Origin of the sequence: Brevibacillus sp. SIMBA_040 (assembly GCF_046535075.1) — a bacterium.
Lineage (GTDB): Bacteria > Bacillota > Bacilli > Brevibacillales > Brevibacillaceae > Brevibacillus.
In genome coordinates this window covers 1-115,343 of sequence record NZ_JAWRXI010000006.1, presented here as the reverse complement: position 1 = coordinate 115,343, position 115,343 = coordinate 1, and the positions used below count along the sequence as shown (strand labels likewise).

General features: G+C 48.2%; 97 protein-coding genes, 3 pseudogenes and 1 riboswitch (1 of these 101 running past the window's edge). Of the genes and pseudogenes, 34 read left to right on the top strand and 66 right to left on the bottom strand.

Going from position 1 to position 115,343, the window contains the following annotated elements:
* Positions 1 to 257, bottom strand: the 5' portion of a protein-coding gene (locus SB752_RS12050) for a LysR family transcriptional regulator (protein WP_410715885.1). Its footprint begins 640 nt before the window's first position; only the first 257 of its 897 coding nucleotides appear in the window; it begins with the start codon at positions 255 to 257; its stop codon lies off the left edge, out of view.
* A 128-nt stretch (positions 258 to 385) separates the two neighbouring features.
* Between SB752_RS12050 and SB752_RS12045 the strand changes: the two genes are divergently transcribed.
* Positions 386 to 1,453, top strand: a complete 1,068-nt coding sequence (locus SB752_RS12045) for a YeiH family protein (RefSeq protein ID WP_410715884.1) — start codon at positions 386 to 388, stop codon at positions 1,451 to 1,453.
* A gap of 197 nt (positions 1,454 to 1,650) precedes the next feature.
* On the top strand, positions 1,651 to 3,327 hold the full coding sequence (locus SB752_RS12040; protein ID WP_410715883.1) for a sulfatase family protein: 1,677 nt from the start codon (positions 1,651 to 1,653) through the stop codon (positions 3,325 to 3,327).
* Between the two features lie 119 nt (positions 3,328 to 3,446).
* On the opposite strand, the gene SB752_RS12035 is transcribed toward SB752_RS12040, so the two are convergent.
* The 9 genes from SB752_RS12035 to SB752_RS11995 all read right to left on the bottom strand — a co-directional run bounded on the left by SB752_RS12035 (position 3,447) and on the right by SB752_RS11995 (position 14,880).
* A complete protein-coding gene (locus tag SB752_RS12035) occupies positions 3,447 to 3,704 on the bottom strand; it encodes an HPr family phosphocarrier protein (RefSeq protein WP_410715882.1) in 258 nt (85 codons plus the stop codon).
* 14 nt (positions 3,705 to 3,718) lie between these two features.
* Positions 3,719 to 5,446 carry a phosphoenolpyruvate--protein phosphotransferase gene (ptsP, locus tag SB752_RS12030; protein ID WP_410716058.1) on the bottom strand — a complete coding sequence of 576 codons (1,728 nt, stop codon included), beginning with the start codon at positions 5,444 to 5,446 and terminating at the stop codon, positions 3,719 to 3,721.
* Between the two features lie 18 nt (positions 5,447 to 5,464).
* Positions 5,465 to 6,625 carry a mannitol-1-phosphate 5-dehydrogenase gene (locus tag SB752_RS12025; RefSeq protein WP_410715881.1) on the bottom strand — a complete coding sequence of 387 codons (1,161 nt, stop codon included), beginning with the start codon at positions 6,623 to 6,625 and terminating at the stop codon, positions 5,465 to 5,467.
* Between the two features lie 6 nt (positions 6,626 to 6,631).
* A complete protein-coding gene (locus SB752_RS12020; RefSeq protein WP_410715880.1) occupies positions 6,632 to 7,066 on the bottom strand; it encodes a PTS mannitol transporter subunit IIA in 435 nt (144 codons plus the stop codon).
* Positions 7,066 to 9,168, bottom strand: coding sequence for a BglG family transcription antiterminator (locus SB752_RS12015; protein ID WP_410715879.1), 2,103 nt, complete (start codon positions 9,166 to 9,168; stop codon positions 7,066 to 7,068). Before SB752_RS12015 ends, SB752_RS12020 begins: the two co-directional genes overlap by 1 nt.
* A 62-nt stretch (positions 9,169 to 9,230) precedes the next feature.
* On the bottom strand, positions 9,231 to 10,673 hold the full coding sequence (locus SB752_RS12010) for a PTS mannitol transporter subunit IIBC (protein WP_410715878.1): 1,443 nt from the start codon (positions 10,671 to 10,673) through the stop codon (positions 9,231 to 9,233).
* 279 nt (positions 10,674 to 10,952) lie between these two features.
* A complete protein-coding gene (gene cshA / locus SB752_RS12005) occupies positions 10,953 to 12,458 on the bottom strand; it encodes a degradosome RNA helicase CshA (RefSeq protein WP_410715877.1) in 1,506 nt (501 codons plus the stop codon).
* A 253-nt stretch (positions 12,459 to 12,711) separates the two neighbouring features.
* Positions 12,712 to 13,089, bottom strand: coding sequence for a PH domain-containing protein (locus SB752_RS12000; protein WP_410715876.1), 378 nt, complete (start codon positions 13,087 to 13,089; stop codon positions 12,712 to 12,714).
* A gap of 141 nt (positions 13,090 to 13,230) precedes the next feature.
* Positions 13,231 to 14,880 carry a formate--tetrahydrofolate ligase gene (locus tag SB752_RS11995; RefSeq protein ID WP_410715875.1) on the bottom strand — a complete coding sequence of 550 codons (1,650 nt, stop codon included), beginning with the start codon at positions 14,878 to 14,880 and terminating at the stop codon, positions 13,231 to 13,233.
* A 262-nt stretch (positions 14,881 to 15,142) separates the two neighbouring features.
* Here SB752_RS11995 and SB752_RS11990 point away from each other — a divergent pair, with 262 nt between their 5' ends.
* Positions 15,143 to 15,577: a hypothetical protein gene (locus SB752_RS11990; RefSeq protein ID WP_410715874.1), complete on the top strand. Its 435-nt coding sequence runs from the start codon at positions 15,143 to 15,145 to the stop codon at positions 15,575 to 15,577.
* A gap of 99 nt (positions 15,578 to 15,676) precedes the next feature.
* Here the strand turns inward: SB752_RS11990 and SB752_RS11985 are convergent, their stop codons facing one another.
* The 9 genes from SB752_RS11985 to SB752_RS11945 form a co-directional block, all read right to left on the bottom strand.
* Positions 15,677 to 17,041 (bottom strand): FAD-binding oxidoreductase, encoded by a 1,365-nt coding sequence (locus SB752_RS11985; protein ID WP_410715873.1) that lies wholly within the window; start codon positions 17,039 to 17,041, stop codon positions 15,677 to 15,679.
* 15 nt (positions 17,042 to 17,056) lie between these two features.
* Positions 17,057 to 18,331, bottom strand: coding sequence for a TRAP transporter large permease (locus SB752_RS11980; RefSeq protein ID WP_410715872.1), 1,275 nt, complete (start codon positions 18,329 to 18,331; stop codon positions 17,057 to 17,059).
* Positions 18,332 to 18,338: 7 nt separating this feature from the next.
* Positions 18,339 to 18,806 (bottom strand): TRAP transporter small permease, encoded by a 468-nt coding sequence (locus SB752_RS11975; RefSeq protein WP_410715871.1) that lies wholly within the window; start codon positions 18,804 to 18,806, stop codon positions 18,339 to 18,341.
* 63 nt (positions 18,807 to 18,869) lie between these two features.
* On the bottom strand, positions 18,870 to 19,937 hold the full coding sequence (locus SB752_RS11970) for a TRAP transporter substrate-binding protein (protein ID WP_410715870.1): 1,068 nt from the start codon (positions 19,935 to 19,937) through the stop codon (positions 18,870 to 18,872).
* An 82-nt stretch (positions 19,938 to 20,019) separates the two neighbouring features.
* Positions 20,020 to 20,790, bottom strand: a complete 771-nt coding sequence (locus SB752_RS11965; protein ID WP_410715869.1) for an SDR family oxidoreductase — start codon at positions 20,788 to 20,790, stop codon at positions 20,020 to 20,022.
* The gene (locus tag SB752_RS11960) at positions 20,787 to 22,211 is read right to left on the bottom strand and encodes an aldehyde dehydrogenase family protein (protein ID WP_410715868.1); all 1,425 of its coding nucleotides are present in this window, start codon (positions 22,209 to 22,211) and stop codon (positions 20,787 to 20,789) included. Before SB752_RS11960 ends, SB752_RS11965 begins: the two co-directional genes overlap by 4 nt.
* A gap of 20 nt (positions 22,212 to 22,231) precedes the next feature.
* On the bottom strand, positions 22,232 to 23,308 hold the full coding sequence (locus tag SB752_RS11955; protein ID WP_410715867.1) for a tartrate dehydrogenase: 1,077 nt from the start codon (positions 23,306 to 23,308) through the stop codon (positions 22,232 to 22,234).
* A gap of 189 nt (positions 23,309 to 23,497) precedes the next feature.
* Positions 23,498 to 25,357: a sigma-54 interaction domain-containing protein gene (locus tag SB752_RS11950; protein WP_410715866.1), complete on the bottom strand. Its 1,860-nt coding sequence runs from the start codon at positions 25,355 to 25,357 to the stop codon at positions 23,498 to 23,500.
* On the bottom strand, positions 25,354 to 27,087 hold the full coding sequence (locus tag SB752_RS11945; RefSeq protein WP_410715865.1) for a sigma-54-dependent Fis family transcriptional regulator: 1,734 nt from the start codon (positions 27,085 to 27,087) through the stop codon (positions 25,354 to 25,356). Before SB752_RS11945 ends, SB752_RS11950 begins: the two co-directional genes overlap by 4 nt.
* A gap of 243 nt (positions 27,088 to 27,330) precedes the next feature.
* On the opposite strand from SB752_RS11945, the gene adh reads away from it, so the two are divergent.
* Complete coding sequence (adh, locus tag SB752_RS11940) at positions 27,331 to 28,851, top strand: aldehyde dehydrogenase (protein ID WP_410715864.1); 1,521 nt, start codon at positions 27,331 to 27,333, stop codon at positions 28,849 to 28,851.
* 4 nt (positions 28,852 to 28,855) lie between these two features.
* Positions 28,856 to 29,197 (top strand): DUF779 domain-containing protein, encoded by a 342-nt coding sequence (locus tag SB752_RS11935; protein ID WP_410715863.1) that lies wholly within the window; start codon positions 28,856 to 28,858, stop codon positions 29,195 to 29,197.
* Positions 29,198 to 29,397: 200 nt separating this feature from the next.
* On the opposite strand, the gene SB752_RS11930 is transcribed toward SB752_RS11935, so the two are convergent.
* Complete coding sequence (locus tag SB752_RS11930) at positions 29,398 to 31,005, bottom strand: DEAD/DEAH box helicase (RefSeq protein ID WP_410715862.1); 1,608 nt, start codon at positions 31,003 to 31,005, stop codon at positions 29,398 to 29,400.
* A gap of 29 nt (positions 31,006 to 31,034) precedes the next feature.
* Positions 31,035 to 31,658: a class I SAM-dependent methyltransferase gene (locus SB752_RS11925; RefSeq protein ID WP_410716057.1), complete on the bottom strand. Its 624-nt coding sequence runs from the start codon at positions 31,656 to 31,658 to the stop codon at positions 31,035 to 31,037.
* A 177-nt stretch (positions 31,659 to 31,835) separates the two neighbouring features.
* Here SB752_RS11925 and SB752_RS11920 point away from each other — a divergent pair, with 177 nt between their 5' ends.
* Positions 31,836 to 32,528, top strand: a complete 693-nt coding sequence (locus SB752_RS11920) for a response regulator transcription factor (protein WP_410715861.1) — start codon at positions 31,836 to 31,838, stop codon at positions 32,526 to 32,528.
* On the top strand, positions 32,506 to 34,698 hold the full coding sequence (locus SB752_RS11915; RefSeq protein ID WP_410715860.1) for a sensor histidine kinase: 2,193 nt from the start codon (positions 32,506 to 32,508) through the stop codon (positions 34,696 to 34,698). The genes SB752_RS11920 and SB752_RS11915 overlap by 23 nt, the downstream gene beginning before the upstream one ends.
* A gap of 367 nt (positions 34,699 to 35,065) precedes the next feature.
* Here the strand turns inward: SB752_RS11915 and SB752_RS11910 are convergent, their stop codons facing one another.
* The 9 genes from SB752_RS11910 to SB752_RS11870 form a co-directional block, all read right to left on the bottom strand.
* Positions 35,066 to 35,329: an HPr family phosphocarrier protein gene (locus SB752_RS11910; RefSeq protein ID WP_410715859.1), complete on the bottom strand. Its 264-nt coding sequence runs from the start codon at positions 35,327 to 35,329 to the stop codon at positions 35,066 to 35,068.
* A 21-nt stretch (positions 35,330 to 35,350) separates the two neighbouring features.
* Positions 35,351 to 36,196, bottom strand: a complete 846-nt coding sequence (locus SB752_RS11905) for a Cof-type HAD-IIB family hydrolase (RefSeq protein ID WP_410715858.1) — start codon at positions 36,194 to 36,196, stop codon at positions 35,351 to 35,353.
* Positions 36,193 to 37,515: a 6-phospho-beta-glucosidase gene (locus SB752_RS11900; RefSeq protein WP_410715857.1), complete on the bottom strand. Its 1,323-nt coding sequence runs from the start codon at positions 37,513 to 37,515 to the stop codon at positions 36,193 to 36,195. The genes SB752_RS11905 and SB752_RS11900 overlap by 4 nt, the downstream gene beginning before the upstream one ends.
* Positions 37,512 to 37,838, bottom strand: a complete 327-nt coding sequence (locus SB752_RS11895) for a PTS sugar transporter subunit IIA (RefSeq protein ID WP_410715856.1) — start codon at positions 37,836 to 37,838, stop codon at positions 37,512 to 37,514. Before SB752_RS11895 ends, SB752_RS11900 begins: the two co-directional genes overlap by 4 nt.
* Before the next feature lie 12 nt (positions 37,839 to 37,850).
* The gene (chbG, locus tag SB752_RS11890; RefSeq protein ID WP_410716056.1) at positions 37,851 to 38,603 is read right to left on the bottom strand and encodes a chitin disaccharide deacetylase; all 753 of its coding nucleotides are present in this window, start codon (positions 38,601 to 38,603) and stop codon (positions 37,851 to 37,853) included.
* Between the two features lie 25 nt (positions 38,604 to 38,628).
* Positions 38,629 to 39,981 (bottom strand): PTS cellobiose transporter subunit IIC, encoded by a 1,353-nt coding sequence (celB, locus tag SB752_RS11885; protein ID WP_410715855.1) that lies wholly within the window; start codon positions 39,979 to 39,981, stop codon positions 38,629 to 38,631.
* Between the two features lie 12 nt (positions 39,982 to 39,993).
* Positions 39,994 to 40,296, bottom strand: coding sequence for a PTS sugar transporter subunit IIB (locus tag SB752_RS11880; protein ID WP_213023640.1), 303 nt, complete (start codon positions 40,294 to 40,296; stop codon positions 39,994 to 39,996).
* A gap of 205 nt (positions 40,297 to 40,501) precedes the next feature.
* Complete coding sequence (locus SB752_RS11875; RefSeq protein WP_410715854.1) at positions 40,502 to 43,186, bottom strand: sigma-54-dependent transcriptional regulator; 2,685 nt, start codon at positions 43,184 to 43,186, stop codon at positions 40,502 to 40,504.
* A gap of 168 nt (positions 43,187 to 43,354) precedes the next feature.
* Positions 43,355 to 45,112 (bottom strand): methyl-accepting chemotaxis protein, encoded by a 1,758-nt coding sequence (locus SB752_RS11870; protein WP_410715853.1) that lies wholly within the window; start codon positions 45,110 to 45,112, stop codon positions 43,355 to 43,357.
* A gap of 276 nt (positions 45,113 to 45,388) precedes the next feature.
* On the opposite strand from SB752_RS11870, the gene SB752_RS11865 reads away from it, so the two are divergent.
* The 4 genes from SB752_RS11865 (at position 45,389) to lplT (ending at position 50,838) form a co-directional block, all read left to right on the top strand.
* Complete coding sequence (locus tag SB752_RS11865) at positions 45,389 to 46,759, top strand: sensor histidine kinase (protein WP_410715852.1); 1,371 nt, start codon at positions 45,389 to 45,391, stop codon at positions 46,757 to 46,759.
* 28 nt (positions 46,760 to 46,787) lie between these two features.
* Positions 46,788 to 47,426: a response regulator gene (locus tag SB752_RS11860; protein WP_410715851.1), complete on the top strand. Its 639-nt coding sequence runs from the start codon at positions 46,788 to 46,790 to the stop codon at positions 47,424 to 47,426.
* A gap of 108 nt (positions 47,427 to 47,534) precedes the next feature.
* Positions 47,535 to 49,646: an AMP-binding protein gene (locus SB752_RS11855; protein ID WP_410715850.1), complete on the top strand. Its 2,112-nt coding sequence runs from the start codon at positions 47,535 to 47,537 to the stop codon at positions 49,644 to 49,646.
* Between the two features lies 1 nt (position 49,647).
* Positions 49,648 to 50,838, top strand: coding sequence for a lysophospholipid transporter LplT (gene lplT, locus SB752_RS11850; protein ID WP_410715849.1), 1,191 nt, complete (start codon positions 49,648 to 49,650; stop codon positions 50,836 to 50,838).
* Between the two features lie 67 nt (positions 50,839 to 50,905).
* Here the strand turns inward: lplT and SB752_RS11845 are convergent, their stop codons facing one another.
* From SB752_RS11845 to SB752_RS11795, 11 genes and pseudogenes are all read right to left on the bottom strand, one after another.
* Positions 50,906 to 52,864: a bifunctional metallophosphatase/5'-nucleotidase gene (locus SB752_RS11845; RefSeq protein ID WP_486304116.1), complete on the bottom strand. Its 1,959-nt coding sequence runs from the start codon at positions 52,862 to 52,864 to the stop codon at positions 50,906 to 50,908.
* A 209-nt stretch (positions 52,865 to 53,073) separates the two neighbouring features.
* The gene (locus SB752_RS11840; RefSeq protein WP_410716055.1) at positions 53,074 to 53,331 is read right to left on the bottom strand and encodes an HRDC domain-containing protein; all 258 of its coding nucleotides are present in this window, start codon (positions 53,329 to 53,331) and stop codon (positions 53,074 to 53,076) included.
* Positions 53,332 to 53,391: 60 nt separating this feature from the next.
* Positions 53,392 to 54,402, bottom strand: a pseudogene (locus SB752_RS11835) (RecQ family ATP-dependent DNA helicase); the annotation flags it as partial.
* A 12-nt stretch (positions 54,403 to 54,414) separates the two neighbouring features.
* On the bottom strand, positions 54,415 to 54,849 hold the full coding sequence (locus SB752_RS11830) for a DEAD/DEAH box helicase (protein ID WP_410715847.1): 435 nt from the start codon (positions 54,847 to 54,849) through the stop codon (positions 54,415 to 54,417).
* A 168-nt stretch (positions 54,850 to 55,017) separates the two neighbouring features.
* A complete protein-coding gene (locus tag SB752_RS11825; protein WP_410715846.1) occupies positions 55,018 to 55,578 on the bottom strand; it encodes a VanZ family protein in 561 nt (186 codons plus the stop codon).
* On the bottom strand, positions 55,571 to 56,464 hold the full coding sequence (locus tag SB752_RS11820) for a D-alanyl-D-alanine carboxypeptidase family protein (RefSeq protein ID WP_410715845.1): 894 nt from the start codon (positions 56,462 to 56,464) through the stop codon (positions 55,571 to 55,573). The genes SB752_RS11825 and SB752_RS11820 overlap by 8 nt, the downstream gene beginning before the upstream one ends.
* 108 nt (positions 56,465 to 56,572) lie before the next feature.
* On the bottom strand, positions 56,573 to 57,685 hold the full coding sequence (locus tag SB752_RS11815) for a sensor histidine kinase (RefSeq protein ID WP_410715844.1): 1,113 nt from the start codon (positions 57,683 to 57,685) through the stop codon (positions 56,573 to 56,575).
* On the bottom strand, positions 57,675 to 58,367 hold the full coding sequence (locus SB752_RS11810; protein WP_410715843.1) for a response regulator transcription factor: 693 nt from the start codon (positions 58,365 to 58,367) through the stop codon (positions 57,675 to 57,677). The genes SB752_RS11815 and SB752_RS11810 overlap by 11 nt, the downstream gene beginning before the upstream one ends.
* 524 nt (positions 58,368 to 58,891) lie before the next feature.
* The gene (gene fumC, locus SB752_RS11805) at positions 58,892 to 60,280 is read right to left on the bottom strand and encodes a class II fumarate hydratase (protein WP_410715842.1); all 1,389 of its coding nucleotides are present in this window, start codon (positions 60,278 to 60,280) and stop codon (positions 58,892 to 58,894) included.
* 308 nt (positions 60,281 to 60,588) lie between these two features.
* Complete coding sequence (locus SB752_RS11800; RefSeq protein WP_410715841.1) at positions 60,589 to 61,266, bottom strand: MgtC/SapB family protein; 678 nt, start codon at positions 61,264 to 61,266, stop codon at positions 60,589 to 60,591.
* 236 nt (positions 61,267 to 61,502) lie between these two features.
* Positions 61,503 to 62,864, bottom strand: a complete 1,362-nt coding sequence (locus SB752_RS11795; protein WP_410715840.1) for an MATE family efflux transporter — start codon at positions 62,862 to 62,864, stop codon at positions 61,503 to 61,505.
* A gap of 301 nt (positions 62,865 to 63,165) precedes the next feature.
* On the opposite strand from SB752_RS11795, the gene SB752_RS11790 reads away from it, so the two are divergent.
* The 6 genes from SB752_RS11790 to SB752_RS11765 all read left to right on the top strand — a co-directional run bounded on the left by SB752_RS11790 (position 63,166) and on the right by SB752_RS11765 (position 68,804).
* Positions 63,166 to 64,518 carry an LLM class flavin-dependent oxidoreductase gene (locus tag SB752_RS11790; protein ID WP_410715839.1) on the top strand — a complete coding sequence of 451 codons (1,353 nt, stop codon included), beginning with the start codon at positions 63,166 to 63,168 and terminating at the stop codon, positions 64,516 to 64,518.
* Between the two features lie 70 nt (positions 64,519 to 64,588).
* The gene (locus SB752_RS11785; protein WP_410716054.1) at positions 64,589 to 65,074 is read left to right on the top strand and encodes a GNAT family N-acetyltransferase; all 486 of its coding nucleotides are present in this window, start codon (positions 64,589 to 64,591) and stop codon (positions 65,072 to 65,074) included.
* A 66-nt stretch (positions 65,075 to 65,140) separates the two neighbouring features.
* A complete protein-coding gene (locus SB752_RS11780; RefSeq protein ID WP_410715838.1) occupies positions 65,141 to 65,944 on the top strand; it encodes an amino acid ABC transporter substrate-binding protein in 804 nt (267 codons plus the stop codon).
* A 14-nt stretch (positions 65,945 to 65,958) separates the two neighbouring features.
* Positions 65,959 to 66,630: an amino acid ABC transporter permease gene (locus SB752_RS11775; protein WP_410715837.1), complete on the top strand. Its 672-nt coding sequence runs from the start codon at positions 65,959 to 65,961 to the stop codon at positions 66,628 to 66,630.
* A 12-nt stretch (positions 66,631 to 66,642) separates the two neighbouring features.
* On the top strand, positions 66,643 to 67,395 hold the full coding sequence (locus SB752_RS11770; protein ID WP_410715836.1) for an amino acid ABC transporter ATP-binding protein: 753 nt from the start codon (positions 66,643 to 66,645) through the stop codon (positions 67,393 to 67,395).
* A 23-nt stretch (positions 67,396 to 67,418) separates the two neighbouring features.
* Positions 67,419 to 68,804, top strand: a complete 1,386-nt coding sequence (locus SB752_RS11765; RefSeq protein ID WP_410715835.1) for an MmgE/PrpD family protein — start codon at positions 67,419 to 67,421, stop codon at positions 68,802 to 68,804.
* An 80-nt stretch (positions 68,805 to 68,884) separates the two neighbouring features.
* On the opposite strand, the gene SB752_RS11760 is transcribed toward SB752_RS11765, so the two are convergent.
* From SB752_RS11760 to SB752_RS11725, 8 genes are all read right to left on the bottom strand, one after another.
* Positions 68,885 to 70,594, bottom strand: coding sequence for an adenine deaminase C-terminal domain-containing protein (locus tag SB752_RS11760; RefSeq protein ID WP_410715834.1), 1,710 nt, complete (start codon positions 70,592 to 70,594; stop codon positions 68,885 to 68,887).
* 17 nt (positions 70,595 to 70,611) lie between these two features.
* A complete protein-coding gene (locus SB752_RS11755; protein ID WP_410715833.1) occupies positions 70,612 to 71,673 on the bottom strand; it encodes an ABC transporter ATP-binding protein in 1,062 nt (353 codons plus the stop codon).
* 15 nt (positions 71,674 to 71,688) lie between these two features.
* On the bottom strand, positions 71,689 to 72,477 hold the full coding sequence (locus SB752_RS11750; RefSeq protein WP_289138005.1) for an ABC transporter permease: 789 nt from the start codon (positions 72,475 to 72,477) through the stop codon (positions 71,689 to 71,691).
* A 5-nt stretch (positions 72,478 to 72,482) separates the two neighbouring features.
* Positions 72,483 to 73,304: an ABC transporter permease gene (locus SB752_RS11745; protein ID WP_049740667.1), complete on the bottom strand. Its 822-nt coding sequence runs from the start codon at positions 73,302 to 73,304 to the stop codon at positions 72,483 to 72,485.
* Positions 73,305 to 73,330: 26 nt separating this feature from the next.
* Positions 73,331 to 74,263, bottom strand: coding sequence for a nucleoside hydrolase (locus SB752_RS11740; protein ID WP_410715832.1), 933 nt, complete (start codon positions 74,261 to 74,263; stop codon positions 73,331 to 73,333).
* A 79-nt stretch (positions 74,264 to 74,342) separates the two neighbouring features.
* Positions 74,343 to 75,416, bottom strand: a complete 1,074-nt coding sequence (locus SB752_RS11735; RefSeq protein WP_410715831.1) for an ABC transporter substrate-binding protein — start codon at positions 75,414 to 75,416, stop codon at positions 74,343 to 74,345.
* Between the two features lie 319 nt (positions 75,417 to 75,735).
* Positions 75,736 to 76,092, bottom strand: a complete 357-nt coding sequence (locus SB752_RS11730; protein WP_410715830.1) for a DUF2294 domain-containing protein — start codon at positions 76,090 to 76,092, stop codon at positions 75,736 to 75,738.
* Positions 76,093 to 76,235: 143 nt separating this feature from the next.
* Positions 76,236 to 76,637: a hypothetical protein gene (locus SB752_RS11725; RefSeq protein ID WP_410715829.1), complete on the bottom strand. Its 402-nt coding sequence runs from the start codon at positions 76,635 to 76,637 to the stop codon at positions 76,236 to 76,238.
* Positions 76,638 to 76,942: 305 nt separating this feature from the next.
* Positions 76,943 to 77,045, top strand: a riboswitch (SAM riboswitch).
* Between the two features lie 154 nt (positions 77,046 to 77,199).
* Between SB752_RS11725 and SB752_RS11720 the strand changes: the two genes are divergently transcribed.
* From SB752_RS11720 to SB752_RS11695, 6 genes and pseudogenes are all read left to right on the top strand, one after another.
* Complete coding sequence (locus SB752_RS11720; protein WP_410715828.1) at positions 77,200 to 78,024, top strand: MetQ/NlpA family ABC transporter substrate-binding protein; 825 nt, start codon at positions 77,200 to 77,202, stop codon at positions 78,022 to 78,024.
* A gap of 32 nt (positions 78,025 to 78,056) precedes the next feature.
* A complete protein-coding gene (locus tag SB752_RS11715; protein WP_410715827.1) occupies positions 78,057 to 79,094 on the top strand; it encodes a methionine ABC transporter ATP-binding protein in 1,038 nt (345 codons plus the stop codon).
* A complete protein-coding gene (locus SB752_RS11710) occupies positions 79,094 to 79,756 on the top strand; it encodes a methionine ABC transporter permease (protein ID WP_410715826.1) in 663 nt (220 codons plus the stop codon). Before SB752_RS11715 ends, SB752_RS11710 begins: the two co-directional genes overlap by 1 nt.
* 86 nt (positions 79,757 to 79,842) lie before the next feature.
* Positions 79,843 to 81,113: pseudogene (locus SB752_RS11705) on the top strand (FAD-binding oxidoreductase).
* Positions 81,114 to 81,230: 117 nt separating this feature from the next.
* Positions 81,231 to 81,680 (top strand): hypothetical protein, encoded by a 450-nt coding sequence (locus SB752_RS11700; RefSeq protein WP_410715825.1) that lies wholly within the window; start codon positions 81,231 to 81,233, stop codon positions 81,678 to 81,680.
* Positions 81,668 to 81,967, top strand: a complete 300-nt coding sequence (locus SB752_RS11695) for a YxcD family protein (RefSeq protein WP_410715824.1) — start codon at positions 81,668 to 81,670, stop codon at positions 81,965 to 81,967. The genes SB752_RS11700 and SB752_RS11695 overlap by 13 nt, the downstream gene beginning before the upstream one ends.
* Positions 81,968 to 82,059: 92 nt before the next feature.
* Here SB752_RS11695 and SB752_RS11690 read toward each other — a convergent pair whose 3' ends face one another.
* The gene (locus tag SB752_RS11690) at positions 82,060 to 82,425 is read right to left on the bottom strand and encodes a glyoxalase superfamily protein (RefSeq protein WP_410715823.1); all 366 of its coding nucleotides are present in this window, start codon (positions 82,423 to 82,425) and stop codon (positions 82,060 to 82,062) included.
* A gap of 412 nt (positions 82,426 to 82,837) precedes the next feature.
* On the opposite strand from SB752_RS11690, the gene SB752_RS11685 reads away from it, so the two are divergent.
* Complete coding sequence (locus SB752_RS11685) at positions 82,838 to 83,710, top strand: ABC transporter ATP-binding protein (RefSeq protein ID WP_410715822.1); 873 nt, start codon at positions 82,838 to 82,840, stop codon at positions 83,708 to 83,710.
* 177 nt (positions 83,711 to 83,887) lie between these two features.
* On the opposite strand, the gene SB752_RS11680 is transcribed toward SB752_RS11685, so the two are convergent.
* The 4 genes from SB752_RS11680 to SB752_RS11665 all read right to left on the bottom strand — a co-directional run bounded on the left by SB752_RS11680 (position 83,888) and on the right by SB752_RS11665 (position 87,653).
* On the bottom strand, positions 83,888 to 84,895 hold the full coding sequence (locus SB752_RS11680; RefSeq protein ID WP_410715821.1) for a siderophore ABC transporter substrate-binding protein: 1,008 nt from the start codon (positions 84,893 to 84,895) through the stop codon (positions 83,888 to 83,890).
* 111 nt (positions 84,896 to 85,006) lie between these two features.
* Positions 85,007 to 85,765 carry an iron ABC transporter ATP-binding protein gene (locus SB752_RS11675; protein ID WP_410715820.1) on the bottom strand — a complete coding sequence of 253 codons (759 nt, stop codon included), beginning with the start codon at positions 85,763 to 85,765 and terminating at the stop codon, positions 85,007 to 85,009.
* Positions 85,759 to 86,703, bottom strand: a complete 945-nt coding sequence (locus SB752_RS11670) for an iron chelate uptake ABC transporter family permease subunit (protein ID WP_410715819.1) — start codon at positions 86,701 to 86,703, stop codon at positions 85,759 to 85,761. Before SB752_RS11670 ends, SB752_RS11675 begins: the two co-directional genes overlap by 7 nt.
* On the bottom strand, positions 86,700 to 87,653 hold the full coding sequence (locus SB752_RS11665; protein ID WP_103104845.1) for an ABC transporter permease: 954 nt from the start codon (positions 87,651 to 87,653) through the stop codon (positions 86,700 to 86,702). Before SB752_RS11665 ends, SB752_RS11670 begins: the two co-directional genes overlap by 4 nt.
* Before the next feature lie 267 nt (positions 87,654 to 87,920).
* Between SB752_RS11665 and SB752_RS11660 the strand changes: the two genes are divergently transcribed.
* Both SB752_RS11660 and SB752_RS11655 read left to right on the top strand, forming a co-directional pair.
* Positions 87,921 to 88,517: a PadR family transcriptional regulator gene (locus SB752_RS11660; RefSeq protein ID WP_410715818.1), complete on the top strand. Its 597-nt coding sequence runs from the start codon at positions 87,921 to 87,923 to the stop codon at positions 88,515 to 88,517.
* Positions 88,514 to 90,328, top strand: coding sequence for an ABC transporter ATP-binding protein (locus SB752_RS11655; RefSeq protein WP_410715817.1), 1,815 nt, complete (start codon positions 88,514 to 88,516; stop codon positions 90,326 to 90,328). Before SB752_RS11660 ends, SB752_RS11655 begins: the two co-directional genes overlap by 4 nt.
* A gap of 40 nt (positions 90,329 to 90,368) precedes the next feature.
* Here SB752_RS11655 and SB752_RS11650 read toward each other — a convergent pair whose 3' ends face one another.
* Both SB752_RS11650 and SB752_RS11645 read right to left on the bottom strand, forming a co-directional pair.
* Positions 90,369 to 91,115 carry a DUF4097 family beta strand repeat-containing protein gene (locus tag SB752_RS11650; RefSeq protein ID WP_410715816.1) on the bottom strand — a complete coding sequence of 249 codons (747 nt, stop codon included), beginning with the start codon at positions 91,113 to 91,115 and terminating at the stop codon, positions 90,369 to 90,371.
* Positions 91,116 to 91,223: 108 nt separating this feature from the next.
* The gene (locus tag SB752_RS11645) at positions 91,224 to 92,594 is read right to left on the bottom strand and encodes an MATE family efflux transporter (protein WP_410716053.1); all 1,371 of its coding nucleotides are present in this window, start codon (positions 92,592 to 92,594) and stop codon (positions 91,224 to 91,226) included.
* 152 nt (positions 92,595 to 92,746) lie between these two features.
* Here SB752_RS11645 and SB752_RS11640 point away from each other — a divergent pair, with 152 nt between their 5' ends.
* On the top strand, positions 92,747 to 93,412 hold the full coding sequence (locus SB752_RS11640; RefSeq protein ID WP_410715815.1) for a Crp/Fnr family transcriptional regulator: 666 nt from the start codon (positions 92,747 to 92,749) through the stop codon (positions 93,410 to 93,412).
* 87 nt (positions 93,413 to 93,499) lie between these two features.
* Positions 93,500 to 93,862: a carboxymuconolactone decarboxylase family protein gene (locus SB752_RS11635; RefSeq protein ID WP_410715814.1), complete on the top strand. Its 363-nt coding sequence runs from the start codon at positions 93,500 to 93,502 to the stop codon at positions 93,860 to 93,862.
* A 53-nt stretch (positions 93,863 to 93,915) separates the two neighbouring features.
* Here the strand turns inward: SB752_RS11635 and SB752_RS11630 are convergent, their stop codons facing one another.
* From SB752_RS11630 to SB752_RS11585, 10 genes are all read right to left on the bottom strand, one after another.
* Entirely contained in the window at positions 93,916 to 94,899 is a 984-nt protein-coding gene (locus SB752_RS11630) for a hypothetical protein (protein WP_410715813.1), read from the bottom strand.
* Positions 94,889 to 95,467 (bottom strand): sigma-70 family RNA polymerase sigma factor, encoded by a 579-nt coding sequence (locus SB752_RS11625; RefSeq protein ID WP_410715812.1) that lies wholly within the window; start codon positions 95,465 to 95,467, stop codon positions 94,889 to 94,891. Before SB752_RS11625 ends, SB752_RS11630 begins: the two co-directional genes overlap by 11 nt.
* Before the next feature lie 137 nt (positions 95,468 to 95,604).
* Positions 95,605 to 96,342 (bottom strand): MBL fold metallo-hydrolase, encoded by a 738-nt coding sequence (locus SB752_RS11620; RefSeq protein WP_410715811.1) that lies wholly within the window; start codon positions 96,340 to 96,342, stop codon positions 95,605 to 95,607.
* Between the two features lie 204 nt (positions 96,343 to 96,546).
* Positions 96,547 to 99,048: a GAP1-N2 domain-containing protein gene (locus SB752_RS11615; protein ID WP_410715810.1), complete on the bottom strand. Its 2,502-nt coding sequence runs from the start codon at positions 99,046 to 99,048 to the stop codon at positions 96,547 to 96,549.
* Positions 99,048 to 100,313 carry a TRAFAC clade GTPase domain-containing protein gene (locus SB752_RS11610; RefSeq protein ID WP_410715809.1) on the bottom strand — a complete coding sequence of 422 codons (1,266 nt, stop codon included), beginning with the start codon at positions 100,311 to 100,313 and terminating at the stop codon, positions 99,048 to 99,050. Before SB752_RS11610 ends, SB752_RS11615 begins: the two co-directional genes overlap by 1 nt.
* Positions 100,314 to 100,325: 12 nt before the next feature.
* Entirely contained in the window at positions 100,326 to 100,961 is a 636-nt protein-coding gene (locus tag SB752_RS11605; RefSeq protein ID WP_410715808.1) for a beta-mannanase, read from the bottom strand.
* Positions 100,962 to 101,134: 173 nt separating this feature from the next.
* Positions 101,135 to 102,418 (bottom strand): vWA domain-containing protein, encoded by a 1,284-nt coding sequence (locus tag SB752_RS11600; RefSeq protein ID WP_410715807.1) that lies wholly within the window; start codon positions 102,416 to 102,418, stop codon positions 101,135 to 101,137.
* Complete coding sequence (locus SB752_RS11595) at positions 102,415 to 104,763, bottom strand: synaptonemal complex protein 1 (RefSeq protein ID WP_410715806.1); 2,349 nt, start codon at positions 104,761 to 104,763, stop codon at positions 102,415 to 102,417. Before SB752_RS11595 ends, SB752_RS11600 begins: the two co-directional genes overlap by 4 nt.
* A 13-nt stretch (positions 104,764 to 104,776) precedes the next feature.
* Positions 104,777 to 108,166 (bottom strand): tubulin-like doman-containing protein, encoded by a 3,390-nt coding sequence (locus SB752_RS11590; RefSeq protein ID WP_410715805.1) that lies wholly within the window; start codon positions 108,164 to 108,166, stop codon positions 104,777 to 104,779.
* Between the two features lie 13 nt (positions 108,167 to 108,179).
* Positions 108,180 to 109,973: a vWA domain-containing protein gene (locus tag SB752_RS11585; protein ID WP_410715804.1), complete on the bottom strand. Its 1,794-nt coding sequence runs from the start codon at positions 109,971 to 109,973 to the stop codon at positions 108,180 to 108,182.
* A 184-nt stretch (positions 109,974 to 110,157) separates the two neighbouring features.
* Between SB752_RS11585 and SB752_RS11580 the strand changes: the two genes are divergently transcribed.
* The 6 genes and pseudogenes from SB752_RS11580 to SB752_RS11555 all read left to right on the top strand — a co-directional run.
* Positions 110,158 to 110,307 (top strand): hypothetical protein, encoded by a 150-nt coding sequence (locus SB752_RS11580; RefSeq protein WP_162839546.1) that lies wholly within the window; start codon positions 110,158 to 110,160, stop codon positions 110,305 to 110,307.
* Complete coding sequence (locus tag SB752_RS11575; RefSeq protein WP_410715803.1) at positions 110,304 to 111,239, top strand: hypothetical protein; 936 nt, start codon at positions 110,304 to 110,306, stop codon at positions 111,237 to 111,239. Before SB752_RS11580 ends, SB752_RS11575 begins: the two co-directional genes overlap by 4 nt.
* Before the next feature lie 174 nt (positions 111,240 to 111,413).
* On the top strand, positions 111,414 to 113,165 hold the full coding sequence (locus SB752_RS11570; RefSeq protein ID WP_410715802.1) for an SH3 domain-containing protein: 1,752 nt from the start codon (positions 111,414 to 111,416) through the stop codon (positions 113,163 to 113,165).
* Between the two features lie 140 nt (positions 113,166 to 113,305).
* A complete protein-coding gene (locus tag SB752_RS11565; RefSeq protein ID WP_410715801.1) occupies positions 113,306 to 113,947 on the top strand; it encodes a YHYH domain-containing protein in 642 nt (213 codons plus the stop codon).
* A 356-nt stretch (positions 113,948 to 114,303) separates the two neighbouring features.
* A complete protein-coding gene (locus SB752_RS11560) occupies positions 114,304 to 114,912 on the top strand; it encodes a class D sortase (RefSeq protein ID WP_410715800.1) in 609 nt (202 codons plus the stop codon).
* Positions 114,913 to 114,972: 60 nt separating this feature from the next.
* Positions 114,973 to 115,343, top strand: a pseudogene (locus SB752_RS11555) (hypothetical protein); the annotation flags it as partial.

Here is a 115,343-nt window from a genome sequence, read left to right as displayed (position 1 = left end):
TTCATCAAATCGTCCACCAGACTCTGCATACGTGTGTACAACCCGAGAATCTCCCGTGCGTGATGGTAAACGATTTCTCCTGCCTTATTCAAGCGAACATATTTGTTGCTGCGCTCCAAAAGCTTCGTTCCCACTGCTCGCTCCAAGGATAGAATGTACTGGCTAACGGCAGGCTGGGTCATGTGCAGTTCTTCGGCTGCTCGCGAAAAGTTTTGCCTGTCTGCCACTGTCACAAAAACGAGTAGCTGCTGATCCATGCTGCATCACCTCGTCCTTTTCATCAATAATAAGTTAATGCTTATCGTGACTATCGCAATGATTTATTTTTCTTATTATAGCAATTGTTTTATTCTGAGGTTGTAAATCTTTTCGAGGAGTGATTGCAATGGCCACTCAGCTGAAAGACAGCGTGCCATTGAACAACAGCAGTGCAGCTGCACAGTCCGGAAAACCCCAAGGAAGCAAAGTGTCTTCCCTCTCGTTATGGATCGGTGGCGTCGCCTTTACTTTTGTAGTCGCCCTGCTCGGGTATGGACTATCTCGTGTTCCTGGCTTTGATCGAGTCGGTCCTTTGGCTTGTGCGATCCTGATTGCGGTCGCCTATCGCCAATTTTGGGGATATCCCGAGGCTCTGCGATCAGGCATTCAGTTCTCTGCCAAACGTTTATTGCGTCTTGCCATCATTTTGTACGGTCTCAAGCTAAATATTGACGTCGTGCTTCACCAAGGTCTCGGTCTACTCGTCTATGACGTAGGTGTAATTATTTTCGCTATCGCCCTCACCATGCTGCTTGCAAAATGGATGAAGGCAGAGCCATCCCTCTCCCTCATGCTCGGAGTAGGTACTGGAGTGTGCGGGGCCGCTGCCATCGCCGCCGTTTCTCCTATTATCCAGGCAAAAGATGAGGATACCGCTATCGGCGTAGGCATTATTGCTTTGGTCGGAACGGTGTTTGCCGTCGGCTATACCGTGCTGCGCCCGTTTTTGCCCATGTCAGCGGTAGATTACGGCATGTGGTCGGGAATTAGTCTGCATGAAATTGCCCATGTAGCGCTGGCTGCTGCACCTGCTGGACAGGATGGTCTGGCAATCGGTCTTTTGGCAAAATTGGGCCGCGTGCTACTGCTTGTCCCGCTCTGTTTTATCTTGATGTTCTGGATGAAACGAACCGGTAAAATTCAAAGCGGCACCAAAATCGAGTTTCCCTGGTTCTTGATCGGCTTTCTGGCCATGAGTCTTTTCGGCAGCTACGTACTCGGCAAACAGATTCCTGTTTCTGAAGCGTTCAATACGGGTGTAGCCAATGTAACGACATTTGTTCTGACGATGGCGATGGTGGGTCTTGGGCTAAACGTGAATTTGCGTGCGCTGCGCACAAAAGCGGCACGTCCACTGATTGCCATGTCGATCACTTCAATTCTGCTCTCTGTCCTATCGTATGTATTGATTTAAGAAATGCTGTGACACGTATAAAATGGTCTGCTTATCTTCGCCCGGAATCTGCTTGTGGCGAAGATTTTTTTGTGCAGGAAAGATGTAGACTTTCGCTATTGGACTTGGGGATAACCCGAGATTTTCTAATGGATAAGGACAAAGGTTATCCCCATATGTTGATAACGGTGTGATTATCTTTTCTTGGGGGCATCCACATGTTGAGAAAACCGTTTTACAGGCGACCAAATATCCTGTTTATTATGGTGGATGAAGAACGTTATCCACCTGTGTATGAGGAACCTGCTATTACGGCATGGAGACAGGAAGTTCTCCACGCCCATTCGTTTTTGCGCAGGCACGGACTTGAATTCACACGTCACTACGTCGGAGCTACTGCCTGTTCACCAAGCAGAGCGACATTATTTACGGGGCAGTACCCTTCTTTGCACGGCGTTTCCCAAACCACGGGCGGAGCCAAACGGTCGGCAGACAGCGATATGTTTTGGCTGGACAGAAATACGGTTCCAACCATGGGTAATTATTTCCGGGCAGCTGGTTATCGTACGTTTTACAAAGGCAAATGGCATTTTACTGACCCTGATATCTGGATACCCGGAACCCATATTCCCGTTCGCAGCTACACGCCCGGAACCGGAGTACCCGACCCGGAAAAAGAGCGCTTGTATTTGCTTGCTGATCGCTTGGACGGGTACGGCTTTTCAGGCTGGATCGGTCCAGAGCCGCACGGGAGGGCTCCTCATAATTCCGGGTCATCTGCTGCGATCGGGGTGAACGGCCGGGATGTGATCTACCGTACCGAGGTCGTTGAATTAATCCAACAGCTAGAAGAGGAAAAAGACGAGCTGGATCACCCCGACTCGTACCAGCCCTGGCTGATTGTCGCATCTTTTGTCAATCCACATGACATCGTCCTCTATGGTGATGTAACTGCTCGTCTACCTTTTTTTCGCTTTCATGTTGATCATTCTGTTCCTGACGTCCTTCCGCCTCCTACCCAAGATGAATCACTCGCCACGAAGCCTCGCTGCCAAGCAAGCTATCGCGATGTTTTCCCGCAAGCTTTTCAGCCGATCAGCAACCTCGAGTTTTATCGCCGCCTGTACTTTCAGCTTCAGCAAAACGCTGATCAAGAAGTGATGCATGTACTGGAGGCGATTTCCCAAACCTCCTTTTACAACGAAACCATCATCATTTTTACGTCTGATCACGGGGAACTACTCGGCGCACATGGGAATCTCCATCAAAAATTTTATTGTGCTTATGAGGAAAGCATTCACGTTCCCTTTATTATCCACAATCCGCTTCTTTTTCCACAGCCATTTTATACAGATCAGCTGACAAGCCATGTAGACATACTCCCCACCCTGCTCAGCCTGATTGGAGCAGATACTCCCGCTATCACCAAGCTACTCAAGCAAACCCATAGTGAGGCACGGCATCTCGTTGGGCGGGATCTTACCCCCCTCATCCTCGGGGAAGATGCTACATGTCCTACATATCCAGAGTGTCTCTATTTTATGACCGAGGACGATGTGACCAAGGGACAGCATCAGGTCAGCGTATTTCTTCAGCCCTACCACGCTGTTATTCCTCCCAATCGCATAGAAACGGTCATCGCTCGCCTCTATCACGACGAAAAAGAAAGCCTGTGGAAATATTCCCGGTACTCCGCCTCTGACAATAACAATTTATCCACAAATAACATGGCAATACCCGATGAATATGAATTATACAATCTGACATCTGACCCTTTGGAAGCGTACAATCTGGCCTCTCCAGCGTACGCAACTCCCCACTCAGAACGCATTCGACTGCAGATGGAGGCGCTGCTTCAGGAGCAACGAGAACAAAAGCGGCTCACTCCCGGCTAACGGTTCTCCCAAAGTGAAGTGTGGATAACTGAAAAAGGCGGCCACCTCCTGAACGGAAGATAGCTGCCTTTTTAATTATAACCGGAATTGTCCACAGCGAAGTGGAGAAAACTCCTTGATTATTCTTGCTCCAAGAGCACCTTTTCCAATGCGCTGATGGCTTCCTGCTCGTCTGCTCCATCTGCCATCAATGTAATTTCATCGCCTTTTGCAATTGCGGAGGACATGATGCCCATAATGCTTTTTCCATTGACGGTCTTTTCTTTTTTCACGATTTTGATTTCACTCGCAAACGTCGTAGCCACTTTTACAAAAGTAGCCGCAGGTCGTGCATGCAGACCATGCGCTAGCTGAACGACAATTTTCTTCTCCACCATCGTGCTGTACCTCCTCAGATGTCATTTTGATTAAGCACTTTCTTCACGAATGCTTCTACCTGCTCAGACGTGCTCATGGATAAGATGGCTTCCGTATGCTGTGATGCTTCCTCCAGACTGAGTCGACTGATCTGCTGGCGCGCTGGCAAAATACTGCCGGCACTCATACTGAACTCATCGAGACCAAAGCCAAGCAGGATCGGTATCGCTATCGAATCGCCTGCCATTTCGCCACACATCCCCACCCATTTGCTATTAGCATGGGCTGCCTTGATGACATTGTAGATCAAGCGCAGAACAGCAGGATGGTACGGCTGATAGAGATAGGCGACGCGCTCATTCATTCGGTCCGCAGCCATTGTATATTGAATCAGGTCATTGGTGCCGATGCTAAAAAAGTCTACCTCTCGTGCCAGCTGATCTGCCATCATCGCTGCAGCAGGGATCTCAATCATGATACCCGCTTCGTAGCGATCAGATACAGCTATACCTTTTTCTAGCAAGCCTTTTTTCTCTTCCTCCAAGATCTGCTTCGCCTGTCGGAATTCCTCCAAAGTAGCAATCATGGGGAACATGATTTTCAGGTTGCCATAGACACTGGCACGCAGAAGAGCACGCAGTTGGGTACGGAATAGCTCCTGGTTGTCCAGACACAAGCGAATCGCCCGGAAACCGAGAAACGGATTCAGTTCCTCTGGCATAGGCAAATAGGAAAGCTGCTTGTCACCGCCGATGTCCAACGTACGAATAACGACAGGCTTTCCTCCCATCTGCTCAAGCACTTGTTTATAGGCGAGAAACTGTTCTTCTTCCGTCGGGAAATCATCGCGTCCCATATAAAGAAATTCGGTACGAAAAAGCCCTACTCCTTCTGCGCCATTTGCCAGTACTCCTGCCAAATCGTCAGGACTGCCGATATTGGCGGCCAGCTCCACATAATGCTGGTCTGTTGTCAACGTCTTCTCATGCACCAGCTTTGTCAGCTCTGCTCTTCGTCCGGCATATTCAGCCTGCTTGCGTTCATAGTCGGCCACTTCTTCTGGACTCGGATCAATAATGACGATTCCTTCATGCCCGTCCAAAATAATCGTTGTACCAGGCTCAACCACGCCTGTGATGACACGCGTCCCTACTACTGCTGGAATCTCAAGCGATCGTGCCATGATAGCGGAATGGGAGGTCCGTCCACCGATATCTGTTACGAAGCCTTTGACAAACTGGCGATCCAGCTGGGCTGTATCTGATGGGGTCAGGTCCTCCGCTACCACGATGACTTCTTCCGTCAGTTCGCCTGGACCCGCGAATGATATACCGAGCAAATGTGACACGATACGCTTCGTCACATCGCGGATATCCGCTGCTCGCTCACGCATGTATTCATCATCCATCTGTTCGAACAGGCCGATAAAGACTTGGGCAACGTCGCTTACGGCACTCTCGGCGTTGACCTTTTCCTGCTCGATCTTCTCTTTTACTGTATCGACCAGCTCAGGGTCTTCGAGAACGAGGAGATGAGCCTTGAAAATATCCGCATGATCATCGCCCATTTCTTGTTCCACACGAGTAACAATGCCTTGCAAATCAAGCTTGGCACTCTCCAATGCCGCTTTAAAACGCTTGATCTCACTCGCTGTGTCTTCTATGGCAACCATTTTGATCTGAAAATCAGGAGCCGCCAGCAAAAATGCCTTGCCGATTGCGATTCCAGTAGAAGCCTTTACCCCAATGATTTTTTGCGACATTTCCACACTCACCTCTCCTCAATGTGTACTAGTCCATTCCTGTAACAAACGAGCCTGCCTGCGTACCACTTCTTCTAACGAATGACCCGTCGGAATACCTGTACAATTGTGTAATGTATATTCCCAGCCGAACTCGTTTTTGTCTGCTTGTATACGCACCGCTTCTGCATCTTCTTGATAGTCGAACTGAAGTGCGGCTGCAATAGCCAAGCCTAAATAATCGGGAGTAATCCCATGCTCGATACATTGCAGTGCTGGACCGACCAAACGATCTTGCGCAGAAAGCTTGCGAATCGGTGAGCGTCCCACGCGAGTAACCTCGTCGGACAGCATTGGATTCGTAAACCGCTCCAGTATTTTTTCTACGTAGCGCTGATGCTCTTGCTCGTCAAAGCCGTGCTTGATCGCTAGCAAGGCACTCGTCTCGCTCAATGCTCCTCGTGTAGCTTTACCAATCTCAGTATTTTGGATCGCTGCGTCGATCGTTGCATATCCCATTTGATAGCCCAAATAGGCAATGACAGCATGCCCGGTATTTACCGTGAACAGCTTTCGTTCAATATATGGCGCCAGGTCATCGACATATGTGAGTCCTGCTACTTGCGGCTTTTCCCCAATAACCTGGGATTGATCCACCGCCCATTCAAAAAACGGTTCCACCATAACCAACAGTTTGTCATCGTGCTGCTGCAAAGGGACAATCCTGTCTACAGCGGCATTGGGAAAACCGATTTTCTCTGCGGCTAACACCCGATCGGCCTCTGGTAAAAAGCCGTATACATGCTCCTTCAGTGCTGCACTGCCCCCGATCATGTTCTCGCAGGCAATGACATTCAATGGTCGCTTTGAGGTGGCGAGCCTTTTCGAAATACCTGCTGCGATCCCACTCGCGATATGAGGGAGAATATGCGGACCTACTGCAGTCGTAACGAGATCCGCGTTAGCGATTGCCTGGGCAACAGCTTCCACATCAGCACCATGGAGTGCACTGACGTTTTCTACTACTGACTCAGGTTTTCCTGCTGTAGCCAGCTGCACGCGATACGCTTTTCGCTCGTTCAACTCATCGACCAAAGCCGTATTGACGTCGACAAACACTACCTCGTACCCCGCTTGATGCAGCAATTGACCGATAAATCCTCGGCCTATATTTCCGGCTCCAAAATGGACTGCTAGCATGAGTGATTACACCTCCTCAGAGAACAGGGCGATAATCTCATCAGCCGACGTCGCTTGCACTACCCGCTTGACGTTTTCCTCCTCGGAGCAAATGATCGCGATATTGGAGAGCACCTCCAAATGCTCATCTCCAACGGCCGCAATTCCCACGAGCAAGTAAGCGGTATTTCCATCTCCGAAATCGACCCCTTCAGGAACCTGGACAATCGAAATCCCTGTAGATTGGATCTCCTGCTTCGATTCGTTCGTGCCGTGCGGAATCGCAACCCCACTGCCGATATACGTTGTAGCAAGCTGCTCTCGCTCTTGCATTTTCTCCACATATGCCGCCGTCACATGACCAGCCTGCACAAGCAGATTACCAGCCAGTCGGATTGCCTCTTCTTTGCTTGCTACCTTTGCATTCAACATGATTTTCTCAGCTGTCAGTATGTTTTTCATTATGTTCTCTCCCATCCTATCTTTTTCTGGCAAAACGCATACAATTTATCTGCTATATAATCAGCAATTTGCTGTGTTTCTCCTGTCTCCAAAACACTCTGCATCTCTTCTTCAATGAGGAGTGAGCTGATCTCACTTAACACTTCCAGACCCTCTTGCGGTACGTCCCTCGGGCCTATCATCACTAGTAACAAATGAATGGACATGTGTTCTTCATCCATAGACCGGAGCAAAAGCGGTTCCTGCAGCCTGTGAATGGTAAAGGACACTTTTATTACGTTGTCATTTCTCCCGTGAAATAATGCCATCGATGTACCTGGAATACCCAATCCGCCAAGCTTTTCCCGATCCAGCAGCTGCTGCATGACGGGAGCTGCTTCTTTGATCGTTTGGCTCTCTTTTAATTCCTGACTCATTTCTTGCAAAAGGCTACGTAAATCGAGCCCGTGGTTATCCCATACCCGCACCCGCAGGCCCTCTACGATCTCACTCGCGTATCGTGAGTAGTTTTGCATCGCCCTGAGCTGCTCGATCGACTTTTTCCCGCTAGGAGCCACACTCATTACTCTGGGTGCAGTCGACTTCTCCCCTGTGCTGTGGAGATGAAATTTGATTTTCTGGATATCTTCCTGCGGCAAGAGTGGGCTGACCACTACATAATCCAGAGGCGAAAGCGGCAATGGAATGGTCGAGATGATCAGATCGTACTCCCTTTCCGGGATGTCCCCCAAATCGAACATGGACAAATTTTGGAGGCTGACAATCTCGGGAATTTCCTTTTTGATACGCGTAGCTAATATCTTGGACGAGCCGATTCCACTCGAGCAGACTACGAGGGCCCTGTAACGCTGCTTCTCCTGACGCGTTCGCTCAAGCGCCGCTCCGAGATGCATGACGAGATAACCAACCTCCTCGTCAGGAACCTCGAATTGCGGGAATAATGCCGCCACTGCGTCTTTTACTACCAAAAACAGCTCTTGATAGTTGGTTTTGATCTGGTCCAGGATCGGATTGCGAATCTCCATCTTGCGCTTCAATCTGTACAGGGCTGGCTCCAGATGAGTAAGCAGTCCATGAAACAAGGACGAATCCTCTTTCAGTGGTACCCCCAGGCTCTCTTCACATACTTGGATTAGACGGTAGGTAGTCGCCATCAACTCTGTATTTTCCGGCCAAAAGGAGTCATCCTGGGAATGACGCAGCTTGGCTCCACGCAAATGCATCGTAATATAGCCGACTTCAGCAGCGGGAATCTCCATGTGAAAGATCAGCTGGAGCCGCTCCATGATACGCTGCGCAGCCTGGTACTCGGACGTGTTGATTAACTCACTCAACGTTTTTTCGTCAAAATGGATATTCTCTCCCTTTTCCACCCGCTCGACAGCCAGTGCCAAGTGGGTAACCAGACCGATATAGGCACTGTCAGCCAAATGGTAGGGAAGATCTTCCTCCAGGTTGTTTAACGCATTTTCTACTTTGATCAGCTTTTCCCGGTCAATCAGACCAAGCAGGCGCTCCGAGATCGAGTCAATATTTCGCAGTGCTTTGTTCTGTATGTTTTCTTTGATAACCCCGATCATTTCATGGTCGTCCAAATGCTCAGAGATCAATCGGCTGATCACCCTTCGCTTGGAAGATTCCGTACCGAGCAGCTCCACGCCGTAGCCTCTTTTGCGCAAAAGCGATAGCTCATACCGGGCAAGCATGACCTCCAAATCATCCAGGTCATGACTGATGGTAGCTGTCGTCACTTTTAAATCAATGGCTAGAGAGATGAGCTTGACTGGCTCCGATGCTTCTAGTAACGAGCATAATATGATGACCTTTCGCTCCTGAGCGATGAACTCGGTCGTCGACTGATGTAACACAGAGGTTTGCAAGCTCTGCTTCTGCTCCTCTGTACCCACGATTTCTACGCCAGCTCCTGCTTTTCGCACCAGCTTCATTCCATATTCCGCAAGCAACTCATCTACTGCCTCGAGTTCCCTGTGTATGGTTCGCGGACTCACTCCGATATGCTCGGCAATGAAGCCAATCGTTACCCCTTTTTGTTCCTGCATCAAAATTTCAATAATCGATCGTTGTCGCGAGGATATCTGCATGCTCTGCTCCCCTCCTTAACACAAAGAGGGAAAACGCTAGCTCACACTAGCGTTGATTCCCTTTAACCGAGGCGTTTGACCAGCTTGTCATACTCCGGACTATTCAAGAAGTTATCAATTGAAATATGCTCAGCTTCAGGCGCTTTGACTTGCGCTCGATCGGTTAACGATTTGTGCGTGATGACAATGTCTGCGTCATCTGGAATGTCGTTAATGGCCGTATTAATGACCGTGATATGCTCCAAGCCCGCTGTTTTAAATTTCTTCCGCAAGGACGCAGCTCCCATCGCACTTGATCCCATCCCAGCATCGCAAGAAAATACAACCTTTTTCACGTCAGTGGCGATCACAGCTTCAGTAGCTGCAGCTACTGCAATTTCTTCCTCTTCTACCTTTTCCTGCTTTTTACCTTTTAGCTCCTGCATTTTTTCTGTAGCTTTCTCGATATCATCTTCCTCAGTCTTGCCGCCCATTTTCAGGAATGCAGAGGCAATGATAAACGAAACCACAGTCGCTGCAACAACGCCAGCAAGTACGGGTAGCAATCCCCCGCGTGGAGCCATCGCGCTCAAGGAAAAAATACTGCCTGGGGAAGGTGGCGCTACGAGGCCCGCGCCCAGTAAAGAGAAGGTGAATACACCGGCCATTCCGCCGCCGATTACCGCCAAAATCAGGCGTGGATTCATCAGGATGTACGGGAAATAAATTTCATGGATTCCGCCAAAGAAGTGGATAATTACAGCGCCTGGAGCAGATTGCTTCGCATTGCCCTTGCCTGCCAGCCAGTATGCCAATAGGATTCCCAATCCAGGCCCAGGATTTGTCTCAAGCAAAAAGAAAATGGATTGACCAACTTTAGAAGCTTCATCAAGACCAATCGGGCTTAAAATCCCATGATTGATCGCGTTATTTAAAAACAAAATCTTGGCCGGCTCAACAAGTATGCTCGCGAGTGGCAAGAGTCCTGCATTGACAATCACCTGTACTCCAGCCGCAAGCGCTTTACTTAACCCAACTACTACCGGACCAATCGCACCGAATGCAAGCATCGCGAGCAAAGCTCCGAAAATTCCTGCTGAAAAGTTGTTTATCAGCATCTCAAAACCAGAAGGTATTTTCCCTTCCAACATCTGGTCCACTTTTTTGATGACCCATCCGCCAAGTGGTCCCATGATCATTGCGCCCAAAAACATCGGAATATCGGCGCCAACGACTACTCCCATCGTGGCAACGGCACCAACGACACCGCCTCGCACATCATGAACCATTTTCCCGCCGGTATAGCCAATCAGGAGCGGCAATAGATACGTAATCATCGGCCCAACCAGCTTAGCCAGATCCTCGTTTGGCAGCCAGCCTGTCGGAATGAACAGTGCAGTAATCAATCCCCACGCGATGAATGCCCCAATATTCGGCATGACCATCGCACTTAAGAAACGACCAAACTTTTGTACCGCGACCCGGAGTCCTCCCGAGGCCTGGTCCTTTGTAGCCACGCTCTCCATACGTTGACCCTCCTTTTACAAAATGATCATATGTTGACATGATTCAATAGAAGTAGTTCATGCCTCAAATATAAAGCGTTTACATACTTGTCACAACAAAATCAAAAGGCGTTTTTGTCGGTTTCACTGTTGCCAAAACTTAATAACACGCAAGAATATGCTGCTCCCCCTTGTCATATGTAGGTTGCCCAAGCACCACCACAGTCACGATGGCATTATGCCAGTCTGCACAAAAAAAGACCGATGCGCTTGTAATCGCATCGGTCTGTTCTTTTCCTATTAGCGTTGTTTGTTATATGGTCTGCTGCCAGTTTCCGAGCTACGAGGGCGAGAGTCACCGCTACGTGGACGAGAGTCGCCACTACGCGGACGAGAATCGCCACTGCGTGGGCGCGAAGGACGTTTGCCTCCAAAACCGGAACCAAATCCGCTTCTGCCTTTTGGTGGCATCTTTTTCTTGCCAACACGAACAGGTGCTTCTTCCGTCAGACGAACTGGAGTCATATCTGGCTCTTTGGTTAACAGCTTTAGTGCTGCAGATACGAGCGTAACGGAATCCACATCTTCAAGCAATTGCTCTGCAAGCGTTTTGTAGGCGGACAGATTGTCTCGTCCGGAAGCCTCCAAAATTTTCTCCAGAGCCATGCGCTGTTGTCCTTCCAATGCTTCCGCCATCGATGGCACAGTGCGGCGCTCCATGCGGCGATTGGTAGCACGCTCGATCAGACGCAGATGGTCAATTTCACGGGAAGTAACAAACGTGATCGCCAAACCGGTTTTACCCGCACGTCCTGTACGTCCGATACGGTGTACGTAGCTTTCGGAGTCTTGCGGGATATCAAAGTTAAATACATGCGTAACCCCACTGATATCCAGTCCGCGAGCAGCTACATCTGTTGCCACGAGCACTTCAATCGTACCTTCTTTAAACTTGCGCAGAACGCTGTCGCGTTTTGCCTGGTTCAAGTCGCCATGAATACCTTCGGCGCCATAGCCGCGCTTGGTCAGCGCTTCAGACAACTCATCTACACGGCGCTTGGTTCTACCGAAGATGATCGCCAGCTCAGGCGAATGAATGTCCAGCAAACGGCAAAGAACATCAAACTTCTGCTTTTCAGCGACTTCCATATATTGCTGCTCGATGTTTGGAACGGTTACTTCTTTTGCCTTCACAGAAATCAGCGTCGGTTCAGTCATAAATTGCTGAGCGATTTCCTGAATAGCTCTAGGCATTGTGGCAGAGAACAGCAAGGTCTGACGGTTATCTGGCACTTCCTGCAGAATTTCTTTAATGTCGTCAATAAAGCCCATGTTCAGCATTTCATCAGCTTCGTCCAATACCACAATCTCAATGGAATCGAGTCGAATGGTTTTTCTTCTCATATGATCCATGAAGCGACCCGGTGTCGCTACGATGATTTGAGGACGTTTTTTCAAAGCCTTGATTTGCCGAGTAATGTCTTGACCACCGTAAATAGGCAGAGCAGAGATGTTTTTAAACTGGGCAATCTTATTGATCTCTTCTGCTACCTGAACTGCCAGCTCGCGGGTTGGGGTCAAAACAACACCTTGGATATTTCCGCTTTTCTCATCCAGTCTTTCGATGAGAGGGATACCAAATGCTGCTGTTTTACCAGTTCCCGTTTGTGCCTGACCAATCAAGTCACGCCCTTGCAAAGCTGCTGGAACGGTTTGAACTTGAATGGCAGTTGCCTCTTCAAATCCCATGTTGCTTAATGCGCGAACAAGTGAGTCGCTTAATCCAAATTCATAAAAAGTTGTCAATGCACTTCAGTCTCCTTTTTCTATACCTTCTTCTATAAAATTCTCATTAAAAAAGGGCACTATTCCTTACGATCCGGAACATGCCCTTTTATCCCCGATTGTACAAATGCACCCCACAAAGAACATAGCTGTAATCGTACCATGCATTTCTCCAAAATGCAAATGTCTGATCACCTAAAATCGTTCAACATTCCTCGGTTTATAGAATCGGCAAAAAGCCCCACTTTCTCCGGGGAATCGATTCTTTTCCCCTTTATCTGAGCACATAGTCCGCCAGCACACTCTGCACCTCATAAATGTTGAGATTCTTGTTAAATTGCTTCTGGACAGGCATCTGACTGCCGGATATATAGATCTTCAATTCGGCATCCCAGTCAAAATTACCAGCAGTTTCAATACTGAAATGCGTAATACTTTTATACGGGATGGAATGAAACTCAACCTTTTTCCCAGTAAGTCCCTGCTTATCAATCAGTATTAGGCGCTTATCTGTAAAAATAAACATGTCGCGAATCAGTTTGTACGCTTTTTCTAATCGTTCATTTTTCGCCAAAATCTGACCAAGTTCATTTTGGACTTCTGCAATATTGACCTCCGAGGCATTGCCCATCAAGCCATCAAACAATCCCATATTTCTCTCCCCCGATCTGTTTTCTCATTTCACATGCTCTATTTTTATATGTATACGACAGAGTGTGCACCTTTTTGTTCCCAGACTTGAAAAAAGCTGACTCCCACATATAGGTGTCAGCTTGAATCGATTGCCAAAATCTTAGCTTAATCCGTTAATCACGCCATCTTCATCAACGTAGAGCAGTTCTGCTGCCGGCTTTTTCGGAAGTCCTGGCATCGTCACTAAGCTGCCTGTCAGGGCAACAATAAAGCCTGCTCCTGCAGAGAGGCGTATTTCACTCACCTGAATCGTAAAGTCAGTCGGTGCCCCCAATAGATCGGCACGATCTGTAAAGGAGTACGGTGTTTTTGCCATGCAGACTGGCAAATGAGACATTCCTAGCTCTTCTACCTTTTGAATGGTTTTCAGTGCACCTGGAGAAAACACGACTCCCGATCCACGATACACCTCTTTCACAATCGTCTCAATTTTTTCCTTTACGGTAAGCTCCTCTTCATAGAGGAAGCGGAATTTTGACGGCCTTTCTACTGCACGTGCTACCTTTTCGGCCAGCTCCGTTCCACCTGCTCCACCCTCTGCCCAAACGTTAGAGAGTGCCGCCTCGACACCCGCCTGCTGGCAAAGCATAATGACTTTGTCTACCTCTGCTTGCGAATCTGTCGCAAAGTGATTGATGGCGACTACTGCTGGGACCCCAAATTTTTCGAGGTTTTCCAGATGACGCTTCACGTTGGCAAACCCTTTTTCCAATGCCTCCAGGTTCTCTGTGGCCAAATCAGCAACCTTTACCCCCGCATTGTATTTCAAGGAACGAACTGTTATCACGACGACAGCCGCTGCTGGTGTGAGCCCTGCTTTTCGACATTTGATGTCAAAAAACTTCTCCGCCCCTAGGTCCGCGCCAAACCCGGCTTCTGTCACTACGTAGTCAGCCAGCTTCAGTGCTGTTTTAGTCGCGATGACACTGCTGCAACCGTGGGCAATATTCGCAAACGGACCGCCGTGAATGATGACTGGTGTACCTTCGATCGTTTGGACGAGATTCGGCTTGATGGCTTCCTTCAACAGCACCACCATCGCTTCAACCGCATTCACTTCCTCCGCCCGAACAGGCTGGTCGTCAAAGTCGTAGCCGATGATGATATGTGCCAAGCGATCTCGCAAATCTGACAAGCTCTCGCTCAAGCAAAGAATCGCCATGATTTCCGAAGCGGTAGTAATCATAAACCCGTCTTCCCGCGTCATGCCGTTGCTATCTCCAAGCCCTACGACGATGTTGCGCAGGGCGCGGTCGTTCATATCCATAGCGCGTTTCCAAACGATCTTCTTAGGATTCAGTCCACGCGGATTGCCGTGAAATATATGATTGTCAATCATGGCTGCAAGCAGATTATGGGCTGCTGTAATCGCATGTATGTCGCCTGTAAAATGGAGATTGATCTCATCGGCAGGGAGAATTTGCGCTTTTCCACTACCTGTCGCTCCTCCTTTAATGCCCATACATGGGCCAAGCGATGGCTCGCGGAGGGCGGCGATCGTCTTTTTCCCCAGTAAATTAAGGGCTTGTGACAACCCAATCGTGGTGAGCGTTTTACCTGCACCTGCTGGATTGGGATTCATTGCAGTAACGAGGATTAGCTTGCCATCTTGACGGTCCGCTACCTTTTCCCACAGCTCGTTAGATAGTTTCGCTTTAAACTTTCCGTATAGCTCCAGATCATCTTCTTCGATACCTGCTGTCTTGGCAATCTCAACAATCGGCTTCATGCTTGCCTCCCTACATTCCATGAATTTCTTGTTTATTTACCAATGATCTACATTCCACATTGTAGTCGTTTCTCCTTTCCTTTGATGCTTATTTGACTAAGAAAAGCACGTGGGTACCCTCAGAATCCTATGGCTACGAACTTTCGGTCTCCCGCAACCATTACTTGGAAAATGGCGTCTATTGTCTATATAAAGAAAGCGAGTGTGACATCGTTTGAATCTTTTTTCATCTGAAGATCGGGTATGGTATAGGAAAAAAAGAAACGTCGTCCGGATGGGTGTTATGCTGGGGTGGCTGATCGGTTCGATTGCTATTTTCGCGAAATATACTTTGGATGAACGCAGCATCCTCTGGATGGGACTCAGCGGATACTGCGGCGTGTTGCTTTTTTTCAGTTACATTTTTGGTTACATGAGAACGAAATTTATAAAAACAAGGTTTACTTATTTTCTTTTAGTAGTCTTTGCCGTTATGCTCCTTTATCTGCTCATCATGCTCGGTAAGGTCGTCGCAGATATCGCTATAGGTCCAGTCATCAAGGAAGTCTTGATCGAGGAGAAATGGGATCCACGGCGGGGTGGCGATCAGGTCACGACAAGCGACGGCGATCATTATGAGATTGCAGGAAGCCATGTAGTCATTGAGGTAGGGCGTAAATACGTCATCACAGTATTTGAACACAGCAGACTTATCGTAAACTCCAGGGAGATAAAATAGGAGCATGTGCTGGGCAAACTCATCACAAGCTCTACCTAGTGAGCTTGGCCTTCAAAAGAAAAACCTGCACCCTGTTTATAAACAGAATGCAGGTCATAGCTACACTCCAAATATCTTTCCCGGATTCAGTATGCCTGTCGGGTCCAGTACATTTTTCAAGGATTGCATCACGTCTAGTGCTTCGCCGTGCTCGATGCGTTGGTATTTTGCCTTTCCTACACCGACTCCGTGCTCACCGGTACATGTCCCTCCACGGCTGAGCGCGTATTCTACCAAGTGTGCATTCAGTTTTTCTGCACGAACTACTTCCTCAGAATCATCCAAATCAATCATCAAAATAACATGGTAGTTACCGTCTCCGACATGGCCGAGGATGGCCCCGTCCAATCCCGAACGGTCAATGGCTTGCCGCGCATCGACCACTGCTCCAGCCAGCTCGGAAAAAGGCAGGCACACATCAGTCACCATCATCTTTTTACCAGGTGATTTGTGCAGGAATGCATAGGCCATGTTGTGCCGCACATCCCAGAGCTGGGCACGAGCCTTGGAATCTGTCTCAAACAAAAACTCCTGGCATCCGTGCTCTTGTGCAATGTTTTGGGCAAATTCGATATCGTGAGTCAAGCTTTGCTCACTGCCGTGAAACTCGATAAACAGTGTCGGGCTTTCCGGGTAGCTCGTTTCCTTGTAAATATTGACCTGACGAATGGAACGCTCATCGATTAGCTCAATCCTCGCCACCTGTATGCCAGCGGATAAAATATCGACAACCGTATCGACTGCATCCTGAACAGACGGAAAGCAAGCCCGGGCTGCCGTTGTGGCTTCGGGAATCCCGTACACACGCAGTGTCAATTCAGTAAAGACACCAAGAGTACCCTCCGAGCCTACGAACAAGCCTGTCAAATGATAGCCAGATGATGATTTGGCAGTCATGCTTCCTGTGTGAATGATGCGACCATCAGCGAGTACAACCTCCAGATCACGTACCTGATCACGCATGACGCCATAGCGGACCGAAGTAGTTCCACTTGCATTCGTCGCTGCCATTCCGCCAAGTGTCGCATCCGCACCCGGGTCTACGGAAAAGAACAGTCCGTGCTTTTTCAGCTCTTTGTTCAGCTGAGTGCGCGTGACTCCTGGCTGGACCCGTACGAGAAAATCTTGCGGGCGAACCTCCAGCACTTGATTCATCTGGGAAAAGTCCATGCTGATGCCGCCTTCATACGGAATCGCATGACCCTCCAGGCTCGTACCGAGACCAAACGGAGTAACTGCAATATGGCGGGCATGGGCCAGCTTCATAATTTTGCTAACTTCTTCTGCCGTTTGCGGAAAGACGACGACATCCGGCAGCCTTGGCGTATGGTACGATTCATCATGACTATGGTGCTCCAAAACCGTTTGATTCGTCGTAACCCGTTCTTCTCCTAGCAATTCGACCAATGCATGCACGTATTCCACTTTATCTTCCCTCCGTTATTTGCTCAGGTTCACCAGGAACAAGCTGATTTCCGGAACGTAGGTGATGAGCAGCAAATCAATGACCATAATAATGAGGAACGGTATAACTGCCTTTTCAATTTCTGTATTGGACAGCTTGGCAATTTTTCCTGCCACTAAAAGATTAATTCCAACAGGAGGCGTCAGCATACCGATGGCAGAGTTAACGACCATGATCACCCCGAACAATACCGGATTAATGCCCAAGGTTGTAATGATCGGAAGCAAGATTGGTGTCATGAGGATAATGGTTACTGCCGTTTCCATAAATGTCCCCAAAATGAGCAGCAACACATTGATGATCAGAAGAGTAATAATCGTACTATCGGTAATCCCCAGCATGAATTGGGCAATTTCCTGAGGAATATTTTCCCTAGTCATTAGAAATCCGAATGCGTTGGCTGTAGCGATGATCAGCATGATAACAGCTGTCATGGTACCTGCGCCTGTAAAAATTTCTCCAAGATCCTTCCATTTAATTTCACGGTAAACAAATAAACCAATGATCAATGCATAGACCACCGCTACGACTGCCGCTTCAGTAGCGGTAAAAATTCCTCCGTATATTCCGCCAAGAATAATAACCGGCATGAGAATTGCCAAAATTGCGTCTTTAAAAGCCTTCCAAATCTCAGCCGGGGAATGCTTTTCTCCACCACCCCAACCCTTTTTCTTGCTAACCCAAAAAGAGTAAGCAACAAGCGAGATCGCGACGAGAATACCCGGCCCGATTCCAGCAATAAACAAATCATTAATGGAGGTACTCGCTGCCACTCCGTACAAAACCATCGGCACACTCGGGGGAATCATGACACCGATTGTTCCACCCGCCGCATGCAATGCAGAAGAAAACCGCACATTATATCCTTTTTTTACCATATGCGGAATCAATATGCCACCCACAGCAGCAGTTGTTGCAGCTGACGAACCGGAAATAGCAGCAAAAAATGTACAACCAATAACAGCTACAACCGCCAAGCCACCTGGCAAATTCCCCACAATCGTATTGGCGAATCGAATTAATCTTGCCGAAATGCCTCCCGTTTCCATCAGCTTACCCGCGAGCAGGAAAAAAGGGATCGCCATTAGCGGGAACGAATCGGTCCCGTTGAACATTTTTTGGATAACGACCAACAACGGGATATTTCCCTCTACCATAAAAGCGACGACTACGGAAAGACCCAGTGCCACGGCAATCGGCACATTGATGATCAGGAGAACCACAAGCGTCAAAAATAAAATCGTACCCACTATCGTTTCACTCCTTCCCTGTGATGTCTTTCCACGTTACATGGAGAGCGTTCATGATGAGCAGAACACCGCTGATCGGGATCACCATGTAGACATATCCCATGGGAACGAGCAGAGTGGGCGATAACTGTGTCATGCTTCTAGTAGCCAAGCTATATCCCTGATGAACCATCACAACAAAAAAGAAAATGCTGAGCACCGCCGCTACAAAAAGAACTACTTTGTTCATGAACGGAGACAAATGCTTTTGTATATATTCCGTTCCAATATGCGCTTTGATCGCCATCGCATATGCGGAGCCTAAAAAAGTGATCCAGATCAGCAAATACCGAGCGAGCTCTTCCGTCCAGGCAAGCGGCATGTCCAAGAAAAAGCGGAACAAAACTTGTAGGAAAACGGCAACAACCATTACGGCTAACAAAGCAATAACGATAAGGCGAGTGATACTGTTTATCTTGGAAATAATGTTGCCCACACGACTTCTCCTTTCACAGGGAAAAGGGGGGAGAAAAGCACGCAGCTCTTCTCCCTTCTCCTTTTATTTCGTATTCATGATTTCATCAACCAGCTCTTTGCCGAATTGACCAGAAAACTTGTCATATACAGGCTTCATCGCATCGCGGAAGGCTTGCTTGTCTACATCCTCAGTAATGACTACGCCTTTAGCCTTGATGTTGGTAATCGCTTCTTCTTCCATTTTGATCATCAGCTCGCGCTCGTATTGACCTGCTTTCTTTGCTTCTTCGGCGATGAGCTGCTGTACATCAGCAGGCAGCTTGTCCCATACTGGCTTGCTGAACAAGATCATGGCAGCGGAGTATACGTGACCAGTCAAAGCCATGTGCGTTTGTTTCGATTCGTACAGCTTGTAGGTTTGTGCTACGATTGCAGGGTTTTCCTGAGCATCTACAACACCTTGCTGCAGAGCGGTCAGTGCTTCTGTCCAAGCCATCGGAGTCGGTTTTGCTCCCAATGCTTCAAAGGCAGCGAGGTGAATCGGGTTTTCCTGCGTGCGGATTTTCATTCCTGCCACATCTTCCGGCTTTTTAATATCCTTGGTACCGTTTGTGATGTGACGGAAACCGTTTTCAGCCCAAGCCAGACCAATCAGGTTTACGCTTTCCATGTCTTTAAGCATGTCCTGACCTACTTTTCCGTCCAGAACCTTGTATGCTTGCTCACGGCTTTCAAACAAGAACGGCAAATCCAGCACGCCAAGCTTTTGATAGAAGTTGGTCACTGGCGCTGTCGAAGTAATCGACATATCTGCCGTCCCAAACGTAAGTGCTTCTGTCAGCTCACGCTCAGCTCCGAGCTGGCTGAGTGGATATACCTCAATTTTGACTTTGCCATTGGAACGCTTGTCCACATCCTCCGCCATCTTCTTCAAGGCCAGATGATATGGATGATCCTCTGTCAAGGAATGTCCTGCTTTCAGCACATAAGATTGCCCGTCATTCTTTGGAGCTTCTGAGCTAGCAGCAGGCTGTCCACCTGCCTGACCGGAAGGCTGGGCGGTCTGGCCGCCGCCCCCTCCACATGCTGTAAGCAGCAAAGAAGCCGACATGATACCGGAAAGTAACAAACTCCATTTTTTTCGCAACATCTCGATGGTCCCCCTGATTTCATTTCTTTATTTTAGATCATTTCTAAATTCATTTAATAATAGGAAAATTTAACGCATTTGACTAGATCCCTCTTCCACCATCCACGTTCATCACTTCTCCAGTGACGATTTTGGACAGGTCGGAAGCCAAGTACAGCGCAGCTTGAGCAATATCCTCCGGCTGAATGAGCATACCCAATGGAACGCTGCTGATGAAAATGTCCTTCTTGCCAGCTTCGACCTGCGCTTCATCTCCGCTGATAAATTTGCCCAGCATCGGTGTTTCGGCAGGCCCAGGGTTAATCACATTCACCCGAATTTGATTGGGAGCCAGCTCGATAGCTAGTGCCTTGCTCAGCATGATCGCTGCGCCCTTTGATGCGCAATAGGCGTTCAGACCAGGTCTGGCGCGAATTCCCGCAATTGAAGCGATATTGATGATGCTTCCTTTGCTCGCTGCCTTCATATGTGGAACCACATGCCGCGTTGTCAAATAGATCGATTTCGTGTTAACAGACATGATCTTATCCCACTGTTCCAGTGACAGCTCCTCAATCGGTGTAAAAGCTTGAGGAACACCCGCGCAATTCACTAGCACGTCAATTGAACCAAATACAGTGATAGTCTCCTGAACCACGGCTGCAACACTTTGATCATCGGCTACATCGGTTTGAACAGCATGCCCCTTGCCTTCCGGAAGCTCCTGCGCTACTTGCTGGGCCGCTGCCTTATTCAGGTCAGCCAAAACGACCTGTGCCCCTTGGTCTGCGAACAGCTTGGCGATGGCCTTCCCCATGCCTGACGCTGCTCCTGTTACAATCGCTGTTTTCCCCTGCAATAGTTGTCCGTTCATAGATTAATGACCACCATCCTTTCTTCTGTCATCTCCTCGACTGCATAGCGCGGGCCTTCTTTTCCGAGTCCACTGTTTTTGACTCCGCCATATGGCATGACATCGTTGCGATACGTGGATACGTCATTGATCACAACGCCGCCGTATTCAAGGGTGCGCGCAGCCTTCATCGCGATATTCAAATCTCGCGTAAAAATGCCCGCCTGCAAACCGTACTCTGAATCATTCGCTTGGGCAAACGCTTCGTCCAGGTCGCTATAGGGAATGATGGTTACAACCGGAGCAAAAACCTCCCGGCACACGACCTTCATTTCCGGCGTTGTATTGACCAGCACAGCAGGGTAGAACAAAGCTCCCTCACGTTTTACAGGCAGCAGTGATTTAGCTCCCTGGCTGATCGCTTCCTGTACCCATTCCTCGGTACGAGTCGCTTCTTTTTCACTGATCATTGGTCCAACATCTGTATCCGGGTCTTCCGGATTGCCGACCTTGAGCTGATTGACATGTGAAATGTACAAGTCAGAAAACTCCTGCATGACTGCCTCATGGACGTAAATACGCTGTACAGCAATGCAAGCCTGCCCTGCATTATGAAAGCTGCGTGCTGCCGTCTGACGAGCTGCCAGCCCCAAATCAGCGTCCAGATGAACGATATTGGGAGAATTGTTCCCCAGCTCCAGTGCTACAGGACGCATGCCGCTGCGTTCTTTGATATGGCGTCCTACCTCACCTGACCCGGTAAAGGTATACATAGCGATTCGCTCTTCATCCAAAAGCCATTCGCCTACCTGGCTGCCCGCTCCCGTAACGATATTGATATAGCCCTTTGGCAACCCTGCTGCTTCCAACACCTCAAGCAGGAGAAAGGTCGCAATCGGAGTTACCGTCGCCGGTTTGACTACCAATGTATTGCCCGCCGCAATAGCAGGAGCAATTTTGTGCGTGCTGAGCAAAAGTGGATAGTTAAACGGCGTGATCGCCCCAATTACTCCTTTTGGCACGCGAATCGTGAAGCCCAGACGATTTTCGGAGCCCTCTGTTGATTGCAGTGGGACCATTTCACCGTGTATCTTTTTCGCTTCCTCTGCCGACAAAAGCAGGGTATTGATTGTCCGATCCAGCTCATTCATCGCATCCTTGCGTGTTTTTCCCACCTCACGAATGAGGGATCGCTCCATCTCGTCTCTGCGTTCCTCCATCAACTGCGATGCTTTCAACAAGATTTTGTAGCGCTTAAACGGCGTCAATGTGTCCTGCTTGAAGGTTTTCTGCGCTGCATCTACTGCTTCTGTCACATGGTGCTGCTCAGCGCGGGCGATGTATGCGATACATTCGCCACTGTATTTGTGGAAAACGGGAATGGAGCTCTCCGTTTTTACCCATTCTCCACCGATGTACAAATCATACGATTTCGCGTCCATTCTCCTCTTCCTCCTCGTTTTTATCTCGCCTGGGTATAAATGTGGCGAACAATCTCGTCTCCCAGTTCTTTTGTCGATGCTTTGCCTCCCAGGTCAGGAGTCAATATTTTGCCATCTACTAAAACCTGTTCGATCGCATTCATAATAACCGCACTGACTTCAGGCAAGTCGAGGTGATCCATCATCATCGCCAGGCTCCATACTTGCGCAATCGGATTGGCTATGCCTTTACCTGCAATGTCTGGTGCGGACCCGTGAATCGGCTCAAACATGGACGGAAATTTTCGTTCCGGATTGATGTTCGCAGATGGTGCGAGACCCAGCCCCCCGACAATCGCGGCACCCAAGTCTGTCAAAATGTCTCCAAATAAATTACTAGCGACGACCACATCGAATGTCTCTGGACGCGTAATAAAATAGGCGGCGAGTGCATCGATATGGTAGAGATTCGTTTCTACCGCAGGATGCTCGCGGGCAACCTCCTTGACAATTTCGTCCCAGAACGGCATGGAGTGGTTAATTCCATTCGATTTTGTCGCAGCCGTCAGCCTTTTTCTCGGTCGTTTTTCCGCCAAAGAGTAAGCATATTTAAGGATGCGCTCCGTCCCGTAACGAGTAAAAACGTTGTTCTGCACAGCCATTTCGTACGGTGTTCCTTGGTGCATACGCCCGCCCATATTAGAATATTCGCCTTCTGTATTCTCTCTGACTACCACGAAATCGAGATCAGCATGCTCCTTGTAGCGCAGCGGACTTTCCAATCCCCGGAGCAGCTTTACAGGGCGCAGATTCACATATTGCTGAAATGCTCGGCGAATAGGCAAGATCAATTCCCATACCGAAACATGATCGGGTACTTCAGGTGCTCCCACTGCACCAAGCAGGATCAAATCGTAATCCTTTAATGTATCCAATCCACTTTCCGGCATCATTCTACCGTGTGTGAGGTAATATTTACAGTTCCAGTCCATCACATCATTGGCGAAACGAATTCCTCCATGGCATTCTTCGAGTGCTTTTAATACTTTCAGTCCCTCGTCCATCACCTCGGGACCGATTCCGTCTCCGGGAATCACGGCGATCGAGTAATGAAGCAATCGACTCCCCCCTAAATAATCTAAATTGTTTGACCATTCACCAGTTAACTCTTGCACATTTGATGCCAAGTCAGAAGAAATAGGGCAAATCGATGAAACGCTTTCATAGCAGGCAAATAAAACAACGCCATTCGACATTGTTCCGCACAAAGCAACGAAGTGCTGCAACAAAACGTTGCAACACTTCACTCACTCGATCTGATATTGTTTGATTTTTCTCCAGAGAGTTGTCCGGTCCATCCCCAGCAGCTTTGCCGCCAAGGTTTTATTATGCTTCACCTGTAGCAATACCGCTTCAATCCTCTTCGCTTCCGGGTCAAAATGATCTGTTGCTGCTGGCCGCAAGCTGTGGGCTGGAGCTGTCTTTTTTCTGGCAAATAAAAAAGCAGCGTCCCCTTTTCCAATCTTGCCGCCCTTTGCTAATAGTACCATTCGTTCTACCACATTACGAAGCTCCCTCACGTTCCCAGGCCAATGATATGTCTGAAACAGAGAATACAGCTCCTCATCTACCTTCTCCACTTTTTGCTCATGCTGTTCATTCATTTCCTGAATCATGCTTTCCACGAGTAGCGGAATATCAGACAGACGCTCTCGCAAAGCAGGAACATCCAGCTTTAACATATTTATGCGGTAATAAAGATCGGCGCGAAAGTGTTCTTTTTCAATTTCCTCGGCCAAGTCGCGGTTTGTTGCAGCTACAATCCGCACATCAATCGGGATGATTCGCTCCCCACCCACACGGCGGACTCGCCGCTCCTGCAGCACTCTGAGTAAAAGCACCTGAATACGCAACGGCATCTCTCCGATTTCATCCAAAAACAGCGTTCCACCGTGTGCCAGTTCAAACAGTCCGGGCTTTCCACCCTTTTTGGCACCGGTAAAAGCACCATCCTCATATCCAAACAGTTCACTTTCCAAAAGGCTTTCCGGCAAAGCAGCACAATTGACCGCCAAAAAGGGCCCAAACGCTCGACCGCTTTCCAAATGAATTCCTTGGGCAAACAGCTCCTTGCCCGTCCCTGATTCACCTGTTATTAATACCGTTGCACTTGTCTTTGCAAATAAGGCTGCCTGCTCCCTTGTTTCCACAATCTTGGGCGCTGAGCCGATGATGCTGTCGAGACGATATCTGGCTTCGAGGCCGTTATCATGCAGCTTTTTTCGAAGCGACATCTCCATCTTTTGAATGTCGCTAATCTCTTTGAAATTGGAAACCGCACCCACGATCTGATCCTTGACGATGACCGGAATACGGTTAATGACTATGGAGCGGTCCAAAACGGTAGCGACATCCCCCAGCTCCTGACGTCCCGTCTTCAAGACACGCAGCATGTCCGAGTGAGGAATATAGTCCGTGATCGGCTTCCCCAGAACCTCTCCGGTAAGTCCCAAAAGAATTTTGGCGTGCTCATTGACGAGTGTAATATGTCCCAGGCGATCAACAGCGATTACCGCATCGTGCGCGGAATTGACGACAGCCTCCATGAGGTGCTTTTCTCGCAATCGATCCTTGGTGTACGTGACCAAGGATGCAGCCTGCTGTACTGCCCTGCGCAAAGTCGCAATGGATGGATCAATAATAAATCGCTCTCCTCCTGTCTGTGTACTGGACAAGAGCATAGCGTCCCAGGCAGGTATCAGGTAAATCTTTTGGTCGTGATCATGATTGTCATGGAATTCGTCCTGGCACCAAAACAGACAACCAAGCTCGTCTTCGGTACCCAGAGCATGCTCCACCTGTAGCCAGTCTCTTTCCTTAGCTGATGCACATACGACTACGGGCTGTTTGTCTGTTTGCTCCGCCCCCCGCAGCTTCTCCCACGCTTTTTTCACGTCACTCATATCGATAGCCAAAGAGACGACAGGGAGAGATAGCGACTCCAGCTCTTTTGCGTAACGTTCAGTTGTGATGACAACAAACGGATTCATCATCTGATCCAAAATCGATTTAATCGAGTAAAAATAACCGGCACTATGTCCACTTCTCTCCAACAAAGCAGCCATTTTTTTCTCCAGCTCTTTCTCTAGCCTATATAAGGCAATCATAGATCCCCCTGATTCATTGGTGATGTGATGTGGTATTCAGCCATTTTGCGGTACAAGGTGTTTCGCCCGATCTGGAGCAGTTTCGCCGCCTGGCTAACATTTCCTCCACTCGTATACAATGCTTTTTTAATGGCTTGCAGCTCCATTTCGCGAAGAGATTGAACGGTCTCTTCAGCCTTTTGCGAGACGACAGCTTCCTCCAGCCCCTCCAATTGAATATGCTCTGCGGCGATCTCGTACGTCTCTGATAAAAAGCACGCCTGCATCAATATGCCTTGCAGCTCACGCACATTTCCCGGCCAAGAATAAGACCGCAGCTTGAGCTTCGCTTCTTTTGACAAGAAAATCGGCTCTTCTCCCGCTATTTCTTGAATCAAATACTCAGCCAGCTGAATCACATCCGCGCGCATGCGAAGTGGTGGTACCTGAATTGAAACACCCTTGAGCCGATAGTACAAATCCGCCCGAAAACGACCTGCCTTGATCTCCTCCGGTAGATTGCGATGGGTGGCAGCAATCACTCTCGCATGAATGGGACGGGACTGGTTGCTCCCCACAGGCGTGACGATTTTCTCCTGTAATACGCGCAATAGAGCCGCTTGTGCACGCAATGACATGTCCCCAATTTCATCCAAAAATATGGTCCCGTGCTTCGCTGCTTCGAATTTACCGATCCTGCCCTCGCGATGTGCTCCAGTAAAGGCTCCACCCTCATAGCCAAACAATTCACTCTCGATCAAATTTTCCGATATCGAACTGCAGTTCACTGCGATGAAAGGCTCCTTTGCACGCGGGCCCATCTCGTGAATCATTTGGGCAAACAGCTCTTTGCCTGTGCCGCTCTCCCCGTTAATCAATACAGGAAAGTCTACATGTGCTGCCTTTTGTCCGAGCATTTTTGCCTGAAGAAAAAGCGGGCATGACCCCGCAAGTCGCGGATATGGCTTGGACTGAGAGCCCGATGACATCGACCAGACGCGTCTCCGCCGATCCTGTATTTTGGCTCCGGTTCTCTCTACCTCTGGTGAGAGGGTAGTTCCCAGCGCTTCCTTTCCCAAATGCTTTTTCGCAAGCTCATTGAGACTGACAATCCGATCGTCCTGATCCAGACCCACGAGCGGCAGACTAAGCCCAGCTCCTCCCGCCGATAACGGCCTCGGGAGCGCAATCACACGTTCTGCTTCTGCAAGCATCAACCGATTCTGCACTGCCTCGGCAATCATGCAAGCAATCGTCAGAGCAAAGGGATGCGAATATTCTTTTCTCGTACTAATATCTATAACGCCTAGCAGCTCACCCGTCGGGGAAAAAATAGGCGACGCTGAACACGTCAAAAAGCGATTTTCCAAAAAGTAATGCTGATCGCCCTGAATTTGGACAGGCTGCTGCGCAATCAGGGCCGTACCGATCGCGTTCGTTCCCTTATTGCCCTCCGTCCAGTTTGCCCCAATCTGCAGCTGTACCTTTTGCGCCTGATTCGCAAATACGGGGTCTCCTACCGTATGAATAATATTTCCATCCTGATCGGACAACAAGGCGATATGCTCAGTCGACAACAAAAACGGTGCCAATTTCGTAAAAAGGGGAAAGCTTTCACGGACCAGAGGATGATTTTCCTGAATGATTTCTTTGATCCTTCTGCTAGAAATGATTTGATCATTAGCCTTTTCCGTGGCTTTGAGGCTAGATTCCTGACAGCGTTTCCAAGATTGCTGAACAATCGTCGACAACACTCTTCCCCTCCCCCAAAATCATTCCCTTTCAGTATAGCACGAACTGGAATTTTTTCACTGTTCGCCGTTTTAAATCGTATTGATCGCTCTACATTGGAACACTTTTTGTTCCATTTCAGAACACACCTCTGCTTATGTATTCTAGAAAGCGTTGTCATTTCCCCCTTTTTCGACTTGGTACGATATTTGCTTTTAGAAAAGGATGTACAGAAACAAGTGATAAATAGAGGAGGCGCTCGCATGATCTACGCTCAACCCGGCCAAGCCGGATCCAAGGTGACTTTCAAAAATCGCTATGAAAACTACATTGGGGGAAATTGGGTTCCACCAGTGAAGGGTGAATACTTTGAAAATGTCTCTCCTGTCACAGGTAAGGTGTTTTGCGAGGTAGCTCGCTCCTCCGCAGATGACATTGAGCTGGCTCTCGATGCTGCACATGAAGCAAAAACGGCATGGGGTCGCACTTCTGTAGCGGCGCGCTCCAACATTCTCTTGAAAATCGCTGATCGCATGGAAGCTAATCTGGAGCTTTTGGCTGTTGCGGAATCGTGGGAAAATGGCAAGCCTGTACGTGAAACATTAAACGCCGACATCCCGCTGGCAATTGATCACTTCCGTTATTTCGCTGGAGCCGTCCGCGCTCAAGACAGCTCTCTCGCCGAAATCGACAACGATACAGTTGCTTATCACTTCCATGAGCCACTTGGTGTGGTAGGTCAAATTATTCCGTGGAACTTCCCGCTGTTGATGGCTACTTGGAAGCTGGCTCCTGCACTTGCTGCCGGGAACTGCGTCGTTCTCAAGCCTGCTGAGCAGACTCCAGCCTCTATCATGGTGCTCATGGAGCTGATTGGCGATCTGCTGCCTCCAGGTGTCGTGAACGTGGTAAATGGTTTTGGTCTGGAAGCAGGGAAACCGCTCGCATCCAGCAATCGCATCGCCAAAATTGCCTTTACGGGTGAAACGACAACAGGTCGACTCATTATGCAATACGCTTCCCAAAACATCATTCCTGTTACATTGGAGCTGGGCGGCAAGTCACCGAACATCTTTTTCCCGGATGTGTGTGCCCAAGACGATGCTTTCCTCAACAAGGCGATCGAGGGCTTTGTCCTTTTCGCACTCAACCAAGGCGAGGTTTGCACATGCCCTTCCCGCGCACTGATTCACGAAAGCATTTACGATCAATTCATGGAGCGCGCCCTGAAACGGGTAGCTAGCATCAAGCAAGGAAACCCTCTCGACACGGAGACGATGATTGGTGCTCAAGCTTCCTTGGAGCAGGTAGAGAAAATTCTCTCCTACCTGGATATCGGCAAACAGGAAGGCGCAGATTGCTTGATCGGCGGTTCACGTGCACAGCTCACAGGTGATCTTGAGGGCGGCTACTATATTCAACCTACCGTCTTCAAGGGTCACAACAAAATGCGAATTTTCCAGGAGGAAATTTTCGGTCCTGTCGTTTCCGTTACAACCTTCAAGGATGCTGAAGAAGCCCTCTCCATCGCCAACGACACCTTATACGGCTTGGGCTCCGGCGTATGGACTCGAGACGTAAATACAGCGTATCGCTTCGGACGTGAAATTCAGGCAGGTCGCGTTTGGACCAACTGCTATCACGCCTACCCTGCTCATGCAGCATTCGGCGGATACAAAATGTCTGGTATCGGCCGTGAAAACCACAAAATGATGCTCGCTCATTACCAACAAACCAAAAACCTGCTGGTTAGCTACAGCGATCAGGCATTAGGATTCTTTTAATTGTATGGAACAACAGGAAAAAGTGCTCGCAACAGATGCTGCGTTGCAATTGATTGAGCGGTTACGAGCGAAGCACGGTGACTTGATGTTTCACCAGTCGGGAGGCTGCTGCGACGGCAGCTCCCCGATGTGTTACCCGCTCGGTGAGTTTCTTGTCGGCGATCAGGATGTGCTGCTTGGTGAGATTGGCGGCTGCCCGTTTTATATGGGGAAAGCACAATATGAGTACTGGAAGCATACCCAGCTCATCATCGATGTAGTCGAAGGGCGCGGCGGGATGTTCTCGCTGGAGGGCCCTGAAGGACTCCGCTTCCTCACTCGTTCACGTATGTTTCCTGACTCGTAAGAAAACCTCTATCGAAGCATTGACCGCGGTGAGACGGTAGGTTATCGTGCTCAATCAGGATGCAGATACGTGAAGTTTATTCCGTTCTGATTTAGTAAAAACAAAATAGGACCGCCCTTTCACCTGTCTAGGTGAGGACGGTCCTGCTTTTCCTGCTAAATCAGAGAAAAGACACTTCATGCAGCCTCGATAGCGGTTTTTTATCGCTGTCTCGTCTTTTTTCTCGTTGTGCGCTGGGCAGAAGAAGAGCCTGCTCTTTTCGGTGGCTTTGCGTCAAAACGGTCAGTGCTTCGCCGGGTTTTGGCAGGTCTGCTGCTCGCACTGCTTGGCTTTCTAGTGTTGTCCTTCGATTTGTTTCCAAATTCACTTGGCTTGTGTATATTTTGCTTACTATTGCGCTTTTGCCCATCTGTTCGGCGATCATTTTCTTTGCCTCGACGGTCATCGCTACGTGGTTCATCTCCACGTGACTGATCACGCCCGCCTCTCGCATTATGGTTAGCCTTACCCTCACCATTATTTCTACGGTCGTCACTCTGACGCTTCCGCCCAAATCCGCGTTCATTGCGCTCAGATTCTTTTCCTTTGGAGCGATTTTTTTGTTCCCCTCTACGCTCTCGTCCTCCGCCAGAATTGGTTGTCCCAGCCTTTTGCTGTCGTGCTCCTGTTTTTGGCTCGCGCGAATCCTTTTCCATCCCGAGTCGTTCAAGCGGCAGCTTAATCCCTTTTTCAATCATCTCCAAGAGATTACGGTCCTTCGCAGCTACCAAGGTATACGCGATCCCTTGCTCTCCTGCACGCCCTGTCCTCCCGATCCGGTGAATATAGCTGTCCACATCTTCAGGGATGTCGTAGTTAAATACGTGTGTAATACCCTCTACATCCAGCCCCCTGGCTGCGACATCCGTAGCAACGAGATACTGAATCTTTGCCTCACGGAATCGTTTCATTACGTCTTCGCGTTTTGCCTGTGACAAATCTCCGTGTAATTCGTCAGAAATATAGCCCAACCCTTGCAGTGCTGCATTCAAGGTACTCGCTCTGCGCTTCGTTCGGCAGAAAATGACTGCCAGAAAAGGTCGCGCTTCATCCAGCAAGCCACGTAGAGTTGCTTGCTTCTGCCGATCGGTCGTTTCCACCACAATCTGCTTGATGTCATCCAGTGTAATCCGTTTGCCCTGCACCTGGATATCCTCGGGCTGCCTCAGAAAGCGTTTGGCAAGTGATCGTACTTGTGCGGGCATGGTTGCGGAGAAAAGCAAGGTTTGGCGATCCGGCGAGGTCGTAGCGATAATTTCCTCTACCTCAGGCAAAAAGCCCATATGCAGCATCTGATCTGCTTCGTCGAGAACAAATGTTGAAACTTGAGATAGCTCAATCGTGCCTCGTCTCAAATGATCGAGCAGACGACCGGGAGTCGCAATCACAATCTGCTTCTTGCCTGCCAGCTTTCTCATTTGCCGGTCGACATCTTGTCCTCCGTAAACAGCCAGCACATGGATATCGTCTAGCCTTGCTGTCAGCTTTTTCACTTCTGCCGTAATTTGCAGGGCGAGCTCTCGGGTCGGCGTCAAAATCAACGCCTGCACATGTGTTGCCTGTGGATCAGCCTGCTCCAAAATGGGCAGCACAAAGGCAAGAGTCTTTCCTGTACCCGTCTGCGCTTGAGAAATAACGTCTTTTCCTGCAAGGATAACGGGTATGGATTTTTCTTGAATCGGAGTGGGCTCGGTAATCCCATTTTCTTGCAGTGTATATACTAGTTCCTTGCGTATACCCAATCTAAAAAAGTCAGCCAGTTTCGCCATCTCCCATTCTGTGTTGATCGAATTCGCGCTTATTTCGTACAGACCGCGACTCCGATAAAATAACGTACGCCATCACGCGGCTTTTCAAAGGTAACGCCTCGCTGATAGTAAATCTCTACATCCGAAAATCGGACAAAAAGCTGTTCGAATTCCTCCGGGGTTAGCTGGTGAACGTGAAACGGCTCACTCGTCTGCATTCCTCTTCCTCTTCCAAAAGGACTGGAGAGGACAAGCGTTCCGCCAGGTTTTAGCATTCGGTACAGATTGTCCATAAAGAGCAAATCGTCCTCAACATGCTCAATCGTTTCAAAGCTGAGTATCGTATCGAATTGTCCGAGCTGATCGGGAAGCTCGGGATCAATCGCATTACCGGTCTGATACGTAATTTTTTGATGGTTGTACTCCCGATTGGCATAGTAGATCGTTTCAGCGTCGATGTCCACTCCTACGAGGCGAGTCAGCTCTCTCTTGCGTTCCTTGGCAACCATGTGACAGCCATATCCAGTCCCGCAAGCGATGTCCAGAACTCTTCCCCTGATATAAGGAGTAGCAAAGTAATATCTGGCAATGTGCTCCAGCAGCATGCCGTTCGTAGGCTTCAGCAGCTTGGGGATGATCCGCTCCCCTGTCCATTCTAGCAATCTCATCACCAATTTTCTCAATTCTACTTGATCACATCTTACCTCATTCCTATGATGGATCATACCTATTCTCCGATTATAAGAGAAGGGACTCATTCCTTAATAAATTTGTAAGAGTTTTCTATGCTGTTTTGTTAAAGCTGGCAGTTAAGATAGTAACATGAATGCATTCGTAAGGTGGGAAAAAGCATGACGAATTATCATGTCCTCGTTGTCGACGACGAGGCTGAGATTAGAGACGCGATCGAAATTTATTTACAAAATGAATCTATGATCGTCCACAAAGCAGGCGATGGACTTGAGGCGCTAGCCATTTTGGAAAAAGAAGAAATCCACCTCATCATCCTCGACATCATGATGCCCAAAATGGACGGAATCACTGCCACGTTCAAGATTCGGCAGGAAAAAAACATTCCGATCATCATGCTTTCAGCAAAATCCGAGGATACGGATAAAATTCTCGGACTCAATATCGGAGCGGATGACTATGTAACCAAGCCCTTCCATCCTCTCGAGCTGTTGGCACGGGTCAAATCCCAGCTCCGTCGTTATACCAATCTGGGCACCTACAAAGTCACCGAGGATGAAATACAAGTACGTGGACTGACGCTAAACAAAAGCACCAAAACGGTCTCGGTAGACGACAATGACATCAGGCTAACCGCTACTGAGTACAAGATTTTGGAGCTGTTGATGGACAACAAGGGGCGTGTCTTTTCGATTGAGGAAATCTACGAACGCGTCTGGAAGGAACCTTATTTGAATGCGGAAAATACGGTCGCTGTACACGTCAGACGCATACGCGAAAAGATCGAAATCAACCCGAAAGAACCGAAATACTTAAAGGTGGTATGGGGAATTGGATACAAAATCGAAAAATAGCCGCACTCCGTTATTGGCAATGCTCGCCTTGGTAGTGAGCATTTCGCTCGCCTTGTTGACTGCGGCTGATCTCTACCACAATCGTGAATACTTGCAAAAAGACAATTACTTTCAAAGCTCCAGTTTTCGCTGGGAGCTACAGAATTTTGTCGAGCTGGTAAAAAAGGTTCATGTGGATTATGCAGGATATGAAACGAAGACTCCTCAAGAAAAGCTGGGGAAAGAAGAACTCCAGCAGTATAACCGGCAACGGGAGGATGCTCTGAATGAAGCCGAGGCGAGTATTGCCCAAGAGTACATGCCGCAAATCGAGGACGCCAGAAACGCTGGTAAGCCGGAAGAAGTGGCAAGACTCACGACTGAAATGGAACAACGCAAAAAAAACCAAAATGCCAAGGACGTCGCTTGGTGGGATAAGCAGCTTAGCGAAATGGTAACCAATAAGGATCAGGATTATGAGGAGAGCAAAAACAGCTTAGCCCTCCGAAGCGGATCGATCAGCTATTATGTAAATGACAAAAAAAGTCACAAAGTATATACCAATCTCGATCATGAGCCTACGGAAACCGAGATGAGAACAGCTCGTTTCTCAATCTCCTTCCCGCAAAACACGTATCAAAAATACAGTGAGTTCTCAGGGATTAGTCGTACGTATCAGATCAATCAATGGAATGGGGCTTTCTTTGTTCCGATAAATTCCCAAGGATACAGCCAGATTCAAGCCGACGCTGTCTATTTTGATTCCATCCGTGATCGTTTATTAAAGGAATGTGCCTTGCTTACCGTAGCCCTTTTGATCGCTGCTATGCTTTGGTGGTATTTGAGCATGATTAACGCAATCAGACTTTCAGTCGTAACAAAAAGCTTGGCGCTGTTCAGACTCATTCCACTGGACATTCGCTTGATTCTATTGCTGCCACTCGGGATTACGTATCTGCTCATGATTTCAAATATACGGTTCTTCTATTTACCTCTGGATATTGAGCACTTTTTTACGCTAGGCTTCATTTCCGCTTTTACTGCCTACTGGCTCCTGCAGCTATTGGAGGGGTGGCACATGTACAAGCAACCTGAGCTATTCAAAGAGCAATGGCAGCAAAGCCTGTTGACCAGACAACGCGTCCTTTTCCGGGAGAGCTTTGCGAATAAAGGAGTATTTTTTAAGGTCACGACTTTGTTCATCCTAACCATCGGCCTTGGAATGAGCATCGCAATAGGTCTCGTTTCCTTGATCAAAGGTGAGGGTGCCCTCTTGATTCTCTGCTTTTTGTACGGATTGTTTTATATGATTGTTGTGTTTCCATATGTCCTGCGGCGCATCGGATTGATGAATCGTATCCTGCTCGGGGCATCCGAAATGGCGTCCGGGAATATGAATGCCTCCATCGAAAAGATTCGAAAAGGCAAACTTTCTGAGCTCGCTCACTCGCTCAACAACATACGACAGGGCCTCAAGCACGCGATGGAGGAGCAGGTAAAAAGTGAAAGGCTCAAATCAGAGCTGATCACCAACGTTTCGCATGATTTAAAAACACCGCTTACCTCCATCGTCAACTATGTGGACCTGCTCAAGCGCGAGAATCTGTCTCCAGAAGAAGTAAAAAGCTATGTAGAAGTATTAGAGCGTAAAACAGACCGGTTGCGCATCCTGATTGACGATCTGTTTGATGCGGCGAAAATGGCAAGCGGCTCGGTTGAGCTGAACATCGAGGAGGTAAACGTAACAGCCCTGCTTAATCAGGCGATCGCTGAATTCAGCGACAAGATCGAGCAATCTCCGCTCACCTTCCGCGTCAATACGGAGCAGTCCAAAATCTACGCTCCGCTCGACGGCAAAAAGACATGGCGTGTCTTTGAAAACCTGATCGGCAACGCATTAAAATATTCGATGCCCAAAACGCGTGTCTTGATTGATTTGTTTGAGCGTGACCACGAGGTTATTCTCACGATCAAGAACGTCTCTGCCTATGAAATTGACTTTGATGCAGAAGAGCTGTTTGAACGCTTCAAAAGGGCCGATCAATCACGGAATACAGAAGGCTCCGGTCTTGGGCTGGCCATTGCAAAGAGCATCGTCGAGCTGCAAGGCGGGAAGCTGTCCATTGAGATTGATGGGGATTACTTCAAAGTGACGGTTGTGTTTCGCAAGTGGGCTCGGGCGGGCAGTTAGTGGAGGAGAGGAAACAGGAGAAAAGGCTCCAGGTTCTTGGGCCCCTTGCAGGGGGATTCACTGGCCGGCTCCGTTCCAAAAACGAAACCGCGTCCAAAGTAGCGGATGCACAAGTTGTTTCACAAAGGTGGACGCTTAAAACCGTGTTTCGTTTTTTCCACTCCGCCTTGGTTAGGGTCCCAAAGACCTTCGCTTTTCTCCTGTTTCCTCTCACCAGCTTTATTTCTTTCTCGCTGGTATAAAAGCTAAAGATCTTAAACCTAAAAATTTTTAAGAACAGTAAATAATAATTGCCCCCTACGTAATAAAGCCGATGCCCCTTCATCAGGACATCGGCTTATTGCTTTGTATGCGACTGCTACGACTGCTAGATCGCAAAATTTCGTTCAAACAATGCTTGCACATCCGAAACCGCTTGCCGTTCGTCTTCCCCTTCTATTTCAAAGGTGATTTCATCTCCGGTCTTTGCGCCCAGCGCCATGACGCTGAGGATGCTTTTGCCATTTGCCTGCTTGTTGTTGTAGATCATTTTGACTGTAGAGCGATACCCACCTAGCAGGTTGACCAGGACAGAAGCAGGACGGGCATGGAGACCGCCGCTAACGGTTACTTCCACGGTAAAACGAATCATTGCACTCCTCCCTTCCCGTTTTCATCCTGTTGGAAAAAACTTTTGGATGACGGCAGCAACACCATGCTGGTCATTCGTATCGGTTACTTGACGCGCCAGTTTTTTGACATCGTCAGGTGCATTGCCCATGGCTACTCCCATTCCTGCGAATTGCAGCATTTCCACATCATTGTAGTTGTCGCCTACTGCCACGATTTGCTCGGGAGTAATGTCCAGCCTTTCGCTGAGAACAGCAAGGCCCGTTGCCTTGGAGACGCCATTCGGCAAAATTTCCAAATTGCGACCCCCAGATGTTGTTACCCTGACTCCTTTTAATTCTGCTCTCGCGATATCCCTTCTGGCCGCAGCTAAACGCTCTGGCTCTCCCATCACGAAAATCTTTGGAATACTCACATCATTATCGCGTACGTAGTCAACCACCCGGCAGGACGCCATGATCTTGAGCGGATATAGATTCTTCCACAGCTGACGTAGTGCAGAAGGGTTCAATAACGGGAACAGGTCTCTCCATTTCCAGCTCTTATTGGTAACCGCGTATGACTCATGCAGCAGCATAACATCTAATCCATATTCCACGAGTACTTCGGTAATCCGGGCAGCTGTCTCAGACGGGATACGTTTTACGAACAGAACCTGGTCTGTAAGTGGATCAGCCACATACGCTCCGTCATGAGAGACGAGCGGTAAACGAATTTGAAACTGCTTCGCTATCGTTTTTGCAGAAGGATAGGCCCTTCCTGTCGCCAGCGTTACATAGACTCCTTTGCTGGTAAGCTCTGTGATCGCTTGCAGCGTCACCTTGGACAGCGTGTGGTTGGACATCAAAATCGTCCCGTCCACATCGAGTGCCAGCAGTTTATAGCTCATGATACAGGCTTGAAAAACTGCGGCAAGTAATCTTTATGGGCTTCCAGCATTTCATCGAGAATCTGTTTGGCAACCACATCAGAGTGCACCAACGGATTGATATTCATCGCCAGTAGCGCCTGATGATAATCCCCGGTCACGGCAGCCTCTGCCGCTACACGCTCGAATGATTTGATCTGCTGGACAAGCCCACGTACCGATACTGGCAAATCACCGACGGACAGCGGAATCGGGCCTTCTCGCGTGATGACGCAATTGACTTCGACCGCCGAATCGTCCGGAATGCTGGCGATGGCACCGTTGTTGCGAACATTTACTGGTTGAATATCACGCTTGTCGTTGTAGATGGAGTAAATCAAATTGCAGGCAGCCTCACTATAGTACGCTCCTCCACGCTTCTCCAGCTGTGGCGGTTTGATGTTCAAATCCGGATCTTCGTAAAGCTTGAATAGCTCCGCCTCAACCTGCTTCACCACTTCGGCGCGCGTACCATGCTTCTTGGCCTCTTCCTGCTCATGCGCCAGCATCGCACTCGTCTGGTAATAGTACCGGTGATAAGGGCACGGCAGAAGACCTAGCGCCTTGATAAAATCGGGGTCCCATCCCAGATCGAGGATGTTTTGCATCGTGATTCCGGACTGCTCGCCTGTCAGCTTGTCAATCACCTGGGAAATCACATTTTCCCCATCCACATAAACCGCAAGGCCAAATACCATGTGATTCAAGCCAGCAAAATCAATATGGACGCGTGATTGCTCGACACCTAATATCGTTGCCACACCCATTTGCATGCCGATCGGAACATTGCAAAGTCCAATTACTTTTTTCCTGCTCGTATAGCGCAGCACCGCCTCAGTCACCATGCCTGCCGGATTGGTAAAATTGATGAGCCACGCATCCGGGCACAGCTCCTGCATATCGCGGCAAATGTCCAGAATCACGGGAATGGTGCGAAGTCCTTTGAATAAACCGCCTGGACCATTCGTTTCTTGACCAATCACATCATATTTCAGGGGAATCGTCTCATCCTTGATCCTAGCATCGAGCAGGCCCACACGCATTTGGGTCGTGACGAAATCAGCACCCTCTAGTGCTTTCCGTCGATCGAGCGTCAGATGGACCTCCATGGGCACACCCGCTTTTTCCACCATTCGCTTGGCCAAGGCACCTACAATTTGCAGCTTTTTCTCGCCTTCAGGAATGTCGACCAGCCACAGCTCTCGTACAGGGAGCTCGTCGTAGCGCTTGATAAAGCCCTCTACGAGCTCCGGCGTATAGCTAGACCCTCCACCTATCGTAACGATTTTGATTCCGCTCACACTCCAGCCTCCTTGCCTGTATGGATATGGCCGTACAACTCCACAAACTCTGTGGCCAAATCCTTGATAGTCATGGCATTCATCAAATGATCCTGCGCATGGATCAACAGCATGCTGACCTCTGTCTTCTCACCGGATACTTCCTTTTGGATTAAAGCAGTCTGGTTTTGGTGGGCGAGGCTAAGTTCCTCCCCTGCACGGTTTAAAGAGTCTCGTGCGCCTTCCAGGTCCTTGTTTTTCGCCCTGGCGATTGCCTCCATCGCCAAGCTTCTCGCATTGCCTCCATGCAAAATCAATTGAAAAATCACGTCTGTCTGGTCCAAATAGATCTCCACCTATCCGAGTTGGTTGAAATTCACCAGCTGTATCTTCTGTTTCTGTACATATTCCTTTATTAGTGGCGCAGTCAAAATTTGCAGCTCTTTGGCACGCTGATGGTTATAAGAGCTCCCCTTCAACACTTCCTCATCGAGAAATGCCGGATGGGTCATCATTTCTACGGTCGAAAAGCCTGCTTGATCGATTTCGTCCAAAATGCTTATCAGCGTATCCACACTCAAATCATCACCGTAAAAGCGATGCATAAAGCCCTCAGTCGTTTTGATTTGCGGCCAATTCACCTGTTCGCTTGGAGTCAGCGTCCACGGGTTTCGGACAGGCAGATCATACTCCTCTGCCAGTTGGAGCACGATGGGCAAAACTGCTTCATGCGCGTGAACGTGGTGATGACTGTCGATATGGGTAAGCTTTAGCCCTGTTGCCAGAAAAGTCTCGATCTGTGCCGTCAATTCACGCCGGAGCTCATCGGCATTTGCCGCAGATAAATGGTCCTGCCCCCGCCGAAAACGCCCCTGCTCGTCGCTTAATGATGGCACATCTTGACTCACTGGCGAGCCGCAGTCAAGCACCAGATGAATCCCTACTCCAAGCCCCGGATTCTCTTTTGCCAGATGGGCAGCATGAGTGAATCCGGCCATATTGACCATCATGGTTGCAGACGTGACGATTCCTTCCCGGTGTGCTTCGATAATCCCGAAGTTCACCCCCTTGGAATAGCCAAAATCGTCAGCATTGACAATCAGTTTCATCAACAGCCCCATCTCCTACCCATTTTTACATCGGCACTGCTTTATCTGTTCCTACTGCTGAAGTGCCGGCTTGCTCCTCGCTCAGCTTTTGTTTGTCCCATATCCGGAAGAACGGATAGTAGATCAACAGGGACACGATTAAGTTTACGAACTGGAGGATACTTCCTGAAATTTTCCCACCCGTCGCCAAATAACCACTAATAATTAACGGTGTGGTCCAAGGAACCGCGACCCCGCTCGGCTTTGCTACCCATCCAAATGACATCGCCAAATAACTGATGATGACCAGCACAACTGGCGCCAAAACAAACGGAATGATCAGAATCGGGTTCATGACAATCGGCATACCAAACGTCACTGGCTCGTTGATATTAAACAAACCAGGGCCAATCGAGAGTCTGCTGATGTTTTTCATTTGCTCACTGCGCGCCCGCAGCAGCATCAGGATGACGAGAGCAAGTGTCGCACCTGAGCCTCCTGCATAAATCCACAGGTCAAAAAACTGTGTGGTGACAACGTTTGGCAGCTCCGCATTCGGATTAGCCTGGAACGCAGCCCTGTTTTGGTCCATCAGGGTTAGCCAGATCGGACTCATGATGCCGCCAACAATTGCTGCTCCGTGGAGACCCAGCGACCAGAGCAATTGAACCAGTAGCACGCAAACAATCGCGCCAATCATACTGCTGCCAAGAGCATTCAGTGGCCCAACAAGCAAATCTGCAACGATGTTGTGGATGCTTTCAAAGGTGGTGTTTTCAATCACAATGCGGAGAAGCCAAACAACTAAAAGCACGATAGATGCAGGGATCAAAGCAACAAACGAGCGGGAAACAGCGGGGGGAACACCATCTGGCATGGTGATCACAATCTTCTTCTGGATGATTTTGCGGTAAATCTCTGTCGACAATACAGCCAGCAGCATCGCGACAAAGAGTCCTTGGCTGCCCATTAGCGTGACCGGAATCACACCGCCTACCTCAACTGCTGTGCTGGCACCTTCTGGGGTAAACAGCGTTTTATAGGGAGTTGCCAGCAGGAAGGATGCAACGGAAATAGCGCCTGCTGATAACGGGTCTACCTTGTATTTTTCTGCGAGCCTGTAGGCAACGCCAAAGCTGACAATTAACGCCATGATGTCAAAGGTAGCATTCACTGGGTACAATAGCTTGGTTAGCCATTGATCACCGAAAATCCCGCTCATGAATTCGCTATAACCAGGTATGGGTATGAAGCCAATGATGAGAAATAGAGAACCGATAATTAACAAAGGCATGGTTAAAATGATCCCGTCACGGATGGCTTGCAAATGCTTCTGCTCCGCTATCCGACCGGCTACTGGCATGACGCGGTTTTCCAGGAATGAAATAAATCCCCCCATACATACCCTCCTCTACTTTTTTAACCGCAGCGCAAATTCCAGCACATTTTTGCCATTCAGCGTTCCGTAATCGATTGTACTGATTACATCAACCGGAATCCCTCTCGCATCCCCTTCCTTTTTCATTTCCGCTAGCTTGTAACGAACCTGGGGACCTATCAGCAGCACATCAGCCTGTTCAATGTTCTTCTTTACTTCATCTGCGGAAACGGCCCAGATCCGTGCGGCAATTCCTTTGTCTTTTGCAGCCTGCTCCATCTTTTGGACCAGCAGACTGGTGGACATCCCTGCAGCGCAGCAAAGCAAAATATTCAATCCATCTCCCCCCTTTCACACGCTTGATGCCATATAGATATAGCAAGCTACGTGCCAAAACACCCTTTTTGTATGCGCTTTCATAAAGAAGTGCGTAGCACCGCGTTTTTCCGATTTGGTGTACAAAAGCTCTGTTTTAGTGTTTCGCTGACAATCCGCTAGTGTATTGCGATCACATCCACTTTTTCAAAAAATAAAACACTATTTATGCTAGTGTTTTATTGTGTAGGAAGAAATTCATGATAAAGCAAACATCATCGTCCGTGATTGTAATCGCGTACTTCTCTTGCAGAGGCTGGAGCTCATGGCGGATCAAGCTGTAAAGCAGGCGGTTTTCGGCAAGAAAAGGCTCCTTGTCCTGATACGCAACTGAATGTGTATTTGCCCGCAAACGATCTACAAGGCAGCACATGTGGAGATACGTGCCAATTCTCGTATCGAAGATCAAGGTCGTATGCAAGCGCTCCTCCATACGACTCACACACGTCCTGACATCGCGCAGAACCTCTTTTCCCTCCACCTGGCCAAGGTGCTCCTTCAGCGTCTCCTCCATCTTCACATAGGCCTCTTCCAGGTCGATTGTCTGCTGAATGTCGTGCAAAGCTTCCCCGTTCAAAACGTCGTCCATGCCGTAGCAGCGCAGGTCCTTGTCCAGCATGTAGTTGCTCACCACACAAATTACTTCCCGCTCTGCCTTCATGTTTTTCAACTGCTTGCGCGCCTGTGCCTTGTCAATGAGCTGCAAGGGAACAAACTCTAGCAGCTGCTCATCATAGCGCAGACGTGATTCGAGCAGCTTTTTCAAAAAAAGCGCACTTCCTTCTCCTGTCAGACAAGCAGCTACGATAGCCATCTTGGGTGCCTGGGCACAAGTGATTTCCTTTGGCGGCTCTTCTGGCTGCTGCTGAAACAGAGTCATACTCGCCACATCGCGATACACATCCTCCAGAGACGCCCCCAGCATCGCCTTTCGAGTCGCCTCAATCACGTGCGGCGTACTGACCATAGGAATGACTCTGACCGGGATGCTGAGCTCTTTTGCGATCATTTCACCAAAGCCGAGTAACGAGCCCATATCTACGAGCAGGAGCAGGCCAGCCGTTCCACTGATCTGACGCGCGACCATGATCGCTTGCTCCAGCACTCGCATCGAATCGACTTCTAGCGGCAAATCAATCGCTTTGGCATAGTCTGTGACCAGCAGCCTGTTCGTCACATCGACCATCGCTGTCGCCCCGCCAGTGCCGTGAGTAATGACCAGGACGCCAATCGTTTCCCGTTCCTCCTGCATACTCTCGTCATCGAGTACAAAAAACATGGTGAGGTAACCCGCTTCCGCAATCGGTAAATCCATGAGGATTGCTTCCTCGATCATCCGCACGCATTCTAGCGCTACTGCAAATTCCTTTTTGTATTTGAGCCGTACGCCATTGATATGCGGATTTACGATCTGTTTCCCTTGTGCCAGCCTCTCCTTTGAGGTTTGTATGTGCAGAGCCAAACCAAAGATCACTTTTTGACTCAAAATCTTCCCTAATTTCGCTTCCGCATACTCCACGATCTCTTCTACCAGATGTATGATAATCGGATCGATAATCCGGGCCATATCATCCTTGTTAATCCGTTGATGTACGCCTTTGATAAACGGAGTAAAGTAATTTTCGATATCAAATTCTAGTTCCTCTTCGCTGACTCCTTGGTTTTGCAATTCGTATATTTTTTGCTCGATTTTTTCATATACACTGTTTGACGTTACTTCCGGCTCTCTTCCCACCGTCAAGCTATCCTCGGTAGGCAGGACAACAAAGCACTCGTTGTTCGTTCCAATCAATTCGTCCAAAGCAGACTTTTGTTCTTTTGCCAACAGTAGTCCCTTTTTCACATAATGGGGCATATCCTGGACGGTTACATGAAGCTGTTTTTTCTTCATGGAAATGAACTCTGCATACGCACTGGCACATGTAAGCTGAATATCTGTTTTTAGCTGCCCGATGTTATTGGGGCAATGATAGGACAAAAACGCTTGAATGGCACTCGCTGAAATCGTAATTTCCCTGCCCAAGCGAAACGCTTCTTCCCGAAAAAGCTTTATGACGAGTCCGAATCTCTCTTCGATGCGCCATTCCCTGAGGGAGGGAAGCCTGATAATCATTGGAATCCTTCTAATAAATGTTTTGAGCAGGCTGGACTCAGGATTTTCTGTCGTCGCGGAAATGATCTGCACCTGAGCCGTTCTCTCGATTTCTGTCTCCCCAACCCGTCGAAAGGTCCCCTTGTCCATAAAGGTGAAAAAAATCTCTTGTCCCTCTGCCGGTAGCCGGTGCACCTCATCGAGAAACAGAATACCGCCATCTGCCTTTTCCACGAGCCCTTTTCGATCATTTTCCGCTCCGGTATAGGCTCCCTTTTTCACGCCAAACAGCTGACTGATCAATAGCTGAGGGTTATTCGCGTAATCGGCGCAATTAAACACAACGAATGGCGCATTCTTGTCCAATCGTCCAATATCAACAGCAAATTCATGGATCAGAACGGCAAACCCCGACTTTCCCACACCCGTCTCCCCTAAAATCAGGCAATGCATCCCTCGGGGAGGATACAATACTGCTGCTTTTGCCTGCTCGACCGGTGTTAGCAGACTTTTGTTTGTTTTCGCCAGCCCGTCCAGACTCGTCTGCTCAAGCAATAAGGAGTTTTTGGCTTCTTTTGCGGAAAAAAGCGTTGGCCGCCCTTCTTCTTTTTCGACTTTGCCATCCTTCCATAAACGGTTCAGATCGCTACTGACATTCGCACGACTGAGGTTCAGCATTTCCGCCAGCTCTCCCGCACATATTTTTTTACCCGAACCAATTTCCACTAATTTTTGGAAAACGAGTTCCAAACGCTTCATCCTATCACCTGCCATTGATTAGATAGAAGATCGCCGCGTGATTTTTTAGTTTGTTTTCAATTCAACAGACATTTGGAAAAACCTTCCTAATGAATGATATGACGATGATTCATAGGCAATCACGAAAAAAAGCCAGTACTCTTTTAAAAAGAGACTGGCTTTGGCGCCCTAAACGTTTACCTGCTGGATTGCCTGCCGCATATCTAACGTATTGACACTCAGAACAGCAGAGGCCTCGTGTACTTGCTTCATCATTTCCAGCTGTTTACTTGTCATGGTCCGTATTTGCTCTGTCTGCTCGGTAACTCCACTTGCTACCTGCGCGATACTACCGAACTGTGCGACGATCTCCTCAGAGCCTGCTGACAGCTGCTCAGTCGTAGCGGAAACCTCCATGATTTGCTCACTGACCAGACGAAACGCTTTTACAGCGTGCAGGAACGATTGCTCTGCCTCCTGGGACAGCTCAACACCTTCCTGGATCTCTTCAGTAACGACCTCCATCTCCCCGCTGATTTTTCCCGATTCCGCCCCTATGCTCTCGAGCAAAGCCGTAATCTGTAGCACAGAGGATGCCGAGGCGTCCGCCAGCTTGCTTACTTCCTTGGCGACAACCGTAAAGCCGAGACCATGTTCACCTGCTCTGGCGGCTTCAATCGAAGCATTCAGCGCGAGAATTTTGGTCTGTTCCGTAAAGCTCCGAATAGATGCGAGTACATTTTCAATTTCATCTGAGTACGCTTTCAACTGCTTCGCCATGCTCAATGTATGCGCCGCAGAGGAGGATATATCACTCATTTGTTTATTCATTCGCTTCATCGCGTCATCACCTGATTGAGCGATGTCGACGGCCTGAACCGCAGCATCTGATACGGTAGCCGAAGAACCGGCAATTCGTGATATGCCTTGCGCGATTTCTTCCATAGCGGCCACACTATCATCCGCACTCTTCTTTTGAGAATTGGCTCCCTCGTAAATGACTTTTACCGTATCATTAATGGTTTGTCCCATCATCAGCATATGGTCGGCGTTTGTGGCGAACTCTTTTGAGGAGACAACCAGCTGGTCAGAAGTCTTGTCCATATTGACTACCAATCCACGCACTCGTGTATGTAAATTCTCGGACATGGACAGCATCGCCTTGTACACGGTACCAATCTCATCCTGTGAGCGAACCGGATGTGCACGCAAAATAACTCCCGCCTCTGCCAAATCACCCTCAGCCAGCCTCTCTGCACTAGCTCTCACTGTATGCAACGGACGCAATGCACGCTGGACGAACCAAATAATGGCGCCAATCGCCACTAACGTGATCACGAGCAGCATAGCGTAAAAAGGGAGGCTCTTCTTGATGACATTGGCAGCAAGCTGCTCAAATACAGCAGCATCCGTATCGATTCCAAGTGCGCCCATGACTGCGCCGCTTGCATCCTTTACAGGGACATACGCCGACAAATAGGTTCCATACTCTGGATTTTCTATGATAGGGGAGCTTGCCTTGTGTCCAGCCATCACGGATCGCACGGCGGCAGGAGGCATGTCCGTCACTTCATCAATGGGAGAAGCGTCAGGGTCCTTCGGCGGACGACCATCAATCATAATTCTCGGCTCTTGTTTCTCGTCAAATCGCACAAAATACACATAGCGCGCTCCAATTTGCGTTCGGAAAACGTCGAGCTCTTGTCGCAGCGACCAGTATAGATCTGTCTCCTGTGGTTCTTTTAAAAATTGAGCGTAGCGATCAGTCTGCATTCCTGCTGCGTAGCTTTCGGCAATACGCATATTGTAGCTGTTGATTCCGTCCTCGACAGCTGACCGGGTCTGAATGACTTGTGTCGCGATATTTCCGATAGCAATCAACACCAAAACGGCAATAATTACACATAAAATCCGAACAATCAAATGCTTCTTCATGAATCCCTTCATTCACTCGCTTCTCCTTTACACCTATCGCAAATCGAACTCGGTAAAAAGCCAAATATTTCTACATGCCCGAATACAATCATAGGTGATTTTTGTCGGCGAGAATAGATATGACTATTCAGAATATACACTGCAAAAACAAACTTTTTACACTGCTATTTATTCCTTCCACTTTGTAAAGAATTAACGTTTTTCCTTGGTAGATGATGAAATATCCGTTTCCAGGAGCGTCTGTACGGTATAATAGATCTATCATGTTTGACGGGAGAATATACAGCCATGATGGTTTTTACACTGTTTACCATATGGGCACTGGGTCTTTTGGTCTTGTTTACTGATCCCAAACGAACCTCGATCCGCTGGGCATGTGCAACTGCCTTTGTGGGAGGTAGCGGCTTTCTCTCTGGAGTCATCGATGAGACGCTCATTCCTTTGTGGAAAGACACCCTTGCCCTATATCCAGGCTCTGAGCAGTTTTTACTGTTTCTGAGCTACAGTGCATCATTTGTTTGCCAGACGGGACTGCCCTATACCTTTTTCATGTTTGCCGTTCATTCGTCGGAGTGGTTGTCGAGACAAGTGAAACAAATTGTACAGTATGCGGCCTTGCTGTTGCCGCTTTTTATGCTTGTGATCACACCGATCTATCCCGTTCTTTCTTTTAACTACTGGATCATGGTCGCCTGGGTCATACCCTTTTTTCTGGTTTCGTGCACGCTGCTCATCGTACAATATCGTCGCGAAAAGGACCCGCTTGTTAAGAAAAACAGCTTTTTTACCAATGTCCTGATCATCATTCCTCTTTTTTTCGTGTTTATTTTCATTTACGTCATGCGTATTCAAAATGATTACGAAGCATGGCGCTACAACATGCTCATCGTCGCTATCCAGTTCATTCTGATTGTTGCCATTAGTTTGAAATACGGGTTTCTCGGTGTACGACTCCGCGTGGAAAAAAAGCGTCTCGATAGTACACTGCGTGCACTGACATCCGGTGCGCAGATTATCAATCATACGATCAAAAACGAGGCAGGTAAAATCTCTCTTTACGCTGATCGCATTGAATCCTTTGCCGAGGAAACCAATCAGCCTTCCTTAAAAGAAGATGCACGCGTCCTTTTGCAATCGTCTCAGCACATGCTGGACATGATGAATCGTATTCAGGGACAGCTGCGCGAAGTAGAGCTGCGTGAGACGAATTGTTCACCTAGTCAGGTAGCTCGGCAGGTCATCTCGACCCTTACCCCTTATACAGATAAAAACAGAGTGAATGTAGAAACCGAGCTGGACGAGACGCTGCAGCTGCACTGTGATTCGGTACAGCTGCGGGAGATCATCACCAATTTATGCATGAACGCTCTGGAGGCTATGAAAAACGGAGGGACGCTGCGCTTGCAGTTATTTCGCTCCAACAAGCACCTTGTGATCGCTGTTGCAGACACAGGCACAGGTATATCTAAAGAGAATCTGCCACATGTACTCGATCCTTTCTTTTCTACCAAAAGAACTGGGCAAAACTTTGGATTAGGACTCTCTTATTGCTACAATGTCATGCAAAAGCATCAAGGACAGCTGGAAATCTACAGCGAGCCAGGGAAAGGGACTACCGTATTTTTGTTCTTCCCGAAAAAGCGTGTAGTACAAACTTAAATTACGAATGGAAGAGGTGACTACACTTATGGCCTCGATTACTGTTTTTCTCGTAGAAGACGACCCTGTATGGCGAAAGGGTCTCGTCGATTTTCTCAATAAGGAGCCGGATATTTCCGTAGTCGGTGAAGCTGGCACGAAGGAAGAGGCTATCGAACGTTTTGCTCCGGGCAAAGCCGATGTCGTGCTCATGGATATCAATCTGACGGAGAACAATTTGGACGGCATCGAAACCGCTGTTGCTTTTATGGAGCTCCAAGCCGACTGTAAAATCATCATGCTCACCTCGCTGACTGATGAGGACGTCATTGTGGAGTCGTTTTCAGCTGGAGCCGTCAATTACATCAGCAAAACTAGCTTCAAGGAAATACCAGACGCGATTCGAGCTGCCCATAACCGCGTGTCGGCAATCCACCCTACCGCTGCCGCTGCCCTGCGCAACGAATTTTTACGGATGAAAAAAGTGGAGGACCAGAAGCTGCTGTCCCCCGCTGAAAAGGACATTCTACAGCTCATCCACCAAGGGCAGACACAGACACAGATCGAACAATCACTGCACATCACCAAGCGCACCATCAAGAACCATATCAATCGCATCCTGAAAAAAATGGGCGTCAAAACGAGCAAGGAAGCAGCCGCAAAAGCCAACCAAAAAAAGCTGTTCTAGGTCTTATTACCAGGTACCAATGAATGTTGGTACTTTTTTTACTTTCTGCACACTTTACAATGAGAGCTATAGAGCAACGCCATTATCTTTTGTAAAGGTGTGGTACACATGGTACTCATTCATGCCTTCCTGAAAATGATCCTGATGCTTTGGTTCCGTCCTCGCATCAACGGTCTGCACAAACTCGATCTTTCGCAGCCATCGCTGATTATACCCAATCATGTCTCGCTAATGGATGCTGTCCTCTTGTCCTTTTGCCTGCCAAACGGTGCTACGTTCGTAGTCAATACGACAATCGCCAAGCGGTTTGCCTTTTTCCTCCGCTTCCGAAAGCACATCGCAATTGACCCGATGAATCCGTATTCGATTCGCCATATGCTACGCGTCATCAGAAGCGGTGAGACGCTGGTGATTTTCCCAGAGGGTCGCATCACCACCACTGGCAGCATGATGAAAATCTACAGTGGGGTCGGTTATTTGGCCCTGCGAACAGGTGTAAATGTATATCCGGTAGCCATCAAAGGCTTGGAGCGCTCCATCTTTTCGTACATGAAAGGAAAGCTCCCCCTCTCTTGGTTTCCCGATGTAACCATGACAATCGGTAGTCCTTTCACAATGGAACGCGATCCAAACCTGTCAATGCGTGCTCAAAAGGCAACAGCCAATGATCGGATTCTGCAAACCTTGCAAAACGAGCTGTTCCAAAGCCGCATGAAGCAAAACGTCAATCTGTTCGATGAAGTACTGGAGGCTGCACGTCTCAACGGCGCAAAGCTCGAAATCGCCAAGGATTTGACCAGCGCCATCAATTACCGGACGCTTTTGATTGGCAGCTACTTGCTCGGTAGCAAATTGCAGTCCAGCCTTTTAGGTAAGCCTGTAGTCGGCGTATTTCTGCCTAACTCAGTCGGTCATCTCGTGACTTTATTATCCTTGTTCCGCATCGGCAAAACGCCAGCGATTCTCAACTTCTCGCTCGGAATTCGTTCCCTGCTGGATTGCTGTGAGACTGCCCAGATCGATACGATTCTAACATCACGGGTATTTATCGAAAAAGGAAAGCTGGAGCATATTATCGCTGGTCTAGAACCACATCTGAAAATCGTTTATCTGGAGGATTTGAAGTCATCCGCCACTGGCTTCGACAAGCTCGCGGCACTCACTCGCTACCTGCTCAAGCAAAAGGCTTCTCCTGCAAGCGACAACGAGCTGATTCTGTTTACATCAGGCAGTGAAAGCAAGCCAAAGGGTGTCGTTTTGACACATACGAATCTGTACGCAAATATCCAACAGGTGACTACGGTCATCGATATTACGACCCGCGACAAGTTTTTCAACGCTCTGCCGATGTTCCACAGCTTCGGCCTCACAGCAGGTACGCTTTTGCCAGTCGTAAAAGGTGTTCCTGTCTATCTCTACCCGAGTCCGCTGCACTACAAGGCGATTTCGGAGCTGGTATACGATCAAAACGCAACCATTCTTTTCGGTACCTCAACCTTCATGGCAGGCTATGGTCGAATGGCGCACCCCTACAATTTTTACTCCTTGCGCTATGTTTTCGCAGGTGCCGAAAAGCTCAAGGACGATGTACGCAAGCTGTGGATAGAAAAATTCGGGGTACGGATTTTTGAAGGCTACGGGGCAACTGAAACGGCTCCGATCCTGTCACTGAATACGCCACTCGCCAATAAGCCAGGAACAGTCGGACGCCTGATGCCAGGCATGTCCTACAAGCTCGATGCAGTAAGCGGCATCGAGAAAGGAGGCGAGCTGCTCGTCAAAGGACCGAACGTCATGAAGGGATACCTCATCCACGGCAAAGGATTTATCCCTGCTGAAGAGTGGTACCACACAGGAGACCTCGTTACGACTGACAAGGACGGCTTTATCAGCATCCAGTCTCGCCTGAAGCGCTTTGCCAAAATCGGCGGGGAAATGGTTTCGCTCAATCTGATTGAGGAGCTGGCGATGCAATGCTTTGGGCACTCCGGCTTTGCAGCGATCACAGTAAACGATCCGCGAAAAGGTGAACGCGTCCTCCTGTTTACGACAGATGAGACAGTAGCACTCAGCCAGCTGCGAGCATACTTGACCGAAAAGCAATACTCACCGCTGCTCATTCCAGGCACGGTGCAGGTCATCAAGATTCTGCCTCTCCTCGGTAGCGGAAAAACGGATTACGTCACCCTGAAACAACTAGCTGAAAGTGGAGGAAAATGATGTGAACATACAACTTAAGCCACTACAAGCCCTATATTTCACTCAGTTTCTATCAGCCTTTTCCGACAACATGATTTTGTTTGTGATCGCCAATTTGCTGCGGGAGAATGGTTTTTCTCCCGCCATGCTCGCACTCGTATCGATTTCATTCTTTCTTCCTTATATTTTTCTCGCTCCTTTGGTCGGTCCTTTTGCCGACAAGCATCCGAAATCATTTGTACTGGTGATTGGCAACCTGATCAAAGCACTCGGTGTCCTGCTGTTGTTTGTCATTGACCACTCCAGCATCCTGCTGCTGATGCTCAGCTATTTTACCGTGGGAGTCGGAGCCGTTGTTTACTCCCCTGCCAAATACGGGATTTTGCCAGAGCTCACGCGTAATGAAGATGAGCTGTTTCATGCCAATGCGCGGATTGAAGCCTATACGATTTTTGCCATCCTGACCGGGATCGGCATCGGAGGGGCTGTCGCCTCTGTGACATCTCCTGCGTTCTCATCGGCGATTTGCCTGATTATCTATTTGCTTTCGCTCGCTATGACCTTTTTCATCCCACGGATGAGAGGCAACCTGTCCATTCGATATGGTGCCGAGGCGCGACGCTTTTTTATCGACTTCCAGCAGCTGCTGAATCGTCCTGACACAAGCTTTGCCCTGATTGGTACAGGGGCTTTCTGGATGAGCTCTGCTGTCCTGCGGGTGGCTGTGCTCGCCTGGATTCCGATCGCACTGGACATTAACCCACAGAGCTTTTCTGTATCCCTCATTCTGGCTACGACCTCGATCGGGATTATCGCCGGGGCATTCCTGGCTCCCAAGCTGATTCCACTGGCGCATTTTACTCGCTCGCTGACCTTTGGTTTCGGAATGTTTCTAATCATCGTGCTGTTCCCGTGGATTCACGTCACATTCATCGCGATTTGCTTGCTGCTGCTGGTTGGCTTTATGGGAGGTGTATTCATTATCCCTATGAATACCGTATTGCAGGAGGAAGGAAAGAAAATGGTCGGCTCGGGAAAAACGATTGCCATTCAAAACTTTATCGAAAACCTTTTGATGGCTGTTGGATCAGGCATCTACTACCTGATCGTTTACGCGGGGGTGTCCATCTCGGGAGCCATCGTCGGCCAGGGTCTGCTTCTCCTCGCGTTCCTCTTGTATTTGGTGAAGTATCGGAAGCGGATAAATGGCTGAAAAGAAGCCGTGACTGCGAGAGTCACGGCTTTCTTGTGTTCACTAAAGTATTCAGGATGCGAGAAGCTTACGGTTTAGGTGTTGCGGCTGCCGCAGCTTTTCTCGCTTGGTTCAGCTGCTTGTAGAATTCGCCTTTTGTTTTTACATTCGCGAATTTCGCTGCATCTACCTTCGCTTTTTCAGAAAGGGCTGCAATCTCTTCTTTGGTGACAGCATCCTTCACATTGATCGATGCGATATTGGTGTACTTGCCATCTTCTGTTTTTGGCACACTCAGGATGCCTGCATTGATCAGCTCTACTACATCATTACGTTCTGGAGCTGTCGTATCCACCCCGATAATTTTCCAGTTATTCTGTACTTTCGGCTCGTAGACGCCTTTTTTCACTTCTTTCAGGTAAGCAATCGCACGGTTGCGGATTGTACCTGCGGTTTCACCAAACGTGGTATTGTCTTTGGAGGACCACAGCTGTTCAAACTTGCGTCCTTCCAGAGCGCCACCTTTTGCTTGCAGAGCTTCCATACGGTATGCGTTCATACCAAGCTTTAGCGTATCTTCAGCTTTGATCAAGGTTCCATCGAGCTTGCGCAGGTTGGTGATACGGCTGCCATATGGCTTGGACAAATCAATTTCGTATTTCACGTTGCCGAAGAAATCGTTGGTGCTGTATTTGGAAGCGCGGCGTTTGCTATCAAAGCTCACGGTTACATCGCCAGGACGTGCCGTGTTGAAATAGCCTACTGCCCACTCCATATAATCCTTGAGGTCTTTTCCGGTTACTTTGTAAACGGTGATTTCGCCGCCCGCATATTGATAGTTATAGGCGATATCCTTTTTCTTGATCGGACCTACGTCGAGCTTTGCCTTGTCGTTGTCGATTTGGTGAGCAACGACGTCAGCCTTGCTATAGTAGAGCATCACTTCATGGAAGAAATCAGATAAAGGCGTCTCCTGAATTTGGACCTGTGGAATTCCCTCAATCTCGTTTTTCGGCACGAGGTTCATGCCTTTCAGCTCTGCTACCACGATGTTGGCATCTGCACGTGCAAACTCGTGGAACGGCGTCAGCTTGGTTTCCAGCTCAGGATCGGATACAACTGGCGTGCCATCTGCACCTTTGATAGGGAGAGCAGTTGCTTCTTTTCCAGCCAGCACGACTTTGCCATTTTTCTTTTCAAACGTCAGGTCAATGCGGGAGAGATGGGTACCGTATTTGTCCGGTTCAGTGATCAGTACACCGTTGATCTCCTCTTTTTTCACCAGCTTGTGCATATGTCCAGCAAAAATAGCGGTCAATTCTGGTACAGCGTTTGCGATGTCTGCTACGCCTGTGCCTGGAATTCCGTTTTCATTTTCGATGCCCATGTGCATAACACCGATCATAACGTCTACTTTTCCTTGCAGCTCTTTTACGGCTTTTTTGGTTTCTTCTACCGGATTTTTGATCACGAGGCCATCCAGATGATCCGTTCCTTTTTCAAAGTCAGTGATCATCGGTGTGTTCATCCCGATCAAACCGATTTTGACGCCAGCGCGTTCAACAATAGTATAGGCCGGGAAGTAACGCTCACCGTTTTCTTTATAGATGTTACCTGCAAGTACAGGCCCTTTATATTGACTGCTGATTTTGTCGAGTGTATCGAGTCCAAAATTGAACTCATGGTTACCAAACGCCCACGCATCGTAGCCCATTTCGTTCATCGCAACCATCATCGGAGATTGTGGCTGGTCATTGAACAGCTCAGCAGAGTTGTCTTGAATCGAGTCTCCTGCATCCACCAGCACCGTGTTCGGGTTCTCTTTGCGAATCTCTTTGATCATCGTGAACAGCTGCGTCAAGCTTCCGCTTTGATTCGGACCGTCCAAAGCGTAGTCCCACGGCATGAAACGTCCGTGAATGTCAGATGTGCCCAAGAGTGTAATCTTGGTTGGTGCTTCTGCTGCTTTTGTCGGTGCTGGCGCCCCCATGACGCCGCTACCGAGTACCAACGCTGATAACGCGATGCTTGCCAGCGTTTTCCCCATACGTCCTCGTAGTTTTTTCATGTTTTCCCCTCTACTTGTCTCATTGTCAGTACCTTACGATTTGTTGCTTTTTTCTTTCTCTTTTCCCTAGAAACTCCCCTCTCTTTCTACCAATATTACTCAACTATACCAGTCAATTTATCTGATCACCATTGAAAATTGGTACATATAGCCCTTTTCGTTTGAAAAAAAGCCGTGACGAGGAATCATCACGGCTTTACGGCAGCATAGCTTTGCAAACACTCCAGGAAGAGCTGACCATATTTATCGAATTTGGACTCCCCGACTCCTTTGATCTGAAGCATCGCTTGCTTGTCTGTCGGGCACAAGCTGCTCATTTCCTTTAAGGTGCTATCGTGGAAAATAACATACGGTGGCAGGCCCTCGCGCTGTGAGATTTCTTTGCGTAGCGTACGCAATCTCTCAAACAGCTCGTCATCCTCAGTCAGCTGTACCGGACGAATCACGATCTTTTGCACGACTCGCTCCTCTCCTTTGAGGACTGGCAATGCCCGCTCTCCCAGCTTCAGGATCGGATACTGGCTTTCGGTTACTTGCAGATAGCCTTCCGCGATCAACAGCTGGATCAGGTCGACGATTTCTTTTTCCTTATATTCCTTCATCAAGCCGTACGTCGGCAATTCGTCAAAACGGAACTGCGTCACCTTTTTGTTTTTGGAGCCTTTGAGCACCTGCGCGACCAAGGCAGCACCGAAGCGCTCCCTCATCCGTTTGACGCAGGAAAAAATCTTCTGCGCCTCCAGCGTAATATCGGAGAGCTCCGTTTCATCCGTGCAGTTTCCGCATTGTCCACACGCTTGCGCATCCGTTTCACCGAAGTATTGGACGATGTATTGCTGCAGACAGCGTGGCGTCCGGCAATAGTCGATCATCGCGTACAGCTTTTTGTACTCGTGCTCCTTGCGTTCTTCCAGCAATTGATTTTGCTCAATGAAGAACGTCTGGGTCTGAATATCCTGCGGCTGGAACAGCAGGATGCATTCGCTTGGCTCCCCGTCGCGTCCTGCGCGCCCTGCCTCCTGATAGTACGCTTCCAAATTTTTCGGCATGTTATAGTGAATGACATAACGGACGTTGGACTTGTCGATTCCCATCCCGAATGCATTTGTAGCGATCATCGTACGTACATCATCGTACAAAAACGCCTCTTGATTGTGCGCACGCTCCTCCTCTGTTAGCCCGGCATGATATTTAGTCACTTCATATCCGCGCTTATGCAGATCAGCGTGGAGCGCATCCACGTCTTTTCGCGTAGCCGCATAAATGATTCCGGCCTGCTGTGCATTCGCACGCAAATATTGCTGGATAAACTCTCGTCTGTTCTCTCCTTTTCGCACGGATAAAAGTAAATTGTCCCTGCCAAAACCGGTGATGAAAAGACGCTCATCCACCAGCTCTAGCTGTCTGCGAATATCTTCTGTTACCTCGGGTGTTGCAGTCGCCGTCAAAGCTGCGACAATCGGGCGCTTCGGCAATGAGCGCAAGAAGCGTGCGATCTCCAGGTAGCTCGGGCGGAAATCGTGGCCCCACTAAGAGACACAATGCGCTTCATCAACGGCAACAAAGGAAATCGGCACATCCTTAATCAGCGCTTGAAAGGCTTCCGATTCGAGCCGCTCTGGGGCAATGTACAAAAGCTTGTACTCTCCGCGCGCTGCCATCCGCAAGCGATCACGCACCTCGCCATAATCGAGTGAGCTGTTAATTTGTGTAGCTGGTATGCCCATGCTGATGAGGACATCTACCTGGTCCTTCATCAACGAAATGAGTGGAGAAATGACAATCGTCACGCCGTCGTATAGCATCGCCGGGACCTGATAGCAGATGGATTTCCCGCCACCGGTCGGCATGATGCCCACAGTATCGTGACCCGTCAAAAGACTCTCAATGATCTTCTTTTGTCCCTCTCGAAACGAAGGGTACCCATAATACTTTTGCAAGACTTCTACAGCTTTATTTAACAAAGAGAATTCACCTTCTCTTTCGAAATGTTTTTTCAATGGTTCTACTAGTGTAACCATAGGTGTTGGGACAAAACAAGTGGTCGTTCCGGCTTTAGTGGAGGTAGGGAGGTAGGGATACAGAACTAAAAAAGCACCAATGGGGTGCTTTTTATCATGAATAGCATTCTGTTAGTGCGCTTCACTCATAAGTGTCCTTGATTTCCTTGACTTCCACCAGAACATCAGCCGATACGACAAGTACACGCCGTAGCCGAGAGCGCCTCCGGTTGTGTTCAGCAGGATATCGTCTACATCAAAGATTCCGCAATTGGTGACGAGCTGGGTCGTTTCCAAGCCGAGGCTAAATAAAAATGAAAGCAGGACGACCTTGCCGAGTGACTGAAGCTTTTTGGAGAAAAGAAGAGGTACCATAAAGCCAAATGGCATAAAGGCGATCACATTTCCTAAAAGATTGATCATGCTGTGGACACTGCCGCTTTCCCGAATAGCCATGAGGTATCGCTCTATCTCGTGGAAGGGCACCAGGTTTCCGCGGTATTGCAGTCTTTCCCAGATGGAGCTCGGATTGCTCACACTTTGCTGCCACTGACCGTAGATTAGCTCCAGCTCCATACTTCCAAATTTTAAAAGCAAAATTTTGATCACGAGAAACAAATAAAGTGCGAATACCGCATATTTCAGCAGGGCTACCATCACAGCTGACGTTGAATGGCTCCTCACGTTAGTCATTCTTAAACCCCATCTCCAACAGTTTTTTGGTTTCTGTAAAACGTGCCGCTTCATCTTTTGTTCCCATTACAACAGAAATCAAACGTTTATTTCCTCGCTGAGCTGTTCCTGTGAAGCAATAACCTGCTTCGTCGGTAAAGCCTGTTTTTAGCCCATCCAATCCGGCTACCTGCATCGCTTCGTCATTTGCGTGCAGCATGAGGTTGGTATTCGAAACACGTTCTTTGGTAGAGGACAATTTTACAATTGGCTCTGAAGTCACCCTTATGATGTCAGGAAAATCATTGATGAGACGATACGCCAGCATACCTACGTCTCTCGCTGTCATTTCGTTATGCCCATAGTCATAGGCAAGACCTGTAGCATTCACAAACTGGGACGACTTTAGGTTTAGTTCTACTGCCTTTAGATTCATTTGCTCTGCAAAAGCAGATGTACTCCCCGCCAGGTATTCCCCAATCGCCACCGCTGCATTGTTTGCCGAGCCGACTGCCATCGCCTCATACAGGTCTTTGAGGGGATACGTTTCCCCTTCAACGAGATTTACTCGGGAGCCCTCCGTTGTCGCGGCATTTTTGGAGATGGGAATCCGATCTGTCCAATCCGCTCTCTGCTCCTTGATTGCTTCGAGGAGCAAATACTCCGTCATCATTTTTGACATGCTTGCTACTGGATATAGCGTATCTGCATTTTTGGTATAGAGCACTTCACCTGTGCGACTATCGAGCAGAATAGCTGCCCGTGCATCGAGGTCTACGTGATTATTTTCAGTGATTGCTACTTGCGGTTCGTTCTCCAAGTCGGCCCATGCCGATATTTCGTTATGAAAAAAGGCATACCCAATTACGGCAAACATTAAGAGTAGCAGCAGTGTTCCTCTGTTCAAAAAAAGCCCCTCCTTACCTCCATGAACCACATCTTTCGTTCATGCTGATAAGGATAGGCTTTTGGAATAAAAAAAATCAAAATGAAAGGTAAAGAAAAAGTAAAGGATTTATGAACTATGCGTGATTTTGATCGGAAGCCACACGGTAAAGGTCGTCCACTCTTTCGTGCTGTCGGCTGTAATGCTGCCCTGGTGCAGATCGATAATGCTTTTGGCGATGGCAAGTCCCAAGCCCGAGCCCCCTGTTTCCTGTGACCGGGAGCCTTCTACCCGATAAAAACGCTCAAACAGATTGGGCAATGATTCAGCGGGAATCGGCCTGCCGTTGTTAGCAACGGAAAAGACTACGCCCTGTTCATGAAGGAAGACGCGAATAATGATTTCGGTCCCGTCACGTCCGTATTTCAAGGCGTTGGAAATGAGATTTTCCAGCACGCGTACCAGCTTGTCTGTATCCCCGACCATTTCGATTTTGTGGTCAGGCGTTTCCACGCGCATCACTAAGTCAGCCTCGTGTGCAGCTACACGAAAGCCTACCGCGACTTGCTCCACCAGCTCGACCAGGTCGAATTTAATTTTGCTTACATGTGCTCCGCGATTGCGCATTTTGGTGTACTCAAACAAGTCATTGACCAGCACATTCATTTGCTTTGCTTTTTCATAGGCGATATGTGTGTATTGCTTGATTTGCTCTTCGTCACGGTATTTCTTTTGTTCAATCAAGCCCAAATATCCGATGATCGAGGTTAAGGGTGTACGCAGATCATGCGAAACATTGGTGACCAGCTCATCCTTGGACTGCTCCAGACGCCGCTCTTCCTCCATCGCATCGATCGTGCTTTGGACTAAGGCATGGATACTATCCACTACATCTCCCAGGCTGCCACTTGATCTGATTGATATTTTGTGATGAAAATTCCCTTTGGCGATGTAATGAAGCTCGGAAATAATTTGCTCCATTTGCTTTTGCTCCATATATTTCCGAGTCCGCACGATGATCCACGCGATAAACAGACCTGTCGCAAGCAAAATAATCGGTATTTTAAAGGAGTCCGTACCAAAGTTGCGACGCATCAGCCATACGTAGTTCCTGATTTCCGGGATGTTGTACAGATAGTTATTAGCGAGGAAAGAAGCTAATTGGAAAACTGCATAGAAAATCAGGAGACCTAGTAACAGATCTACCAAAATGCGCAGAAAATCCTTTATATTAAGCTTCAATTTTGTAGCCTACCCCCCAGACCGTTTGAATCACCTTTTCCCCACTAGTCGCCCTCTCCAGCTTTTCTCGTAGATTGCTGATGTGAACCATCACGGTCTTATAGGAGACGTAATTTTCCATTTTCCAGCAGCGATCAAAAATCTCCTCGGAGCTGAATACCCGGTTGGGATGGCTCGCCAATAAAAACAGGACGGAAAACTCAAGGGCAGTCAATTTAATCGGAGTGCCATCCTTGGTCTGGACGACATGACTCTGCTTGTCGATGATGAGCGGACCTGCCTCGATCACATCTTCCTGTTTGTTTTGCTGGCTGTAATTTGCTCGGCGCAAAAGCGATTTGACCCGTGCAATCACTTCCAGCGGGTTAAAGGGCTTTGCTACATAATCATCCGCACCTGTCATTAACCCCATGATTTTATCCATGTCATTCGTTTTGGCACTTGCCATCAGGATGGGGATCTGTGAGTTTTTCCGTACTCGCTTGGTTACCTCGATGCCATCCAGGTTAGGCATCATCACGTCGAGTATGACGAGGTCAATCGACTTTTGGGCGAGCCTCTCCATCGCTTCCAAGCCGTCAAAGGCTTTTTCGATTTCGAACCCTTCGTTGAGCAAATATATTGCCAAGAGGTCCACAATCTCTTTATCATCATCCACAATCAGAATCCTCAACGCTTTCACCTCCGAAGCGTGCTTTGATAGACCCACTATAACAAAAAAACCTAAAGAAAACGTAAAGAGGGGAGGGCATAAACAAAAACATCTATTTGGGGAGTGGTCGGCCGGCTGTAGTGGTGGGGAGGAAAAAGGAGAAAACGCTGCAGATACTTGGGTCACTAGCTGGGGGTCGTTCCTGTACGGCTGCATGGAAAAAGAGAAACCGCGTCCAAAGTAGCCCACACTGAAAGTATCTCAGAGGTGGACGCTTAAAGGCGTGTTTCTCTTTTTACATTCCGCCTGGGTAGGTGCCCCAAAGATCTGCCGCTTATTTCTCCTTTTTCCTCGATGCCAGCTTTGGTGGGAAACCCGGGCTGTTTTTGTTGGTATTTCAAGGCGGACGGAAAAAAAGAAGGTGAGGGGCTTCCTTCGTCGTAAGTTAAGGAATGAATGGCTTGTCCCTGCTTACAGGATAGACAAAACCGATGGCTTGGAGACCATCGGTTTGTTAGGAGTGCGGCTTTGATCGAAACACGCGCCGCTATTTCTTATTCTTTTGGATGAATCATTTGTTCTGGGCGGACTACTTCATCGAATTTCTCTTCGGTGAGCAGGTTGCTCTTGATTGCTGCTTCTTTGAGGGTGATGCCCTCTTTGTGTGCGAGCTTGGCAACTGCTGCTGCATTTTCATAGCCGATGTGCGGATTGAGTGCAGTCACCAGCATGAGGGAGTTGTTCAGGTTTTCTTTGATGACTGACAGGTTTGGCTCGATTCCGATGGCGCAATGGTCATTAAATGATTTCATCGCATCCGCAAGCAGTCTTGCTGATTGCAGGAAGTTGTAAATGATGACTGGCTTGAATACGTTCAGCTCAAAGTTTCCCTGGCTCGCAGCAAAGCCGATTGCTGCATCATTGCCCATGACCTGGCAGGCAACCATCGTGATCGCTTCACTTTGCGTCGGATTTACTTTTCCGGGCATGATCGAACTGCCTGGTTCGTTCGCTGGAATGACGATCTCGCCAATTCCGCAGCGTGGACCACTCGCGAGCCATCTGACGTCATTAGCAATTTTCATCAGATCGGCTGCCAGCGCCTTCAAGGCACCGTGTACATGCACGAGCTCATCGTGGCTGGTCAGGGCATGGAATTTGTTTTGTGCGGTCACAAATTTAGTATTCGTCTCGCTGCTGATTTCTTCTGCGACCATTTCTCCGAAGCGAGGATGTGCATTAATGCCTGTTCCGACAGCAGTCCCGCCAATCGCCAGCTCGCGCAGATACTCGCTGCTTTCCTTAATCATCTTTTCCGTTTTTTCGAGCATGCGAACCCAGCCACTGATTTCTTGTCCGAGGGTCAACGGCGTTGCATCTTGAAGATGCGTGCGTCCGATTTTAATAATGTCCATGTACGCTTCGCTCTTTTGCTTCAAGGTTTGAGCAAGTACCTGCAAAGCAGGCAGCACCTGATCCTCGATGGCGACAAGTCCAGCCACGTGCATAGCAGTTGGGAACGTATCGTTGGAGCTTTGCGATTTATTCACGTCATCGTTGGCATGAATACGAGCTGCGCTACCCTTTTGCTCCAACAGCTGGTTCGCACGGTGGGAAATGACCTCGTTGACGTTCATGTTCGACTGCGTGCCGCTGCCAGTCTGCCAAACAACGAGTGGGAAGTGTTCGTCCCACTTGCCAGCGATCACTTCGTCAGCCGCTGCTACGATAGCCTCTGCCTTGTCGTTATCCAGCTTGCCCAGCTTTTGATTTGCACGAGCCGCACTCTTTTTCAGAATCGCAAACATACGAATGACCATCAGCGGCATTTTTTCATCGCCGATCTCAAAGTTTTGGAAGCTGCGCTGTGTTTGCGCACCCCACAATTTATCTGCCGGGACCTTCATTTCCCCCAGGGTGTCCTTTTCTATGCGAAATTCCATGACTGCTCCTCCTTTTTCGTCGTGTAGCTGCCTCTCTTATTCTTATGTAACCAGCTACAGCCATTCTCTAACTGTACACTTCATCGATTCTTTCTTTATCTTGTCCATTTATTTCTGGTCGAACGGAAAACATTTGGAATTACTTGCTTACAATTTTGATGATAATGATTTTCATTCTTGTTATCAAGCACTAACATGCCTTAAAGTGTTTGAATATCTTGAGCCTCAGGCAACGCATACTCGATCGGCACAGCAAAAAGACCGAAACGCCTGTTCCAAGGCTCGTCTCGGTCTCTTCTTTCTGCCATTTATCTGCTCTCCACCTCTACAGAAACGACGTGATCCACTTCCTTTAACAAGCTGTAAATCTCGGTCGTATACGTATCTTCAGAGGCAGTAATCATCATCTCCAGCTTTTGCTGGTTACTTTCCACATCTTTTACTTTTACACGCTTCACTTGCATATCGAGATGCTTGATCTGCTTGAACACATCATCGAGGTTGCCCTCACCCTGCACCACAATTTTGATCGACAAATCGCGTTGACGCAATGATCGTGGACCTACCCATCTCAAAATGAGTGGAAACAGGTTAATGGCTAAAATGATCAGGAGAGTAGCGGTGAGTGCTTCAAAATAAAAGCCCGCACCTACCGCAATACCTAGCCCGGATGCCGCCCAAACCATTGAAGCAGTAGTCAAGCCGGAGATCACATCGTTGCTTCGGCGCAAAATCACACCTGCTCCGAGAAAACCGACCCCACTGACGATTTGTGCTGCCAGGCGCAATGGGTCCATATTGGTATGTCCGGGCAAGGAGAAGCGATTCACCGATTCTATCGATACAATCGTGATCAGACAGCTGGCTACTGAAATAACCATGCTTGTCTTTACACCTAATGGCTTATGCTTCAGCTGTCTGTCCACACCGATCAGCAGGCCGAGAAACATAGCCACCCCCAGCTTCATCAAAAAAACATAAGACAATGATTTCTCCTCCCTTCTGCCAACCAATGTCAGCTTTTCTTCCATCATCTATTATTGAAAGTATATACGCTCTCCTCGAAAAATAGGAGAGAAATTTTTACATAGAGGCAAAAAGATCATTCCTCCGCTGCCGCCAACCGCATCTTCACTTATTGTAAGCTCGCCATTCCCTCTTCATGCAAAAAGCGGAAAACCCCTCCAACAAGGGATTTCCCGCATAGCCTTAGCTTCTTGTATTATCCTTGCGAATGAGCTTTGATCATTCGCTTTTGCAAGGAAAGCAAGCGTCCAAACAAGAAGACCGCACCTGCCGCCAAGCCCGTAATCAATCCAATCCAGTAACCGAACGCGCCAAAATACGAGAATTTCGCCAGCAGATACCCCAGCGGCAGCCCGATGACCCAGTAGGAAACGAGCGCCACGATAAAGGTAACGGTAACATCCTTATACCCGCGCAATACACCTTGAATCGGTGCCGCCACCGCATCGGAGATCAGGAACAAAATCGAGTACATCAAGAAATGCTGGGCCAGCTCCAAAACCTCGATATCCGTCGTATAGAATCCCGCCACCTGCTTGTTAAAGAGCAGCAAAACGAGACCAAACACCAGCGCAAGTACGACTGCAATTCCAATCCCCATATAGCTGTATTGGCGCGCATCACGAAAGCGCTTGGCACCGACCTCGAAGCCTACCACAATCGTCAATGCCATCGAAATACTGAGTGGCACCATATAGATGAAGGAGGCAAAGTTCATCGCTGCCTGGTGAGCCGCAATCGTGATCGTGCTGTACTCACTCATAAAGAGCGTTACCGCAGCGAAAATACTGACCTCGAAAAAGATCGAGAAGCCGATGGGCAGCCCAAGCTTGAGCAATTCTTTCCAGGCTGTCAAAGAAATGCGGTACAGCTTCGAAAACACACCGAATTCCGCAAATGGATGCACACGCTTTACTACAAACAGACTGATTAAAAATATGCACCAGTACGTAATCGCTGAAGCGTAGCCAGCTCCAACCCCGCCAAGACGAGGCAAGCCAAAATGACCAAAAATCAAAGCATAGTTTAGTAGTACATTGATCGGCAAGGAGAACAGGGTGATGATCATCGTTACCCGGGTCTCTCCCAAAGCATCGATAAAACAGCGAATGACCGTGTAGAGAAACAATGGAATAATCCCAATCGCAATCGCGTGCAAAAATCCAATCGCAATCTCTCTTACATCGGGTTCTAGCTGCATCATGTTTATTACCGGGTTTAATGCCATGCCACCGAAGATAATGACGGCAATCGCAATCGCAATCCCTACATACAATGCCTGAATGATTGTAAAAGGAACCTGATCCCTGCGGCCTGCCCCCAGCATTTGGGCTACCATCGGCATAACCGCCATCAATATCCCTGTCAGTCCTGACTGCACAGGTACCCAGAGACTTGCTCCAATCGCTACTCCCGCCAAATCTGTCGGGCTTGCGTGTCCGGACATGATCGTATCGAAAAAGGTCATGGAGAAAAGCGCCAGCTGCGATATAAGGATCGGCAACAGGACAATCAGAAACTGCCGCCACTTTTCTTTTAATGAATAGGTTTCTAGCATGATTGCTCTTCCTCATTTACATAAGAATATCGTTGAAACGATTTGAAAAAAACTGCCAAATGGCTCTCTTAGGAACTGTAGCACAAAAATATAGTATAGCAAAACGAATATCACTGAACAAAGAGAACCAAAGTGTTTTTTTCTTCCAGCAGGCAGCAGAAGAAATAGCCCATTAAAAAATTTTTATATATTGACAACACTTTGGGAAAAGGCGTATATTTTAAAACTATAAAAACCGACTATTTAAATTGGAATTATAAGTTTTAATTCCAACTCAACAACTAAAGGAGCGTAGAAGGTCATGGCACAGGCCCCCAAACATTTGAAAATCGGCGTTTTTCTCGCCGGAACCGGTCATCATGTCGCATCCTGGCGTCACCCTCATGCGCAAACGGATGGCAGCATGAACCTCGCCTACTTCCAGCAATTAGCCAAAACAGCCGAACGTGGCAAGCTGGATATGCTGTTTCTCGCGGATAGCCTGTCGATCAGTCCCGACTCCCATCCGAACGTACTGGCACGCTTTGAACCGTTTACCCTTTTGACTGCACTGGCTGCCGCCACTTCAAAAATTGGCCTGGCTGCCACAGCCTCCACTACTTATAGCGAGCCTTTTCATATTGCCCGCCAGTTCGCTTCGCTTGATCACCTCAGTAATGGTCGGGCAGCGTGGAATGTCGTTACTTCTTCCATCGAAGCCACAGCCTTGAACTTCAGCGGAGAAAAGCATCCCGAGCACAGCCTCCGCTACCTGCGGGCTGAAGAATTTGTCGAGGTCGTGAAAGGACTCTGGGATTCCTGGGAGGATGATGCTCTCATACGCCATCAGGAATCAGGCGTTTTTTTCGATCCGGCAAAGCTGCATGAATTGCAGCATCGTGGCGAGTTTTTCTCCGTTCGCGGACCGTTAAACGTAGCAAGACCGCCTCAGGGACATCCGGTGATCATACAGGCAGGCTCCTCCGAGCCTGGCCAGCATCTGGCAGCCCGAACGGCTGAGGTCATTTTCACGGCGCAAAACAATCTTCCTGACGCGCAAGCCTTTTATCAAAGTGTGAAGGCAAAGGTCTTCTCCTATGGTCGCTCTCCGGATGAGGTTAGCATCATGCCAGGAATTTTCCCTATTCTGGGTGACACCGAGGAAGCCGCGCAGGCCAGATTCCAGGAGCTGCAGGAGCTGATCTTGCCTTCTGTCGGATTGAAAATTCTCTCCAGTTATTTAGGCGGCTTCGATCTAACGCCGTATCCGCTCGACGGTCCGCTGCCAGACATCAACCTTCCTGAGACCAACGCCGTGAAAAGCCGCTTTGAGCTCGTGCTGAACTTGGCACGCAGAGAAAAGCTGAACATCCGCCAGCTATATCAGTACATCGCTGGTTCACGAGGTCACCACATCTTTGTCGGTACGCCAGAGCAGCTTGTGGGCAAGATGGAAGAATGGTTTTTGCAGGAAGGTTGTGACGGCTTCAATCTAATGCCTCCGCTTTTGCCTGAGGGCTTGGACGTGTTTGTCGATGAGGTCGTACCGTTCCTCCAGCAGCGCGGGCTATTCCGCACCGAATACGAGGGCACAACCTTGCGCGATCACCTGGGATTAAAGCGCCCTGTCAATCGTTATACGAGCCAGCAGAGCAAAGGACATGTATCCATATAAAATGCTGCAAATCGGTAAGTCGATGCAAATCACCGGAAGCCGATGCAGCAAGAAGTGCGAGGGAGACAACATGACAAGAACATTCCGTCTGGCAACCGCAGACGATGCAGAAGAGCTGCTCGCGCTGACGCTGCGGGCCTATGCTCCCATACGCGAGCTGGGCATCCATTTTGCTGCAGCCACAGCCGATCTGGCACTCGTCAAAAAAAATATTCTCAACCACGCCTGTTACGTACTGGAGGAAGATGGCCAGATTCAGGCAACTGTCTCACTGCGCATGCCCTGGGGACCTCAGCCTGGACCATTCGGCCTTCCCCACATTTGGTGGTTTGCCGTCGATCCTATCATCGGCAAAAAAGGCGTTGGCTCCGCTCTGCTGACATGGGTAGAGGAGGTTATCGTCCGGGATACGTTGAAAGCTCCTGCTGTATCGCTCGGTACTGCCGACGAGCATCCGTGGCTGTCAGGTATATATGAACGCAGAGGCTATGTGCGTGCCGGTGAAGCCAATCTGGGCCGCGGCCATACGACGATTTATTTCCGCAAAGAGCTGTAAACACTGCAGTCCTAGATCATGCGACACATCATTACAAAACAAATTACCCAACTAGGAGATACGCATATGAAAAAACATAAAGGAATACTTGGTATTACACTTGGCCTCTCACTCCTCCTCGCTGCATGCGGCAATGGCGGCGATCAGGCTGCTTCGGGAGCTTCGGAGGAAAAGGTATTACGCGTAGGAGCGACCGGACAAAGCTACCCATTCGCCTATAAAGAAGGGGAAAAATTGCAGGGCTTTGACGTCGATGTGGCAGAAGCAATCGCCGCGAAGCTCGGCTATAAAATCGAGTGGCACCTGGCTGAGTTCAGCGGCGTGATGGGCCAGCTGGAAACAGGCCGGATCGATACAGTCGCCAATCAAGTAGCCATGACCAATGAACGCAAAGAGAAATTCAGCTTTTCCCAGACCTACGCATACGCAGGAACGCAAATCATCGTGAAAAACGACAACAATGACATTCATTCCGTTCAGGATTTGAAAGGAAAAACGGTCGGAGCGGTACTCGGCTCGAATCATACGAAAAACCTGCAGAAGCAGGACCCGAACAATGAAATCAACATCCGCACTTACGAGACACAGGAAGGAACACTCAACGATGTCGCCTACGGACGCATTGATGCTTACATCAATGGACGCAGCGTCCTGCTCGCACAGATCGAAAAAACAGGGCTGCCGTTGAAGCTGGCCGGAGATCCGATCACTTATGAGGAAGTGGCCTTCCCGTTCCAGAAAGACGAGAAGCACGATCAGCTGCGCGCGGAGTTTGACAAAGTACTGACAGAGCTGCGCGACAACGGCACCTTGAAACAGCTTTCGGAAAAATACTTCAAGGCTGATGTTACGGCGCCAATTCAGAAATAGGCGGTGCATATGCGATGAATTTTGATGGGCAATACATGCTAGAGGTCTTTCCTACCTTGCTCAAATACTTGCCACTCACTTTGGTGATGGCAGTCGTCGCGATGATTTTTGCCATCGCCATTGGGCTGGTGCTTGCCCTCATCACGAAAAACCGGGTTCCCGTGCTCCATCAGCTCGCCAATGTGTACATTTCCTTCTTTCGTGCAACACCTACGCTCGTTCAGCTGTTTCTGATCTACTACGGCTTGCCGCAGTTGTTCCCGTCGTTCAGCGCATTGAACGCTCTGACGGCAGCCATTATCGGCCTGAGCATCAAAAACTCGGCCTATTTGGCGGAGATTTTCCGCGCCGCACTGGGCTCTGTCGACAACGGACAGCTAGAGGCGTGTCTGGCTGTCGGTATGACCAAGGCCCAGGCGTACCGCCGCATCATTCTCCCGCAGGCGACGCGCAACGCGATCCCCGCTTCGGGCAACACCTTTATCGGGCTTGTGAAGGAAACCTCGCTGGCCTTTACGCTCGGGGTCGCCGAGCTGTTCGCCCAAGGGAAAATGATGGCGTCTGCGTCATTGAAGTTTTTTGAAATTTACCTTGCCGTCGCGATTGTGTACTGGGCATTGACCATCGTCTACAGCCTTCTGCAGGAATGGCTGGAAAGACGACTGAGCAAGCCATATAAAAACTAACGAGGGATCGCCATGATTAACGTAACGAATCTGCGCAAACAGTTTAAGGATCTGGTCGTGCTGGACGGGATTGATATCGAAGTGAAGCAAGGAGAGGTCGTAGCCATCATCGGCCCTTCTGGCTCAGGAAAATCAACGCTGCTGCGCTGTCTCAACCTGCTGGAGAGCCCTGACGCCGGACGAATCGAAATCGGGCAAGCCACACTGGACGCACAAAAATACTCGCGTAAGGAAGCACACCACCTACGTCAGCAGACCGCGATGGTCTTTCAAAACTACAACCTGTTCAAAAACAGGACGGCGCTGCAAAACGTCACGGAATCGTTGATCATCACGAAAAAGATGAAGCAAAGCGAGGCAGATAAAATCGGTCTGGCACTTCTGGAGCAGGTCGGCCTGTCTCAAAAGGCAGACAGCTACCCGATCACCCTGTCAGGAGGCCAGCAGCAGCGCGTTGCCATCGCTCGTGCTCTCGCCGTTGACCCGCATGCGATTTTGCTCGATGAGCCAACCTCCGCCCTCGATCCCGAGCTGGTTGCAGAAGTGTTGCAGGTCATCAAGGCCATTGCCGAAAAGCGCACAACCATGCTGATCGTCACGCACGAGATGGCCTTTGCCCGCCAGGTAGCAGACCGTATCATTTTCATGGCCGATGGAAAAATCGTCGAGCAAGGAACGCCTGAAGCAATCTTTGACCGTCCGCAAAACCAGCGTACGCAGCGTTTCTTGCAGCAAATAACCGCTCCGGCTGCTTTCATCTCGTAGGCTGGGGAAGGGAGTGGCCCACCGTGACCAATACAAATACGAACGCAGGACGAGACAGACGGCTAACAGAGGAGCTGGCTGAGCTCGTCGTTTCTTCCCAGCCTGAAACTGACGATGCAGCCATGGCAGCGGCCCGCTTGGGAATCTTGGACTATCTGGCTGCCAGCTTTGCTGCCCGGGAGGATTCGGGTACGGCAAAGCTGTGGAAAATCGTCGAAACAGAAGGCGGTCATGCCGAAGTGCCTGTAATCGGGCAACGGCGCAAAGCCAGCTTTCTTCAGGCCGCCTTGCTGAACGGCTACATCGGGCATGCCCTTGATTTTGACGACGTGCATTCCGATGTACGGGGCCATCCTAGTACGGTTCTTCTGCCTGCGCTGATTTCCGTTGCCGCGACGTCTCCGCTAAGCGGCCAGCGATTTCTCGCTGCCTATGTCATTGGCGTTGAAGTCATGGCCCGTTTGGGACGCGCGATTGGGGATACCCATTACATCAGGGGCTGGCACAATACCTCTACCTTGGGGGTTATCGCCGCAGCGGTCGCGGCAGGCTATGCTAAAGGCTTTTCCTCGGTAAAGCTGCAAAAAGCGATCGGCTTTGCCGCCACACAGTCAAGTGGCCTTCGCATGCAATTCGGCACAGAGGCCAAGCCTCTGCACGCAGGGCTCGCTGCCCAGTCTGCTTTGCTGGCTGTCAATCTCGCGGAAGCAGACTTCGGAGGCAGCTTGCAAGCATTGGACGGCGAATACGGCTTTTTTGCGGTGTACGGAGACTTGTCGCTGGCAACATCCGTCTTGCTCAAGGATTGGGGCACCTCCTGGAGGATCGCTGCTCCCGGGCTATGGTTCAAAATCTATCCGTTTTGCTCTGCAGCCCATCACGCCGCCGATGCAGCTGTTCGCTTGGCCGCTCTCCATTCCTTTGCTCCCACAGATGTGGAATCGGTCCGTATCGTGTTTCCTCCGGGGGGCGATGCCGCGCTCATCGAAAGGCAGCCACGCACAGGCGAACAAGGCCGCTTCAGTGTTGAGTACGTGGTCAGCCTCGCCCTGCACAGGCGTTCACTGTCTTTGGACAGCTTCACAGCAGCTCCGATTCAGGAGGACATTCTCGCCTTTTTGCCGCGTGCCCGGCGCGCCTACGACAGCCAAATCGAGCCTGCACCGGAAGCCGTGCCAAAAGGTCGGTTTACGATCGTCGAAATCACTACAAAAGACGGGCAGGTGTATCGCGAGCGAGTAGATCACCCACGTGGCGCACCGGGGAATTCCCTCTCGGCAGCAGATGTGCAGCAAAAGCTTACGGATGTGCTGATAGACGCTCCGGCGCTTGCCGAGCAGCTTGTGGATACGACCGCTTCCCTCGCAACAGAGGCAGATTTGACACACCTCCTGTCGTTATTGGCATAAAAGGAATCTTGCAAAAAAACCGGGAACAGCGAATGCGCTCCCGGTTTTTGCTTTTTCATCATTGTACTTCTCCAATTACTCTACATCAAAAGCAGCGGCACGACTTTCCCCTCATTCACATCAATCAGACCCAAATCCGTCAGCTTCAGCGCCGGGCTAACCGGCAACGAATGCGTGCTGATGGACATGATCGGGTTGTAATGATTGTAGCCGAGAGATTCCATAGCTCTGCGCAGCTGCTCTACCTCTTTTGCCGTTTTTTCAAGTGGCTCCTCGGTCAGGATGCCGCCTACTGGCAGGTGCAGGCTGGCGATTACTTTTCCGTCGCAGGCAACGTAGAAGCCGCCCTGATTGCGGATAACCTCGTTGGCTGCGATCATCATGTCGTGTGGATTGTGACCGACAACGAGCAGATTGTGGTTGTCATGCGAGTAGCTGGTTGCGACTGCACCGCGCTTGATCGTATCTCCACTGATCAGTCCATAGCCGCGGTTGCCGTTTTTGCCATATCGCTCGATAACGGCGATGAGTCCATACGGGCTTTCTTCCCAGCACAGCTGTCCGTCCCGCACCTCGACAATGCCACGATGATCCTCCGTAAAGGTCGAGCCGTTCTGCACCAGCATCACCCGGCATGGATAGCGATTGTCAGGTGCATCAGCAGCAACTTGGAAATCTGCCTCTGTGAGTGGTGACAGCTGAATACTTTGATAAAAATGTGCCGGGAACTGCTTTGGCTTCACCACTTGGCTGTAATCTTCGCTGACGTCAAAAGCTTTCTTACCGTTTTTGTACACCTGCTCAATCGTCAGCTCACGCAGATCGGAAACCATCATGAAATCAGCGATTTTACCAGGAGCAATCGCTCCGCGGTCTGTCATCTGCATCCGTCTTGCTGGTGTAAATGTTCCGGCATAGATGGCGCGCTCCGGCGTCATGCCCATTTGGATCGCCTTTTTCACGATATGGTTGAGATGACCGCGATTGTACAGAGAATCGGTCATGACGTCATCCGTTATAAAGCAAAAATGCTCAGAAACATCCTCGTTGATCAAATAGTTCATGACTTCCTCAGTCATCGACTTTTCCTGTATCTCCAGGAACATACCTGCAGCGATTCTCGCTTCCATTCCTTCCAGCGTTTGATGGGTATGGTCGGAATCCACGCCTGCAAAAATTACGCGATGCAAATCAAGGTCGAGCAGCTTCGGAACATGTCCTTCAATGACGAGCTTCGGATACTCTTTGCGAATATGCTCCAGGATTTGATTTGTCTTACAGGCAGGGTCCTTGATGATATCGACATAGTTCATGATCTCGCCCAGACAAATAATTTCTTCCGAACGTAAAAGCTCGTCCATATCCGGAATTTCCACAGAGCCCCCGGTTGTTTCCATCGAGGTCGCTGGCACAGAGCTAGGGATCGCGTACTTCATATCTACGACACAGTCCTGGCTGGCGCGAATCATCTCTTTGATCCCTTCGATGCCAAATACATTGGCCATTTCATGTGGCTCCGGCACAATCGTCGTCACCCCATTTTGGATCAAGCCATAGGAAAAGGTCTCTGGCGTCACCATCGTGCTCTCGATGTGCAGATGGATGTCGACCAGACCTGGAATCATGTAGCGACCGCGACCAGCGAGAACCTCATTTGCCTCAAAGCTCTCCGTATCACGCTCCCCGATATATAGGAATCTTCCGTCCAGCACAGCCACGTTTCCCTTGATGAACTTTTTAAAATAGCTGTTGTATACCTGAACGTCTTGAATCAGCAAATCGACTTTCACGAAAAACCCTCCTGTCTTTAGTCCACCAGTACCACTTTGTCTTTTGGAAACAGCAGATTGACCTTTTGGCCGCTCTTGTAGGGGGTTTCCATTTCCTGATTGACCGTGAAATCTCCCAGCTCGGTTTCCACTACGTATTGATAGCTGCGTCCGAGGAACGTGCTAACCTTTACGCTGCCGTTGAGCTGGTTCATGTTTTGATCGAGAACCTCTTCCGTCGTGACAAGCAGATCGTCTGGACGCATCGCGCATTTTTTCCCTGCCGGATTCGCGGTTCCCGGATTTTTGGCCGCAACAAAGTGATGATCACCGACACGTAGTCCGATCTCACCGCTTTCCTCTGTGCGCTCAGCAAACTCAATGAAATTCGTGAAGCCGATAAAACGCGCGATGAATTCTGTTTTCGGATATTTGAAAATGGTTGCAGGATCATCGAGCTGTTCAATGATTCCTTTGTTCATGATGGCTACTTGATCGGAGATAGAGAAGCACTCCTCCTGATCGTGGGATACGTAAACCGTCGTAATGCCCAGCTCCTGCTGAATACGACGAATTTCTACGCGCATGTTAATCCGCAGATTGGCGTCCAGATTACTCAGTGGTTCATCGAACAACAAGAGGTCAGGCTGAATGACCAAAGCACGGGCAATCGCCACGCGCTGTCTTTGTCCACCGGAGAGCTCCTTTGGAAATCTCTTTTCAAAGCCACCCAGACTCACCACATCCAAAATATGCTGCACGCGCTTCTTTACTTCAGTCTCATCTATCTTGCGCAGGCGCAGACCAAACGCTACGTTGTCAAATACAGAGAGGTGCGGAAATAGCGCATAGCTTTGGAATACGAATCCGAAGTTCCGCTTGTTGACCGGTACCCGTGTATAATCCTTGCCATCAAACAAGAATCGTCCGTCCTTTGCTTCCAGAAAGCCTGCGATCAGGCGCAGTGTCGTCGTCTTTCCGCAACCGCTTGGACCGAGCAGGGAAATAAGCTGGCCTTTTTCGATATTTAAATGAAAGTTTTTCAAAATGTACTGATTGTCATAGGCAACCGATACGTTATCCAGCGTGAGCAATGCCATGGTTTGATGCCTCCGTTATCGTTTAGTAAAGTAGGAAAGCCCCATCAGACGTTCAATGATGAACATGAGTATTGCTGTGATGATCATGAGCAACACCGAAAGAGCAGCGATTGTAGGATCGAAGTTGTTTTCCACATACGTCAGCATCTGGATCGGCAGCGTGCTTACCCCCGGTCCAGTCATGAATACGGAGATGTCTACGTTATTGAACGACTCCAGAAAAGCAATCAAAATAGCCGCGATAATGCCGGATCGAATGTTTGGCAATACCACCTTGAAAAACGTTGCGAAGCGCCCTGCACCCAGGCTGAGTGCCGCTTCTTCAATTGCGAAGTCAAAGTTGGACAAGCTCGATGCCACAACCCGAATAATAAATGGAAGCATCAAAACGGTATGTCCGACCAACAGACCTGCGTAAATCGGTAAATGATACACGATAATGACGTACTTGAGCATCGCAAAGCCCATAACAATTCCCGGGATCAATACGGGTGAAATGAACACAGCGTTTAGCGCTGCCTTTCCCTTGAAGGAAAATCTGCTCAATGCATACGCAGCAGGGATGCCTAAAACGAGTGCCAACAAATTACCGAGCAACGACACAAACATGGAGGTTTTAAATGTAGTTAAAAACATCTCCACTTTGAAAATATTTTCATACCATCGCCATGAAAAGCCCTCCGGAGGGAATTTCAGAACCGTACCTGGCTCAAACGATGTAAACGAGATGATAATGAGCGGCCCTAGCAAAAACAGAAACACAAGAAGCGTAAACAGGGCCAACCCGCGATTTTTCTCCTGCATAGCTTCTACCCCTTCGGATTTAATTTCGTAGCCAATTTGTTCATTACATAGATCACGACAAAGGTAATGACAATCATGATCGTCGCGATGACGGATGCCATATACCAGTCATTGAGCGTGATCGCATTTTGATAGAGGAACGTAGAAATCACTCGCTGCTTTCCTCCCAAAAGGGCTGGAGTCGTATAAGCAGTCAGGCTACCTACGAATACGAGAATGCTACCGATGATCAAGCCTGGAACACTCAGTGGTACAATCACCTTGCGAAACGCAGTAAATTTGGAGGCGCCCAAGCTCTCAGCAGCCTTAATCAAATCTGGATCAATGTTTTCCATAACACCGACCAGCGTGATAATGATCAACGGCAGGAACAAATGAATCAAACCGATCATCATCGCGGTCGGGGTGTACAATATTTCCAATGGCTTATCAATCAATCCCAATGAGAGCAGGGAGCTGTTTAAAAGCCCTTTTTTTCCGAGAATAATCATCCAACTGAAGGAACGCACAACAGAGCTGGTCAACAGTGGAAAGATGGCGAGTGCAAGCAAAATGCCCTTTTTACGAGGCCCGAGCTTCGAAATGTAATAAGCTGCAGGAAAACCTAACAGGATGCAAGCGATGGTCGTTACGATACTCACTTGCAGAGTCGTCAGCAAAATCTTCATAAAGTACTTGTCAGTCAGAAACTGGAGATATCCTTGTAGTGTAAAGCTGCCTTCTTGATAGAAGGTAGACGCAATCGTGAGCACGATCGGAATGACCATGAACAGCGTCAAAAACAACACGCCTGGCAGCAGCAATAAATAAAGACCCTTTTTTTTCATTCCATTAACTCCTGTTCACGGTATCGTCAGGCTTTCAGCGCGCGGATAAAACGTACAAAGAATGCATCGGCATCCACGTCCAGACAGACATTCATGTTTGGCTCTTTTTTCAATCGGTTTTGGAAATCACACACAGTCTGCCCGTCACACAGTTCGCTTCTCGTCTCGATATCGACATACAGCTTTTTCGTCGTCACCAAATCCTTGGACAAGGCGACCCCAACAGCTAGTGGGTCATGCATGGCGCATGCCCGTACACCATTTCGTTCAAAATAACGTTTTAAATAATCGGAAGTGCTTTGCTTCACATAACGCCCAATCGGCGTATCGCCTAGCTCTCCAATATGTTCTTCGTTCAGCAGTACTTTTCTCGTCACATCTAGTCCTACCAAAGTTAGCTCAGGAAAGCCTGCATGAAAAACAAACTTGGCTGCCTCCGGGTCCACATACATGTTGTACTCAGCGACAGGAGTCACATTGCCGTGTTCTTTGACTACCCCGCCCATAAAGATCACTTCTTTAACAAGCTCCACCAGCTCGGGGCATTTTTTCACAGCCAGCGCCAGATTGGTCAGTGGTCCTGTCATAACCAGCGTCACTTCACCCGGCTGCTTTTTCACTTGTTCAATGATGAAATCCGGTCCGAAGCCCTCTGATGGCCGCTTCGTGACGGTGACACCTCGCAGTGCGCCTCCCAGTCCGTCCTCGCCATGAACACTGTGCTCGAAAAATACGGGACGCAGCAATGGCTGGGACGCACCCTTCACGACTGGGATCTGCTCCCCTACTTGCAGCAAGTCGAGAATTTTGCATGTATTTTCTGTAGCTTTCCCCAGAGAGACATTACCGTTGACGGTCGTAACTCCGATGAGCTCACACTCGCCACTCTTCACTGCGAGCATGATCCCGAGAGCATCATCGATACCTGTATCGACATCCAAAATGATTTTTGGCTTCATGGGTGGGCCTCCTCTCGCATCTGTTTTGAAAAAACAAGGGTATAAGCACATGGTTTATACCCTCGTTCCTTTTTACCCTTTATTGAGTGATTTCACGGTTCCAACGGTCAATCCAAGCCTTGGAATTTTCGTTTACGAATTTCATATCCAGCTTTTGCAGCTTGTTGATCGTTTCTTCGCCATATGTTACGCCTTTTGCTTCTTCATCTGTAAGCTTAACAGCCGTGTTAACTGGCGAATCTATTTTTGCTTTCGCTGCTTTTTCCTGAACGTCCTTGCTCAATTGATAGTTGATGAAGTCTTCAGCCAGCTCTTTGTTTTTGCTGCCTTTTACGATGTTTACCGTATTCATTACTGCGTAGCCACCGCTAGTAGGTGCTACAAACTTCGCTTCTGGTACTGCTGCCTGAATATCCTTGAAGTACATTTCCATGATTGGTCCAACTGCAATCTCTTCTTGGCTGAACATGTTTACGTACTCAGATGTTTTGTCGTAATACTTCACTACGCCTTTGTTTACTTCTTTCATTTTGGCAAACGCTTGGTCTTCGTTAAATTCTTTGCTTCCAGCCACTTTCGAAGCGCTGTCGAGGATCATTGGGCCAGTTGTGGAGGTGATGCTTGGCAGTGTCAGCTTGCCTGCCAGCTCTGGGTTCCACAGGTCTTTCCAATCTTTGATTTCGGTTTTTACGATGTTTGGATTGTAGGCAATCCCGAATTGTCCAATCGTGTAGGCAGGACCGTAGTCTTCACCCAGTGGAGCTTTGGCAATATCATAAATCTCGTTCAGGTTAGGGATGCGCGTACGATCGATTTTCTCAAATGCACCGCTATCGATACCTTGTTGAGCATAATAGTCGGAAAGATAAATCAGATCGACATCTGAGCTGCCTTGACGGACTTTATTCAGACGCTCTGCATTGTTCCCGATTTCCAGAACGATTTTGACGTTATGCTCTTTTTCGAACGGCTCATACACTTCTTTGCGGAAAAAGTCTTCGGAGAAACCCCATGTAGAGATGACCAGCTTGGTTGGCTCACCCTTTGCTGCTCCACCAGCAGCCCCTTGTTGTGGTTGCTCACCACTGCCACAGCCAGCCAGTGCCAACGAGAGTGCAGAAAAGGATAGGATTCCTGTCAGTAATTTTTTCATTTTAACTTCCTCCATTTCAGGTATCGCCTGAGTCTTATTCTTCCATTGGCTTAGGATTCAACGTTTCTCTGTTTTTATACAACCTGCAACCGTTGATAAACCCCCTACTGTTCCACCGTTCGCGTTTATCTATGCATCAACCACACCCTTATAAAGGTAAAATTTGTTAAAAAGAAAAAAGAAAAGTACCCTTGATTAGAACGTTTCATTCTAAACAAGAGCACTTTTCTTCGTAAACAAAGAGAAGCGACACCCGTTTTCGCCAAAGCTTATGGTCTTCTCTTGAGATAGATCAAAAGAGAAAATCCAAATTACTCTGTCAGGTATTCAGTTCTGGTTCTGTCAGAATAACATTCGTAATCGCCAGCTGTGTAGCAGCGTCGTAGTCTCGTAGTACAGCCTCTATGTTCAGGCCCATTTCTTCTTCCAATCGTTCCCGTAGTCTTTTCTTATATAGAAGAGACATTCGGAAATCGACTTCGAGCTTTAGTGATGGGGCCTCACCCTCCAGCGCAACAGAGCGCGGAGAACGGCGATGTTTGGCATAGAAGGTAATCATTTGGTTCTCGATCGTTACTCTCAGTAGAGTCGTTCCAAATCCGAACAACTCTTTTGCTATCTCATTATATATAGCAGATAGCTTTTTTCTGATTTCATTCGTATCCAATAGTGTCATGGCCATCACCTGTGAGAACATATATCAGGTTTGTTTTTTTCCATTATACATATGTTCTGCTCCTCTAGCAAGTAATCATTCGTATTTTGACTAAATTTATTGCTTGCGACCTGTATAAACTACAATTTTTCAATCTAAATACTTCACTTAGTTTTCCTTGCGACAACTTCCGACAAAATCGTATTGAAAATATTCGAATATAATTCTCTTAGATTTTCCTCTGTCTGCTCATCATTTTTAAAGCCATACTCAAATATTGTGTACTGCCCATTTTTGTTGATAAATCCAGTTGCAAACATTCCTGAATTTGTTGCTGGCGCTTTAGAATATGTTAATGCTTCCTCTATGAATGGATAATACGACTTCTTTGATCCAATAAAAAACACAGGGTATTTCAAGTTTTTATAAAGATCCGCAAATCTGGCACTAGATGCTTCTTCAAGAAACTCTGGCATAATAAATAAAGCGTGAAATTCTGTATCAGGAGTGCTACTCATCTTTCCAAGTTCGATCTCAGTGAACTCTATGTTTTTTTCGTCAACCATAGGAGGATTCCCTACAACGCCTATTTTTATTGTTTGCTCGTTTGGGAGAAGGACGGATTCATCAATGTTCGCACAGCCCGCAGTCAAAAAACAACATGATAAAATGAGAGTAAAAAGGAATTTACACAACGAAATCGCCCCATCCCCTTTTTTACATATAATACCATATTTGAGTTTAACCTGAGAAATAACTTGGCGATTTTCTCGAAAGTTAATATTTTTAAAAACATTTGACAGACATGAACAAGCAAGCTATAATCCAACTAACCGAATCAGATTTTATCGATTTAATTGAATAAAACGTTCTCTTATAAAGAGAGGTGGAGGGACTGGCCCTATGATACCTCGGCAACCTATCTCGATAGATATGGTGCCAATTCCAGCGGAAAACATTCCGGAAGATAAGAGAGGTGTTCTACGACTGTTTCACGATGACAGTTTCTAACCTCTTCTATTTTCAGAAGAGGTTTTTTTGCATACTTACGCAATACCAAGTTCTCTACCCTCTTTTCGGCATTACTTTTCAATATATATAAAAAACAAGGATTGGGGAGAAATTCAAATGAAAAAGACAGGTCTGTTACTCACATCACTGCTACTCGCGGCATCACTCGTGACCGCTTGCGGAGGCAAACAAGAAGCTGCACCAGCAACTGGCGCAGCTGAACAAACAAGCGTCAAGGTTGGTGTAACCGGGGGACCACACGAAGAAATCATGAACAAAGTAAAAGAAGTGGCAAAAACAAAAGGATTGGATGTAGAAGTTGTCGTCTTCAACGATTATGTACAGCCGAACCAAGCCCTCGATAAAGGAAACCTGGACATCAACAGCTTTCAAACAATTCCTTTCCTCGATAAATTCAATCAAGACCATAAAACAAAGCTGACCATCATCGGCAAAACCGTGACTTATCCGATGGGGCTCTACTCCACCAAGCATAAAAAAATAGAAGACATCCCAGACGGCGGTGTTGTCGGCATCCAAAACGATCCTTCGAACCGCGCTCGTGCCCTGCAACTATATCAGGCAGCTGGTCTGATCAAATTGAAGGATGGCGTAGGTGACAATGCGACACCTCTGGATATCGTAGAAAATCCGAAGAATCTGAAGTTCAAAGAGCTCGAAGCAGCATTCCTGGCGCGTTCCCTAAACAACGTTGAGGTCGCTTCGATCAACACCAACTTTGCAATGGAAGCAGGCTATTCCCCTAAAAAGGATGCGATCTTTGCTGAAACCTCTGATTCACCGTATGTAAATGTCCTCGTTGCCAATGACAAAAACAAAGACAATCCAGCTTACCAAAAGCTTGTTGATAGCTATCGTTCCGAAGAAGTAAAGAAATTCATCGAAGAACGCTTTGAAGGTTCCGTGCTTCCTTCCTGGTAAAAATTAAGTAAGCAGCAAGGAGACGTTAAGAAATGATACAGCTAACCGACATTCATAAGTCATACAAAGTGGGCAATAAGCAGGTCGAGGCTTTGAAGGGCGTCTCATTGAACGCGGAAAAAGGGCAAATCTATGGTGTCATCGGCTTTAGCGGAGCGGGGAAAAGTACCCTGCTCCGTACCATCAATTTGCTGGAAAAGCCGACGAGCGGTTCTGTTATCGTAAATGGTCAAGATATGCTTTCTCTGAAAGAAAAAGAGCTGCGTCAGGCACGCAAAAAAATCGGCATTATTTTTCAGCATTTTAATCTGCTGTCATCTTACAACGTTTTCGACAATGTAGCTGAGATTTTGCGTATGAACCGCGTTCCAAAGGATGTCATCAAGCAAAAGGTCGAGGATCTGCTCCGACTGGTGGGACTTGCGGACAAGGCAAACGCTTACCCTTCCCAGCTGTCAGGTGGACAAAAACAGCGTGTCGGCATCGCCCGTGCGCTGGCTACCGATCCGGAAATCTTGCTCTGTGACGAAGCAACCTCGGCGCTCGATCCACAAACAACCGAATCGATTCTTGAGCTTCTGCTGGATATTAACAAGAAATTCGGCCTGACCATTGTCCTAATCACACACGAGATGCAGGTCATCAAAAAAATCTGCGATCATGTTGCCATCATGGAAAACGGTCACGTCATTGAACAGGGCTCGGTGCTCGATGTTTTCAGCAATCCGCAGCAACCGACCACACGTAACTTTATTAAAACGATTTTTGATGATGAAGTCCCTGCGGAAATACTGTCCAAGATCAAGCAAACTGGACCTTCTGCCAAAATTCTTCGCGTCGCTTTTCGTGGAGATGCAGCGCTCGATCCCGTTCTTGGAACGCTGTCTGCACGTTTCCCGGTAAGCACCAATTTATTGTACGGCTCGATTACTTCTATCAAAGGAACCGCACTCGGCATTCTGCTTCTTCACATATCCGGTGAGCAGCAAGCTGTGCAGGACGGCGTCGCTTTCCTGCGTGAGTCCGTCTACAACGTAGAAATCGTAACACGAGAGGAGGTAACCCGGTAATGGATCGTTTGACAGAAATGATTCCCGTATTTGGGCAATCGCTGCAAGAGACTGTCATCATGGTGGGCATCTCCTTGTTTATCGCTACGATCATCGGGATTCCACTGGGGATTCTGATTGTCATTACCCAGGGCAATCATTTGTTTCCGAGCAAGGTTATTTATCACACGTTGAATACTCTCATCAATATCGTTCGGTCATTGCCCTTCATCATCCTGATGGTCGCCATCATTCCTTTTACAGAGCTGGTTGTCGGTACCTCGATCGGAATCGAAGGAGCAATCGTCCCTCTCATCGTCTATACAGCGCCTTACATCGCCCGTTTGATGGAAACGGCACTGCTCGACGTCGATCGTGGTGTGATTGAGGCTTATCGTGCGATGGGTGCATCCCGTTTACAAATTATCTCTCGCATCATGCTGCGCGAAGCAAGACCCGGCATCGTCTTGTGTCTGACGATCGCTACGATCGGGTTGATTGGAGCCACCGCGATGGCAGGTGCTGTAGGTGCAGGTGGACTCGGAGACCTTGCTCTGCGCTATGGCTATCAGCAGTGGGATATTGAAGTCATGATCATCACCGTCATCATTCTTGTTGTTCTGGTACAGGTCATCCAATCGCTTGGCAACTGGGCAGCTCGCAAATTGAAAAAAAGTGCGTAACAGATAAAAACCTCTAACCATTCATCGTGTTAGAGGTTTGTTCCTATTATTATAGAAGAAACACGACTGGACAGGAGGATTTCCCCATGACTACTATCCCCTCTTCATTGCTTGAAGACTTGAGAGCCTTAACTGCTGAAGATCGTGCGACTGTAAACGAAACCACGCTACAGCAGCACAGCAAGGACGAGTCTCATCATGCACCTGTACTGCCTGACATTGTTGTCTATCCCGCCTCTACACAAGAAGTCGTCTCCATCATGAAATATGCGAACGAACACCTGATTCCAGTCGTTCCGTTTGGAGTAGGGTCTAGCCTGGTGTGACTCGCAATCAGCTGAATCAGGCATTAAAAAAGCACGGCCTCTTCTTCCCGGTTGATCCCGGTGCGGACGCCACGATCGGCGGAATGACGGCAACCAATGCAAGTGGAACAACGAGTGTGCGCTATGGAATCATGCGTAGTCAAGTCCGCGATCTGGAAGTAGTCTTGGCTGACGGGACTATCATTCGTACGGGGGGACTCTCTGCCAAGTCTTCTTCTGGCTATCATTTCACAGGGCTGTTTGTTGGCTCAGAAGGCACATTGGGCAGCTTTACGGAAATTACGCTGCGGGTATATGGAATCCCGGAGACGATCATTGCCGGTCGCGCTGTGTTTCCTACTGTGAAAACTGCCGTAGATGGAGCTGTTTCTTTGCTATCCGCAGGGCTAGCTATCGCGCGTGTAGAGTTGGTTGACAGTGCATCGATCAAACAAGTGAATCTGCACAGCGAAACCGACTATCCCGAGCAGCCGACCCTGTTCTTCGAATTCCATGGTAATGAGGCTGCTTTAGCGCAGGACGTTACTTTTGCCCAGGAATTGCTGGAGGACAATGAATGTGAGAGCTTTTTAGTCGAAACCGATTCCAAAAAACGGGCCAGGCTCTGGGAAGCACGGCACAATTTAGCGTATGCCTTCAAGCACGGCTTTCCTGGCAAAGACATGATGCTGACTGACGTATGCCTCCCTCTTTCTGAACTGAGCGAAGCTGTGGTTTATGCGCGAGAAACCATTGATAACAGCGGACTTGCAGGAGGGGTTTTGGGACATGTCGGTGACGGAAACTTCCACACCACTCTCATGTACAACAAGCGAGATCAGCGCGAAGTACGACTAGCGGAGGAGGTAAATGGAAAGATTGTAGAATATGCCCTGCAAAAAGGTGGGACCTGTACAGGCGAGCATGGAATTGGCATTGGGAAAAAGAAGTATCTCCAGATGGAACACCCGGATACACTGCCTTTCATGAAAGCGATTAAACAGCAGTTTGATCCAAACGGGATTCTAAATCCAGGAAAGTTGTTTGATTAATTTTTCCAGAAAACTTCCATTATAGCATTGTTCACGGAATGTTTGGTGGAAAAACAATTAATATTCGTGTACACTTATATCTAAGGACAAAAACAAGAGAGGGGCTACTCATTTAACATGAAAAAACTAATCATGATGCTGGTTGCCGTAATGCTCGTACTTGCTCCAACCGGATTTGCTGACCATGCCGATGCAAAAGGCTATAAATCCGGGAAAAAATCTTTTAACTCAAACACCACTCCTACAAATACACAAACACCTAGTAAAGGCGATTCGAATGTGAATGCTTCTACAAATAAAGGTACTACCTCTACGCCTGCAACTACTGCTCCAACCAAAAGCGGTGGCTTCATGAACGGCGGTTTTATGAAAGGTCTTCTAGTTGGTGGTCTGGCAGGTATGCTGTTTGGCGGACTGTTTGGTGACATGGGCGCCCTGGGAGCAATCTTTGGCTTCTTGATCAACATGCTGGCGATCGTCGCTGTGATCGTTTTGATCCGCAAAATTTTCGTGTACTTCAAAACGCAACGTGAGAAGAAGCAGGAACTGAACACATGGAAAAGATAACAATTTCTGAACAAGTATTAATCAACGCGATCTGCTTGCATGTTGCGAGCAAAAAGCAAGTTCAGCCACAGGATGTTTCCGTAGAGCTCATGTGGGATGAGGAGTATGGATTCTCGGCTGAAGTATACGCGATGGATCGCAAGCAAGTTTTTATCGAGATTAATTTGATCGAGGCGATTCGCTTCTATCTGGAAACACAGATGCAGCGCAACCCTTATTCGGCCGGCATTGAGCTGGTGCTGGATGACGAAGAAGGCATCATCGCTTATGTGACGTATCAAAGCTAATTACTACCTGTAAACCAATAGCCAATGTGCTTACTTGATGAGCATGTTGGCTATTTTTTTGGTTCAAAAAGCCCTATTCAAACCGATTTAATCTACACAAGACGAGTACATATGCGTAATTGATTACCGTCCGGATCTACGACAGTAATCATGCGAAGCCCTTCAATATCATCATTAGGTGGTTCAATATTACGAAATTCTTCTTGCGCTTTGCTCTTTAATTCGTTATACCAGTTATCAACATTTGGAACAAAGAAGTGAACTAATCCACCAACCTGGCAGTCTCCAGTATGTTCAGTCAAATAAATAGTCATTTCATCCCTAGTTATTTGAACAAATACAGGTAGATGCGGCTCAAATCGATGCTCCCAATCGATTTGAAAACCCATTCCTTCCATGTAGAACGCCTTACTCCTTGTATAGTCAGTTATCCGGAATGCAGGAATCACTTTTTGCATAATGACCCTCCTTGCAATTGATAGTTTCAACATGATGATGTTCCATGCTTTTTTAATAACTGTAATTTCGTCATCATATTGCCAGGAAACCATAGTGGTTACATTACTTCCCGTAGCTAAAAAGAGGGTTCTCTTAAACCATCTTGCTCGGCGATTGTCACCTCTACATACGTTCCTACAAAATCACAGACGACAATCTCCTTTACATTTTCATTCCCCATCATGCTTCCCCCTTTTTTTTACATTTGAAACAAGCATATCATACATCCAGCAAACCAAAAATTTTCACTCTATATCCTTGCGAGTCTTGAATAAATTACCCTTTTCGTTATATACTTAATTGAAAATGATTATCATTTTCTAACGATACTTTTTTACCATACATACCTTCCTATAAAGGAGTTGACCTGTTGTGGAACGCTTATATACGCAAAAGCTGGATATTGGTTACGGCGAGCTTTCCATCGTAAAGGATTTGAACATCAGTATTCCATCTGGAAAGATTACAGCACTCGTCGGTGCTAACGGTTCTGGGAAATCAACGATCCTCAAGACACTCGCTCGCATCATGAAGCCTACTGGCGGGCAAGTATTCTTGGACGGAAAATCGATTCATCAGCAATCAACCAAGGACGTTGCCAAGCAGCTGGCGATTCTCCCGCAAAACCCTACTGCGCCCGATGGACTAACCGTATCTGAGCTGGTAACGTATGGCCGCTTTCCGCATCAAAAAGGCTTCGGCTCTTTGACCAAGGAAGATAAAGAGATCGTACAATGGGCGATTGCCATGACTGGGATGATCGACTTCTATGATCGCCCTGTAGATCAATTGTCTGGTGGTCAGCGTCAGCGTGCATGGATTGCGATGGCACTCGCCCAAGGCACTGATATTTTATTTTTGGATGAACCGACTACGTTCCTCGATATGGCGCATCAGCTCGAGGTTCTGAAATTGCTGCAAAAGCTGAATGAAGAAGAGAAGCGCACCATCGTAATGGTTGTTCACGACCTCAATCATGCCACCCGCTATGCTCAGCACATGGTCGCTATCTCTCGTGGAACTGTCGTAGCAGAAGGTAGTCCTGTTGAGGTCATGACTCCTGATATGCTGCGCAAAGTGTTCAATATTGAGGCTGACATTTTGCATGATCCGCGAACAGGCGTACCGCTTTGTCTCCCATTCGAATTAACAAGCTCCATTGAGCAAGAGCAGCCAAGCACGAACCCTGCCAGCACTCCTGTGGAGTCAGTAGTGGAAGAACGCAGACTGGTTGGTACTCGTTAATCTGAGTTTCGTTCAAGTCCTTCCTGTATAACAAAAACCATTCCTGAGCAAGTCGCAAAGGGAATGGTTTTTTCGTGCTTCCTGTCCTATTTATGAACGCGTACAAACAAACAGCCCAAGGCAAAATGCTTCGCCCTGAGCTGCTTGATACCACCTATATCTCTTTTGCTTGACCTTTTACCACTTGATGTCTTTCAATACTTCGTCTGCCATGTTCGCAGTGGAAACCAATCCGCCGCCAGACAGGTACCAGTAGTTTGAATCGAGGTAAATGATGTTGCCGTTTTTGAATGCTTTTGTGTTTTTCACCAGGTCGTTTTCAATTACTTTTTTCGCAGGAGAAACGGCATCTTTATTTGTAGCAACCGCACCATCACGGTCTACCACAAAGAGGTAATCTGGATCTTTTTCTGCTACGTATTCAAACGATACGCTTTGACCATGAGTGGATACTTCGATGTTTTTATCTACAGGAGTGAAACCAAACACGTCATGCAGAATACCAAAACGGGAGCCTGCACCGTAAGCGCTGATTTTACCCTCGTTTGCCAGGACGATCAGAGCATTTTTACCGCTAGCTGTCGCTTTTTCATTCAGTTGCTTGATGGAGTCATTGATTTTAGCCAATTCTTCATCCACTTGTGCTTCTTTTCCGAAGATGGTGCCAAGAGTTTTCATGTTTTCAGTGAAGGATTCCATGTACTTGGAAGTATCTACACCCAAGAAGATCGTTGGAGCGATTTTGTTCAGCTCTTCATAAGCATCTTGCTGTCTGCCAGAAATGAAGATAACATCTGGTTTCATCGCATTGATTTTTTCAAAGTCTGGCTCTTTCAGGCCACCAATGTTTTTATATTTTGCATCCTTGAACTTTGCCAGGTAAGGAGGAACGTTTGCTTGGGCAACACCTGTTACTTCAATACCCAATTTATCCAAAGAATCCAGAACGCCGTAGTCGAAAGCTACAACTGTTTGCGGGTTCTTTTTCAGTTTTGCTTCGCCCAATTTATGCTTGATTGTAATTTCTTCTGATTCCTTCGCTGCTTCCGGTGCTTTCGTAGCATCTGTGGAAGCTCCAGCTCCTGAAGTTTGAGTAGCAGCAGGTGCCGCGCTATTTGATCCGCATGCTGCAGTAAATACCGCCAGCAGCACTGCCATGAACAGCATGATAAATTTCTTGTTCACTTCTATCACCTCTATATATATTTTAAAATATATAAAATTATTGACAGCTCGCTTGTAGATGATTTCCCCCTGCTTGCCATCAAAATAATTTTAACGAATGGAAGTTAGAGCTTACGCGAAATACACGCATATTTTGTTTTCATCGATGTCTTCAATCTGGATGTCCATATCGTAGACGTCTTTGAGAATCGAGGAGTTGATGATTTCCTCTGTAGGACCTTCCTTCACGACCTTGCCGTCTTTCAACGCTACGATAAAATCCGAGTAGCAGGAAGCAAAGTTAATATCGTGAATGACGATGACCACTGTCTTGCCCATCTCGTCTACCAGTCTTCTCAGCACCTTCATGATCTGAACAGAATGCTTCATATCGAGGTTATTGAGTGGTTCATCCAACAGGACGTACTCGGTGTTTTGGGCGACAACCATCGCGATATAGGCACGCTGTCTCTGCCCACCACTCAGCTGATCCAAATACTTGTGCTGAATGTCCTCCAGCTCCAAATAGCGGATGGCCTCATCAACGTACTGCCAATCCTCTTTAGACAGGTTCCCTTGGGAATACGGGAAGCGACCAAAGCTGACCAGCTCACGAATCGTCAACCGAACCGTAATATGGTTGGATTGCTTGAGGATCGAGATTTTTTTAGCCAGCTCGTTGCTCTTGCATTGACTAATCTCCTGTCCCTCAAGAAAAATCTCTCCCTGATCCTTCGTCAAAAGGCGACTGATCATGGACAGCAGGGTACTCTTCCCGGCCCCATTGGGTCCGATGAAGGACGTGATTTTTCCCTTGGTGATATTCACAGAGACATTTTCCACGACGTATTTGCTACCATACTGTTTTGAGACATTCCGGACTTCTACCACGATTTATTCTCCTTTAACAGAAGATAGATGAAGTAAACTCCACCGATAAAGTTGACGATGACACTGAGTGTAGTGGAGAACGTGAACACACGCTCTACAACCAACAGGCCACCTACCAAAGCAACAATACTGATTAAGGATGACCCTGCCAGCAAGTATTTATGCTGATACGTCTTCAGAAACTGATGAGCCAGGTTGGCGACGAGGAGCCCCAGGAACGTAATGGGTCCTACCAATGCGGTCGCAATCGATACGAGCAAAGCGATCACGATCAGGAAACGCTTTACGACGAAATCGTAATCAATACCGAGGTTGACGGCTTGATCACGCCCGAGCGCCAACACATCCAGGTATTTCATATAGCGCCAGAAGTAAATCGCGATCGCAATCACCAGGATGAAGCTGATGACTAACAGGTCGGAGTTCACATTGTTAAAGCTGGCGAACATTTTGTCTTGAACGACCTGGAATTCATTCGGATCAATCAACACCTGCATAAACGTAGCCAGACTGTTAAACAATGTGCCAAAAATGATCCCGATTAAAAGCAGAAAGTATATATTTTGCCCTTCTCTCTTGAACAGGAACTTGTATAGCAACATGGCAAACAGCACCATCACGCCCGCAGAGATCAGGAAGTTGATATTTTTGTTCAACAGCGTAATGTGGGTGGAACCAAATGCGAATATGACGAAGGTTTGGATGAACATGTACAAGGAATCCAAGCCTATGATGCTGGGTGTCAAAATCCGGTTGTTGGTAATCGTCTGGAATACCATCGTTGAAAATGCGATGATCGTACCAGTCAAAACAATGGCGAGAATTTTCTTCAAGCGCCGAGGCAGTACATAATCCCAGTTGCCACCGGCATCAATCAGCATGAATATGGCTATTAGAGCAATGGCGACAATCGCCAGGACACCGAGCTTAGCTTTCATCGTTCATATGCCTTTCTTCTCATGAGTAAGAACACGAATATTCCGCTACCGACTACCCCTACCATCAAGCCAATCGAGATTTCATATGGGAAGATGATAAGTCGTCCGAGAATATCACAGCACAGTACAAACACAGCACCCAGCAAAGCAGTATGAGACAAGCTCTTCTTCAGGTTATCGCCCAAATACAGGGTCACGATGTTGGGAATGATCAAGCCGAGAAACGGAATCGTCCCGACCGTCAGAATCACGACGGAAGAAACCATAGCGACTATGACCAAACCAATATTGACGACCTGCTTGTAGTTCAACCCCAGATTGATGGCGAACTCTTCACCCATCCCTGCAATCGTAAACTTGTTGGCAAACAGATACGCGATAATCACCAGTGGGATGCTTATGTACAGAAGCTCATAGCTGCCTTTCATAATGGAGGAAAAATCTCCGTGAAGCCAAGCTGACATGTTCTGGATGAGGTCGTACTTATAGGCAAAAAATGTAGTAATCGAGCCTACGATATTACCAAACATCAAACCGACCAGCGGAATGAAAATGGAATCCTTGAATTTAATCCTGTCGAGGATCTTCATAAAAATGAAGGTTCCAAGTAGTGCGAATACAAAAGCCACAAGCAGCTTCACCAGCGGACTGGCATCGTAGAATACCATCAGCGAAACCAGAATCCCGAATCGGACGGAGTCCTCTGTACCTGCCGTGGTAGGTGAAACGAATTTATTCCGTGTCAGCTGCTGCATGATCAGACCTACGACACTCATGCTGATCCCGGCAATGATGATACTGATCAAACGAGGAATCCTGCTGATCCACATCACCTGTACCTTGTCGTCTGACAGATTGAACAGCTCCCAAGGCGAGATGTCCTTCACACCGATAAACAATGACGCTATTGATAGCAAAATAAGTGCTATGACCAAATATCTCTTTTTCATCGCTTCCCTACTCTTCCTTTGATCCGGAGGAATACTGTCTTGGTTTATTCTTATTAGTAATAAGGAGATTCATTCTCAGTAATAAAGAGATTCATTCTCAATTACGCTTACAGATGTTATATTAGCACTTCTTTATTGGAGATTAAAGACTTTTTTTATTAGTCGGCTAAATTTCTTTCGATTGCAAAAAGTAAGACAGCATATTGACAGTAATACGATATATCGTTTACATTGAATTCGATATATCGTATTGAGAGGTGGAATGTTATGCGTAATCATTTTCGGTCTCCCTTTTCAGATGAGTATCGGCGCTCCTATGACCCGTATCACCCCGGCTTATCGTATGAAAAAGACGACAGCTACTATCGTCATGGCGGGCGAGGCGGACGCGGGAAGCGTTTTTTTGGCAGAGGCGATGTGAAGTATGCGTTATTGGAGCTGCTAGCTACTGAGCCGATGCACGGCTATCAGATGATGAAGGGGCTAGAGGAAAAAACCGGCGGGCTGTATTCTCCAAGTCCAGGGTCGATTTACCCAACGCTGCAAATGTTAGAGGATCGTGAGCTTGTCAGCTCAGAAGAAATCAGCGGCAAAAAAACGTATTCCATTACAGCAGCTGGCCTTGTCTTTTTACAGGAAAGACAGGAAGAAGAAAAACGTGAGGGCTCTACGGTGCAGATGCCCACGGATCTTAATGCTCATAACCTTGAACTTCAACAAGAGCTGAACGAATTGATGGAAACGATGAAGCTGATTCAGACGAAGGCAGAAAACGATCCAGTGAAGCTGTCGCGCCTGATCTTTTTCGTGAAAAAGGTTCGGCACAAGCTAGAGGGTCACTTCGGAGAGGATGCTCACCGATGAGAACCTACAATCAGCCTGGGACGAAGCGGCTTCTAACGGATGAGCGCGCCACGACCGGTTCGATCTGGAGCATGTACAAGCGCTTGTTTACCCACGCGCGCGAGCAATGGAAAAAGATGCTCCTGGCACTCGTTGCGATTCTCGTCATTTCGCTCCTGGAATTCGCGATTCCCCAGCTGACAGCTTATACGATTGACCATGTCATACCGGAAAAACGTTATGAAGCGCTACTGTGGATTGGCGCTGGTATTTTAGGTGCAGCACTGTTTCTCGGCCTGTTTACGTACCTGAGCAGCTATTTACTCTCCTACATCGGGCAGCATACGATCAATCGGCTGCGCAACGAGCTGTACCAGCATCTTCAGAAGCAGGACATGGCGTTTTTTGATAAAAACCGGACAGGAGATTTGATGTCTCGCATCACAGGCGATGTCAGCATCCTGCAACAGCTCGTCTCCTCTGGCATGCTGCAAATGGTCACGGAACTGGTTACGTTTTTCGCCATCGCCATCTATATGCTGTACGTGAATCCGCAATTGACGCTTTTGATGCTATGTACGTTCCCGCTCCTGTTTTTCTTCACCCGCAAGGTCGGCAAGCGAATGCGTTCTTCCTTTCGGGTTGTACAGGAATCATCAGCGGATGTTAACAATCACCTGGTCGAAAATTTGTCCAGTGTAAGGCTCATGAAGGCATATGCTACCGAGCCTTACGAAGCTCAGCAATTCCAGCAGCGCAGTGTGCGGAATATGCAGGCTAGTCTGGCAGCAACCCGCATTAGTGCTATGTTCAGTCCTGCTATTGATTTGTTGAATTACATCGGGATGGCGGTCGTTCTGCTGTTTGGTGCCTGGCAGGCCATGTCGGGGGCTTTGTCGATTGGCGCTATCGTTGCCTTCCTCGCTTACTTGCGATTGCTGCAAACCCCTGTGCGTCAGCTTAGCCGGATGATTAACATGATTCAGCAATCAGCGGCAGCCTATGACCGAATATCCGAAATACTGGACACAAGGCCAAGCATCACGGAAAAAGCGGATGCGATCACACTGCCTCCCTTGCGTGGTGAAATTGAGTTCTCGCATGCAACCTTTGGCTATCAGCCGGACTTGCCTGTCTTGCACGATTTTACTCTGAGGATTACCCCAGGTACGGTGACCGCACTCGTTGGTTCATCAGGTGCAGGGAAGTCAACTGTAGCCCATCTGATCTCCCGTTTTTACGATGTACAGGATGGGCGAGTACAAGTGGACGGTTTTGATGTAAAGGATCTCAAAACCGCATCCCTACGCGGTCAGCTTGGCATCGTATCACAGGATAGCATCTTGCTGAACGGGACGATTCGTGACAATATCGCCTACGGCAGACCCGATGCGACTGATCAGGAAATCGAGGATGCAGCCCGAGCTGCAAACGCTCACGACTTTATCATTGCTTTTTCGGACGGGTATCAATCAGCAGTAGGAGAACGCGGCGTAAAGCTGTCAGGTGGACAAAAGCAGCGACTATCTATCGCACGCGCCATCCTGAAAAATCCGCGGCTCATTATTCTAGATGAAGCGACTGCTGCCCTAGATACCGAATCGGAGCACCTGATTCAACAGGCTTTGTCTTCCCTATTAACTGGTCGTACATGTCTTGTTATTGCGCATCGACTGTCGACGATCCAACAAGCCGATCAGATTGTCGTCATGGAAAAGGGACGAATTGTTGAAGCTGGCACACATGCTGAGCTACTTAGAGCGGAAGGGCGTTACTACCAGCTGTACTCATTACAATTTCCACAAACAGCGAGAGAGCCCATCAGCAATTAAAAAAACCGCTACCTGAACAGGTAACGGCTTTTTGTCGTATTCAGTTTGCTGTAAAAGACCCACTTACATTTTTCACTACCCGCTCACCAGAGCCATCCTCAGTGATCGTCACATTTCCTTGGACCGTATCAATGAGCATATCTCCACTTCCGTCAGAAATCGTGATGTCTCCCGTATGATCTCGAATGACAATGTCACCCGACTGATCTTGTATTTCTACATTCCCACCTGTATCCTCCAAGAAAATATCCCCAGAATCGTCATTGATCAGCTTGAGTGCAGATGCGTTTTTGATCTTGATATCGCCGGACTGATCTTGAATCACTACCTCGCCAGAAACATCTTTAATCAGTATATCGCCTGAGTCATCCTCAATCGTGAGCGCACCGGCAAGATTAAAAATATTTACATCACCGGAGCCGTCGTTTACGTTCACATTGAGTTTGGTTGGAATAGTCACTTCTAGCGTAAGATCTGTTATCCGAACACCAAAGCCACCCTTTGTCTCCGAAACCAGCTTGGCTGTATTTCCATCCTTCTCTAAGGTAACGATGATATCATCATCAGTGACGCTCTTCGATTTTTTTATGGTCGCTTCTACTTTAATGGAGGTAGCCTTTTCATCGCCTTTTACAATCAAGTCGCCCGATTCAGTCTGAATATCCAGTGCTTCGATGGAATCCACGGGCAGCTCCATTTGTCTCTTGCTCTCCTCCATCTCCAAGCTGCTGCATCCAGTCATGCCTAGTGCTGCTATTAGCAAACCTACTCCTATCCAGTGTTTCATCTCTATCTCCCTTACCAGTCCGTAATGTTCTTAGGTGAAGTGTAGCATGAATACGTAGGAGAACCATCCGACTCTGGCGTTGTTTTCCAGTCAGTCTGTAGACGGAGTTTATGAATCGATGAGTGTCTTTCTCTCCCACGCTTTGCTTCTCCAACGAAAGAACATGACAATCCCGCGAATCCACTCGTCCGCTGCCACTGCTAACCATACGCCAGCCAGCCCCATATTGGCGTGGAAAGCGAGTACGTAGCCAAGCGGCAAACTGATGCCAACCATGGAGATCAAGCCCATGTAGACCGGAAATTGTGCATCACCAGCTGCGCGCAAGGAATTGATCAAAACGATATTAAAGACCCGCCCCGTCTCGAGCAATATACTCAGCAGGATAATCTGTGTACTGATGCGAAGTATGTCAGGGTCTTCCGTAAACAAGCGCATAATCGGCTCGCGGAAAATAATAATGACCGTATTGATGACGACTGTATATACGAGTCCCCACCGCAGACTTTTCCATACTCGCCCATACGCTTCATCACGTCTACCTGCTCCAACCAAGCGCCCAGTAATAATCGCCGTTCCCATCCCAATCGCTACGCTAAACAAATAAATAAACATGGAAATATTCATCACGTACTGTCTCGAAGCAAGTGCTGCTGCCCCCAGGAAGGTCACATAGTACAAAAAGACAGACTGGCAGGCATGATATGTGATCTGCTCGAATGCCGAGGGAATTCCGACTCGACAGATTTTACTGACATATGATTTAGTAAGGGTAAAGTAGTCTCTCAGTGATACCTTGATCTCGATCAGACGATAAAACGCCCAGAAGAAGATAAGTAAGCCAAGTCCTCTGCTCAGTACAGTCGATATCGCTGCCCCTTCCACCCCTAATGCCGGAAAACCAAAGTGCCCAAAGATGAGCAGGTAGTTTCCGATGACGTGAATAATATTGATCCCGAGCGAAATATACATGCTTTCTCGCGTAAATCCGTACGTACGAATAATGCTGGCCAATGTATTAATAATGGCTTGTAGAAAAAGGCCCCCACCGACAATCGCCGTATACGACTGGGCCATGGCCAAAATGTCTCCCTGGAGATTAACACTTCGCAGAAGCGCATTTCCATACAAAACAAAGCCTACGCTGATCAAAATTCCAATCACCAGGTTGAGGGTGACTGCTATTGCTCCTACCTTTGCTGCGTCGTGCATTTTTTGGGAGCCAATGTATTGCGCAACGACAATCGATGCACCGTTACCCACTACCTCCAGAACAAGAATGGCGATAAACAGAAATTGATTGGCTGCCCCAACGGCAGAAACAGCCTGGTCGGAAACGCCACTTAGCATAAATGTATCCGTAATACCAATAAGCGTAAAAAGAAAAAGCTCCAAAAAGATGGGCCATGTCAAAGCGAACAGATTGAACTGCTTGGCTTCCTGCCGTTCCTTTGGCTGCTTTGCGAGTGTCGCTTCCATGATGTCACCTTTCTTGGCGATGTGCCCTGATTTGCGTAGCGTCATCATTTTACACCCATTTTTCTCAGGTTAGTAGTAAGTAAATCTTTTCTTTACATGATTTTCATGAATGAATGGATCACATTTAATGACAATTCTACATGGAGGAACCGATGGAACAGAAAAAGATTGCAGATATCACGAATGCCTTCCCGTGCTTTGCCTCGATTCCTGCAGACGAATGGCTGTGCAGTGGAATTAGCGTGGAACGATTTTCTCCACAGCTCGCCATGCAGGAGGGACATCTTTTTTCGCATGCTGCTTTTGTCTTGAGTGGCACAGTACGAATCCATAAAATTAGCGAGTCAGGACGCGAGGTGACATTATACCGGGTAAAACGGGGAGGAGTTTGCGTGATTATGATGGCAAGCATCCTCGGAGAGACAGGCTACGAGGCATCTGCTGAGATCGAGGAAGACAGCGAAATATTGCTGCTTTCGGTGGAACGGTTCAAGGAATGGATGGATACATACAAGCTCCTCCGTCAATTTGTTTACCAGACCATGATGAAGCGCATGATTTCCGTCACTACCCTGATTGAGGACATCGCTTTTAAACCGATCAATGCGCGGATTGCCCAATTACTTCTCAGTCGTACAAGCCATTCCTGCAGCACGCTTGTCATGACACATGATGCCATAGCAATTGAGCTGGGAACCGCCAGAGAGGTTGTCAGTCGAACTCTCAAAGAATTTGAGACAGTCGGATGGCTGCAGCTAGGTCGGGGACGAATTACAGCAATCCAACGAGCTGCTATCAGGCAAAAATTTGGGCTGTAAACGGTGAGAAAGTCACGGTTGCTCGGCTGTCTGCTTCGTTACAATGAGTCCGTAATCACAACTTACTCAGAACGGAGCGATGAACCCATGAGCAAAGCACAATCGTATTATGAAAAATCGAATCTGGCACACATCCCGGAATTGATGAAATTGGCCCCCGAGGCCGCCTCTTCTTATCTCGCCCTCGAACGGAAGGTCTACCACGAATCGCAGCATTTGCCTACAAAAACAAAGGAGCTTATCGCAATCTGTGTGGCGCATGTGACAGGCTGCCCATACTGCATTGATGTGCATGTAAAGAAATACAAGGAGCTCGGCGGTACGATGGAAGAAGTAATGGAGGCGTTGTTAGTGACAGCCATGACTCGTTCTGGCGCGATTCTCAGTCACGGCGTGAACGCTCTGCTTGCTTATCAGGAAGGACCATCATCGCCGCAGTGCTTTTGTTAGAGTGCTGTGGAAACCAGAAACACCGGGTAAAAAATCTCCCGGTGTTTCCCTCTTTAGAATTGAGTAGCTTCCGCTGCTTGCTTGAGCATCTCTTTCGATACTTTTGGCGAGTCGGTTGCCATGTGGTACATGATTGTCTGTTCTCCTTCTTTGCTTACCCATGACAGATCCTTGTATTGACCCGAGTCACTAAACAGGAATTGATCGTTGCTTGTGTAGTGAGCTTTTTTGCCGTTCACTTCTACTGGCTCGTATTTGGTCGTCTCAGGAGTACTCACTTGGATATTTAACTGATCCTCCGGGAGTACCTCCACTGTGAAATAGATGTTTGCTTTTTGCTCATTTTGATAGAGTGTTGTATACGTATTGATTGGTGAAGCAGTATTCGGGACTACCTTCCATACAACGCTTTTCCCTGTCTCTTTGCTTTCCTGTTGCAGCTCTTGCAGCCATGTCTCCCCTCCCTGCCCGATCATCGCTCCGTAAGGTGTTCCCAGCTTGCCTTCGCGGAATGTGAAGTCATCTGCGAGCTGCTTTGGCAGGGAGTGAGAGAGAGAAGCTTTTTTGCTGATCTCATCCCACTGCTTCCAATCTGCAACGACCTCAGGCTTTTCTACCCCGATGACCGGATTTTGCTGAAAGAGAGGATGCTTTTCCTTTGCCAGCTCCGCAAAATAAACGATCGCCGTCTCACCTGTTGCCAGCTTGTTTTCTACACTTGCCAGCTCACGGCGTATTTCCTCAGGGGCAATCTGCGTCAAAGCAAAGTCTTTTGCCGCTTGCACCTCCATTTGAACAGAGCCTGTATTCTCCTTGTAAAGCAAGCTGTGGGTAGCAAAGCCAAACCCAGTGAGCAAAACAAAGGATGCTGCAACATGCGTTAGTTTTGGACGTAAGAACATCGATTTTTTCTTAATCTTTCTGCTTGCCAGCTCTTTTCTTGCTGCCAAAAGGATTTTATGATCGAGTGCAGGATTGCTCCCAAGCTCGTTTGCTGCCCATTCATACTCTTTTTTCAACTTATCCTCAATGAACATGATAAGATGCCTCCCCGCTATTCGTACGTTCTTCAAAATGCGCTCTCAGCTTTTTCATAGCCAGATGGTGTCTCGATTTTACCGTTCCGAGCGGAATTTGCAGCATCAGGGCAATTTCCTCCAGGGAACAACTTTGGTAGTAACGCAGCACAACAATTTCCTTTAGCTTTTGAGACAATTGCTCGACAGCAGGTATGACTTCCAGTTGGTCGCTTATGGCCCCCAGCTTATCCTCCATCCCTGCCACCGGTGCTTCATAGCCTTTTTCCTTCACTCTTTCCAGCAGCCGAAATCTCCTCCAAATACTTCGGTTCCAATTGCGCACTTGCCTGACAATCAAGCCGTTGAACCATGAGGTAAAAGGCTGCTCCAGATCGTACTTATCCAAGCAGCGAATCAGCTCCACATATACTTCACTCATGATGTCGTCTACATCTTGCTTATGCGGCGCCAAAAAATAAATCAGGTTGTAGACATAGGTCCGAGTGGCTCGATAAACCTCTTGAAATGCTTCTTCCTCCCCTTGGCGCATCCGGATGAGCCAAGGTCTTACCTCTATCTCTTTCATAGGCCGGCCTCCAATCAGGTCTTACATGATATATTGGCTCCCACCCGTTCATTAGGTTCACTTGGTTTTCAAGAAAAAAGACACCTTAGCTGCTTTTCGCAGTGGGTGCCTTACCAGACTTTTTCACGCTTGTGCGATTATGCTTGAATCAAAGCCTGCAATTGCTCCTCGGCATTATCCTGGCAGACGCCGCCATGATAACAAATCACAAACTGAATCTCTGTATCCTGCAGCTTTTTCAAGGACTGAAGTGCTGTATCCATATCCAGCGTCGTTTGCGGGACCGGTCCCCTGAGCATACCGCCCATATAAACTATGGCATCCCCTGCAATCAGCGTTTTACAGTTCTGCACATATAAACTGATATGTCCCGGCGTATGACCAGGAGTATGGATGACACGTATGCCGCCAAAAATCGGCAGCACATCACCATCCGCAAGAATCTTGTCCACCTTTGCCTTTGGGGGATTTTCGAAGATCGCTTGCATCTTCTTCCGCTCTTCTTCTGGCAGTGACGCCAGCATCGCAGCCATGCGCTCTGGATTTGTTTTGATGAGCGGGAGCTTCCCCTCAATATAAGGCTGATCAAGCTCGTGAGCATATACTTCAATCTGCCCGCTATATGCTTGCACAATTTCAGGTAGACTACCAATATGATCGATATCTTGATGCGTGATAATGACAGCCTTCAGTTTTTCTGGAGATACCCCTGCCTCTACCATAGCAGCGCGTATCAACTCCCATGACCCAGGCATTCCGGTATCCACTAAAACAGCCATCTGCTCATCCCATAGTAATGTCGGATGAATGGCAATTTTTCCGCCAAAAGCTTCTGCCTCTAACGTAATCATTTCTACTCCAGTTGCAACCTTCATACCTTTCTCCTCCTCGTACAATAAGGTCATGTGAACTACATCCTTATATGTACCACGAACAAGGAGAAAACTTCAACGATTAAATAAATAATTATACCACATAAATAAATTTTTGTCAATATATCAAATAGGTATTTCTTTTGAACAATTCAGGTTGTAAGTTTTCCGACTTGCCTGTTAGCTACAAAAGAAATACCTATTCTTTTACGGAGTTGTAGTTTTCGGTGGCTCTTCAGATAAGCCGTGTTGCTCGGCCGGCACCACATACTCAATGGGCTCGATCTGTGGTTCGATCACGAGACGATACGAAGGGATCCAGCCATTAATAGATGGCACTCTCACTCTCTGAGCCGTGTCCGTAGACGGGTCTTTTCCCTGTGCTTCCTCTTGTCCTTGCTGCCAAAACGTGTAGCCACCCCACGCTCCTGCCGCTACCAGGACAAGCAAAACGGATGTTACAAACGCCTTTTTGCGAAAAAGCTTGACCAGCGGATTTGCTGTTTCTCTGCGCACTTCCTCCAGCAGCTTACGGAAATCTGCATGACGAACCGCATACCAGCGTCTGCGCGATTCTTTATTTCGCAGTCTGCGTCCTTTTCCTTCTAAAAAGAGCTGCTTCAGTCCTTGGCGATAGGCAGGCAGCATGTCTTTTTCTTCAAAAAACATACGCTGCGTCATCGTCCACTGAATAAATGCGTGGAGGACTGTCTCCCCGCCATTTTGTTCCACAAAGGTCAGCATTTCTGTGCAATGAAAGCCTTCCTGCCCAAATTGATCGTCCCGATAAAAGACGAGGACTACCAGCGGAAAGCTGTCTTTGTCCAAAGGAGTGCTCAGCATATTTTGAATGATACGCTGCTGCGCGCGTGTCTCCTCCGGGTCCCATTTGCGGAAAAACTCTGCCGGGTGAGGGGACCGTTTTTGTTCCAATAGTTCTGCCAGGTTGAGTAGCAGCTCCTGCTTCTGGCGGCTCTCCACATCCAGCGTTCGTGAAAAGCTTTGCGTCTTTTCCTCCAAGAGCGCCACGATTTTTTGAAAATCATCCTTCGTGACAGAATCCAGAGCGAGATGCTTCAGGAGGGACTTGTCCAGCTCGTCCAAAAGCTCCTCTGCATAACCGCGGGTTCCATCGAGATTTTCAAAAAACTGATGAATGGTGATTGCCGTATCCAGCTTATGCCGCTCGCGACGAAACAGGTCCAGCAGCCGCTCTGTTGACACCGTAAAGAAAAATGCGTTTCTCAGCGCTTGCGGCGCCGTTTCCGTCCAAAACTGAATTTCTTTCAGGACCTGATTAATTTGGGAGGCGCCGCGCAGACGTTCACCCACATAGTCTTCAAACAGCGGCTTGACTAGCTGTTTATGTCCAAAGATCGATCGCATCATAAAGCCAAACAGCTCGGGGTTTCTGGATAGGTGCTTGTACATCTCCGCCACATAACCGCTCTCTCTCAAGCCTTTTGCCTTCATCAACACATCCATCACAAACCGGACGATCTCCAATTGCAGGCCATCCTGCTTGGTGACATTGTATGACTCAATCATTTGCTTGATCGTCAGACTATCAGGCAGCTTTGTCGCCGTCACTGCCTCGGTCTCCACGCGTAACAGCACGCTTTGCAAATCGATCAAGCGCTTTTTGTGAGTCAGGCTAGGATGACCCAAATAACTGTTCAGTGCCTGCCAAACTCCCGCCCGATTGCGTTCGTAGACGGACATCCGACCTTTTTCGATCATGTAGAGAGCGCATAGCTCATAATAGGTGCTGACTCGCAGGGTAATGGTGGTGTCCGCACCTGCTAGCACTTCCTCGCAAAAGGCGTAGAAGGATGCCATGATCCGGGAATCATTCAGGAACTCCCAGGCAAAATCCAGATACTCGTGGACACCCTCCTGTAAATCGACGTTGTAGATGCGTCCTTGGCTAAAATCAAACAAAAAGTCTTTATCGCTATGCCCGCCACCAGGTCGAATGCTCCCTTTTTCCACAAACATAACGTTGATATGCTTTTTGCTCTCCGGCTCATGACTGTAGGTCAAAAAACCAAAATGCCTGCGCATCTCATAAGGCAAACAGCTATACAGAATCGCAAGCAGCTCCGCAGACACAGACGACAATGCGCTTACCTCGACGTTTAAGCTGATAAATACTTTCTTTTTCGCCGAGAGAGAGGTCATCACCGCATACAGCAGCTGTTTGAAAACACGCTCATCGATACCGAGCTGCATGAGCCACTTTTTCCGATCGCTCGTTGCAGCCATCTGATACGGCAGCTCCTCCAGCGCGGGCAGCTCCTTGCCCATAGCATCCTCGTGCGCCGTAGCAAAAGTACGTATGCCAAATAGCTTGCTCGGGTCCTTTATGAACTCATCACGCCGCTGCGCCGGGATGATGTAATTATGGCTGAAGAACGTATTTCGCTGCCCTGTGAAATCGGCCCCGACAAAAGCGCTTCTCCCGATAACCATTTCTCCAGATTCAGCGTGGAAACAAACGAGCGCTTCTGGATACTGGGACAAATCACCCTCTGCTCGCTCCTGCAATTCACGCGGAGCATGGTAGACACAAAACGGATGGAGCGTCTTTTTAATAAACGTATTGTCCAGCCCTGACGATTTGGCGACAGTATCGTATCCTTCGTTCGAACGGAAAATCCCCTGTCGCCCGCGGGTGTAGTACTGCTGCAAAATGGGCTGACGGCTCACTACCGTTCCCTCCCCTCGATGTAATCCAGTTGATGCATTAACCAAATAAACGGCTCATCAACCCGAATCGGTGTCACGACGCCACTTACCTTTTGGTTAACCGGATTGCTGCCCAGCGCGGATACAGCGAAATAGGCCGTGTTGGTAAAGTAAACCTCTAGTGCATCTTTAAACGGACGATCCACTTTTTCAATGAAGCGACTGATCTCGCCATTGATATTCTCAAATTCGGTCGTATTGAGGTACTGCTCATGCACGAAATTGCGGAAGACATTGCTGTTGGATTTGATGTACTCGCCGTCCTCTTCCTTGATCAGATGCAGCATGTCGCTCTTGGTCAGAACGACTGCCGTCGGGATATTCGTCTTGCTCTGCTCCTGATAGCCGATGAAGTTCTCAAAAAGCGTAATGACGACCTCGCGCGGCTCATCATATCTGGCTGTAAACTCTCCCGGCTCATCCCCAGCCTGAAGCATCACCCGATCGCGAATCGTCTTGATTTGCAGCGGATCGACGAGGAACAAAATACCGGACGAGTTTTTCACGTGCGCAGCATACAGCTCCAAATACTCGCGATCCACCATTCCCTCACCTGCTACGTCAAAAAAGACAAGGATTAACGGTGCCTTTTCACTGTCTTTGAAAATGAACTGAAAAATAAACGGCTCCTGTCTCTTTTCCTTTTGCGTGGAATCGAGCAGCTGTCCGCGTTCAAACAGTGGCGCCTCATAATTCTCGCGGAACTTTCGGCTGATTTGTGCATTGAGTGGCATACATGCCGCATCGAAGTGGTTCGCGGTCGTATTTTGCAGCGTATGGATCAAGGATGTCATGTAGACAGACTTACCAACCTGCGAGGCACCAACAATGGAAATGATGTTGCTCGGCGCTTTCCCTGCCGTGATCGGCAGCTCGTTATGGCACTTCGGGCACAGTCTACGCTTGGACACCATGCCATAGCGATCGGTCACACCTGCCAGCACATTGTCTACGTACAGATGATTCTCCTCAGGAATAGACTCCGGGTCGATAACAGCCTCCAGCTCATCGATGGCGTCCAGGCCAAATTTGTCTCTGTAGTGGTTGAGGATTTCATCTTCCTGCAAGGCATAATCCTCGTCGTCCTGACGATGATGTGTTGCCCGGAAAACGACCTGATCTGGTTCAAACTTGGCAAAGCAGTATGGGCAAACAATATCGTAAAAAGGAAGTCTTTCCTTCACTGGCGGCTTCTTTTCAAACATGTTTTTCAAAAAAGACAGCATAGCGCTCGCCTCCTATTCGGGTATCAGTTCGTACAGTTCCCCGTACTTTTTGCCATCCGTAAAAAAGAGCCGAATAACATCCTTTTTCTTGATTTCGATCTCTGGCATCAGGTTGACGCCCGGCTCCAGATCGCGAATAAAGGCGTACTGGGTCCCGTCGTCCTTATGAGCAGGAGCTGAGCCTTCCTTTTTTACGTAGAGAAGCACATCCTTGGGGATCGGGATCTCTGAAAAAATGCGAATTTGCAAGGATTGATACGAGCTGAACCAATTTCGACCTCTTTTAAAAGAGTAATAAATCTTTGCTTTCCCCGTGCTCACATGGACGATATGTGCATCGCCCTCTGGAATGAGCAGGACAGGCTTGCCATTTTGCAAGCGGCAGGGAAAAACCCGATACGTATACCGTCCGATGCCCTCCGTTTTTTCGCGCAGCCCTTTGTGTACCTTGTATTCCTCGCGAGTGTAGAGCTTTACATGCCCCTCGCTGATCTCGGATGGATCAAACGGGCTGCCATATGGGGATTTATGAACATAAACACAGGGTACGTCTGCAGACCAGTACCAGTTGAGCACATACTCGCTCCCCTGGTACTGACACGTGACATCCTTGATTAGCCGCTCTTGTGTTTCTTCGCTAACGATCATGACTCATCATGCTCCCTTACAGTTCGGTTCAAAAAGGAGGATCAACAGAGCCGAGAAGTTCGAGGCGCGGCCGGCCCGAGCAGCGCAGCGTAGGTATGACTACGTGAGCAGCGGAGGGGCAACGCAACGCGGAAATTCGACAGCTATGTTGACCGGACTTTTTGAACATCCCCTTACAGTTCAAACCGCTTGCTGCTGCGATTACCGGATTTTAAAGCACCTGCGCTTTTTCGTCCGGAAAACATCCGCTTTTGGACCGCAGTCGCTCCTCCGCTCGCAGAAGCAGGAAAGAACACCGTAAAAATGGTCAAGACTACAGCAAGCAAGGCCAAAGCGATCAGGCGTACGACCATATCGAGCAGGTCAATGGACATCAGCCCCATCTCCAAAACAAGTCCAGCAAGCAGACCAGCTACCGCCCCGCCAATGGTAAAGCTTTTTGCCAGATGACGATTGTCAAAAATAAGTCCCAGAGCCAATCCTAAGAGTCCACCAATAATGAGCAGGCTAACAACTCGCAAAATTGTGTAGAAGAGGCTTTCTTCTGTCGCCCCTGTGCGTTCGGTTACCAGATTGCGGTCTTGGCGGCTCATATCGTAGATTTGACCAAAAATACCAGTCATTTCATCCGCATGATCGACGTTGAAATAACGGCCACCTGTTTCGGCAGCAATCTGTTCAAGCAAGCTAGTTCCCGCTGCATCGATTTTGCTCATTCCTACCGTGTGAATCAGGACATGATTTTGCTTGAACGGAGCCAGTGTACTTGGAACATCCAAATCGCTGTAGCCGTCAGACATCAGCACGACTGTACTGTTTTCAAGCTGATTGGACGCCTGCAGCTGCGCAAGCCCCTCTTGCAGGGCCAGCCCAATACGGGTCCCTCCATCTGTTCCCGTTTGATTAAGCAGCTTTTGGATTACTTCATCTCTGGTTGCTTTACTGCTTAAAGAAACCAATGGCTGCAATACTTCCGTACGGTCGTTAAAGGTAACAACCGCAACCTTCATATCACTGTCCATTTTCTGGACCATGTCGGCCGCTGCCTTGAATAATTGATTGTCCGGGTCTGACTGACTCATGCTGCCCGAAGTATCGAGAACCAACACGATGTTGTTGGCACCACTCGATTGCTGGAACGACGAGCCGTACAGAAGCTGTAGCAGCATGGCAGCGACGCCTACCATTACTAGCGTGCTGGGCACGAGCATTTTCCAGGAGAATCCCAGATAGCGCTGCTTCCATCCGTATCCGTTTAGTCTTGGTGAAATGATTTCCGCGATCAGGCACATCAATCCTACAAAAAAGGCATACTGCCCAAAATAAAGTCCCATTACAGCCCATTGCGGAAACTCACCAGACAAACGATCCAGAATGACTTCCCCTACCAAAAACCCTATGACGCCACCCACCAGGCTACATAAAACCATGAGCAGACTGAGCTTTCTTTGACTCATGACGATTCATCCCCTCCCCGGCGGTGAAAGACAAACCCGCTTGCCTCATAGGAAGCATGGTATTTCTTGTTGTTGCGGTAAAACATCAGGTCTTCCATGCCAAATCCGCCCATCAGATTCATTTTTTCTATTCCGCTTTTTTGTTCCTCGTGGATACACCCTTGCTTGTAGGTGCGGGTTCTATCTGCTGAACGGAGAACATACTGGACAAAATCGTTACGGATATCCGCGAACAAATATTTTTCCTCGTAGCGGTGTTTTTGCAAGAAATGAAAGACTTCGATGTGAACCGCAGCCCGTTCCTCGAGCACAAGGGATAGATCCTGGAACAAGTCCTCTTTGGTTAAAACCGTTCTGTTCTCGTAAGCGGCAGCAACATTGGCACGGGCGAGCAGCTCTGATTCAAAGGATAGGGCAAATGGCGATCGCGTAAGTATTTCTGCCCTGCAAAACTGGCATAACCTCTCAACCAATCCAGCAATGCCGCTTTGGAAGAGTAGCGAGCCATTACCGATAAACCTGGATTCGAGATAAAACCCGCTCCCGCGCTGAGCCTCCAATGTACGAATCGTCTCTGTCACTACCGACTCGTAATATTCGTCCATGTTTTTGCCCAGATAATCAGACGCCTCACGAACACTTTTTTGGGCAATCTCTCGAAGCTGCTTCTGCAAGCCTTCGAGCTCACCTACTTTTATGCCAATCTCACTATGAATCTTCTCTACCTGTTTCTCCAATTGCAAGAGGAGTCCCAGTGTAAGCTCCCATTCCAAGAGCTCGAACTTTTTACTGTATATCATGCTCAACAGATGGCGGACAAAGGTTCTGACCCGTTCCTTGTCCCTTGTGAAAAAACCACCTACTCTAATTTCCTGCCGATCGACACGCTGCTGGTATAGCTCCTCCAGCTCTGTCTTTGTATACTCCAGCTGCCTGGTGGTTTCTCTGATCCCTGTGCGCAGCTCCTCCAACAGATTGGCACCATTTGCCTGCTCCGCTGTCAGCTGATAGGCTGCATAAAGTCCCAAGCGCTCATCGTCAATCCATTCACGCTGGATCAGTTGTGCGAGCGATTCCTGCAAACTCAGGCTATCGACGCGATTTCGCGCCCCGCGAGCCACATTGGCTTCAAAAAAGGCTTGGCTACTGCCGTCAAACAAAGCCAGCTCGGCTTCCCGTAGGTTCATGCCAGAAAGCTCGCTGTAGCTGACACCAGAGGTCATCAGCCCAGTCATTTCCTCCAGCGCATGATCTTCAGGCATGACTGACCTGATTTTTCGCTCCAAATCGTGGGCGGTCAGTCCCAGCTTTTCTCTCGCCTTTGTTTTCGGCAAATTTTCTCCAGCCTTTAACCGTTCCAGGTAGCGGTCAAAAACAGCCGAAAGCACCGTTAGCGCAATCGCATGAGTCGGCCGCTTCACCTTTGACAAGCCAGCGCTGGCAAAAGTGGTTTGACCCGTATCTACCGTAATGCTGCGGATGAATTGCAGCTTATTGTAGCCCTCGCTGTTCTCACTGAATTCGCGCTCTGCCTTTTTATTGTTCAAAAGCACAAGCTTACTGATCAGCTCGTAATTTTCCTCCATGCCCGCTTCGAGAAACAATCCGTGCTCCGTCTTGTCACTGAGCAAATAAACGAGTGAAAATAACGGCGCATTTCGGTGCTCGACTGGCAGCTTGACGAGGTCCTCTGTCACCAGGAGATTTTCTGAAAAGCTGAAATCACTGCTCTGATAACGATTGATCTCTTCTAAAAAGCTGACTGACAGGGCCGCCGAAAACCCGAATGCTTCTCCATTGTTTTTTTCTTGCAACAGGACATACAAATCGACCGACACATTTTTAAACAGTTCAGCGAGATAGCTCTTGAGCAGCAAGGTCAGCTCAGGCAGCAGGATAGCAGCCGGATCGTCTGCACGAGTCACAACAGCAATATTCACCTGTTGAAAGGTCGTAAACAGCTTGCCCATTTCTGCTACTCGTACACTGGCCAGCTTCAGCGCCTTGTTCAATTCCATCTTGAACGATTCATCCTGTACAAAGCGCTCGTAGATAGAGGTGCGCATCGTCTGCTTGATTGTCTCTGGACGCGGTAGTCTGCAACCAAGCACTTGCGGATGCTCCCACGCCTCCTCTTGAAAAGCATGCACGTAGAGGACGCCGTTGCCATTTTGCCAGCTTTGCTTGTTCAGGGCACAAACAGCTTGCAGCGCCTCCACGCATTTATCCCCGAGAAAGAGGAAAAGCACAGGGTTTTGAATGCTTGGCTGTCCATTTCCGCTATCCAGTTGTTTTTCCAAATCCGTAACGTAATGGGTCGCGAACTCTCCAATCAAATCCCTCATGCTTCCTCCTGTCTTATTGCAGCGTCTTGCGCATATCGTTTACTTTTGACCACACTTTTTTGTAGAACTGATACATCTCTTCTCCATTGACGTACTCATCACGGTCGTACTCCAGATCACTCTTCACCGCTTGGAAAGCAGTCGCGATCTCATCGAGCTTGGCAACCAGCTTTTCTGTATCCTCTGCAGAAGTCATGGCGTCACTGCGACGTGAAGCCTTGCGCTGGAGCGTAGCCATGCTCTTGTGATCCAGTGCGCGGAACTTCTCATAAATCGTAAATTCTATGTGCTTGCTCGCCTTCATCATGTTGATAAACGGCTCCCAAGCTTCTTCTTCCTCGTCCTTGTCGTAGACGTACAGCGCACCGCGTTTTACGATCGTGCCTGTATAGAGTGCTTCGATGAATCGGGTTACCAGCTCTTCCTCGCCCTGGATGGCATTTACAATCTGCTCCAGCTCCGCGATTTTGTCCTCGATTTCTTTGTATTTGCGTACTTCCTCTTCCATCAATCGGATTTGCTCCGGATAGCGAATCAGGTTTTCCTTTGCCATCTCTTCATTGATACTGCCAAATACATCACGCGTGTACTCTTGCTCCAAGCCATCCCGCATGAAGCTTTTCAGCTCCGCCAATGCCCGCTTGATTTCGCCTGGGCTCAGCTTGGACAGATCACCTTGGGCCTGGTATTTCGCCATGAACGAAACAATCGAAAACGGCTTGGTGACGACACACTCATAACGGCTGCTCGTTTTGCTGTCGCTGCCTTTTTCCCGGATGCTGCCGTATCCAAGCGCGGTATCAAACAGGCGACGAACCTTGGCGTTGTATGCTCTGATCCGGTCGTTTTGGTACGTATCGCCCCATGATTTTTCAGGGATCGGTGACGGCAGGTACGCCCAGTTGTTCTTTTCCGTTTGAACGAGGTGGCGTCCAATGCCTTCGCGCTCCAGAATCGTGCGCTCGTAGCTTTCCTCATATACCTTCAGTGGCGTGTAAACGAACAGTGGAATTCCGTTTTTCGTATTCAGCCAGAAAATACGGTTTTTCACTTCACTTTCTTTGACCGTAAAGCGCGACCCACTGATCGCCGTATCTTGATAGTTTTTAATTCCTTTTAAAATAGCCGGAGCTTTCAATGGTACGGATACGAAGCCCCACGATGGGAAGTGCATATTGCCCAGATTGTTGCTGAGATGGAAAACCGGGATAGCCTCTTCGTCCAGCTTGCTCGCAATTTTGCGCTCGACGATGCGATCCAGTGTCTCTTCCTGTCCGTATTTGATAACCAGGAATTCTTCCATCGACTTGGTGATCAGCTCTCCAAATTTCTCAGACAAGAATTCTGAAATCGAGCTGACGATATCCAGCTCCTGCTCTTTTACCCACTGATCGGAATGGCGGAGCAGCTCGCTCGTAAAGTCGCGGATCAAATCGTCCGATTCCTTTTGCTCCAAAATGTTTCCAATGACCTTGGCAATATCCGGTACGCTGACGATATTCCAGTAGTACGTCTTGTTGCCGGTACGATCGCTTTCTTCTCCGCCATTGATCAAGATGTCGCCGTTTTGCTCGAAAATCTGGTTGAGTGTATTCAAAATTTCGGTAAAAACGTTATAAATGCGATTGTTTTCCGCATTGAGCAAACGGTGCAGCTCTTCGTAGAATTCAATCATCTGCTCCAGCTTTTCCTGATCGGCGAGAAGCTGGTATTCATTGATTTTTGCTTCAATATAAAGGTTCTTCTTTTTCTCCTTGGAGATAAAAGCGCTGCGGGCATCGCCCAGCTTTTCACCCGCCACTTCACGTGCGCCCTCGATCTCGCGCGGGAAGCTCTCCAGATTCGCCTTGAGGCTTTCCACGTAGGACAAAATCATCTTCATCAGGCAGTAGCCTTTGTCCGAATGAATCAGACGGGACGCGTAAAATGGTCCTTGCTCCGGATGCAGGAAGACACGTGTAATCATTTCTCCAAATACAGAGATCATATCGCCTGGTGTCTGCTTCTTGCACTTGATGTACGCCTCACGCGCCTTGGCGAGATAGCCTTGCTCCAGCTCGTGATCGATGCTTACAACCTGCTGGGAAATCACGTTTCCGTAGTTCAGACGCTCGCTGTTTTCGTAGCCAGGCAGCGGCTCGGGAACGCGCTCTTCAAACTTGCGTGAGATGGAGTCGATATCAATCCCCAGCTTGCGGGCGAACTTCTCTGCATCCTCCTGGGTCGGAGCTACTGTGAACATTTTCTCCATTTTCTTGAACAGGCGATAAGCCAAATAAGTAGTCATCTCTTCGATCGGCAGGACAGCTGACGAAGCCCCGATGACGTTGTATTGATAGTTTGCAGCGTACGCTTTTGGCATCTGGTTAATATTCGTGCGGATATTGCTGATATAGTCATGGATCGCGAACTCTTCGCCAGAGCGCTTTTCCTCGCTCGCCATGAAGTTCGTAATGTTCTCGGCTGTTACGTTCATGCAGTAATCGTAGGCGTTTTCCAGTGCTTTGCCTTCGAGATTCGTCGCCGAGATCAAATGGCACAGGTTGAACGGAGGCATCGGTGATTGCACGGTAAGCACGTTGCCGTATTGCTGACGGAAGCGCTCCATGCGCTCGTCGGTGTTCATCCAGTAGTCGAGCTCCTTCAGTGCTGCATAGCCATTTTTCATGATGTAGTCACGTGTATGAGAGCTGAGGCTCTTGTTCGACAGATTCACGTCAGGCGTAAACAGATATCCCAGTGTATTTACTTTGTCTACCCCGCCACTGCCAAAGTCGCGCTCCAAAATACCGCGAACGATATACGCGATATCGAGGAAACAGCCACTTCCTGTTCCCCCGGAAAGACCGCTCAGCAGGAATACTGTCAGCTTTTTATTCGTGCCCTCGCAAAGCATTTTGATCTTTTTCTCAATCGTTTGGACAACCTGCGTGATTTTCGTAAACAAAAGCAGGCGTCCTGCCTGACGAACCCCGGATGCACCGCTGATTCCGTCTGTGATCGTCAACTCTGGGGAAAGCCAATCTGTAATGTACGGCTCCAGAATGCTTCGGTTTTGCAGTACGCCACCGATTTCTGGATTGGACAACAGTACAAACTCAGTTACCGGGTCAAGTCCGATGCCCTTGTACTTTTTATTGCGATCATGCTCGTTGGTCTCAAACGCGATATATTCGATATTGTCCGGCTTTTCCTTGCGCTTTTTCGAGAGTGCGTCTACCGGCAGCTTGAAGCGTCTGTTCACCTGGTATTTCAAGCGGAGCAAGGCATCAATCCCTGTCCCGCCTAATCCGATCACGAGCATCGGGTTATCAATTGTATCTACACGAATTTTGTCGCTGACGATTCCTCCGCCAAGCGAAACATCCAGTTGCTGAATATGTTCTCTTACTACTGCTTTCATAATGGATCCACTCCTAGACGATGTAGTCTACAAAAACGGACTTGTTTACATTGGTTAGAGAAATCTTGATGCGGTCGTTTTTCTTGAGTTCCTTGCCGCGGCTGACATCCAGCACGCGCCCTGCCTTTTCTATCCGGCAGCTCGAACGATTCTCGATGATTAGCGTATCGTTTTTCCCCGGGAAAAAGACCACTTTCTCCGTTTCAGCAAATTCTGGTGCCAGCTGCAGGAGCTGATGCAGCTTGACCTTTCCTTTAAATGCGTTCAGCTTTTTGTACTGCGGATTTGATTTTTCACCTGTATCCTCATCCACAATCTCGATTGCAATCTGACCAGCGAAGCCTTTGTTTGCTTTACGCCAGAGCGACAGTGCATACAAGCCTCCCCCAATTAATAGAATGAGAAGTGCGGTACCTCCTACTACGGTTGTCCACGGAAATGGTTTCGATTCTGTGGACGGATTAGTCGTAGCTGGCGGCTGTGGCTTGGCTGTACCCGCACCTGCACCTTGGGTGGCATCTACGATCAGCGTAGGGGTCTCGCGATAAAAGCTCGTATCCTCTGCTTTTACTTTCAATTCGTACTGATGGTCAGCCGGGATGGTGAAGCTTCCTTCAAACCCGCTGCCTGTATTGTTCAGGGCAATCTCATTCGTTTGATTATCGGTCTTGTCATGAACGAGCAAAGCTGCCTTCATCTGTTTGTAGATATCAGGGCTTGCTACCTTTTGTCCGTTTGAAACTAGCGCTGCTTTTACAGGAACGACATCTCCTGTGTTAAAGCTCTTGGCAGCTACCGGTTCCATCTCCAATTGCAAATCGTAGTTAAAGATCATATTGATATCGATCTTTTCCTTTGGCACACCCTTTACCTGCAGCTTCCAATCGCCTTGCTGTGGCCCCACCAGCTTGAGCATAGTGTAGGCATTTGAGCGTGAAAGACGTATTTCATTAGAGGGCAATTTCACTTCCTGACCGCTTGGATCGAATAGCTTTATGTCTACCGCTTTTTGCGACATGATCGAGATGTTTGCCTCCAGGACGTTCGCGTTCGGTATCGAAATCGCCACTTCCTGCGTCTGACCATTGGAGACAAAGCTTTTCACCGGAACAACCTTTAGCTTAAGATGATTGGCAAAAATTTCACTCAATATTTGCGGGAGCTTATCCGCGGTGCTTGTTTCAAAAAATTTACCGTTCGTGTCTGCTGCAATTTGCTGGAGCGTCGTACGGTTTAGCTGTCCGTCTGCATTCAGTCCAATCGTATAGATCGGGTATCCTTTTGACCCCGCGACCTTGACTGCTTCTGCCAGATCACGATCCGAATCGGCCTGTGTGCGACTCTGTGCCTTGTTCAAAAAGTTGTTTCCATCAGCAAGGAGTACGATGATCGGCGCATTTGCCGGGTCACGCCCTGCATCGAGAATCTTCACTGCTTCTTTTACTCCTACCGAAATATCGGTGTACGCGCCTTTTTGCAAGCTATCAATAAATGCTTTGATATCATTCTTGTCCTGCTCGGAATTGACCTGGATCAACGCCTTTTCTCGCTCGATCTTGTCGGTATAGGAGATGACGCCAATCTTGTTTGCCTGAATTGAGGTCATATCGACAAACATTTTCATCGCTTCGTTGCTGACCTTGTTTTTATCACTCTGGGTCATGGAATTGCTGACGTCCACCACCAGTACGGCATCCATATTGCTTCCGCTGGTTTGCGCAAAACCAAGTTGGGTGCCTGAGATGACAAAAACCATCAGCAGTGCTAGACACACTACGTATCGACACAGCACTTGGAATCGTAACATTCTACTAAAACCCCTTACTCACAGTATTTGAGATATTGCAAAGAAAGTAAGACTATGCCACTATTACCACTAGATTCAAGGGTCATAATAGCGAAAAATGAGTGAAATAATTGCCCCTACACCTAATACGATACCACATGATTCTTTGTTACAGGTTTCGACACTTTCAATTGGGAGAAATTTTATGTTAACTTACTTTCTTCTTTTTGCTGCTTTCGTACTAGTAGCCATCCGCTTCTTTAAGCTGCTTCGACTGAAAAGGCGCAATCTCTCCAATGCCGAAATCGATCAGCACCTTCATGTCCTTTTGAATGAAAAGAGGGATCGGCCATGAGAAAAAGAATCGGTGTCCAATTTCGCAAAACCCGTAAGACTGCCCATACGTTTGAACGCATACAAGGCTGCAAGCGATGCCATACCTACCATGTTTTATGGGATACACACTGCGAGAATTGCGGCAGAGAATACACCCCAATCCGACAGCTTTCGACAACAGTGACACGTCGCTATGTGCAGACTCGTTTTCTTTTGCTCGGATTATTTGTTTGTCTAGCCATCCTCTCTGCCGATACGGTCTTGCAGCTCGGTCTCGCTTTCGGAATTGGAGCTCTCTTGATTGCTTTGTTTTTCGTCATCCAAAAAAGGCTTGGCTCCTATGAAAAGGACGCGCAGTTTGTACGCTTTCTTACATCAGAGAAGGAAACGATTAAACAGTCACTCGTACATCATCTTGAAGAAATCGGCGCGGATGTGAAGGCTGAACGGATCAAGGATGCTTATGAGAAAACAAGAGAGATCGGGCATTTTATCGAATCGGATACGATCAAAATTCGCAAAATCATGTTTTTGAACCACTATGTGCTGCGCAAGGACATGGAGCTGGAGCTGGATACGCTGATCCCGAAGACGTATGACAAGGATTTTATGGAGTATTTACGCGAAGTGATCAAGGTGCAGCCTTGGCTCGTCAAAAAAGCAGTGCTTGATTATGTGAAGCGCTACAAAGCTCAGATTTTGCTTTTGGAAAACGGTGAGCAGCTCATTGGACAAGTAGCCGGTGCTGCCCTGCGCATGAAAACGTATATCGAGCAGTATCAGGATCTGATCATCGAGTTTATCGATTATTTGCCGCGTGAGCGATTGCTGCGTCTGGCAAAAATGGCAAGTACGAACCGTCACGAGGGCTGGGATCGACTCTATGAAGCTGTGAAAAACCGAGTGGATACCCACTACGCCTTTGATCCTGACTTTAAAAGTTTGTTCTAATAGGAGGACAAACAGAGCCGAGAAGTTCAAGGCGCGGCAGACCCGAAAGCAGCGGAGCGTAGGTGAGTCTACGTGAGCAGCGGAGGGGCAACGCAACGCGGAAATTCGACAGCTATGTTTCCTGGACTATTTGAACTTCCTCTTTAAAGGAGTACTGTGAAGGAGCCGCCTCTGATGACTATCTCTTCCTATCAAAAATCGCTCTGGGTCCGAAATACTCTGCTTGTGCTATGCTCGATTGCTGTCGTCGCGGTTTTGGGAAAGGTAGGCCTCAGCTATAAAAAAGTCAACCTGTATAAACAGGCCCAAGCGTACTATTCCTCTCATGACTTGATCAAAGCAGAGGAGCTGTTTGCCAAGGCAGATGAAATTACTGTGCTTTCATATGGCGACGAGCATTGGAATTCGTTGATGCATGGACTTACGGCTACACGCCAGGAGCTTGAATCGATTCAACTTCAAGCGCGAGCAGCGATTTCGGAAAATCAGGACGCGCAAGTGCTAGAAACGTACGAACTCTATCAGAACATGCGCAAGAGTAACAAGCAGCCAGGAGAACAGACTGCATTTTTTGAGCAGCTGTCGAACCACCTCGGTATAGAAAAAGAATGGGCCGATTACTATCATCTCGCTCTTCAAAAAGCCAAAGATCAGTCCAAAGCAAATTTGGCACAACAATCGTACGAGAACGAGACGTTCATTCGTATGCTCGTCACCATCCCGGATGAATATTTTGGCGGCGCGAAGCAAAAGCAAAACGAACTTGCTGACCTATTCCAGCAATATGAAAAAACCAAGCTGCGTAATTTGGCAGCTTCTGCCCCTTTTGATGAGGTAGTCGCACGTACAGCTAAAAGCTTGCGCATGTACCGGGAAATTGGGGTCAAGGCAGATTGGCTGGTTACAGGGCTGGAACGATTTGCACAGAGCGAGATCAATCTATCTATTCGCCAAAAAGCTCTAAGTGCCTTTATTTCCCAGTCGATTGCATATCGAAAGATCGAGGACGTGCTACCGCGGGATTCATCAGTACTTGCCGAGATTACTCGTCATCTGGAAAGCCGAGTCAAGCAAGCTGAGCAGTACATCCAATCGCGCCAATTTTCCAAGGCTATTGAGCTATATCAGGAACTGAACGCGCTCATAGATACCCAAGCACTGATTACGACTGCTGAGGAAAGCTGGCTGGCCTATGATCCTACACGTCTACTCCATGAAAAATACCCAGATAAGAAATTCCGCTCCGTCCTCTCTGGAACTGCTCGTTGGGGTGCCCAGGTGTACGCTTTTGGAATGGAGGAATCTGAGCAACGGCTTTATTTTGCAGCCAAAAAAGAAGATGACTCTCTGGCTTACTTGGAAGCGGGCTTAGAAGATGTAGACATGAAATCGGCAAAAATCAGTATTTCGGATTCCCTAGGTGAAAAAGATGCTCCCCTCATCATGATCGAAGGTGCCGGCAAGGAACGTCCTTTTTCTTACACAGCCTTCCTGCCAGCTCTATCAGAGAATGTGATTCATAAACGTTTTTCGATTGAGGCGGACGAGTTTTCGATCGTAGACTCTACACACATCCTCATCAAAAACGCCGTGGGTAAAGGCGAGCAGGAATTCGCCTCATTCGTACTCGATGAGACAGGATTGGTATACGACCAAAAGATAGCCGATATTGAGGAAACCACTACTCCAGAGGAATCTGGGGAGAATGAATATCCCCCTGACCTACCTCCTGATAGTCAAACCGAGCAGAATGGGCAAAAGCCGTACCAAATTGCTGTTTACGCAGGTCCTGGAGAAGAATACGAAAAAATTGGCCAAATCCCATCAGATAGCTCCATTCAAGTAGTGACTGATCTGAATGGTTGGTACCAAATTCAGGTGAATGGCAAAGAAGGCTGGATTCGTGCACCACAGCCAGCTCCTTAAAAGTAAAGCTCCTTGTGACGAGGTTGTACTCACTCGTTGCGGGAGCTTTTTCCCTTTTTCTCAACCATCCACTCGAAATCACTTACAAAAATGGGCCGTATTGGTATAATCGATGGATATCTTATCTAAGGAGGATAGCTATGAAAAGATTTATCAGCTTTTTTGTACTCATGCTCACTCTTTTCTTTTTACCTTTTCAAACGATTGATGCTCATCCTGGTAGAACAGACGCAAACGGCGGTCACACCTGTCGAACTAATTGTGAAAAATGGGGCTTACAGTATGGACAATATCACTACCATAATGGTGGTGGAGGGTCTTCTACGAGCACTCATACGACATCCTCTCCCCCTAAGACTTCGACTCCAAAAGCGAAGCCACAAGCCGCTCCTGTGATCCAGAAGAAAGTCATTATCGCTGTAGATAATGCAAATGTTCTCGCTTCCCCTTTCATTGACTCCTCAGTCGCTGCAACCTTGTGGTATGGCTTTGAAATCAAGGACTCAGGAAACCATCCAGACTATGCATCGATTGATCAAGGCTTTGTGTCGAAAAGTTTACTTGTTACCTATACTCCCATTACTCCCAAAACTGTAAAAATTCAAGCTGAGAAGGGGTATTTCTTCTCCACAGCTTCCTCCGAAAGTACGGGTAGGGGCTTCGCTGCCAAAGATACCCTGATTCAAGTCGTTGGAGAGAGTGGCGACTGGTACTTTGGTTCAACGAAAGATGCTAACGGAAAAGTACTCGTGGGCTTCGTTTCCAAAACAGTAGCCTATTGATCTATTTTTTGTTTATATATCAATCAAGACTACATGCAGCATTCACCGTAGGTAGTCTTTTTTCATTTAATATGCCTGACTTTCCCTCTTCCTATCTCCTTTGCTTCTTACCAAAATTCCCTTGTTTTCTTCACTTTGTTGTCGAAATTGTTCAGAAGTTGTTCAGAACGATTTCGTACACTGGTGGTCGGCATCTCTTATTCTTCATTAGGACGAGTATCCGTAGGGGCGTTGATACTTACACAAACAACTGTGGCATAGAGAACATGCCGTGATATTTTCATTCACTCAAAATCTAGGGGAGATAAGAGAGGAGAAGTGATCAAAAACAAAGCTAGCAGAGGGGGGATAGTAGAATGCGAATTGCATGGAGCATCGGATTTATACTGATCGGAATACTCCTGCTCTCCTATCCTCAAATCGAAAAGAGGGCTTCAGACGCAAAGCAGCAGCAACTGATTGAGGCTTTCGAACAGTTAGGAACCATTAGCGAGCAGGTGGAAGCTATGCCGACAACCGATGTAGCTCCAATCCCGCCGGCTCCCGAGCAGCTTGCTCTATTAGACGGAGCACGAGGCGTCATCCGGATTCCAAAAATCGATTTGCAAATGATGATTTTTGAAGGCTCTGGTGAGGCTGCGCTGGGCAAGGGTGTCGGCATGATTGAGAAAGAAAAACAATTTGGCAAGAACAACGTTGGTCTGGCAGGACATCGGGCTATTGCGTATGGCAAACAATTTAATCGGCTGGATGAGCTGGCTCCTAGCGATGAAATCGAGATAAAGACAAAAACAGATACATACGAATTTGTCGTTGTGGAGACGTTTGTCGTAAACCGTACTGAGGTTGAGGTCCTCTCTGATAAAAAGGAGCCTCTTCTCACGTTAGTCACCTGTACGCCGGTGGGTTCAAAAGATCCTGTGGACAGATTAATCGTACAGGCAAAATTAAAGGCCAAAAACTAGGGATAGAACCTATCAATAGCAAGAAGGTTTGCTAGTTTTTATTGAAAACAGGAGGAGCTTATGAAAAAAAAGTTAAGCTTGCTTATTTTTGCCCTCTTGCTGATCATGCAGAGCTTTTCCGGTTTATTACCTACTTCACACGCAGAAACGAACGATTCAGTTGGCGTGGCAGATCCGAACGGAATAGACGATGGCACGGGAACGCAAGATGATAACGCTGGGGCTGCTCCCGATCCGGGTAACACTCCTGATCCAGGTAACACTCCTGATCCAGGTAACACTCCTGATCCAGGTAACACCCCTGATCCAGGTAACACTCCTGATCCAGGTAACACTCCTGATCCAGGTAACACCCCTGATCCAGGTAACACCCCTGATCCAGGTAACACCCCTGATCCAGGTAACACCCCTGATCCAGGTAACACCCCTGA

Excerpts from the sequence above, each read along its gene's own strand:
- SB752_RS11625 (WP_410715812.1), bottom strand. The coding sequence starts at position 95,467 with ATGAAAGAGATAGAGGTAAGACCTTGGCTCATCCGGATGCGCCAAGGG.
- SB752_RS11710 (WP_410715826.1), top strand. The coding sequence starts at position 79,094 with ATGGATCGTTTGACAGAAATGATTCCCGTATTTGGGCAATCGCTGCAA.
- SB752_RS11630 (WP_410715813.1), bottom strand. The coding sequence starts at position 94,899 with ATGTTCATTGAGGATAAGTTGAAAAAAGAGTATGAATGGGCAGCAAAC.
- SB752_RS11920 (WP_410715861.1), top strand. The coding sequence starts at position 31,836 with ATGACGAATTATCATGTCCTCGTTGTCGACGACGAGGCTGAGATTAGA.
- SB752_RS11775 (WP_410715837.1), top strand. The coding sequence starts at position 65,959 with ATGAATTTTGATGGGCAATACATGCTAGAGGTCTTTCCTACCTTGCTC.
- SB752_RS11640 (WP_410715815.1), top strand. The coding sequence starts at position 92,747 with ATGGAACAGAAAAAGATTGCAGATATCACGAATGCCTTCCCGTGCTTT.
- SB752_RS11700 (WP_410715825.1), top strand. The coding sequence starts at position 81,231 with ATGAAAAAACTAATCATGATGCTGGTTGCCGTAATGCTCGTACTTGCT.
- SB752_RS11875 (WP_410715854.1), bottom strand. The coding sequence starts at position 43,186 with ATGAAGCGTTTGGAACTCGTTTTCCAAAAATTAGTGGAAATTGGTTCG.
- SB752_RS11865 (WP_410715852.1), top strand. The coding sequence starts at position 45,389 with ATGATGGTTTTTACACTGTTTACCATATGGGCACTGGGTCTTTTGGTC.
- SB752_RS11795 (WP_410715840.1), bottom strand. The coding sequence starts at position 62,864 with ATGCTAGAAACCTATTCATTAAAAGAAAAGTGGCGGCAGTTTCTGATT.
- SB752_RS12000 (WP_410715876.1), bottom strand. The coding sequence starts at position 13,089 with ATGGGATTGTTTGATGGCTTGATGGGCAATGCCTCGGAGGTCAATATT.
- SB752_RS11560 (WP_410715800.1), top strand. The coding sequence starts at position 114,304 with ATGCGAATTGCATGGAGCATCGGATTTATACTGATCGGAATACTCCTG.
- SB752_RS11930 (WP_410715862.1), bottom strand. The coding sequence starts at position 31,005 with ATGGCGAAACTGGCTGACTTTTTTAGATTGGGTATACGCAAGGAACTA.
- SB752_RS11650 (WP_410715816.1), bottom strand. The coding sequence starts at position 91,115 with ATGAAACACTGGATAGGAGTAGGTTTGCTAATAGCAGCACTAGGCATG.
- SB752_RS11590 (WP_410715805.1), bottom strand. The coding sequence starts at position 108,166 with ATGAAAGCAGTAGTAAGAGAACATATTCAGCAACTGGATGTTTCGCTT.
- SB752_RS11575 (WP_410715803.1), top strand. The coding sequence starts at position 110,304 with ATGAGAAAAAGAATCGGTGTCCAATTTCGCAAAACCCGTAAGACTGCC.
- SB752_RS11600 (WP_410715807.1), bottom strand. The coding sequence starts at position 102,418 with ATGAGTCAAAGAAAGCTCAGTCTGCTCATGGTTTTATGTAGCCTGGTG.
- SB752_RS12015 (WP_410715879.1), bottom strand. The coding sequence starts at position 9,168 with ATGCAGATATCCTCGCGACAACGATCGATTATTGAAATTTTGATGCAG.
- SB752_RS11995 (WP_410715875.1), bottom strand. The coding sequence starts at position 14,880 with ATGGAATGTAGGGAGGCAAGCATGAAGCCGATTGTTGAGATTGCCAAG.
- SB752_RS11645 (WP_410716053.1), bottom strand. The coding sequence starts at position 92,594 with ATGGAAGCGACACTCGCAAAGCAGCCAAAGGAACGGCAGGAAGCCAAG.
- SB752_RS12020 (WP_410715880.1), bottom strand. The coding sequence starts at position 7,066 with ATGAAAAACATACTGACAGCTGAGAAAATCATGTTGAATGCAAAGGTA.
- SB752_RS11595 (WP_410715806.1), bottom strand. The coding sequence starts at position 104,763 with ATGAGGGATTTGATTGGAGAGTTCGCGACCCATTACGTTACGGATTTG.
- SB752_RS11605 (WP_410715808.1), bottom strand. The coding sequence starts at position 100,961 with ATGATCGTTAGCGAAGAAACACAAGAGCGGCTAATCAAGGATGTCACG.
- chbG (WP_410716056.1), bottom strand. The coding sequence starts at position 38,603 with ATGAAACTGATTGTCAATGCTGACGATTTTGGCTATTCCAAGGGGGTG.
- SB752_RS11770 (WP_410715836.1), top strand. The coding sequence starts at position 66,643 with ATGATTAACGTAACGAATCTGCGCAAACAGTTTAAGGATCTGGTCGTG.
- SB752_RS11960 (WP_410715868.1), bottom strand. The coding sequence starts at position 22,211 with ATGGACGCGAAATCGTATGATTTGTACATCGGTGGAGAATGGGTAAAA.
- SB752_RS11785 (WP_410716054.1), top strand. The coding sequence starts at position 64,589 with ATGACAAGAACATTCCGTCTGGCAACCGCAGACGATGCAGAAGAGCTG.
- celB (WP_410715855.1), bottom strand. The coding sequence starts at position 39,981 with ATGGGGGGATTTATTTCATTCCTGGAAAACCGCGTCATGCCAGTAGCC.
- SB752_RS11745 (WP_049740667.1), bottom strand. The coding sequence starts at position 73,304 with ATGAAAAAAAAGGGTCTTTATTTATTGCTGCTGCCAGGCGTGTTGTTT.
- SB752_RS11935 (WP_410715863.1), top strand. The coding sequence starts at position 28,856 with ATGGAACAACAGGAAAAAGTGCTCGCAACAGATGCTGCGTTGCAATTG.
- SB752_RS11790 (WP_410715839.1), top strand. The coding sequence starts at position 63,166 with ATGGCACAGGCCCCCAAACATTTGAAAATCGGCGTTTTTCTCGCCGGA.
- SB752_RS11740 (WP_410715832.1), bottom strand. The coding sequence starts at position 74,263 with ATGAAGCCAAAAATCATTTTGGATGTCGATACAGGTATCGATGATGCT.
- SB752_RS11565 (WP_410715801.1), top strand. The coding sequence starts at position 113,306 with ATGAAAAGATTTATCAGCTTTTTTGTACTCATGCTCACTCTTTTCTTT.
- SB752_RS11735 (WP_410715831.1), bottom strand. The coding sequence starts at position 75,416 with ATGAAAAAATTACTGACAGGAATCCTATCCTTTTCTGCACTCTCGTTG.
- adh (WP_410715864.1), top strand. The coding sequence starts at position 27,331 with ATGATCTACGCTCAACCCGGCCAAGCCGGATCCAAGGTGACTTTCAAA.
- SB752_RS11910 (WP_410715859.1), bottom strand. The coding sequence starts at position 35,329 with ATGATTCGTTTTACCGTGGAAGTAACCGTTAGCGGCGGTCTCCATGCC.
- SB752_RS11725 (WP_410715829.1), bottom strand. The coding sequence starts at position 76,637 with ATGGTTGACGAAAAAAACATAGAGTTCACTGAGATCGAACTTGGAAAG.
- SB752_RS11610 (WP_410715809.1), bottom strand. The coding sequence starts at position 100,313 with ATGCTGTCTTTTTTGAAAAACATGTTTGAAAAGAAGCCGCCAGTGAAG.
- SB752_RS11860 (WP_410715851.1), top strand. The coding sequence starts at position 46,788 with ATGGCCTCGATTACTGTTTTTCTCGTAGAAGACGACCCTGTATGGCGA.
- SB752_RS12045 (WP_410715884.1), top strand. The coding sequence starts at position 386 with ATGGCCACTCAGCTGAAAGACAGCGTGCCATTGAACAACAGCAGTGCA.
- SB752_RS11845 (WP_486304116.1), bottom strand. The coding sequence starts at position 52,864 with ATGGGGAAAACGCTGGCAAGCATCGCGTTATCAGCGTTGGTACTCGGT.
- SB752_RS11970 (WP_410715870.1), bottom strand. The coding sequence starts at position 19,937 with ATGTTGCGAAAAAAATGGAGTTTGTTACTTTCCGGTATCATGTCGGCT.
- SB752_RS12010 (WP_410715878.1), bottom strand. The coding sequence starts at position 10,673 with ATGGAGAGCGTGGCTACAAAGGACCAGGCCTCGGGAGGACTCCGGGTC.
- SB752_RS11655 (WP_410715817.1), top strand. The coding sequence starts at position 88,514 with ATGAGAACCTACAATCAGCCTGGGACGAAGCGGCTTCTAACGGATGAG.
- SB752_RS11585 (WP_410715804.1), bottom strand. The coding sequence starts at position 109,973 with ATGTTACGATTCCAAGTGCTGTGTCGATACGTAGTGTGTCTAGCACTG.
- SB752_RS11950 (WP_410715866.1), bottom strand. The coding sequence starts at position 25,357 with ATGATTGCCTTATATAGGCTAGAGAAAGAGCTGGAGAAAAAAATGGCT.
- SB752_RS11965 (WP_410715869.1), bottom strand. The coding sequence starts at position 20,790 with ATGAACGGACAACTATTGCAGGGGAAAACAGCGATTGTAACAGGAGCA.
- SB752_RS11905 (WP_410715858.1), bottom strand. The coding sequence starts at position 36,196 with ATGAGCTATAAACTGCTGGCACTCGATGTGGACGGGACGATTTTGATG.
- SB752_RS11825 (WP_410715846.1), bottom strand. The coding sequence starts at position 55,578 with ATGACTAACGTGAGGAGCCATTCAACGTCAGCTGTGATGGTAGCCCTG.
- SB752_RS11620 (WP_410715811.1), bottom strand. The coding sequence starts at position 96,342 with ATGAAGGTTGCAACTGGAGTAGAAATGATTACGTTAGAGGCAGAAGCT.
- SB752_RS11755 (WP_410715833.1), bottom strand. The coding sequence starts at position 71,673 with ATGGCATTGCTCACGCTGGATAACGTATCGGTTGCCTATGACAATCAG.
- SB752_RS11580 (WP_162839546.1), top strand. The coding sequence starts at position 110,158 with ATGTTAACTTACTTTCTTCTTTTTGCTGCTTTCGTACTAGTAGCCATC.
- SB752_RS11750 (WP_289138005.1), bottom strand. The coding sequence starts at position 72,477 with ATGCAGGAGAAAAATCGCGGGTTGGCCCTGTTTACGCTTCTTGTGTTT.
- fumC (WP_410715842.1), bottom strand. The coding sequence starts at position 60,280 with ATGGAATTTCGCATAGAAAAGGACACCCTGGGGGAAATGAAGGTCCCG.
- SB752_RS11665 (WP_103104845.1), bottom strand. The coding sequence starts at position 87,653 with ATGAAAAAGAGATATTTGGTCATAGCACTTATTTTGCTATCAATAGCG.
- SB752_RS11715 (WP_410715827.1), top strand. The coding sequence starts at position 78,057 with ATGATACAGCTAACCGACATTCATAAGTCATACAAAGTGGGCAATAAG.
- SB752_RS11720 (WP_410715828.1), top strand. The coding sequence starts at position 77,200 with ATGAAAAAGACAGGTCTGTTACTCACATCACTGCTACTCGCGGCATCA.
- SB752_RS11870 (WP_410715853.1), bottom strand. The coding sequence starts at position 45,112 with ATGAAGGGATTCATGAAGAAGCATTTGATTGTTCGGATTTTATGTGTA.
- ptsP (WP_410716058.1), bottom strand. The coding sequence starts at position 5,446 with ATGTCGCAAAAAATCATTGGGGTAAAGGCTTCTACTGGAATCGCAATC.
- SB752_RS11690 (WP_410715823.1), bottom strand. The coding sequence starts at position 82,425 with ATGCAAAAAGTGATTCCTGCATTCCGGATAACTGACTATACAAGGAGT.
- SB752_RS11635 (WP_410715814.1), top strand. The coding sequence starts at position 93,500 with ATGAGCAAAGCACAATCGTATTATGAAAAATCGAATCTGGCACACATC.
- SB752_RS11570 (WP_410715802.1), top strand. The coding sequence starts at position 111,414 with ATGACTATCTCTTCCTATCAAAAATCGCTCTGGGTCCGAAATACTCTG.
- SB752_RS11660 (WP_410715818.1), top strand. The coding sequence starts at position 87,921 with ATGCGTAATCATTTTCGGTCTCCCTTTTCAGATGAGTATCGGCGCTCC.
- SB752_RS11855 (WP_410715850.1), top strand. The coding sequence starts at position 47,535 with ATGGTACTCATTCATGCCTTCCTGAAAATGATCCTGATGCTTTGGTTC.
- SB752_RS12040 (WP_410715883.1), top strand. The coding sequence starts at position 1,651 with ATGTTGAGAAAACCGTTTTACAGGCGACCAAATATCCTGTTTATTATG.
- SB752_RS11780 (WP_410715838.1), top strand. The coding sequence starts at position 65,141 with ATGAAAAAACATAAAGGAATACTTGGTATTACACTTGGCCTCTCACTC.
- SB752_RS11730 (WP_410715830.1), bottom strand. The coding sequence starts at position 76,092 with ATGACACTATTGGATACGAATGAAATCAGAAAAAAGCTATCTGCTATA.
- SB752_RS12035 (WP_410715882.1), bottom strand. The coding sequence starts at position 3,704 with ATGGTGGAGAAGAAAATTGTCGTTCAGCTAGCGCATGGTCTGCATGCA.
- SB752_RS11670 (WP_410715819.1), bottom strand. The coding sequence starts at position 86,703 with ATGAAAGCTAAGCTCGGTGTCCTGGCGATTGTCGCCATTGCTCTAATA.
- SB752_RS12025 (WP_410715881.1), bottom strand. The coding sequence starts at position 6,625 with ATGCTAGCAGTCCATTTTGGAGCCGGAAATATAGGCCGAGGATTTATC.
- SB752_RS11990 (WP_410715874.1), top strand. The coding sequence starts at position 15,143 with ATGCTGGGGTGGCTGATCGGTTCGATTGCTATTTTCGCGAAATATACT.
- SB752_RS11695 (WP_410715824.1), top strand. The coding sequence starts at position 81,668 with ATGGAAAAGATAACAATTTCTGAACAAGTATTAATCAACGCGATCTGC.